Source organism: Streptomyces sp. NPDC048506 (assembly GCF_040651315.1).
GTDB lineage: Bacteria > Actinomycetota > Actinomycetes > Streptomycetales > Streptomycetaceae > Streptomyces.
In genome coordinates this window covers 1-115,343 of record NZ_JBEZIX010000001.1, presented here as the reverse complement: position 1 = coordinate 115,343, position 115,343 = coordinate 1, and the positions used below count along the sequence as shown (strand labels likewise).

At 71.7% G+C, this 115,343-nt stretch carries 81 protein-coding genes, 3 tRNA genes and 6 pseudogenes; 46 read left to right on the top strand and 44 right to left on the bottom strand.

The features are described 5' to 3' along the window. Positions 1-109 precede the first annotated feature (109 nt). From AB0C96_RS00450 to AB0C96_RS00440, 3 genes are all read left to right on the top strand, one after another. Positions 110-610: a MarR family transcriptional regulator gene (locus tag AB0C96_RS00450; protein ID WP_362912106.1), complete on the top strand. Its 501-nt coding sequence runs from the start codon at positions 110-112 to the stop codon at positions 608-610. 11 nt (positions 611-621) lie between these two features. Then, the gene (locus tag AB0C96_RS00445) at positions 622-3,258 is read left to right on the top strand and encodes an MFS transporter (RefSeq protein WP_362912104.1); all 2,637 of its coding nucleotides are present in this window, start codon (positions 622-624) and stop codon (positions 3,256-3,258) included. A gap of 299 nt (positions 3,259-3,557) precedes the next feature. Further along, positions 3,558-4,400, top strand: coding sequence for a YceI family protein (locus AB0C96_RS00440; RefSeq protein ID WP_362912102.1), 843 nt, complete (start codon positions 3,558-3,560; stop codon positions 4,398-4,400). 41 nt (positions 4,401-4,441) lie between these two features. On the opposite strand, the gene AB0C96_RS00435 is transcribed toward AB0C96_RS00440, so the two are convergent. The 6 genes from AB0C96_RS00435 to AB0C96_RS00410 form a co-directional block, all read right to left on the bottom strand. Then, the gene (locus AB0C96_RS00435) at positions 4,442-5,209 is read right to left on the bottom strand and encodes a TetR/AcrR family transcriptional regulator (RefSeq protein WP_362912100.1); all 768 of its coding nucleotides are present in this window, start codon (positions 5,207-5,209) and stop codon (positions 4,442-4,444) included. A 164-nt stretch (positions 5,210-5,373) separates the two neighbouring features. Then, positions 5,374-6,930 carry an MFS transporter gene (locus AB0C96_RS00430; RefSeq protein WP_362912098.1) on the bottom strand — a complete coding sequence of 519 codons (1,557 nt, stop codon included), beginning with the start codon at positions 6,928-6,930 and terminating at the stop codon, positions 5,374-5,376. A gap of 144 nt (positions 6,931-7,074) precedes the next feature. After that, the gene (locus AB0C96_RS00425) at positions 7,075-9,510 is read right to left on the bottom strand and encodes a glycosyltransferase family 39 protein (protein ID WP_362912096.1); all 2,436 of its coding nucleotides are present in this window, start codon (positions 9,508-9,510) and stop codon (positions 7,075-7,077) included. Next, on the bottom strand, positions 9,507-10,817 hold the full coding sequence (locus AB0C96_RS00420) for a bifunctional glycosyltransferase family 2/GtrA family protein (RefSeq protein WP_362912095.1): 1,311 nt from the start codon (positions 10,815-10,817) through the stop codon (positions 9,507-9,509). Before AB0C96_RS00420 ends, AB0C96_RS00425 begins: the two co-directional genes overlap by 4 nt. Positions 10,818-10,843: 26 nt before the next feature. After that, positions 10,844-12,487, bottom strand: coding sequence for a HAMP domain-containing sensor histidine kinase (locus AB0C96_RS00415; RefSeq protein WP_362912093.1), 1,644 nt, complete (start codon positions 12,485-12,487; stop codon positions 10,844-10,846). Positions 12,488-12,490: 3 nt separating this feature from the next. Next, entirely contained in the window at positions 12,491-13,192 is a 702-nt protein-coding gene (locus AB0C96_RS00410) for a response regulator transcription factor (protein WP_362912431.1), read from the bottom strand. Between the two features lie 491 nt (positions 13,193-13,683). Here AB0C96_RS00410 and AB0C96_RS00405 point away from each other — a divergent pair, with 491 nt between their 5' ends. Next, positions 13,684-14,298, top strand: a complete 615-nt coding sequence (locus AB0C96_RS00405) for an NAD(P)H-dependent oxidoreductase (RefSeq protein WP_362912091.1) — start codon at positions 13,684-13,686, stop codon at positions 14,296-14,298. Between the two features lie 42 nt (positions 14,299-14,340). On the opposite strand, the gene AB0C96_RS00400 is transcribed toward AB0C96_RS00405, so the two are convergent. From AB0C96_RS00400 to AB0C96_RS00390, 3 genes are all read right to left on the bottom strand, one after another. Further along, positions 14,341-15,225 (bottom strand): amidohydrolase family protein, encoded by an 885-nt coding sequence (locus AB0C96_RS00400; RefSeq protein WP_362912089.1) that lies wholly within the window; start codon positions 15,223-15,225, stop codon positions 14,341-14,343. A gap of 94 nt (positions 15,226-15,319) precedes the next feature. Further along, on the bottom strand, positions 15,320-16,405 hold the full coding sequence (locus tag AB0C96_RS00395) for a DUF2797 domain-containing protein (protein ID WP_362912087.1): 1,086 nt from the start codon (positions 16,403-16,405) through the stop codon (positions 15,320-15,322). 130 nt (positions 16,406-16,535) lie between these two features. Next, the gene (locus AB0C96_RS00390) at positions 16,536-17,582 is read right to left on the bottom strand and encodes a helix-turn-helix domain-containing protein (RefSeq protein WP_362912085.1); all 1,047 of its coding nucleotides are present in this window, start codon (positions 17,580-17,582) and stop codon (positions 16,536-16,538) included. A gap of 108 nt (positions 17,583-17,690) precedes the next feature. Between AB0C96_RS00390 and AB0C96_RS00385 the strand changes: the two genes are divergently transcribed. Next, a complete protein-coding gene (locus AB0C96_RS00385; RefSeq protein WP_362912083.1) occupies positions 17,691-18,482 on the top strand; it encodes an NAD(P)H-dependent oxidoreductase in 792 nt (263 codons plus the stop codon). Between the two features lie 78 nt (positions 18,483-18,560). Here the strand turns inward: AB0C96_RS00385 and AB0C96_RS00380 are convergent. From AB0C96_RS00380 to AB0C96_RS00365, 4 genes are all read right to left on the bottom strand, one after another. After that, positions 18,561-18,634: transfer RNA gene (locus AB0C96_RS00380), tRNA-Met, on the bottom strand. 224 nt (positions 18,635-18,858) lie between these two features. Further along, positions 18,859-20,085: a cytochrome P450 gene (locus AB0C96_RS00375; RefSeq protein WP_362912081.1), complete on the bottom strand. Its 1,227-nt coding sequence runs from the start codon at positions 20,083-20,085 to the stop codon at positions 18,859-18,861. 170 nt (positions 20,086-20,255) lie between these two features. Next, entirely contained in the window at positions 20,256-21,101 is an 846-nt protein-coding gene (locus tag AB0C96_RS00370) for a DUF4097 family beta strand repeat-containing protein (protein ID WP_362912079.1), read from the bottom strand. Between the two features lie 83 nt (positions 21,102-21,184). After that, positions 21,185-21,715, bottom strand: coding sequence for a hypothetical protein (locus AB0C96_RS00365; protein ID WP_362912077.1), 531 nt, complete (start codon positions 21,713-21,715; stop codon positions 21,185-21,187). A gap of 791 nt (positions 21,716-22,506) precedes the next feature. Between AB0C96_RS00365 and AB0C96_RS00360 the strand changes: the two genes are divergently transcribed. Beyond that, the gene (locus AB0C96_RS00360; RefSeq protein ID WP_362912076.1) at positions 22,507-22,923 is read left to right on the top strand and encodes a hypothetical protein; all 417 of its coding nucleotides are present in this window, start codon (positions 22,507-22,509) and stop codon (positions 22,921-22,923) included. A gap of 169 nt (positions 22,924-23,092) precedes the next feature. Here the strand turns inward: AB0C96_RS00360 and AB0C96_RS00355 are convergent, their stop codons facing one another. Next, entirely contained in the window at positions 23,093-23,290 is a 198-nt protein-coding gene (locus AB0C96_RS00355; RefSeq protein WP_362912074.1) for a hypothetical protein, read from the bottom strand. Positions 23,291-23,713: 423 nt separating this feature from the next. Then, positions 23,714-24,265 carry a hypothetical protein gene (locus AB0C96_RS00350; RefSeq protein WP_362912072.1) on the bottom strand — a complete coding sequence of 184 codons (552 nt, stop codon included), beginning with the start codon at positions 24,263-24,265 and terminating at the stop codon, positions 23,714-23,716. A 48-nt stretch (positions 24,266-24,313) separates the two neighbouring features. Here AB0C96_RS00350 and AB0C96_RS00345 point away from each other — a divergent pair. Further along, positions 24,314-24,480, top strand: a pseudogene (locus AB0C96_RS00345) (site-specific integrase); the annotation flags it as partial. Positions 24,481-24,558: 78 nt separating this feature from the next. Here AB0C96_RS00345 and AB0C96_RS00340 read toward each other — a convergent pair. Together AB0C96_RS00340 and AB0C96_RS00335 are read right to left on the bottom strand one after the other, a co-directional pair. Further along, positions 24,559-24,631: transfer RNA gene (locus AB0C96_RS00340), tRNA-Arg, on the bottom strand. Positions 24,632-25,396: 765 nt separating this feature from the next. Beyond that, positions 25,397-25,487: transfer RNA gene (locus tag AB0C96_RS00335), tRNA-Ser, on the bottom strand. Positions 25,488-26,219: 732 nt separating this feature from the next. On the opposite strand from AB0C96_RS00335, the pseudogene AB0C96_RS00330 reads away from it, so the two are divergent. Both AB0C96_RS00330 and AB0C96_RS00325 read left to right on the top strand, forming a co-directional pair. Next, a pseudogene (locus AB0C96_RS00330) lies at positions 26,220-26,549 on the top strand (SSI family serine proteinase inhibitor); the annotation flags it as partial. Between the two features lie 191 nt (positions 26,550-26,740). Continuing rightward, positions 26,741-30,895, top strand: coding sequence for a PAS domain-containing protein (locus tag AB0C96_RS00325; RefSeq protein WP_362912070.1), 4,155 nt, complete (start codon positions 26,741-26,743; stop codon positions 30,893-30,895). A 61-nt stretch (positions 30,896-30,956) separates the two neighbouring features. Here the strand turns inward: AB0C96_RS00325 and AB0C96_RS00320 are convergent, their stop codons facing one another. Both AB0C96_RS00320 and AB0C96_RS00315 read right to left on the bottom strand, forming a co-directional pair. Next, complete coding sequence (locus AB0C96_RS00320; protein ID WP_362912068.1) at positions 30,957-32,609, bottom strand: long-chain fatty acid--CoA ligase; 1,653 nt, start codon at positions 32,607-32,609, stop codon at positions 30,957-30,959. A gap of 390 nt (positions 32,610-32,999) precedes the next feature. After that, on the bottom strand, positions 33,000-34,790 hold the full coding sequence (locus AB0C96_RS00315) for a SpoIIE family protein phosphatase (RefSeq protein ID WP_362912429.1): 1,791 nt from the start codon (positions 34,788-34,790) through the stop codon (positions 33,000-33,002). Positions 34,791-34,948: 158 nt separating this feature from the next. On the opposite strand from AB0C96_RS00315, the gene AB0C96_RS00310 reads away from it, so the two are divergent. The 3 genes and pseudogenes from AB0C96_RS00310 to AB0C96_RS00300 all read left to right on the top strand — a co-directional run bounded on the left by AB0C96_RS00310 (position 34,949) and on the right by AB0C96_RS00300 (position 42,184). Continuing rightward, the gene (locus AB0C96_RS00310; RefSeq protein WP_362912066.1) at positions 34,949-39,349 is read left to right on the top strand and encodes a HAMP domain-containing protein; all 4,401 of its coding nucleotides are present in this window, start codon (positions 34,949-34,951) and stop codon (positions 39,347-39,349) included. Further along, a pseudogene (locus AB0C96_RS00305) lies at positions 39,346-39,795 on the top strand (response regulator); the annotation flags it as partial. The gene AB0C96_RS00310 and the pseudogene AB0C96_RS00305, both read left to right, overlap by 4 nt. A 1,351-nt stretch (positions 39,796-41,146) precedes the next feature. Continuing rightward, on the top strand, positions 41,147-42,184 hold the full coding sequence (locus AB0C96_RS00300; RefSeq protein WP_362912452.1) for a hypothetical protein: 1,038 nt from the start codon (positions 41,147-41,149) through the stop codon (positions 42,182-42,184). 71 nt (positions 42,185-42,255) lie between these two features. On the opposite strand, the pseudogene AB0C96_RS00295 reads toward AB0C96_RS00300, so the two are convergent. The 3 genes and pseudogenes from AB0C96_RS00295 to AB0C96_RS00285 all read right to left on the bottom strand — a co-directional run. After that, positions 42,256-42,761, bottom strand: a pseudogene (locus AB0C96_RS00295) (transposase); the annotation flags it as partial. Positions 42,762-42,964: 203 nt separating this feature from the next. Beyond that, positions 42,965-43,771: a hypothetical protein gene (locus AB0C96_RS00290; protein ID WP_362912065.1), complete on the bottom strand. Its 807-nt coding sequence runs from the start codon at positions 43,769-43,771 to the stop codon at positions 42,965-42,967. A 7-nt stretch (positions 43,772-43,778) separates the two neighbouring features. After that, positions 43,779-44,156: a hypothetical protein gene (locus AB0C96_RS00285; protein ID WP_362912063.1), complete on the bottom strand. Its 378-nt coding sequence runs from the start codon at positions 44,154-44,156 to the stop codon at positions 43,779-43,781. A 240-nt stretch (positions 44,157-44,396) separates the two neighbouring features. On the opposite strand from AB0C96_RS00285, the gene AB0C96_RS00280 reads away from it, so the two are divergent. Further along, the gene (locus AB0C96_RS00280; protein ID WP_362912061.1) at positions 44,397-48,869 is read left to right on the top strand and encodes a CHAT domain-containing protein; all 4,473 of its coding nucleotides are present in this window, start codon (positions 44,397-44,399) and stop codon (positions 48,867-48,869) included. 297 nt (positions 48,870-49,166) lie between these two features. Here AB0C96_RS00280 and AB0C96_RS00275 read toward each other — a convergent pair. The 3 genes and pseudogenes from AB0C96_RS00275 to AB0C96_RS00265 all read right to left on the bottom strand — a co-directional run. Continuing rightward, positions 49,167-49,307: pseudogene (locus AB0C96_RS00275) on the bottom strand (IS701 family transposase); the annotation flags it as partial. A 29-nt stretch (positions 49,308-49,336) separates the two neighbouring features. After that, positions 49,337-50,113: a recombinase family protein gene (locus AB0C96_RS00270; protein WP_362912059.1), complete on the bottom strand. Its 777-nt coding sequence runs from the start codon at positions 50,111-50,113 to the stop codon at positions 49,337-49,339. 84 nt (positions 50,114-50,197) lie between these two features. Continuing rightward, the gene (locus AB0C96_RS00265; RefSeq protein ID WP_362912057.1) at positions 50,198-50,620 is read right to left on the bottom strand and encodes a YjbQ family protein; all 423 of its coding nucleotides are present in this window, start codon (positions 50,618-50,620) and stop codon (positions 50,198-50,200) included. Between the two features lie 896 nt (positions 50,621-51,516). Here AB0C96_RS00265 and AB0C96_RS00260 point away from each other — a divergent pair. The 6 genes and pseudogenes from AB0C96_RS00260 to AB0C96_RS00235 all read left to right on the top strand — a co-directional run bounded on the left by AB0C96_RS00260 (position 51,517) and on the right by AB0C96_RS00235 (position 57,169). Next, complete coding sequence (locus AB0C96_RS00260) at positions 51,517-51,603, top strand: putative leader peptide (protein ID WP_362912427.1); 87 nt, start codon at positions 51,517-51,519, stop codon at positions 51,601-51,603. Positions 51,604-51,716: 113 nt separating this feature from the next. Beyond that, positions 51,717-52,586 carry an ABC transporter permease gene (locus AB0C96_RS00255; protein WP_362912055.1) on the top strand — a complete coding sequence of 290 codons (870 nt, stop codon included), beginning with the start codon at positions 51,717-51,719 and terminating at the stop codon, positions 52,584-52,586. After that, positions 52,559-53,389, top strand: a complete 831-nt coding sequence (locus AB0C96_RS00250; RefSeq protein WP_362912053.1) for an ABC transporter ATP-binding protein — start codon at positions 52,559-52,561, stop codon at positions 53,387-53,389. Before AB0C96_RS00255 ends, AB0C96_RS00250 begins: the two co-directional genes overlap by 28 nt. Positions 53,390-53,541: 152 nt before the next feature. After that, positions 53,542-54,603, top strand: a complete 1,062-nt coding sequence (locus AB0C96_RS00245; RefSeq protein WP_362912051.1) for an ABC transporter substrate-binding protein — start codon at positions 53,542-53,544, stop codon at positions 54,601-54,603. A 1-nt stretch (position 54,604) separates the two neighbouring features. After that, positions 54,605-55,804: pseudogene (locus AB0C96_RS00240) on the top strand (LLM class flavin-dependent oxidoreductase); the annotation flags it as partial. A 258-nt stretch (positions 55,805-56,062) separates the two neighbouring features. Next, a complete protein-coding gene (locus AB0C96_RS00235; protein ID WP_362912425.1) occupies positions 56,063-57,169 on the top strand; it encodes an NAD(P)-binding domain-containing protein in 1,107 nt (368 codons plus the stop codon). Between the two features lie 86 nt (positions 57,170-57,255). Here the strand turns inward: AB0C96_RS00235 and AB0C96_RS00230 are convergent, their stop codons facing one another. The 6 genes from AB0C96_RS00230 to AB0C96_RS00205 form a co-directional block, all read right to left on the bottom strand. Then, entirely contained in the window at positions 57,256-57,852 is a 597-nt protein-coding gene (locus AB0C96_RS00230; RefSeq protein ID WP_362912049.1) for an ATP/GTP-binding protein, read from the bottom strand. Further along, a complete protein-coding gene (locus tag AB0C96_RS00225; protein ID WP_362912047.1) occupies positions 57,833-58,231 on the bottom strand; it encodes a DUF742 domain-containing protein in 399 nt (132 codons plus the stop codon). Before AB0C96_RS00225 ends, AB0C96_RS00230 begins: the two co-directional genes overlap by 20 nt. Before the next feature lie 14 nt (positions 58,232-58,245). Then, positions 58,246-58,659, bottom strand: coding sequence for a roadblock/LC7 domain-containing protein (locus AB0C96_RS00220; RefSeq protein WP_362912045.1), 414 nt, complete (start codon positions 58,657-58,659; stop codon positions 58,246-58,248). Continuing rightward, a complete protein-coding gene (locus AB0C96_RS00215; RefSeq protein WP_362912043.1) occupies positions 58,656-61,136 on the bottom strand; it encodes a nitrate- and nitrite sensing domain-containing protein in 2,481 nt (826 codons plus the stop codon). Before AB0C96_RS00215 ends, AB0C96_RS00220 begins: the two co-directional genes overlap by 4 nt. Positions 61,137-61,325: 189 nt before the next feature. Next, positions 61,326-62,108 carry an MHYT domain-containing protein gene (locus AB0C96_RS00210; RefSeq protein WP_362912041.1) on the bottom strand — a complete coding sequence of 261 codons (783 nt, stop codon included), beginning with the start codon at positions 62,106-62,108 and terminating at the stop codon, positions 61,326-61,328. A 695-nt stretch (positions 62,109-62,803) separates the two neighbouring features. Next, entirely contained in the window at positions 62,804-64,147 is a 1,344-nt protein-coding gene (locus tag AB0C96_RS00205) for an MFS transporter (protein ID WP_362912039.1), read from the bottom strand. A gap of 123 nt (positions 64,148-64,270) precedes the next feature. On the opposite strand from AB0C96_RS00205, the gene AB0C96_RS00200 reads away from it, so the two are divergent. From AB0C96_RS00200 to AB0C96_RS00180, 5 genes are all read left to right on the top strand, one after another. Beyond that, on the top strand, positions 64,271-65,023 hold the full coding sequence (locus AB0C96_RS00200) for a (Fe-S)-binding protein (RefSeq protein WP_362912037.1): 753 nt from the start codon (positions 64,271-64,273) through the stop codon (positions 65,021-65,023). Next, positions 65,020-66,528 (top strand): lactate utilization protein B, encoded by a 1,509-nt coding sequence (locus tag AB0C96_RS00195; RefSeq protein WP_362912035.1) that lies wholly within the window; start codon positions 65,020-65,022, stop codon positions 66,526-66,528. The genes AB0C96_RS00200 and AB0C96_RS00195 overlap by 4 nt, the downstream gene beginning before the upstream one ends. Continuing rightward, positions 66,525-67,235, top strand: a complete 711-nt coding sequence (locus AB0C96_RS00190; RefSeq protein ID WP_362912033.1) for an LUD domain-containing protein — start codon at positions 66,525-66,527, stop codon at positions 67,233-67,235. Before AB0C96_RS00195 ends, AB0C96_RS00190 begins: the two co-directional genes overlap by 4 nt. Positions 67,236-67,316: 81 nt before the next feature. Continuing rightward, complete coding sequence (locus AB0C96_RS00185; RefSeq protein WP_362912031.1) at positions 67,317-68,768, top strand: hypothetical protein; 1,452 nt, start codon at positions 67,317-67,319, stop codon at positions 68,766-68,768. Between the two features lie 63 nt (positions 68,769-68,831). Then, the gene (locus tag AB0C96_RS00180) at positions 68,832-69,569 is read left to right on the top strand and encodes a hypothetical protein (RefSeq protein ID WP_362912029.1); all 738 of its coding nucleotides are present in this window, start codon (positions 68,832-68,834) and stop codon (positions 69,567-69,569) included. Here the strand turns inward: AB0C96_RS00180 and AB0C96_RS00175 are convergent. Then, entirely contained in the window at positions 69,463-70,047 is a 585-nt protein-coding gene (locus AB0C96_RS00175) for an NUDIX hydrolase (RefSeq protein ID WP_362912027.1), read from the bottom strand. The genes AB0C96_RS00180 and AB0C96_RS00175 overlap by 107 nt on opposite strands. A gap of 313 nt (positions 70,048-70,360) precedes the next feature. On the opposite strand from AB0C96_RS00175, the gene AB0C96_RS00170 reads away from it, so the two are divergent. Further along, complete coding sequence (locus AB0C96_RS00170) at positions 70,361-71,539, top strand: SGNH/GDSL hydrolase family protein (RefSeq protein WP_362912025.1); 1,179 nt, start codon at positions 70,361-70,363, stop codon at positions 71,537-71,539. A gap of 114 nt (positions 71,540-71,653) precedes the next feature. On the opposite strand, the gene AB0C96_RS00165 is transcribed toward AB0C96_RS00170, so the two are convergent. Further along, complete coding sequence (locus AB0C96_RS00165; protein ID WP_362912023.1) at positions 71,654-73,471, bottom strand: ABC transporter ATP-binding protein; 1,818 nt, start codon at positions 73,469-73,471, stop codon at positions 71,654-71,656. A gap of 95 nt (positions 73,472-73,566) precedes the next feature. Here AB0C96_RS00165 and AB0C96_RS00160 point away from each other — a divergent pair, with 95 nt between their 5' ends. Both AB0C96_RS00160 and AB0C96_RS00155 read left to right on the top strand, forming a co-directional pair. After that, positions 73,567-74,025 carry a MarR family transcriptional regulator gene (locus AB0C96_RS00160; RefSeq protein ID WP_362912021.1) on the top strand — a complete coding sequence of 153 codons (459 nt, stop codon included), beginning with the start codon at positions 73,567-73,569 and terminating at the stop codon, positions 74,023-74,025. Positions 74,026-74,058: 33 nt separating this feature from the next. Then, a complete protein-coding gene (locus tag AB0C96_RS00155; protein WP_362912019.1) occupies positions 74,059-77,022 on the top strand; it encodes an FAD-binding and (Fe-S)-binding domain-containing protein in 2,964 nt (987 codons plus the stop codon). Between the two features lie 13 nt (positions 77,023-77,035). On the opposite strand, the gene AB0C96_RS00150 is transcribed toward AB0C96_RS00155, so the two are convergent. Next, positions 77,036-78,406, bottom strand: coding sequence for an alpha-amylase family protein (locus AB0C96_RS00150; protein WP_362912017.1), 1,371 nt, complete (start codon positions 78,404-78,406; stop codon positions 77,036-77,038). Between the two features lie 345 nt (positions 78,407-78,751). Between AB0C96_RS00150 and AB0C96_RS00145 the strand changes: the two genes are divergently transcribed. After that, positions 78,752-80,185: a Gfo/Idh/MocA family oxidoreductase gene (locus AB0C96_RS00145; RefSeq protein WP_362912015.1), complete on the top strand. Its 1,434-nt coding sequence runs from the start codon at positions 78,752-78,754 to the stop codon at positions 80,183-80,185. 75 nt (positions 80,186-80,260) lie between these two features. On the opposite strand, the gene AB0C96_RS00140 is transcribed toward AB0C96_RS00145, so the two are convergent. Then, a complete protein-coding gene (locus AB0C96_RS00140; RefSeq protein WP_362912013.1) occupies positions 80,261-81,631 on the bottom strand; it encodes a cation:dicarboxylase symporter family transporter in 1,371 nt (456 codons plus the stop codon). 215 nt (positions 81,632-81,846) lie between these two features. Then, complete coding sequence (locus tag AB0C96_RS00135; RefSeq protein ID WP_362912011.1) at positions 81,847-82,602, bottom strand: hypothetical protein; 756 nt, start codon at positions 82,600-82,602, stop codon at positions 81,847-81,849. 233 nt (positions 82,603-82,835) lie between these two features. Between AB0C96_RS00135 and AB0C96_RS00130 the strand changes: the two genes are divergently transcribed. Both AB0C96_RS00130 and AB0C96_RS00125 read left to right on the top strand, forming a co-directional pair. Further along, positions 82,836-84,632, top strand: coding sequence for an ABC transporter ATP-binding protein (locus tag AB0C96_RS00130; RefSeq protein WP_362912009.1), 1,797 nt, complete (start codon positions 82,836-82,838; stop codon positions 84,630-84,632). Continuing rightward, entirely contained in the window at positions 84,629-86,410 is a 1,782-nt protein-coding gene (locus AB0C96_RS00125) for an ABC transporter ATP-binding protein (RefSeq protein WP_362912007.1), read from the top strand. The genes AB0C96_RS00130 and AB0C96_RS00125 overlap by 4 nt, the downstream gene beginning before the upstream one ends. Positions 86,411-86,596: 186 nt before the next feature. Here the strand turns inward: AB0C96_RS00125 and AB0C96_RS00120 are convergent, their stop codons facing one another. Then, on the bottom strand, positions 86,597-87,388 hold the full coding sequence (locus AB0C96_RS00120) for a metal-dependent hydrolase (protein ID WP_362912005.1): 792 nt from the start codon (positions 87,386-87,388) through the stop codon (positions 86,597-86,599). 721 nt (positions 87,389-88,109) lie between these two features. Here AB0C96_RS00120 and AB0C96_RS00115 point away from each other — a divergent pair. The 3 genes from AB0C96_RS00115 to AB0C96_RS00105 all read left to right on the top strand — a co-directional run bounded on the left by AB0C96_RS00115 (position 88,110) and on the right by AB0C96_RS00105 (position 92,683). Beyond that, entirely contained in the window at positions 88,110-90,623 is a 2,514-nt protein-coding gene (locus tag AB0C96_RS00115) for a DUF3516 domain-containing protein (RefSeq protein WP_362912003.1), read from the top strand. 52 nt (positions 90,624-90,675) lie between these two features. Next, positions 90,676-91,593 carry an acyl-CoA thioesterase II gene (locus AB0C96_RS00110; RefSeq protein ID WP_362912001.1) on the top strand — a complete coding sequence of 306 codons (918 nt, stop codon included), beginning with the start codon at positions 90,676-90,678 and terminating at the stop codon, positions 91,591-91,593. 574 nt (positions 91,594-92,167) lie between these two features. Then, positions 92,168-92,683: a hypothetical protein gene (locus AB0C96_RS00105; protein ID WP_362911999.1), complete on the top strand. Its 516-nt coding sequence runs from the start codon at positions 92,168-92,170 to the stop codon at positions 92,681-92,683. A 35-nt stretch (positions 92,684-92,718) separates the two neighbouring features. On the opposite strand, the gene AB0C96_RS00100 is transcribed toward AB0C96_RS00105, so the two are convergent. Continuing rightward, complete coding sequence (locus AB0C96_RS00100) at positions 92,719-93,561, bottom strand: DUF6397 family protein (RefSeq protein ID WP_362911997.1); 843 nt, start codon at positions 93,559-93,561, stop codon at positions 92,719-92,721. A gap of 67 nt (positions 93,562-93,628) precedes the next feature. Continuing rightward, positions 93,629-94,048 carry a roadblock/LC7 domain-containing protein gene (locus AB0C96_RS00095; RefSeq protein WP_362911995.1) on the bottom strand — a complete coding sequence of 140 codons (420 nt, stop codon included), beginning with the start codon at positions 94,046-94,048 and terminating at the stop codon, positions 93,629-93,631. Positions 94,049-94,217: 169 nt separating this feature from the next. On the opposite strand from AB0C96_RS00095, the gene AB0C96_RS00090 reads away from it, so the two are divergent. Continuing rightward, positions 94,218-94,646: a PPOX class F420-dependent oxidoreductase gene (locus tag AB0C96_RS00090; protein ID WP_362911993.1), complete on the top strand. Its 429-nt coding sequence runs from the start codon at positions 94,218-94,220 to the stop codon at positions 94,644-94,646. 51 nt (positions 94,647-94,697) lie between these two features. Here AB0C96_RS00090 and AB0C96_RS00085 read toward each other — a convergent pair whose 3' ends face one another. Next, positions 94,698-95,312 carry an ATP/GTP-binding protein gene (locus AB0C96_RS00085; RefSeq protein ID WP_362911991.1) on the bottom strand — a complete coding sequence of 205 codons (615 nt, stop codon included), beginning with the start codon at positions 95,310-95,312 and terminating at the stop codon, positions 94,698-94,700. Between the two features lie 257 nt (positions 95,313-95,569). On the opposite strand from AB0C96_RS00085, the gene AB0C96_RS00080 reads away from it, so the two are divergent. Both AB0C96_RS00080 and AB0C96_RS00075 read left to right on the top strand, forming a co-directional pair. Further along, complete coding sequence (locus AB0C96_RS00080) at positions 95,570-97,051, top strand: cytosine permease (RefSeq protein ID WP_362911989.1); 1,482 nt, start codon at positions 95,570-95,572, stop codon at positions 97,049-97,051. A 4-nt stretch (positions 97,052-97,055) separates the two neighbouring features. After that, positions 97,056-97,667, top strand: a complete 612-nt coding sequence (locus AB0C96_RS00075; RefSeq protein ID WP_362911987.1) for a methyltransferase domain-containing protein — start codon at positions 97,056-97,058, stop codon at positions 97,665-97,667. 101 nt (positions 97,668-97,768) lie between these two features. Here AB0C96_RS00075 and AB0C96_RS00070 read toward each other — a convergent pair whose 3' ends face one another. Continuing rightward, positions 97,769-98,665 carry an oxygenase MpaB family protein gene (locus tag AB0C96_RS00070; protein ID WP_362911985.1) on the bottom strand — a complete coding sequence of 299 codons (897 nt, stop codon included), beginning with the start codon at positions 98,663-98,665 and terminating at the stop codon, positions 97,769-97,771. Between the two features lie 73 nt (positions 98,666-98,738). Beyond that, positions 98,739-99,119, bottom strand: a complete 381-nt coding sequence (locus AB0C96_RS00065; RefSeq protein WP_362911983.1) for a hypothetical protein — start codon at positions 99,117-99,119, stop codon at positions 98,739-98,741. 110 nt (positions 99,120-99,229) lie between these two features. Here AB0C96_RS00065 and AB0C96_RS00060 point away from each other — a divergent pair, with 110 nt between their 5' ends. Beyond that, positions 99,230-100,015 carry a hypothetical protein gene (locus tag AB0C96_RS00060; RefSeq protein WP_362911981.1) on the top strand — a complete coding sequence of 262 codons (786 nt, stop codon included), beginning with the start codon at positions 99,230-99,232 and terminating at the stop codon, positions 100,013-100,015. 51 nt (positions 100,016-100,066) lie between these two features. On the opposite strand, the gene AB0C96_RS00055 is transcribed toward AB0C96_RS00060, so the two are convergent. Further along, positions 100,067-100,249, bottom strand: a complete 183-nt coding sequence (locus AB0C96_RS00055; RefSeq protein ID WP_362911979.1) for a hypothetical protein — start codon at positions 100,247-100,249, stop codon at positions 100,067-100,069. A gap of 148 nt (positions 100,250-100,397) precedes the next feature. Here AB0C96_RS00055 and AB0C96_RS00050 point away from each other — a divergent pair, with 148 nt between their 5' ends. The 9 genes from AB0C96_RS00050 (at position 100,398) to AB0C96_RS00010 (ending at position 114,013) form a co-directional block, all read left to right on the top strand. Continuing rightward, positions 100,398-103,313 (top strand): DEAD/DEAH box helicase, encoded by a 2,916-nt coding sequence (locus AB0C96_RS00050; RefSeq protein WP_362911977.1) that lies wholly within the window; start codon positions 100,398-100,400, stop codon positions 103,311-103,313. Further along, on the top strand, positions 103,310-104,599 hold the full coding sequence (locus AB0C96_RS00045; RefSeq protein ID WP_362911975.1) for an SWF or SNF family helicase: 1,290 nt from the start codon (positions 103,310-103,312) through the stop codon (positions 104,597-104,599). Before AB0C96_RS00050 ends, AB0C96_RS00045 begins: the two co-directional genes overlap by 4 nt. A 259-nt stretch (positions 104,600-104,858) precedes the next feature. Further along, positions 104,859-107,816, top strand: a complete 2,958-nt coding sequence (locus AB0C96_RS00040; protein WP_362911973.1) for a glycoside hydrolase family 2 TIM barrel-domain containing protein — start codon at positions 104,859-104,861, stop codon at positions 107,814-107,816. Between the two features lie 114 nt (positions 107,817-107,930). Beyond that, a complete protein-coding gene (mmuM, locus tag AB0C96_RS00035; RefSeq protein ID WP_362911971.1) occupies positions 107,931-108,851 on the top strand; it encodes a homocysteine S-methyltransferase in 921 nt (306 codons plus the stop codon). A gap of 194 nt (positions 108,852-109,045) precedes the next feature. Continuing rightward, on the top strand, positions 109,046-109,843 hold the full coding sequence (locus tag AB0C96_RS00030) for an ABC transporter substrate-binding protein (protein WP_362911969.1): 798 nt from the start codon (positions 109,046-109,048) through the stop codon (positions 109,841-109,843). A gap of 11 nt (positions 109,844-109,854) precedes the next feature. Then, a complete protein-coding gene (locus AB0C96_RS00025; protein ID WP_362911967.1) occupies positions 109,855-110,640 on the top strand; it encodes an amino acid ABC transporter permease in 786 nt (261 codons plus the stop codon). Positions 110,641-110,645: 5 nt separating this feature from the next. Continuing rightward, positions 110,646-111,482 (top strand): amino acid ABC transporter ATP-binding protein, encoded by an 837-nt coding sequence (locus AB0C96_RS00020; RefSeq protein WP_362911965.1) that lies wholly within the window; start codon positions 110,646-110,648, stop codon positions 111,480-111,482. 64 nt (positions 111,483-111,546) lie between these two features. After that, the gene (locus AB0C96_RS00015) at positions 111,547-112,854 is read left to right on the top strand and encodes an esterase-like activity of phytase family protein (protein WP_362911963.1); all 1,308 of its coding nucleotides are present in this window, start codon (positions 111,547-111,549) and stop codon (positions 112,852-112,854) included. Positions 112,855-113,038: 184 nt separating this feature from the next. After that, entirely contained in the window at positions 113,039-114,013 is a 975-nt protein-coding gene (locus AB0C96_RS00010; RefSeq protein ID WP_362911961.1) for an acetylxylan esterase, read from the top strand. Positions 114,014-114,573: 560 nt separating this feature from the next. Here the strand turns inward: AB0C96_RS00010 and AB0C96_RS00005 are convergent. Further along, the gene (locus tag AB0C96_RS00005) at positions 114,574-115,113 is read right to left on the bottom strand and encodes a GNAT family N-acetyltransferase (RefSeq protein WP_362911959.1); all 540 of its coding nucleotides are present in this window, start codon (positions 115,111-115,113) and stop codon (positions 114,574-114,576) included. Between the last annotated feature and the right edge of the window lie 230 nt (positions 115,114-115,343).

The window sequence follows — 115,343 nt, the reverse complement described above, 5'->3', positions numbered from 1 at the left end:
TGCATGGGCCACCCATTCGTTTGCCTTCAGCAACCAACCTTGCCTATGGTTGCCCCAAGCAACAAAAGAAGACGTGATCGAGACGTGTGAATGACGTATGGAGGAGCCGGTGGCCGCTCGGAGTCAGTACGAAGAGCTCGCCAGGCAACTCAGCGCCATCGGCGCCGTCAAACGCGAGATGGGCCGGGTCCTGCCCCAGGACTGCCCGCCCGCTTCGGCCGGCGTGCTCACGCTTCTCGATCGACACGGTGAGATGCGGATGAGCCAGCTCGCGGAGCTGCTCGCGATCGACATGTCGGTGACCAGCCGGCACGTCGCGCACGTCTGCGAGCGCGGCTGGGTCGAGCGGAAGCCCGACCCGGCGGACAAACGGTCGCGGCTGTTGCGCCTGACCCCCGGCGGACGGGAGCTCCTCGAAGAGCTCTCCGAGCGCTACACCGCAACGCTCGCACGGTACTTGGGCGACTGGTCCGACACCGACGTCGGCCGCCTCAACGAGCTGCTCGCCCGGCTCCGTACGAGCTTCGGCGACTGCCGGTCCCGGGCCCACCACGACCCGGGGGCCTGGCCGTCGCACCACGACTCCACCACCCGTACACCCGCAGGATGAAAAGGAACCACATGGCTACGACCACACCAGCCGGTGTGCGGGGCGGCCACGCCAAGCACGGAGGCGGTCACGGCGCCTCCGACGGGGCGCCCATGACGCACCGTCAGATCATGGAGGCGCTGTCCGGGCTGTTGCTCGGCATGTTCGTCGCCATCCTGTCGTCGACGATCGTGTCGAACGCGCTGCCGGAGATCATTCATGACCTGGACGGCGGACAGAGCGCCTACACCTGGGTGGTGACCGCGTCGCTGCTGGCGATGACGGCGTCCACGCCGCTGTGGGGCAAGCTCTCCGACCTGTTCAGCAAGAAGCTGCTGGTGCAGTTCGCGCTGGTGATCTACGTCGCGGGGTCGGTCGTCGCGGGGCTGTCGCAGAACACCGGGATGCTGATCGCCTGCCGCGTGGTGCAGGGCATAGGCGTGGGCGGTCTGTCCGCCCTGGCCCAGATCGTGATGGCCGCGATGATCTCGCCGCGGGAGCGCGGCCGTTACAGCGGCTACCTCGGCGCCACCTTCGCCGTCGCCACCGTCGGCGGCCCGCTGCTCGGCGGCGTCATCACCGACACCAGCTGGCTCGGCTGGCGCTGGTGCTTCTACGTGGGTGTGCCGTTCGCGGTGATCGCCCTGATCGTGCTGCAAAAGACCCTGAAGCTGCCCGTCGTCAAGCGCGAGGGCGTCAAGGTCGACTGGGCGGGCGCCTTCTTCATCAGCGCGGCGGTCTCGCTGCTGCTGGTGTGGGTGACGCTGGCCGGTGACAAGTACGACTGGATGTCGTGGCAGACCGCCGCGATGGTCGGTGGCGCGGTGGTGCTCGGCGCGGTCTTCGTCCTCGTCGAGACCAAGGCCGAGGAGCCGATCATCCCGTTGCGGCTGTTCCGCAACAAGACGATCACGCTGGCCTCGGTGGCCTCGCTGTTCGTCGGTATCGCGATGTTCACCGGCACCGTCTTCTTCAGCCAGTACTTCCAGCTGGCGCGCGACAAGTCGCCGACGATGTCCGGCATCATGACCATCCCGATGATCGGCGGACTGTTCGTCTCCTCGACCGTCTCGGGCCAGGTCATCACCAAGACCGGTAAGTGGAAGGCCTGGCTGGTCAGTGGTGGCGTGCTGCTGACCGCGGGACTCGGTCTGCTGAGCACCATCCGCTACGACACCGAGTACTGGCACATCGCGATCTTCATGGCGCTGATGGGTCTCGGCATCGGCATGATGATGCAGAACCTCGTCCTCGCCACGCAGAACCAGGTCGCCCCCGAGGACCTCGGTTCCGCCTCGTCCGTCGTGACCTTCTTCCGCTCCCTCGGTGGTGCGGTGGGCGTCTCGGCCCTCGGTGCGGTGCTCGCCAACCGCGTCACCCACTACGTCAAGGACGGTCTGGCCGAGCTCGGCCCGAAGGCCGCCAAGGCAGCCGCGCACGCCGCCGGCAACAGCGGCGGCGGCATCCCGGACCTGGATGCCCTTCCGGCGCCGCTGCGCACCGTCATGGAGAGCGCCTACGGGCACGGTGTGGCGGACGTGTTCCTGTACGCGGCGCCCTGCGCGCTGCTCGCCTTCCTCGTCACCCTGTTCATCAAGGAGGTCGCGTTGAAGACGCGTGGCGGCATGGCCCAGAGCAGCGAGGACACCGCGGCTGCTGCCTCGGCGGCCCCGTCGGAGACCGCCCTCACGGCCCAGGCACCTCTTGCGGCCCAGGCCGCTGTCCCGGCCCAGGCCGAGGAGCGGGAGCCCGCCCTGGTGGGCGCCCCGGTCGGCCCGGGCGCGGACCAGGACCCGTACGGCGACGGTGCGCACGCCCCGTCCTGGGCGCAGCCGGCCGCCGCGACGGCGCCGCAGCCGCTCCAGGCGTACGCCTCGGCCGGCGGCGGCGACGCCGCCCCGTCCGGCCCGTCGGTCCACGGCTTCGTCCGCAACGCGGAGGGCAACCCCGTCCCGCGCTCCGCGGTGACGCTGATCTCGCTCAGCGGGCGTCAGCTGGGGCGCGCCGTAGCCCAGGCCAACGGCTCGTATGCGCTGAACGCCCCCGGCGCCGGCTCGTACGTCCTGATCGCCGCGGCCGACGGCCACCAACCGCAGGCCTCCACGGTCGTCGTCGGCGACCAGCCCTACGGCTACGACATCCTGCTCAGCGGCACCAGCGGCCTGGCCGGCCAGGTCCGCAGCGCGGTCAGCGGCGAGCCGGTGGACGGTGCGATGGTCGTCGTCACCGACGTCCGCGGTGAGGTGCTGGCCACCGGAAAGACCGGCGCCGAGGGCCACTTCGCCTTCGACGAGCTGGCGCCCGGCACCTTCACCGTCGCGGTGAACGCCGCCCACTACCGCCCGGCGGCGCTGCCGGTCGAGGTCGGCGGGCAGGGCACGACCCGGATCGAGGTCGAGCTGCTGTCCGGCGCGCGGGTGCAGGGCACCGTGCGGGCCGGTGCGGACCGCCGGCCGCTGTCCGACGCGCGGGTGACGCTGGTGGACGCGGCGGGCAACGTCGTGGCCACCTCGACGACCGGTGAGGACGGCGCGTACGCCTTCACCGATCTGGACGCGGGCGACTACACGGTCATCGCGAGCGGCTACCCGCCGGTCGCCACCGGGCTCGCGGTCGACGCACGCGGGGTCGACGGCTACGACGTCGAGCTCGCGCACCCCGGGGACTGACCCGGAGTCCGGGATCGACCCGAAGACCGGGATCGACCCGAAGACCGGGATCGACCGGAGCCGTGCCGGCGGCGACGGAAACGGCTCGGGAAGCAAGACCCCGGGTCGGGGCGCGCGTTGAGCGGAGACGCGCCCCGACCCGGCACCGGGGCTCCGGCGGCGGCGTTGCGCACAGGCAGGGGACGGCCTGCACGCCGCCGCCCGGAGCCCGACACTCCCCCAAGCGCTCGGCTTCGTTCGAGGGCTCTCGGCTTCGTCCGGGCGAGGGGCACCCCCACCAGGAACAAACGGGAGCGGCAATGGATTCGACGGGCGCGGCAGCTGCGGGCGTAAGGGCGCAGATCCGCACACGGGACGGCTGGGCGGTTCAGCACGCCGTACTGACCGTCACCGACATGACGGGCGCGCAGGTGCTGCGCGCGGCGGCGGACGAGGAAGGTGCCATCCGCAGCGAACAGCCGCTGCCCGCCGGCCCGTACACAGTGATCGTGACGGCCGTGGGCTATGCGCCGGTCGCCTCCAGCGCGATCGTGACGGCGAGCGGACGGATGGACGTGGGCACCGTCGTGCTGGCCCGGCAGGGCGGGGCCGAGCTGCCGCCGCCCGGGACGTGGACCGTCGACCCGATGCACTCGACGGTGGGCGCGGTCGCCCAGCACCTGGGGATCTCCAGCGTGCACGGCCGGTTCACCGCGTTCAGCGGCCGGATCGAGATCGCCGAGGACCTGGCGAAGTCGCGGGTCGAGGCGGTCATCGACGCCGCGTCGATCGACACCGGCAACGGCATGCGGGACGGGCACCTGCGCAACGAGGACTTCCTCAACGTCGAGGTGTACCCGCAGATCACCTACCGCAGTTCGGGCCTGTCACCGGCCGGCCCGGACCGCTGGACGGTGCACGGCGAGCTGTCCATGCACGGCGTGGTCCGGGCGGTGGACCTCGACCTGAGCTACCTCGGTACCGGCCCCGACCCTTGGGGCGGGGTGCGCGCCGCCTTCCGTGCCACCGCCGAACTGCGCCGCGAGGACTTCAAGATGAACTACAACCAGGTCGTGGCGGCCGGTATCGCGGCGATCGGAACGACGTTGCGGGTGGAGCTGGACATCCAGGCGGTGCAGGGGGACGGCTTGCCGATGGGGTGACGGGGTGAGGGGTGAGGGACGGGAATGCCTTCCCGATCTCCTCACGTTGTCCCGTCGCGCATCGCCTCGATGCCGGCGATCTGCAAGTCGAGTGCGAAGGCGAAGTCCCGGTCGAGCATCTCCAGGGCGCTCCGGCCCTGCCGGGCGAACGCGATGCGGGAGGAGAGCTCCATGGTCTCGGCGAACTCCGGGCGGGCCGAGATCGCGGTCATGACCTGCTCGAAGTAGTCGTCGAGGCTGATGCCCGCGGCCCGGCACCGGGCCTCGTGGGTGGCCCGGATCGTCGCGAAGCCGTAGACGAAGTGGAAGAGGGACGCCAGCGCGCCGGACGTGCGCTCGGCGTCCAGGCCGGTGCGCCGCATCGCCCGCAGGGTGGCGTTGGAGAACGCCGTCGACTGCGGGCCGACGTTGATGAACTCGCCCAGCAGCCGGGCCGCCCAGGGGTGCCGCAGCAGCATGTCGCGGTAGCCGGTGGCGAGCACCCGCAGCTGGTCGCGCCAGTCGGCGGCCGCGTCCGACTCGTCGGGCAGTGCCATCTCGCCGGCCACCGCGTCCACGGCCAGCTCCAGCAGGTCGTCCTTGGTGTCGACGTACCAGTAGACGGACATCGCGGTGACACCGAGCTCGGCGGCGAGCCGGCGCATCGAGAACTTCGCCAGGCCCTCGGCGTCCAGCAGCCGGACCGTCGCCCCGACGATCTTGTCGAGGTCGAGTCCGGCCGGTTGCTCCGCCTTGCGTTTGAGCGGGGGCCGTTCGGTCAGCCAGACGCTGTGCGGCCGCTTTCCGGCGCTGCCGTTCGTCGCTGCCATGGCGCCCCTCCCTGTCCTGAGCGTCGTTGAGCCGAGCGTCGTTGTGCCGAGCTCGTCGCGATGGTGTCACGCGCCGTGCCCGGCGTGCCCGGTCGTGCACGGCCCGTACGGGTGCAGTACGTGCCACCCGTACGTGCCGTTCACGATCACGTACACAGTCGATGCTATTCCGCCGCGGCGGCGGCCGGTTCCGGACCGGTCGGTGCAGCCGTCGCCGGCGCGTCCTGGCCGGTGCGCTCGGCCCGCCGCAGCAGGACGGCGGCGACCAGTCCGCCGAGGAACACCGCCGCCGCGCCGACCAGCTGACTGGTGCCGATACCGGCGGCGAAGGCGTCCTGTACGGCGGTCCGTTCGGCCCCCGTACGGGTCCGGGCGAGTGCGGCCGGCAGCGAACCGGCGCCCGCGGCGACCAGCGGCAGCAGCGCCACGAAACGGGAGTTGAGCACCGCGCCGAGGACGGCGACGCCGAGGCCCTGGCCGAACTCCATCAGCGTGCCGTTCACGCCGGCGCCCACGCCCGCCTTGGCCGGCGGGATCGCGGACATGATCGCGTTGGCCATCGTCGGCATGGCGAGTGCGACGCCGACGCCCATCACGATCAGGCCGAGCAGCATGCCGCCGTAGCTGTGGCCGCCGAGCAGCGATATGGCGGCGAGGCCGGCCGCGAGCAGCGACATCCCCGAGATGATCATTCCGGGGGTGCCGAACTTCGGCATCAGGCGGGCGCCCAGGCCGGTGAAGTTGATCAGGATGACCGTGACGGCGAGCGGCGCCATCCGCAGACCGGCGTCCAACGGGCCGTAGCCGAGCACCAGTTGGAGGTGCTGGGTCAGCAGGAACATCGAGCCGCCCATGCCGAAGGCGACGAGGATGCCGCCGGAGACCGCCCCGATGAACCGGCGGTTGCGGAAGAAGTGCATGTCCAGCATGGGGTACGGGACGTGCAGCTCCCACAGCGCGAAGGCCGCGAGGCCGACGAGTCCGACGGCGGCGGAGACCAGCACCCGGCCGGACAGCCAGCCGGCGTGCGGTCCGGAGATGATCGCGAAGACCACCCCGACCATGCCGATCATGGACAGCAGGGCGCCCAGCAGGTCGGGGCGGTCGCCGCCACGACTCTTGGACTCGGGGACGAGGGTGACGACGGCCGCCAGCGCTATGACGGCGACGGGGAGGTTGACCAGGAACAGCGAGCCCCACCAGAAGTGGTCCAGCAGGGAGCCGCCGATCAGCGGTCCGGCGGCGAAGCCGAGCGAGTTGACGGAGCTCCAGATGCCGATGGCGCGGGGGCGCTCCTCGTCGTCGAAGATCTGCATGACGACGGCGAGGGTGGTGGTGACCAGCAGCGCACCGCCGACGCCCATGCCGGCGCGGGCGGCGATCAGCTGACCGGGTGACTGGGCGAGGGCGGCGCCGAGCGAGGCGACGCCGAAGAGGACCAGGCCGACGGCGAGCATCTTCTTGCGGCCGTAGCGGTCGGCGGAGTTCCCCGCGGTGAGCAGCAGGCCCGACTGGACCAGCGAATAGGCGTTGATCATCCACTGGACGTCGGCGGTGGTCGCGCCCATCTCCTCGGTGAGGGAGGGGATGGCGACGTTGAGGACGGTGTTGTCGAGGACGACCGTCAGCTGCGCGATGCAGATGACGGCCAGGATCAGCCAGCGGGCGGCGTGCCGCCCGGTTGGCTGGAGGCTGGTGGCGGTGGAGGCCACGGCGGTCATACGGGCTCCCTGTACGGTGCGAGCGGATGCCATACACCGTACAGGGAGTGTTATACGCCGTACATTTCTTTATAGGTCGGTCGGCTGGACGGGGCGACCGGCGACCGACCGACCGCCGACCGACCAACCGCCGACCGACCGCCGCTACGCCTTCCGCGTGAGGTCGTAGAACGTGGCGTCGCCCACGGTGACCTTCTTGAAGGTCTTCTCCACCCAGGAGCTGATCTCCGACGAGGTTCCCTTTGCGCCACCCGGACCGCCGCGGCCACCCGGCCACCCGCGGCCACCCTGACCCCCGCCACCAGCGCGACCTCCGTGGCCGGCGGCACCTCCACGGCCGTCGAGGCCGCGCCGTTCGTCGCCGATGAAGTAGTGGATCTTCCCCTCCGCGACGTACTTCTTGAACTGGGCGAGGGTCGGCGACGGGTCGCTCCCGTTGAAGCCGCCGACGGCCATCACCGGCTTCTCGGTGGCGAGTTGGTAGCTCGCGGCGCTCTGGGAGCCGACGGCCGCGGCGGCCCAGGTGTAGTCGCCCGCGTCCTTCTCCAACAGCGCCTTCGCCTTGGCGCTCACCCTACGGCCGTTGAGCAGACCGCCGATGCCGCCCATACCGCGCATCCGGCCGCCGGCCTCGCCGAGGCTCCCGCCGATGCCACCGGGGAAGCCCTGCCTGCCGAACTGGCCGCCCTGGCCTCCCCGACCGCCCTGGCCGATGCCCGCTGCACCGCCTGGCAGGCCACCGGGCGCACCTCCCGGCCCGGCGCCGTTGGCGCCGCGCCACGCGCCGGCCATCCGCCCCATCGGGAACCGCCCGCCGCCGGGCCCACCCATGCCACCGCGCACGGACGGCCCGGCCGTGATGATCGAACCGCCCTTGGGCGTATTGATCGTGTCGAGCGTGTAGGCCACCGGCCCGGCCAGCGCGGTCGCGAGCCCGAGCCCGGCCGCGACCACGGCGACCCGACGGCCGGACCGTTCCCGTGCCGCCGCCGTGGCAGCCCCTGCACGGGACGACGACTCCGCACCCTCCTGCGTGCCCGCCAGGTCCGCCCCCGCCAGGCCCGCCCCTGCCAGGTCCGGCGTTGCCACCGCACCTTCCTGCGCCCCTGCCGGGTCCGGCGTTGCCACCGCACCTTCCCGCGTCCGTGCCCCCGCCCCCAGAGACAGCGACAGCAGCAGTCCCAGCGCCGCCAGCAGCCCGAGCGCCGGCACCGTCCAGCGCAGCCACGGCAGCCAGTCCGGGGAGCGGTCGAGCAGGACATACGACCAGGCGGCGGTCACCGCGACCGTCACGGCCAGCACGATCGCCGCCAGCCGCCCGCCGCGCCGCCACAGCAGCGCGGCCCCCATCCCCACCAGCGCCGCGATGTACGGGGCCAGCGCGATGTTGTAGTACTGGTGGAAGATCCCGGACATGAAGCTGAAGATCGTGAAGGTCATCAGCAGCGCGCCGCCCCACACCAGGAACTCCGCCCGCTGGCCGGCCCGTTCGGCATCGATCGCCCGGCGGGCCCGCCACAGCACGCACACCGCCACGACCAGCAGGATCAGCGCGGCCGGCAGCAGCCAGGAGATCTGTCCGCCCATGTCCGACGAGAAGAGCCGGGTGATACCGGTCTCCCCCCAGCCACCGCCGCCACCACCGGGACGGTGACCGCCCCCGCCCACGCTGCCGGTCTCGTTGCCGTCGATCCGCCCCAGGCCGTTGTAGCCGAACGTCAGCTCCAGGAAGCTGTTGTGCTGCGAGCCGCCGATGTACGGGCGCGAGGACGCCGGCCACAGTTCGACGATCGCCACCCACCAGCCACCGGACAGCACCATCGCCAGCCCGGCCAGCAGCAGCTGCCCGAACCGCTTGCGCAGCGCGACCGGCGCACAGCAGGCGTAGACCACGGCGAGCGCCGGCAGAATCAGCCACGCCTGGAGCGTCTTGGTGAGGAATCCGAACCCGAAGCAGAGCCCGGCCAGCACCAGCCACTTCGTACGGCCGTCCTCAAGGGCGCGCAGTACGGCGGCGATCGCACAGACCATCAGCAGGCACAGCAGTGCATCGGGGTTGTTGAAGCGGAACATCAGGGCCGCGACCGGCGTCACCGCCAGCGCCCCGCCCGCGAGCAGCCCCGCGCCCGCCCCGAACCGCCGCCGTACGGCCGCGTACAGCACCCCGACCGTCGCCACGCCCATCAGCGCCTCGGGCACCAGGACGGCCCAGGAGTTGAGCCCGAAGAGCCGTACGGAGAGCGCCATCGGCCACAGCGCGGCCGGCGGCTTGTCGACGGTGATGGAGTTCGCCGCGTCGGAGGAGCCGAAGAAGAAGGCCTTCCAGCTCTCGCTGCCGGCCTGGACGGCGGCCGAGTAGAACTGGTTGGCGTACCCGGAAGCGGACAGGCTCCAGAGGTAGAGCACGGCCGTGACCAGCAGCAACGCCAGTAGTGCGGGCCGAGCCCAGCGTGGGTGCGGGCCGGACGGCAGACCGGACGACTGGCCGGTCGGCTGATCGGACGGCAGACCGGACGGCAGACCGGACGGCAGACCGGGCGACTGTCCGGACGGCTGGCCGGACGTCGGTGGCGGGTTCATCGAGTGCTCCTGGAGTAGTCGTTCACGTCGTGCAGGTGCGGGGCGTCGTCGGACCGGCGCTCGCGGTCGGGAAACACCCAGGCGCGGAAGAGCAGGAACCGCAGCACCGTCGCCGCGAGATTGGCGGCGATCAGCACCGCGAGTTCGGTGCCGTGCGAAGGGTTGCCGCTGGCGGCATCGAGGGCGGCGAGGGAACCGCTGGTCAGAACCAGTCCGATGGCGAAGACCACCAGCCCCTGCGCCTGATGGCGGACCGCCCGGTCCCGTCCCCGGACGCCGAAGGTCAGCCGTCGGTTCGCGGCGGTGTTCCCCAGCGCCGACAGCAACAGCGCCGCCGCATTGGCCAGTTGGGGGCCGATGCCGAGCCGGAAGAGGGAGTAGAGGGCGAGGTAGAGCAGGGTGCTCAGGGCGCCGACGGCACAGAAGCCGACCAGCTGACGGGCCAGCCCACCCGGCACCCCGGACAGCTCGCGGTCCCGCGGATCGTCCCCGAACGGCCGGGCGAGCCGGTCCAGCGGCAACGCACCGGTCGCCAGCGCCCGTCCCACCCGCCAGACGCCCTTGAGGTCGTCGGCGGCCGTCCGCACGATGTGCACGGTGCTGTTCGGGTCGTCGACCCAGTCCACCGGCACCTCGTGGATCCGCAGCCCGGCCCGCTCCGCGAGCACCAGCATCTCGGTGTCGAAGAACCACCCGCTGTCCTCGACCATCGGGAGCAGCCGCTCGGCGACGTCCCCCCGTATGGCCTTGAAACCGCACTGCGCATCGGAGAAGCGCGCGGCGAGCGAACCCCGCAGGATGAGGTTGTACGTGCGCGAGACGAACTCCCGCTTCGGCCCGCGGACCACCCGCGCACTGCGGCTGAGCCGGGAGCCGATCGCCAGGTCCGAGTGCCCTGAGATCAGCGGCGCGACCAGCGGCAACAAGGCGTTGAGGTCGGTCGACAGATCGACGTCCATATAGGCCAGCACCGGCGCCTCGGAGAGCGACCACACGGTACGCAGGGCCCGCCCGCGCCCCTTCTGCTCCAGCCGCACGGCCGTGACCTCGTCGATCTCGTCGTCGAGCCGGGCGGCGACCTCCGGCGTACCGTCCGTGCTCGCGTTGTCGGCGATGGTGATCCGGAACCCGTAGGGGAAGGTCCGGGAGAGGTGCTCGTGCAGGCGCCGGACGCACGGCTCCAGATCGGCCTCCTCGTTGTACACGGGGACGACCACATCGAGAACGGTCGCGATCTGGCCGAGACGCAGGTGCTCACGCGGTGGCAGGGAGCCCACGGGCGCACGGGGCGGCGGAGTCGTCATCATGCCGACGACACTCGCCAACCCCGCTGTCACGGCTGTGTGCTGAACCTGTGACCGGCCTGTGAGTCGGTGGCGGGGTGCGGGGTGGCGTCGGGGTGCGGGGTGGGGGTCTCCGGGGCCGCCTCCGACGCATCGAGCGTCACCGTGAAGACCGTCCTCCGCCCGGGCACGCTGTCGACCGCTACGGTGCCGCCGTGCGCCGCGACCACCGCCTGCACGATGGCGAGCCCGAGCCCCGTACTGCCGGCGGCCCGCGAGCGCGAGGCGTCGCCCCGTGCGAACCGCTCGAAGACGTGCGGGAGGAGCTCGGCCGGGATACCGGGGCCATCGTCCTGCACCTCCAGCCGTACGGCACCACGGTCACCGGAGCTACCGGGGTGGCCAGGGTTGCCGGGGTGGTCAGGGTTACCCGGGTGGTCAGGGTTACCGCGGCCACCCCGGCGGGCGGGTCCCGTCGTACGCACCCGCGCCGTCACCGTCGTCCCCTCCGGCGTGTGCGTACGGGCATTGGCCAGGAGATTCACCAGGACCTGGTGCAGTCGCTCCGCGTCCCCGTACACCAACGCCGGCTCGTCCGGCAGCTCCAGCCGCCACCGGTGACCGGGCCCGGCCGCCCGCGCATCGCTCACCGCGTCCACCACCAACGGCGAGAGATCAATGCTCTCGTACGAGAGCGGGCGTCCGGAATCGAGCCGGGCGAGCAGCAACAGGTCCTCCACCAGCCCCGTCATCCGCTCCGCCTCCGCCTCGATCCGCCCCAGGGCGTGCCGGGTCTCCGGACCCGGCTGCTCCCGGCCGCGCCGGGTCAGCTCGGCATAGCCCCGGATCGACGCCAGAGGCGTACGCAGCTCATGGCTGGCGTCGGCGACGAACCGCCGCACCCGCGTCTCGCTCTCCTGGCGCGCCGACAGCGCCGACCCGACATGCCCCAGCATCCGGTTCAGCGCCGCCCCGACCTGCCCCACCTCCGTATGCACATCGGCCTCGGCCACCGGCACCCGCAGGTGCAGTGCCACCTCGCCCTGGTGGAGCGGGAGTTCGGAGACCCTGGTGGCCGTGGCGGCAACCTGGCGCAGCGGGCGCAGGGCGATCCCGACCATGCTGGACCCGGCGATTCCGGCCGCGATCAGACCGGCCACGGTCAGACACGCCTCGATGACCACCAGCCTGCCGACCGTGTTCTGGACGTCGTCGAGCCGCAGGCCCATCACCAGCGAACCGTCCTTGGCGGACTGCACGCGGTAGTCGCCGAGCCCGGGCAGCTCCGTACTGTGTGGGCGACCGTCCCGCGGCACCGCGTCCAGCGCCGCGACCTGCGCACCGGTCAACGCCGTCAACCGCTCCAAGGGCAGCCGATTGAGGGAGTTGCTCAGCTTCGCCCCTTCGTCGATCGTGCCGCCCGGCCCGATCCGTGCCCCGACCGTCCCCAGGGGCTGACCGCCCATGGCCACGAACTCCAGCCCCTCACCGCGGAACGGGCCCTCGTGCGGCCGTGGCATCTGCGCCCAGTCGACGGACTGGCCCAGCCGCCGGTCCAACTGCCCCTGCATGTACGAATGCAGCGCAATCGTCGCCACGGCCCCGATGACGGCCCCCACGACGGCGATCAGCGCCACGGCCGACACCACGAGCCGCCTCCGCAGCGTCCAGCGACGGCGGGGTTTGGTGGTCACCGCCTACCCACCCGGCTTGATCAGGTAGCCCGCCCCCCGACGGGTATGGATCATCGGCGCCCGCCCCGCATCGATCTTCCGCCGCAGATACGAGATGTACAGCTCCACGACGTTCGCCTGGCCGCCGAAGTCATAGCTCCAGACCCGGTCGAGGATCTGCGTCTTGCTCAGCACCCGCCGCGGATTACGCATCAGATAGCGCAGCAGCTCGAACTCGGTGGCCGTCAGATGAATCTCCTGGCCGTCCCGCCACACCTCATGGCTGTCCTCGTCGAGCACCAGATCGCCCACCGTCAGCCGCGACTCGCTCCGTGCGGCCGCCGCCCCGGCCCGGCGCAGCAGCCCCCGCAACCTGGCAACCACCTCCTCCAGGCTGAACGGCTTGGTGACGTAGTCGTCGCCCCCCGCCGTCAGCCCGGCGATCCGGTCCTCGACCGCGTCCTTGGCGGTCAGGAACAGCACCGGCACATCCGGCTGCTCACGCCGCAGTCGCCCGAGCACCGTCAGCCCGTCCATGTCCGGGAGCATGACGTCCAGCAGCACCGCATCCGGCCGCCAGCTACGGGCACACCGCAGCGCGCCCGCGCCGTCCCCCTCCGAGCGGATGTCCCAGCCCTCGTATCGCAGCGCGAGCGACAGCAGATCGGCGAGCGAGGACTCGTCGTCCACGACCAGCACCCGCACGGGGCTGCCGTCGGGCCGCAGCAGCTGCTCCGGCTGCCTCACCGGCGCGCCCCTGGAGGACGAGGCCGAATCCGACGCACGAAAGGATGCTGAGGACGACGAAGTCACGGTCATGCGCGGAGCCTGGCTCGCCCCCGTGAAAGCTCTCTTTCGTCTTTCTGTGAATCTCCTGAGAATTCCCCGTGATTCCCGCTGCCTCCCCCTCTGGCTCCCCGAGCCCCCTCAGCTCCTCGGTCCCCCTCTGACTCCCGAGCCCCCTCGGTCCTTGACTCCCCCTCCGGCTCCTGAACCCCCTCTGGCCCCCGAGAATCCCCCCTCGCTCTCCGCCCGCTTCCGCCCACGATCGACCTGGGCCGCCCCCCGCGCGGTCCAGGTCGATCACAACTCCTCAAGCATGGCACCCACCACTGACAATCGCCCTGACCTGCACTTCTGCCCCCAAGAGCCCTCGGCCTCCCCGCAACCTCCCCTCCCCCTCCCCCGTACCGTCACCCCACCCGTACCGTCATCCCATGAGACTCCTCGCCCTCTCCGGCAGTCTGCGGGCCCGGTCCTCCAACGGTGCGGTGCTCCGTTCCGCCCTCTCCCTCTGGGACGGGCCGGCCGGCACCGCGGACATCGGTGCGCTCCCCCACTTCAACCCCGACCTGGACGGTGCGGACGCCACGCCCCCCGCCCCGGTCGCCGCCCTGCGTACGGCCGTTGCGGCGGCCGATGCGCTGCTCCTCGTCAGCCCCGAGTACGCGCACGGCGTTCCCGGCGTCCTCAAGAACGCACTCGACTGGTTGGTCAGCAGCGGCGAATGCGTCGACAAGCCGGTTGCGGTGATCACCGCCTCCCCGTTCCCCACCGGCGGCGACCACGCCAACGCCCAGCTCCGCGAGACCCTGCACATGATGACCGGCGACGTCGTCACGGCCGCCTGCCTCGAAATCCCCGCCATCGGCCCGAAGATCGACCCCACCACGGAACGCGTCAAGGACGAACCGACCCTCGCCGACCTGCGCGCGGCCATGGCTCACTTGGACACAGCCGCAGCCGCAACCGCAGCAGCAGCCGTCACTGCGGCCCCCGCCCCGACCATCTCCGAAGCCCCTGAAGCCCCTGAGGCCTCAGAGACCCGGTAGGTCCGGGCGGTCCAGCGACCGCGTCACACCCTCACCCCGAACTCACCCTGAACTCACCCCGAACAACCGCGCCGCGTTCCCGTAACAGACGCCCCGCAGCCACTCCTCCCCCATCCCCAACCCCGCCAGCACCTCCAGCGCATGGGCGTAGCCATAGGGGATGTTGGGGAAGTCACTGCCGAACAACACCCGGTCGCCGAGGTCCGCGAGCCGGCCGCGCTCCGCCCGCGGGAACGGCGCGGCACGCTCGACGAAGTCCGTGAAGGCCATCGTCGTATCGAGGTGCACACCTGGATAGCGCTGGGCGAGGTCCAGGAAGTCGGCGTACTCCGGCGTGCCCATGTGCGCGACGATCAGCCGCAGTCGGGGGTGTCGGGCCAGCACCCGTGCGATGGGCTCGGGCCCGGTGTGCTTCCCGGGCACGGGCCCCGACCCGCAGTGGGCGACCACCGGCACACCAGCCTCCGCGAGGGCACCCCACACCGGTTCGAGCAGCACATCGGCCGGGTCATAGGCACCCACCTGCATATGCGCCTTGAACACCCGTGCTCCGCCGGCCAGTTCGTCCCGTACGTACGCCGCCGCCCCGTCCTCCGGGTAGAAGGTCGCGGTCCGCAGACAGTCCGGCGTACGGGCCGCGAAGTCGGCCGCCCAGCCGTTCAGCCACTGCGCCATCCCCGGCTTGTGCGGATAGATCATCGACGTGAACGCCCGCACGCCGAAGCCGCGCAGGACCGCCAGCCGCTCGTCCTCCTCGAAGCGGTACGCGATCGGCCACACCCGGCCCACCAGCGGCCCGGCCGCGTCGAAGTACGCCCAGACCTTCGCCATCACCCGCTCGGGCATGAAGTGCGTGTGCACATCGATCAACCCGGGGAGCCCCAACTCCCGCCAGAACGCCTCGACCTGCGCATCACCTTCCGCCACCCCGGGCCCTCCCCCTCACCATGGATCCGATCACCCGCAGGCCACGCCGGCCGGACAGCCACCTGCCCACAGCATCAAACGCCCCCGCATCACCTCAGAACAACCCCTCCTGCCGCCCTTCCTCGCCCCCGCCCTGGAGGAAGCCGGCGGCCGCCGCCCGCACCGGAACCGTCGTCGTCCGCCCCGACGCCGCCCCCAGCACCCACCCCGACAACATCCGCGCATCCAGCACCGCAACCACCCCGCCGGCAGCCCCCGCCACCCCCGTCCCGGCCCTTCGCCCGGCAGCCCCCGCCGCCCCGGCCCCGGCCCTCCATCCGGCCGCCCCCTCTTCTCCCTCGGCCGCGTAGCGCTCTTCCCCACCCGCGTCCGCCGCCCCGGCGAGCCGGAGATACACGTCCGCCCCCACTCCGGTCAGCACCTCCCCCACGATCTCCGCGCCCGCCGTCATCCCGCCCAGTTCGGCCACCTCGCCCGGAATGCGGTCGAGCCCGAACAGCTCCGTATGGTCCGTACAGGCGAACTCCACCGGCTCCAATGTCTCCGGCCAGCCCGCCAACCTCCGTGCCTCGGCGTGCAGTTGGGCGAGCTCGGCGACCCGCTTCGGCACCGGCGGCAGCGCCCCGCGGGCCGCCCGCTTCGCCGCCTTCGCGAACCGATCGGGCACCGCCAGCGCACTCCCCAGCAGCGCCTCCGCCCGCCGCGCCGCCATCAAGGGCCCCCGCCCCAGCCACGCGTACGCCACCGCCCCCTGCTCCACGAGACGCGCCGGCCCACGCGCGACGGCCGTGATCCCCACCTTGAGCAGACCGGGCCCGAAGTACGCGAGGTAGACGCCGTACGGGCGGGGGTCGTCGGCCATCGTGTCGGCAGCCACCGAACGCGACCGATCCAGCTGGGCGCAGCGCGCGCACTGGTCCTTGGCACTCGCCCCGTCGAGCACCGCCGCATACGGACACGCGATCCACCGGCCGGCCCGCCACACGCCCAGGCAACGCCGCTCCCCCTGCGCCGCGAACGCCAGCCGCTTGCCCGGGGGCAGCATGCTGACCCGCTCCTCACGGCGCTCGGCGCAGTACCAGCCGAGTCGCTGCCCGAACCGCTGCTCCGGCCCCGGCACCGACTTCGCCCCTGCTCCGGACCCGCTGCCCGACCAGCGCGGCCCCGTACATCGCCACACATCGCCAGCGTACGACCACCCACTGACAACGCCCCGGCCGAGCGCCCGTCCCAGCCGACAGCGCCTCACCCAACGCCACCACGCTCCCCCCTCAGGCCACCACCTCAGGCCACCACCTCAGGCCGCCGCCTCAGGCCACCACCTCACCCCCGGCGCTCTCCCGCCCGTCCCCAACGCCCCGGAACGTGCTCCGATAGGCCCGCGGCGACACCCCCAGCGTCGTCTGGAGATGCGCCCGCAACGAGGCCGCCGTCCCGAAGCCCGCCTCCGCCGCGACCCGGTCCACCGTCAGCTCCGTCTCCTCCAGCAACTGCCGGGCACGTTCGATCCGTTGCTGGGTCAACCACTGCAACGGCGACACCCCGACCTCCTCCCGGAACCGCCGGGTGAAGGTCCGTACGCTCATCGACTCCCGCGCCGCCAGCTCCCGCAGGGTCAGCGGCCGGTCCAGGTGTTCCAGCGCCCAGGCCCGCGCGGTCCCCGTGGAGGACACCTGGGGCTCCGGCATCGGCCGCCGGATGTACTGCGCCTGCCCGCCCTCCCGGTGCGGCGGCACGACGGTCCTCCGGGCCACGTCATTGGCGACGGCCGCCCCGTAGTCGCACCGGACCATGTGCAGACACAGGTCGATGCCGGACGCGACCCCGGCCGCCGTCAGCACGTCCCCCTCGTCCGTGTACAGCACGTCCGCGTCCAGCTCGACCGTCGGGAACAGCCGTCGGAAGTCGTCCACCGACCGCCAGTGCGTGGTGGCCCGCCGCCCCTCCAGCAGCCCGGCCGCGGCCAGCACGAACGCTCCGGTGCAGATCGACGCGATCCGCGCCCCCGGCCGGATCCGCCCCAGCGCCTCGGCCATCCCCGCGCCCAGCCGCCCGGCGCACCGCTCCTCCCCCAGGGCGTAGTCGCTGCCCGACGCCGGCACGACCACGGTGTCGGCCTCCTCCAGCGCCTCCGGTCCGTGCGCCACATTCACCGTGAAATCGGTATCCGTACGCACCTCACCGGGCTCCAGTGCGCAGGTCACCAGCTCGTACAGCCGCTCCCCGCTCGCCGACCTGGCCTCCCCGAAGATCCGGTGCACGATGCCCACCTCGATCGGCAGCATCCCGTCCCGCACCAGCACCGCCACCCGATGCCGCCGCCCCGGCCCCCCGGAAGCCCACACAGCCCCAGCCACGCCAATCACTCCTCCCTCTCTCCTCCCCCTCCTCATGGCCCGATCCTTGCACATCATGACCATCCGGCCACTCGTCCGCGTCCCCGCCCACCCCGGACAGTGGACTCCATGAAGGTCCTCTGGCTGTTCGCCCACCCCGACCAGCGCTCCTTGAGCGGCGCCCTCATGTCCCATGGACTGCGCACCCTCGAAGCCCACGGCCACCAGCACCGCGTCTCCGACCTCTACGCCATGAAGTGGAACCCGGTGGTCGACGCCGCCGACTACGACCACGACCCGACCGACCGCTTCCTCGTGGGCCCAACCTCCGAACGCGCCTATACGGAAGGCCACTTGAGCCCCGACATCGTCTCCGAACAGGAGAAGGTCACCTGGGCGGACACCCTGATCATCCAGTTCCCCCTGTGGTGGTACGGAATGCCGGCCATCCTCAAAGGCTGGTTCGACCGCGTCTTCGTCCGGGGCTTCGCCTTCGGCCTCACCGACCCCGCCACCGGACGCCTCCGGCGCTACGGCGACGGCAGACTGGTCGGCAAGCGCGCCATGGTCATCACCACCGCCGGCGCCCGCGCCTCGACCCTCGGCCCGCGGGGCGTCAACGGCGACCTCAACGACCTCCTCTTCCCTCTCCAGCACGGCACTCTCTGGTACACCGGGATCTCCGTCGTCCCGCCCCTCCTCATCCCGGCTGCGGACCGCACCACCCCCACCGCCTACGAAACCGCCACCGCCCGCCTGGGCGACCGCCTCCGCACCCTCCCCACCACCGCCCCGCTCGCCTTCCGCCACCAGAACACCGGCGACTACGACGACGACCTGCTCCTCCACCCACACCTCCCCCCGGCCCCCACCGGCCCCGCCGCCCACTACGCCTCGCAGCCACCCCCCGTCCACGACTGACCACCCCGACGAGCCGCCCACACAACGCAAAAAGCCGTAGGCCCAGCGGACATCAGTCCACTGGGCCTACGGCATCAGTAGCGGGGACAGGATTTGAACCTGCGACCTCTGGGTTATGAGCCCAGCGAGCTACCGAGCTGCTCCACCCCGCGTCGGTTTCCCCAACACTACGCGAATCCCACCCCCACGCCTAATCGTTTCTCCCGCCCCCCTCACCTCACCCCCTCTCCTCACCCCCCGCGCACCACCCCCGCGCACCACTCACCACCCCGCCGATCCCACCACCCCCACCATCCCCGCCACCCCACAATCAGGACAAAACCCCCTCCCAAAGATCCCGAAGGGGGCTTCGCCCCAACGCTTCACCCCAACCCTTCTACCGGGCCGTTTCCGTCCAGGTGACCGGCAGTTCGTGGACGCCGTAGATGTTCATGTCGGTCCTGAGCCTCACCTCGCCGGCGGGGACGGCGAGCTCGAGGGTCGGGAAGCGACTCAGCAGTCCGGCGAAACCGGCGCGCATCTCGATGCGGGCCAGTTGCTGGCCGAGGCACTGGTGGATGCCGTGACCGAAGGACAGGTGACCGCGGGCCTTGCGGTGGACGTCCAGGGTGTCGGGGTCGTCGAAGCGCCGGGGGTCGTGGTTGGCGGCCAGCAGCGCGACGACGACGGTCGATCCCTTGCCGATCGTTCGACCGCCGAGTTCGAGGTCCTCGGTGGCGTAGCGGTAGAAGATGTCGCCGACGGACAGGTAGCGCATGAGTTCCTCGACGGCATCGGGCAGCAGGTCCGGGTTGGCGCGCAGTTCGGCCAGCTGCTCGGGGTGCACAAGGAGCGCGAAGGTGCCCAGTGCCAGCATGTTGGCGGTGGTCTCATGGCCCGCGAGCAGCAGCAGGAAGGCGATGCCGGTCAGCTCCTCGATGGTGAGGTCGTCATCGCAGGCCAGGTCGGACAGGATGTCCTCGCCGGGCGCGGCGCGTTTGCGTGTGACCAGTTCGGCGAGGTACGCGGTCATGGCGCCGTACGCGGCCATCTTCTCGTCGAGCGACACGTCCTTGAGCATGAACTTGGCGGAGTTGGTCTGGAAGTTCTCCCGCTCCTCGTAGGGGACGCCGAGCAGCTCGCAGATCACCAGCGAGGGCACCGGCAGCGCGAACTCCTTGACCAGGTCGACCGGCGGGGCGAGGCGCGCCATCTCGTCCAGTTGTCGCTCGACGATGTCGGTGATGTGCTCTTCGAGCATCTTCATGCGCTTGACGGTGAAGGCGCCGGTGAGCTTGCGCCGCAGCCGGGTGTGGTCCGGCGGGTCCATGGCGACGAACAAGCCCGGCACCTGCGGGGACGGTTCGGTCATGGCGGGCATGCCGGGGGTCTCGTACGGCAGGTGGAGAACGCCGATGTCCTGGCGGGAGCTGAACCGGGTGTCGGCCAGGAGCCGGCGGACCTCGTCGTAGCCGGTGACGAGCCAGCCCTCGTGACCGTCGGGGAAGACCAGGGGGCTGACCGGGCGGGCCTCGCGCAGCCGGGTCATCCGGCTGGGCGGGTCGAAGGGGCTCGTATCGCGCTCCATCGGGAGGCCGTGCGGGACGGGAACCGTTTCACTCATCGGGTTTCCTTTCGTAACGGTTCTTGCGGCCGGACGGCGGCGGGTGACTACGGACCGCGCCGCCTGGACGTGGGCATGACAGAGAAGGCCATGGGGCCATCCCGTTCGAAGGGGGAAATGAAATAGCAGGAGAATGAGGAGAGTTGAAGATAGTGCGGGCGCGGGGGGGCTCAGGGCTTGGCGCGGAGCACGTCGATGTTGCCGAACCGGGTGTGGGCGCGGACCTCGACGGTGTCCTCGGCCTGCTCCGGGGAATCGGACGCGGTGAGCATGTTGCGCACCTGCCCGGAGCGCGAGCTGACGTCGAGCCAGGCGGCCGTGCCCTCGCGGATACCGACCTCGATGGGCCCGTAGTTGGTCTCCAACTGGACGGTGCCGCGGGCCACTTCGGCCACGCGTATGGTGCCGTGCGCGGTGGTCGCGGTGACCGAGCCCTCGGCGCGCACGATGTCGATGTCGCCGTTGGCGTTCCTCACCTGCAACTCCCCGGTCGCGGCGGCGACGGTCGTGGTGCCGTGCGAGTTCTTCAGGGTCGCGGGTCCGTCGATGCGGCCGACGCGCAGGCTGCCGGTGCTGGTGGTGATCTCGGCCGTGCCCTCGACCCGGTCCACGGTGATCGAGCCGTGTGACGCGGTCAGATGCAGCGGTCCGGTCGCGTCCAGGCGCACATCGCCCGCGGAGGTCTTCACGCGGACCTCGCCGAGCCGGCCCTCGCCGAGCACCTGGGCCCAGGCACCGGTCATGTCGACGCGCGAGCCCGTGGGCAGTTCGACCGTCACATCGACGGTGCCGGGGCGGCGAAGCGTATTGCGCATGCGGGGGGTCCGGACGGTCAGGGTGCCGCTTGCGTACGTGACCTCGGTCTGCTCGGCCGACCGCACGTCCCGCTCCGACTTCGGGTCGCGGGGCCGCACCTCGACGACCGTGTCGAGACGGTCGCCCGCGGTGAACTGGATGGATCCGGCCTCCACGTGCACGGTGGTGGAGATCGGCTCGGGAGTGTCGAAAGAAGGCATGGCTGTCCCGTCCTCTTGGGTCTCATGGTCGTCCCCGCCGACGGGGACGTGGTGTGGGTGAAGTGGGGCAGGCTCGGGCGCGGCTAGCGCACCCAGCCCGTGAAGTTCTGTCCGACGGTGTGGGCCTTCCCCGTCGTACGCGGCCGCGGGCCGCCGCCGACCGCGGCCGACACGGCGCGCACCAGCCACGCGTTGACCGACAGGCCCTCGCGGTTCGCGGCCTCCTCGGCGCGCGCCTTGAGGTGGGCCGGCAGTCGCAGATTGACGCGGGCGGTGCCACCGTCGTCGCCGTCCGCGGGAAGCGGCACCGCGAGCGGCACTGCGAGCGGTTCAGCGGGTCCGGCAGTCGCTTCCCGGTGGCCGCGGTCACCGGACGGCAGCGTCACCACGAAGTCGGGGTCCATCCCGCGCAGCCGTACGTCGACCGAGCCGGGGGCGAGCTCGCGGGTGATCTCGCCCATCGCGGCGGAGAGCACATCGAGCATGGTCAGGCGGGTCGCCGACTCCAAAGGAGCAGTGAGCCGCTCCACCAGCTCTCGGGCGTCTTCCCCGCCGGCCTCGGCGGCCACCGCGAGTTCGCGACGCAGGGTGTCGACGTACGGAGTGAGGTCCATGACGTCATCATGGCACCACCATGGCACCACAGGCAAGCCCAGGTGGCGCCTCACGCCGGGCGCACTTAAGGGCGACCGCCCTGAGCTGGCAAAAGACGAAGGGGCCAACCCGCTTCACCACAGCGCCATCCACGCCCATTTACCCTCGGGGACGCGCAATGGCACCGGGCAGCACCGGGCGGCGCCAGACGACACCAGATGGCACCAAGCCGCACCACCGGACACCATCCGATGCCACCCGACGGCATGTGACGCCATCCGACACCATGTGACGCCGTTCAGCGCCATGCGATGTCGCAAGAGGGCGGCCCGCCGGGACCTCACAGCCTTCCGCCGCCTCGCAGCCTTCCGCCCTTCAAGATCGAAGAACGCGACCGACTCGACTCCAGAGAACGCCAGAAGCCCGTTCGATCTCGAACGGGCTTCTGGTCAGCGTTGCCGTCAAGTGATCAGCGCCTTCGCTACCATCCCCGTCACCATGCTCCCGGCCCCGGATTGCCCACCGGACCGCCTCCGCACACTTGAGGGGCCTCGACCTGCTGTCGCCCAATTGCCTTACGGCATAGCGGTGTTGCCCTACTACTACTGGCCGCAAGATTTCGTCGCCGTGCTGGTCGTCGCCGTTCTGGTCTTCGCGCCGCCAGTAGTCCTCGATCACGGCCACCGGACGGACCACCGCCCCCGGCCACGTAACGGAAACCGGCGTCCGCGTTGACAGCTCTCACATCCGATGAGGGTCCGGCAACAGAGGCCAAGATGCGATGCGATTCGGTTGGCATAGCCTCTTGACCATGCGCCTAGACCAGATCGGAACGTGGCTCCAGGAACACGGTGCGGCCCCGCAGCCCGTGCTCCTGTCTGCCCAGTTCGATGCGTACCTCAGCGCGCTCCCGTGGACAGGCAGCGGGATCGACTGGCGAACCCTGCCGCACCGCTCACTCGCCCTGAACGGCGTCTCGGATGACGAGGTCGTGACATGGGCTCGGCAGACGCCCCTGGCCTCGCACACCCATGTCCTCGTCATGGACTCGGCTACAGAGCCGGGAGTGCTGTGCCGCTTCGAGGACGCCATGCGGGACTTCGAGCTGCTGTCCAACCGGCCCGAGCTGTACATGTGCGGCGCCGATCTGGTGAATGGCGCCGTGCAGCCGGCCTTCCACCGCTTCATCGAGCGGCGCTCGTTCATGACGCTCAACGCCCGGGTCTGAGATCGGCTGCGCCTGGCCGCAGATCGACCACCGCCTTACAAGTTCGATCAGAATTCCCGAACGACGGTTCCGCAAGGAGCCCTCGATGCCGCCCTGGACCACCGAGGGCTACCGCGGTTCGCCAGTGTTGATGTCAGCCGTGGATGTCACTTCCCAGCCGAACGCATACTCAGGGACGGCAGTATGCAGAGCGGTCAACGCCGGGTGCGGGCTCGCTGGTCAACGCCATATAGCGAGGGTCGGTGGGGTCGCCGACTTCCATGAGGGTGAACAGATCCACGTCGTGCCGGGCGAAACGGTGAAGGTACTGCAGGAACAACTCCAGTTCCTCACTGGACAGCGGCTCATCGTGTCTCTCATTGCGCACGGCCTCACGATACGTCTGGCGCCCCTCAGCCGACCCCCTCGTTGCGAACTACCGGCGGGACGGTTGCTGAGGTCTGTTCGGCTGGTCGTCAGCGGCCCCGTGGACGTCGGCGATCGACTGCGGTCACCGCGGTTGCTGCACTTCGCTGCTGTACAGCTCGATCCTCCCGCCACCAGAGGAGATCGGGTCGTGCCCGCTACAGTCCACGCAGCGCTTCATATAGATCGTCATAGGCACTCCAGCAGTCAATCGATCCGTCATCGTTCAGGCTGCCCATGTACCAGTCGTTGTCATGGACGGGCTTCACGAGACACAAGCTGTGAAACCGCAGCACGATCTCGGGACGCACAACCTCGGTGGTTGTCAGCGTTGGTCGTCATCGTGCACCCCCGCACAGCCCAGTGACGGCCGGGCGCCCCTCGGTCACACCTGGGCAGGCGGCGGTGTCGAGACTCCTTCCATCAAGGCTCGCACCGCAGATGCGAAGGCTCGCTGGGCCTGTTGGCGCGCGTCTGAGTGGTCGGAGATGGCCGAGAGTGGCCCGCCCGGATGTCGCTCCGCAGCCCTCATCTCGCGCTGAAGGGCGTGTGGCACCCGGTCCGCCAACGCCGCGATGTCCTCCGGGCCGAGGATGTTGACCAACGCAAGCATCGGCCACAGTTCCGCAAGATGCGCCCTGGCTTCCGCTCGAACCCGCTCGAATACAGCGGGATCGCCGGCGTCTGCTCGACACATCGCCAAGCTGGAGTCGGCCGTTCGCACCGCCTGGGTTATGAACTCGGAGTACGCAGCCTTCCGCTCTTCTCTGCGGCTCTCCTTCAGCTGCTCAGCACGCTCCTCAGCCGCTAAGGCAGCCTGTTGGCCAAGCTGTCGTCGTTGCGCGCGAAGAGTGATCCAGCCAGTGAGCGCCGATGCCACCAACGTGGACGCCGCCGTAACCGCCGCGACCATAGTCGGGCTGTTGAGTAAGGACACGGCGCCAGTCTGGCGAAGGCTCTGCCGAAGGCGAAGGCCGACGGAGCGGCCCGGCTCCTGGTCACCCTGAAGGTCCACCCCAAGGTGGCTCACCGCATCCTGCGGCACTCGCAGATCGCGATGACGATGGAGCTCTACGCCGAGGCGAGGCGAGCGAGGAAGAGGTGCGCTCGGCCCTGGGCCAGCTCTCCGAGGCGATGAGCGGCACCGGCTGACCCGGATGCTGTGCTTCGCTGCTGTACGGCACGACGAAGCCCCCTCCGGGAGATCCCGGAGGGGGCTTCGACCTGCGGTGCGCTCGGCAGGATTCGAACCTGCAACCTTCTGATCCGTAGTCAGATGCTCTATCCGTTAAGCTACGAGCGCTTGGCTTTCCGGCGGTTTTTCTTGCCGGTCGGCGTTGCGGGAACAACATTACATGACCTGCGCCGTGAGGCGAAATCCATTCCCCATAGCGGCTCTGACCTGCGGAAATGCGGTTGAGGTGAGGGCGGGGGGTCGTTCGGGCCAGGGGGCGGCCTCGACGATCTGGACGAAGTTCGGGCGGGTGTAGTCGTCTTCGAGGCGGGCCGGGGCGTCGGCCGTCGCGTTGCACGTTGCCGGGTGTGGTCTGGGGGCGTCGGCCGGGAACGGTGCGGGGGCTCCGGACGGTGCGGACCTGTCGGTGGGGCGCCCTGTGGATCTTCCTGGGGGTGCTTGCGCCGGGAGGCCTCCTCGAAGATTCCCTGGAGGCACTTGCCGGGCCTTCCTTCCCAAGCCCGAGCCCAAGCCCGAGCCCGAGCCCGAGCCCGAGCCCTGTGGGCGCTGGCGCTACCGGGCGTCGGGCGGGACTCGAAGATCGGGAATCGCCGGATCGTTGAATTGCCGGATCACTGAATCACTGAATCGCTGAATGGCAGGGTCCCGGGAGGAGCCAGAGATCCCGGGAGGTGCCAGGAGGCGCCAGGGGTCTCAGGAGGAGCCAAGGGGGGCCCGGGAGGAGTCGCCTCGATCGAGAGCTTGTGCGGCGGGGAGTCCGGGGGCCGGGGAGCCGGGGAGATCGTCTGCGGCGAGGGGCCGGAGGGCGTCCGGGGAGTGTCCGGGAAGCGTTCAGGCCCCGGCCGGGAGGACCGGGGCCTGAACGAAAGGGAGCGGAGGCGGAGGGATTTGAACCCTCGATGGGGGGTAAGCCCCAAACCGCATTAGCAGTGCGGCGCCATAGACCGGACTAGGCGACGCCTCCACGCACCCCACGCGCGCATGCACGCTGTGGTGTGTCCAGATGATGGCACAGCTACAAGGGCTGGTACCAATCGCCCCCTACGGTACTAGGCGTGCGGCCCACCCGGCAAAGACGTTCCTGCGGCGCAACGTCGGGGGCGGCGGCGCGTTAGGAGTGTGGGGCCGTGGCGACCTTCGTGTCGTGCGCCCCCGGCGCGTACGTACCGCGTACCGCCCCGCACTCGCCTCTCTGGAGTCTGTGATGCCGCACCTCCCGACGCCCCGCCGGACCTCGCACCTCGTCGTCGCCACCGCCGCTGCCGCCGCCGCGCTGGCCGCCCTGGCGGCGCCCGTCGCATCGGCCGCCCCGATTCCGCTGCCGCACCGCGCGTCCGAGGGCGGGGTGACCGGCGCGGGCCACCACGGACGCGTCGGCCAGCCGATGCCCGCCCGCCATGGCGTGGGCGGCGGCGGCGACCACGGCACGCGTGCCACGCCCGACGCCCCGGGCAGGAAGGGGAAGGGCGAGAGGAAGGGGAAGGGTGAGGGGATGAGTGAGGGGAAGGGGATGGGCGAGGGCAGTGTCGGGAGTGTGGGGGGTCAGGGGAGCGTGGGGGATGGGGATGGTTTGATCGGTGATGTCCTTGCGGGGATCCATCACGACGTGCTCTACCCGCTCGTGCCCGTCCACCACGACGTGCTCTACCCGCAGGCCCCCACGCACCACGACATGCTCTACCGGCGCGCCCCCGTCGACCACCTCACCGTCACCGTCCGGCAGTCCGGCGCGGAGCGCACCGACGGCACCTTCGAGCTGTACTGCCACCCCGGCAGCGGCAGCACCCACCACGACGCGCGGCGCGCCTGCGACAAGCTGGACCACATGACGAAGTGGGGCAAAGACCCGTTCGCCCCCGTACCGCAGCGCGCGCAGTGCACGATGATGTACGGCGGCCCGGCCACGGCACATGTGACCGGGACGTGGGCGGGGCGGCCCGTCAGTGCCGACTTCAAGCGGACCAACGGGTGTGAGATCAGCCGCTGGAACGAGTTCGAACCCCTGCTCCCACGGACCAGTTCGTGACCCGTTTCGTGCGGCAGTAGCGCGCCAGGTCAGGACGAGGGGCACATGTCGGGCGTGCGGTGAGTCGCACCCGGCCACGGCATTACCCCGTCGTCATCCGCCTCCGCGTCGCGGGCGAGTGCCCGTAGACTCCATCCCAGCGGTCCGTCCCGGCGGGCCGGCACGGTGCGGTAACAGGGAGGAAGCGTCTCGTGAGCAGCAGGCCATCCCGAGGCGCTGCTCGCCTCGCAGCCATACTCGACGCCCTCCCCGACGCGCTGTTGCTCGTCAACTGCAACGGCACGGTCGTCAACGCCAACGCCATCGCCCTGGAGACCTTCGAGGCGCCGGGCACGGCCCTGGTGGGGCGCGGTCTGCTCGATCTGCTGCCGTCCTTCGACTCCAAGCGGATCCCGGGGTCCATGCGGCGCCGGGACGACGAGATCGAGGCGGGCCGGACGAAGCCGACGCGGATGGTCGCGCGGCGCACCGACGGGACAGAGCTGCTGGTCGAGGTGACCAGCGCCAATCTGGACGGGCGCACCCCCTACGAGTCCGCCTTCGAGGCCGCGTACGCCGATCACCGCAACGGCTACACGGGCGACGAGCTGCTGATGCTCGTCGTGCGGGACCTGACCGGGACCCTGGACACCGAGACCGAGCTGGCCCGCCAGCAGCGGCAGACCGAGATGATCCTGCGGGCCGCGGCCGAGGGTGTGGTCGGGGTCGACTCCGAGGGCAAGGTCGTGCTCGTCAACCCGTCCGCGGCGCAGATCCTCGGCTACCGGGCGAGCGAGCTGGGCGGCGAGGAGCTGCACCCGCTCATCCACCACTCGCGGGCGGACGGTGTGGCGCTGCCGTGGGAGGACACGCCGCTGGCCGACACCCTCAAGTCCGGGCGCAAGCACCGGGTGCGCGGGCAGGTGCTGTGGGCGAAGGACGGGCGGGCGGTGGCCGTCGACCTGACGACGGCGCCGGTGCGGGACGGGGACCAGCTCGTCGGTGCGGTGATGACGTTCACCGACCGGCGCTCCTACGACGCGCTGGCGGCGCGGCACGCGCAGCTGTTGGCCGTGCTGGAGCAGGCGCTGCGCGGACCGCTGGAGGAGCTGAAGGGCGAGCTGGGCACGCTCGCGTCGGACCCGGCCGGCCAGCTGTGGCCGGAGGCGAACCAGATCCTGCACCACCTCGCGGCCGGCCACGCCCGGATGACCACGTTGGTGGACAACGTCCTGAGCTACCAGCGGTTGGACTCCGGCAAGGAGAAGCTCAACCGCACGAAGGTCTCGCTGGACGGGGTCGTCGCGGCGGGCGTCGAGGGCGCGATCGAGCTGATCGGGCCGGGACGGGCGCAGTTCGCCGTGCACGCCCCGCCGATAGAGGCGGTGGTCGACGCGGAGCGGATCGCGCAGGCGCTGTCGCATCTGATCGCGGACGTCGCGGGCGTGGACTCCACGGGCCGGATGCCGGTCGGTGCGGCCGGTCCCGGCGCGGGCGGGCGTGCGGGGGCGATTCCCGGGGATTCGACGATCGTGGTGGCGGCGGCCAAGCGCGGCGACGTCGTACGGATCGAGGTGCGCGGCCCGTTCGGCGGCGGCGACCCGGTCCATGAGCCGATCGTCCGCGGGATCGTGCGGCAGCACGGCGGGCTGATGCAGACGCACGAGATGCCGGGGGCGCCGGGCGGCGGAGCGGGCGCCGGCGGCAGCGCGTATGTGCTGGAGCTGCCGGTGGCGGCGGACGGCACGGCGTCGCCGGACGCCGCGGGGGCGGGCCCGGATGGAGGTGCCCCCGGTGCCGAAGGCTCCGGCGGAGACTCGGCCACGCAGGCCGGCCAGAAGACTTCGGGGACGCCGGTGCCGGGCGCCGGGGCGCAGGGCGCCCAGGGCGGTGCGGCGGACGGCGGCCAGGGGCCCGCGGGCGAGGGCCGTGCGGACGGTGCGACCGGCGCGGGCGCCGAGGGTGCCACCGGCGGGGCCGGTGTGCCGCTCGCCGACGGTACGAAGGACGGCGCGGCCCAGCCGACCGGCCGGCGACGGGCCCGGCGGCCGGGCACGGAGCAGGGCGCCGAGGCCGCGCCGGATGCCGAGGGCTCCGGCGGGCCGGACGCGGCCGGCCCGGGGGCTGCCGACGGCGGCCGGGGCGGCGGTACGGGCGCGGACGGTAGGGGGCGGCCGCCGGGCGGGGCGGGCGCCGAGGCCGCACCGCCGACCGGGCGCCGGCGGGCTCCGCAGGGCACGACGCAGGGCACGACCCAGGGCACGACGCAGGGCGCGACGGAGGGCGGCGGACTGCCGGCGCTGCCGGCGGGAACCGGACGGCCGGCCGAGCCGCAGGGGGCCGGCTCCGGTGGCCAGGGCGCGGCGCCGGAGACCGGGGCCGCCCCGGCGGCCGGGACCGCCGTTCCGGCGCGTCCCCAGATCCCGGGCCAGGCACAGTTCCCCGGCCAGGCGCAGCTGCCGGCGGGGCCGCAGGGCCTTGGGCCCGTACAGCCGGCCGGGCGTCGGGCGCGCCGGGCGCTGGCCGAGGCGCCCGGGCGGGGTGCCCAGGCGACGGCCACGGCGCAGCCGCCGGCCGGTGCGCGTACCGCCTTCGCGCTGCCGCCCGCGGCGGCGGACCAGAACCCGCGGCCGGCGCCCGACCCGCAGCCGGCGCTGCCCGCGCTGCCCGCGGCGCCCGCGCAAGGGCCCGCGACGGCCGAGCAGGTGCCCGCACAGGCCGCCGGACCGCAGGACGGGGCCGGCACGGGGCGCCGTCGGGCCCGCCGGCCGGTGGCCGCCGGGCCGGAGGGCGCCGCGTCCGGGTCCGCCCCGGAGGCCGTGGCCAACGCCGACTCCGCCGATCAGCAAGGGAATTGGGACGCCGAGCCGACCGGTCGGCGGCGGGCCCGGCGAGCCGCGGCCGAGGAGCGGGCGGCGGCCGCGATGGCCGACTCCGAATCGTCCGGCACCTTCGTGGCCGGCCCGGAGGGGCTGGTGGCACAGCCGACCGAACACGCAGATCCCGCGGAGGCGACGGAGACGGCCAGCGGGACGGCACCGGGCATCGCCCCCGCTCCGGCCCCGGGCACGCCCGAGGCGGCCGACGGCCCCGCGCCGGCCCCCGCCCCCACCGGCCGCCGGCGCGGTCGCCCCAGCCCCGCCGAAGAGGCCCCGGGCCAGGCCCCGTTGCCCCCGCAGGGCCGGCCGACCGCGGCGCACCGGCAGCCGCTGCCGCCCGCCGCGGAGGACGACGGACACTCCCACGGGCGGGCGTTCAGCGTGCGCACGCTCGGGCAGGGGGTGCCGTTCGCGCAGCAGCTCTCCGATCAGCAGCACCCGCCGGCGCCGCCCGGCAGCACGCCCCCCGGGGGGACGTCCGCCGGTTCGGGCCGCCGCCGCAAGCTCGCCGCGCCGCCGCAGGAGGGCGAGCGCAGGGCCGAGACCACGCCCGCCGAGACGCGCCCGCGCCCGGTCGCGCCGCCGCCCCCGCAGCCGGAGCGGAAGCCGTCCCCGGCCCAGCCGCATCTGATGGACACCGGCGAGGGCCGCGCCTTCGCGATCTCCGCGCCCGACGAGGGCAGCGAGGGCCCCGAGCCGCTGGACGGCCCGAACGGCGCCATAGAGGTGATGGACCGTCAGCCGATGCCGATGGACGACGAGTTGCCGCCGGAGCCACTGGACAACCCGCGCCGGCTGCTGGTCTGGCCGGCGCCCGACGTCGCCACCCAGCAGGCGCTGAGCGACCGCGGCTACCGCCCGGTGATCGTCAACTCCCGTGAGGAGGTGGACGCGCAGATCGCGGCGTACCCGGCGGCGCTCTTCGTCGACCCGCTGACCGGGCCGATCACCCGTACCGCGCTCCAGTCGCTGCGCCAGGCGGCGGGCGCGGCCGAGGTCCCGGTGCTGGTGACCGCCGGCCTGGGCCATGCCACCCGGGAGGCCGCGTACGGCGCGGACCCGGCCGTCCTGCTCAAGGCGCTGGCCCCGCGCGACAGCGACGCGCACCCGCCACGGGTGCTGCTGATCGAGCAGAACGACGCCATCGCGGGCGCCCTGACCACGTCGCTGGAGCGGCGCGGGATGCAGGTCGCACGGGCCGGTGCGGACACCGAAGCGGTCACCCTCGCCACCCAGATGCGGCCGAACCTCGTCGTCATGGACCTGATGCAGGTGCGCCGTCGGCGGGCCGGCATCGTGGACTGGCTGCGCGCCAACAAGCTGCTGGACCACACTCCGCTGGTCGTCTACACCTCCGCCGACATAGACCCGACGCAGCTGCCGGGGCTGGCGTCCGGCGAGACGGTGCTCTTCCTCGCGGAGCGCTCGACGAGCGCCGAGGTACAGGCCCGGATCGTCGACCTGCTCGCCAAGATCGGCACGAACTGACAGCGGTGGGGCCCGGACCGGGCCCCACCCCGAGGACCGCCCGGGCCCCCGCCCACGGGCATCACGCCAGCAGCGTCACGTCGAGCTCGCCGTCCGCGTACTGCTTGCGCAGCACCTTCTTGTCGAACTTCCCGACGCTCGTCTTGGGCACCGCCGGGATCACCGCCCAGCGCTCCGGCAGCTGCCAGCGCGCGACCCGCTCGCCGAGGAACGCCTTCAGCTCCTCGTAGCCAATCGTGGCGCCCTGGTTCAGCACCACGGTCGCCAGCGGACGCTCGCCCCACTTGTCGTCCGGTACGGCGACCACCGCGGCCTCCGCGACGTGCGGGTGCGCCATCAGGTGGTTCTCCAGCTCGACCGAGGAGATCCACTCACCGCCGGACTTGATGACGTCCTTGGCGCGGTCGGTCAGGGTCAGGTAGCCGTTGGGGGTGATGGTGCCGACGTCGCCGGTGCGCAGCCAGCCGTCCGGGCTGAACTTGTCCTCCGGGCGGAGCGGTTCGCCCTGCGCGCCGCCGTAGTACGCGCCGGCGATCCACGGCCCGCGGACCTCCAGCTCACCGGCGGACGTGCCGTCCTTGGGGAGCTGTTCACCGCCGGGGCCGATCAGCCGCGCCTCGACGGAGGCCGGGAAGCGGCCCTGGGTGGCGCGGTAGTCCCACGCCTCGTCCTCGCTGACGCCGGCCGGCGGGTGCGAGACGGTGCCCAGCGGGGAGGTCTCGGTCATGCCCCAGGCGTGCACGACGCGGATGCCGTGCCGCTCCTCGAAGCCGCGCATCAGGACCGGCGGACAGGCCGAGCCGCCGATGACGACCGTCCGCAGACAGGCCACGTCCCGCCGCTTGGCGTCGAGCTCGGCCAGCAGCCCCTGCCAGATGGTGGGGACGGCGGCACCGACGGTGGGCCGTACGGTCTCGATCATCTCGGCGAGCGGGGCGGGCTGGAGGAAGCGGTCCGGCATCAGCATCGAGGCGCCGACCATGAACGCGGCGTGCGGCAGGCCCCAGGCGTTGACGTGGAACATCGGGACGACCGGGAGCGTGATGTCGCGTGCGGTGAGCGCGAACGCCTCGACGGTGTTGACCTGCAACGAGTGCAGGTAGAGCGAGCGGTGGCTGTAGAGCACGCCCTTGGGGTCGCCGGTGGTGCCGGAGGTGTAGCAGAGCGCCGCGGCCTCCCGCTCGTCGAGCTCCGGCCAGTCGTAGCGCTCCGCCCGCCCGGCGATCAGCTCCTCGTAGTCGTGCACCCGCGCCCGCGCACCGTCCAGGACGGTGGTGTCCCCCGCACCGACGACCACGATGTGCTCGACCTTCGGCAGCTGCGGCAGCAGCGGGGCCAGCAGCGGGAGCAGGCTGCCGTTGACGAGGACGACCCGGTCCTCGGCGTGGTTGATGATCCACACCAGCTGTTCGGCGGGCAGCCGCAGATTGAGCGTGTGCAGCACCGCGCCCATGGAGGGGATGGCGAGGTAGGCCTCCATGTGCTCGGCGTTGTTCCACATGAGGGTGCCGACCCGTTCCTCGTCGGCCACGGACAGCTCGTCGCGCAGCGCGTGGGCCAGCTGGGCGGCCCGGGCACCGACCTCGGCGAAGCTACGGCGATGCGGCTCGCCGTCGCCCGTCCAGGTGATCACCTGGGACTGGCCGTGAACCGTCGATCCGTGGGTCAGGATCCGTGAGATCAGCAGCGGTACGTCCTGCATCGTGCTGTACACCAGGGGCCTCCGGCCGTTACGCGAGGGTAATGTCCTGGTGATTCTGCTCGGGTACCGGCGGTACGTCATCAGGGCCTTCCCACGTTTTTGGCTTTCCCGCCGTGGTGGTTTCTCGCCGTTGCGCCTGCGGCGGGCGTGGGTTTGTTGGGTGCGGTGACGGGCCTGCGGGGCAGGGTTTCCGGACTGCTTCGCTTTACGTCCGGAAACCCTGCCCCTCCGGCCCGTCCCCTCCCGTGAGTGGGAAGGGAGAAGGCCGGTGGGGGCGGACACGAGTGGTCCCCAACCGGCAGTGAACAGACGGCACCGCACCCGACACACAACGCCCGCCGCAGGCGCCACGGCGAGAAACCACCACGGCGCCGCAGACAAACACGTGGGAGGCCCCGCCGGCTACGCCGGCAGCGCCTGGAGGACCAGTACCGACAGGTCGTCCTCCACCGGGCCGGTGCCGAAGTCGTGGGCGGCGCGCCGTACGTGCTCGGCCAGGGCCTTGGCGCCCAGGCCCTGGCCCTCCTTGAGGACCTCGACCAGGCCGTCGTTGTCGTCCAACTGCCAGTTGCCGCAGCGGCGTTCGGTGACGCCGTCGGTGACGCACAGCAGGGTCTCGCCGGGCGCGAGCTGGAAGGAGCTGGCGTGGTACTCGGTGCCCTCGTCGATGCCGAGGAGCATCTGTGGCTCGGCGGCCGGCTCGACGGCGCCGTCGACGAACAGGTGCAGCGGGGGCGGGTGGCCGGCGCTGGCGACGATGCAGCGGGCGCCCAGTACGCCCGGGTCGACCTCCAACTCGCCGTAGAGCAGGCTCAGGAAGCGGGATTCGGCCCGTTCGCCGCTGAGCTCCAGTGCCTCCGCCGTCTCCTCCGCCATGGCGACGTTCAGCCGGCTGAGGACCGATTCGACGCCGTGGCCCTCGCGGGCCAGGAGGCGGACGAGGTGCCGGGCGAGACCGGTGACGGACATCGCCTCCGGGTCCTTGCCCTGGACGTCGCCGAGCAGGAAGCACCAGCGGCGGTCGCCCATCGGGAAGACGTCGTAGAAGTCGCCGCCGACGGTCTGCCCCTCGCCGTGCGGCTCGTAGACGATCGCGGTGTCCACGCCGACGATGCTGGCCAGCGACGCGGGCAGCTGCCGGCGCTGGAGGGCCAGGCTGATCGTGGTCTGCCGGGTGTACTGGCGCGCGGTGTAGACGGCCTGCGCGACCCGGCGCGCCACATCCTCGACCATCCGTACGACGGTGTCGGTCATCTGGAGCTGCCCGGCCCGGCCGAGCAGCAGGACGCCCTGGTCGGTGTCCCGGGCCACCAGCGGGAAGGCCAGCGCGGACCCGCCGGTGGGGACCGTCCCGGCGGACTCCGGCCAGGGCCAGGGGGTGCCGGCCGTGCGGACCATGTCGGTGGGCGGGTCGCGCTCCAGGTCGGCGCGGAGCGGAACGATCCGCCGCTCGTCGACGTGCCAGACGCGGGACAGCTGCATCCCGCTGCCCTCGGTGCTCAGCCAGATCGCGCACCAGTCGGCGAGCCGGGGCACCAGCAGCTGGGCGGCGAGCGCGGTGACCATGTCCTGGTCGAGCTGTCCCGCCAGCAGCTCACTGGTCTCGGCGAGGAAGGACGGGCCGCCGCGGTCGGCCCATTCGGCGGCGTACCCGTGCGGGCGGGCGCGCGGGCTCACCGGATGGGCCAGCCGGACGGGCGGCTCGCGCGGCGGCTCGGGGCCGGTGGACGCCGGCTCGCCCTCCGTGGCCTCCAGCCGGAACCAGACCGTCTTCACCGACTTGCGGTACGTCACGCCCCAGGCCTCCGCCAGCGCGCTCACCAGCTGGAGCCCGTAGCCGGGCTCGCCGGTCCGGGCGTCCACACCGCCTCGTACGCCCCGGGCCGGGTGGCGGTCGGAGACCTCGATCACCACGCCCACCGTCGCCCGGCCGCCGCCCTCCTCGGAGTCGGCGGGCGGGCCGTGCTCGATGCGGCAGTTCACGTCGATATCGGTGCCGGCGTACATCACGGCGTTGGTGACCAGCTCGCTGGTGAGCAGGACGGCGGTCTGGATGAGGTCGGTGCTGATCGCGGCCGCTCCCGGGCCGGCCGTGGCGGGCGGCGCGGCGGCCCGTTCGGTGAGCAGTGCGCGCACGAACTTGCGCGCCCCGGAGGCCGCGAGCTGGTTGGCCGGCAGGCCTTTCCGGGACACGGATTCCGTCGCGTACGCGGAGGACAGCGTTGCCACTGCGGCCCCTGGATATCCCGGGAAAAAGTCATTACAAGCGCTTTATACTATGTCATATCCACCGAAAAGGATCACTCGGCCCCAATGGATCTCTCCACAACGATCACTGGGGGGAGGACGCGATGGCTCTCGACCCGCCCCCCTCGCCGTCGCCCTGTGGTGACGGTGATGCCCAGTGGGTACGCACCAGCGAGCTGCGGCCGCTCCTGGAGGCGATGAACGCACTACGCGACGGGGACTTCACCTCACGTGTGGAAGTCTCCGGTGACCGCGCCGCGGCCAACGGCGTCCTGGCCGACCTGGCCGGCGTCGTCAACCAGGTCGTGGCCCGCAACGCCCATCTCGCCTCCGAGCTCCAACGCGTACGGAGCGAGATCATCCGCCAGGGACGGCTGGACGAACGGATCTCCGCGAGCCCCGGCCAGGGCACCTGGACGACGAACATCGAGGCGGCCAACACCGTGCTCGAAGCCCTGTCCGTCCCGCTCGCCAAGGCCACCCGGGTCCTGGACGCGGTGGCCGACGGCGATCTGACCCAGCACGTCGACCTGCACGACGGCAACCGCCAGCTGCACGGCGACCTGCGCCGACTGGGCAGCGGTGTGAACCGCATGGTCGACCAGCTGTCGCTGTTCACCGGCGAGGTCACCCGGGTCGCCCGCGAGGTCGGCACCGAGGGCCGGCTGGGCGGCCGGGCCAAGGTCCAGGGCCTCTCCGGCGACTGGCTGCATGTGACCGAGGCGGTCAACACCATGGCGTCGCGGCTGACCGCACAGGTGCGGGACATCGCCGTGGTCACCACGGCGGTGGCCCGCGGCGACCTGACCCAGCAGGTGACGATCGAGGCCACCGGCGAGCTGCTGGAGCTGAAGCTGACCGTCAACAAGATGGTGGACCAGCTGCGGGCGTTCGCCGACGAGGTGACCCGGGTGGCCCGCGAGGTGGGAACGGAAGGCCAGCTCGGCGGCCGGGCCCAGGTCAGGGGCGTCTCCGGGGTCTGGAAGGACCTCACCGACAACGTCAACTTCATGGCGTCCAACCTGACCTGGCAGGTCCGCAACATCGCCCAGGTGACCACGGCGGTGGCCAACGGCGACCTCAGCCAGAAGATCACCGTCGACGCCCGGGGCGAGATCCTCGAACTGAAGTCGACGATCAACACCATGGTCGACCAGCTCTCCGCCTTCGCCGACGAGGTCACCCGCGTCGCCCGCGAGGTCGGCACCGAGGGCCAGCTCGGCGGCCGGGCCCAGGTCAGGGGCGTCTCCGGGGTCTGGAAGGACCTCACCGAGAGCGTCAACTTCATGGCCGACAACCTGACGTCCCAGGTCCGCAACATCGCCCAGGTCGCCACCGCGGTCGCGGAGGGCGACCTCGGCAAGAAGATCACCGTCGAGGCGAAGGGCGAGATCCTCGAACTCAAGTCGACGATCAACACCATGGTCGACCAGCTCTCCGCCTTCGCCGACGAGGTCACCCGCGTCGCCCGCGAGGTCGGCACCGAGGGCAACCTGGGCGGTCAGGCCCAGGTCAGGGGCGTCTCCGGGGTCTGGAAGGACCTCACCGACAACGTCAACTCGATGGCCCTCAACCTGACCTCGCAGGTCCGCAACATCGCCCAGGTCACCACGTCGGTGGCCAACGGCGACCTGTCGAAGAAGATCGACGTCGACGCCCGCGGCGAGATCCTGGAGCTGAAGGACACCGTCAACACCATGGTCCAGCAGCTGCGGGCGTTCGCGGACGAGGTGACCCGGGTGGCCCGCGAGGTCGGCACCGAGGGCCGGCTGGGCGGCCGGGCCCAGGTCCACGGCGTCTCCGGCGTCTGGAAGAACCTCACCGACAACGTCAACTCGATGGCCGACAACCTGACCTCGCAGGTCCGCAACATCGCCCAGGTCGCCACCGCGGTCGCCAAGGGCGACCTGTCGAAGAAGATCGACGTCGACGCCCGCGGCGAGATCCTGGAACTCAAGACGACCATCAACACCATGGTCGACACCCTCTCCTCCTTCTCCTCCGAGGTCACCCGCGTCGCCCGCGAGGTCGGCAGCGAGGGCCAACTGGGCGGCCAGGCCCGGGTCGAGGGCGTCTACGGCACCTGGAAGCGGTTGACCACCAGCGTCAACGACCTGGCGCTGAACCTGACGACGCAGGTCCGCGCCATCGCCGAGGTGGCCAGCGCGGTCACCCAGGGCGACATGTCCGGCTCGATCACCGTGGACGCCCAGGGCGAGGTCGCCGCGCTGAAGAACAACATCAACCTGATGGTCGCCAACCTCCGCGAGACCACCCGCGCCAAGGACTGGCTGGAGTCCAACCTGGCCCGTATCGCCAGTCTGATGCAGGGCCACCGCGACCTGGTCGAGGTCGCCGACCTGATCCTGCGCGAGCTGACCCCGCTGGTGAACGCCCAGTTCGGCGCGTTCTTCCTGGCCGAGGCGGGCGCCCAGCCGGGCGAGGGCCTGGAGCTCATCGCCGGCTACGGCACCGGCCAGCCCGAAGGCCCCCGCACGCTGCCGCGGCTCCGCCTGGGCACACCCGGCTGGGGCCTGATCACCCAGGCCGCCATGGAGAAGAAGCGGATCCTCGTCGAGGCCGTACCACCCGACTACATCACCATCAGCTCCGGCCTCGGCGCCGCCGCCCCCGCCAGCATCGTCATCCTCCCGGTCCTCTTCGAGGACCAGGTGCTCGGCGTCATCGAGCTGGCGTCCTTCAGCCGCTTCAGCGAAGTCCACCTGGCCTTCATCGACCAGTTCGTGAACACCATCGGCGTCTCCATCAACACCATCATCGCCAACTCCCGTACCGAGTCCCTGCTTTCGGAGTCCCAGCGGCTGACCGCCGAGCTCCGCCAGCGCTCCGACGAGCTGCAACTGACCAACGCCGAGCTGGAGGAGAAGGCCGCACTGCTCGCCACCTCCTCCCAGTACAAGTCCGAGTTCCTGGCGAACATGTCGCACGAGCTGCGCACCCCGCTGAACTCCCTGCTGGTGCTCTCCCGACTGCTCGCCGACAATCCCGAAAGCCACCTCTCCCCGCAGGAGGTCGAGTTCGCCGTCACCATCCACCGCGCCGGCTCCGACCTGCTGCAACTGATCAACGACATCCTCGACCTGTCGAAGATCGAGGCCGGCCGGATGGACGTGCACCCCAAGACGCTCCCCCTCAACAAGCTCCTCGACTACGTGCGCGCCACCTTCAAGCCGCTCACCGTCGACCGCAGCCTCAGCTTCGACATCAAGGTCGACGACGACGTCCCCGAGGAGCTCTTCTCGGACGAGCAGCGTCTCCAGCAGATCCTGCGCAACCTGCTCTCCAACGCGGTGAAGTTCACCTCCACCGGCGGTGTCGAGCTGACCGTCAGGCGCCTGTCGGGAAAGGAGTTCACCGAGGACTCCCTGCACAACGCCGACGACGTGATCGCACTCGCCGTCAAGGACACCGGCATCGGCATACCGCCCGAGAAGCTCGACGGGATCTTCGAGGCGTTCCAGCAGTCCGACGGCACCACCAACCGCAAGTACGGCGGCACCGGCCTCGGCCTCTCCATCAGCCGCGACATGGCGGCCCTGCTCGGCGGCCGGATCATCGCCGAGAGCGAGGAGGGCGTCGGCTCGACCTTCACCCTGTACGTCCCCGCGCGCTACACCGCACCGCTGCCCGCCCCCAGCGCCACCCCCGCCGTCCGCCCCCTGGAGGGCGCCGCGTCGGCCCGCACCATGCTCACCGTCGATCCCGCCCGCACCGCGGACCTCACGACCGGGGCGGCCGTGACCCGGCCCGCCGCCGCACCGGCCGAACCACACGGCGACGTCTTCTCGTCCCTGGAGGAACCGGAGCTGGTGCCGCCGACGGGAACCCACTCCGCCGACGGCGGCGACGTCACCTGGCCCGAGACCACCCGTCTGAAGGACTGGCTCAGCGGACGCCCCGGCGAGGTGCTGGGCAACCGCCGCATCCTCATCGTCGACGACGACATCCGTAACGTCTTCGCCCTCACCCACGTCCTGGGCCGGGTCGGCATCCGCGTGAAGTACGCCGAGAACGGCCGCGAGGGACTGGAGGCCCTCGACCAGGCACCGGACGTCTCACTGGTGCTGATGGACATCATGATGCCCGAGATGGACGGCTACGAGATGATCAAGGCGATCCGCCAGGCGCCACGCTTCGCGGACCTGCCGGTGATCGCGCTCACCGCCAAGGCCATGCCGGGCGACCGGGAGAAGGCCATCGAGAGCGGCGCCAACGACTACATCCCCAAGCCGGTGGACGTCGACCGCCTGCTCTCCGTGATCTGCCGCCTCCTGGACCCGGAGCACGCCACCCCGCACCCGCACCCCGACACCGCCCCCGACCAGGAGGCCGAGTCCGTGCGGGAGGCCGAGTCCGTGCGGGAGGCCGAGTCCGCGCAGGAGGCCGAGTCCGCGCAGGAGGCCGAGCTCGCGCAGGAGGCCGAGTCCGCCGCCGGGGCGGGTGCCGGCCATGACGACCAGGGAACGGCGGGGCAGCAGACATGACGACCACACCGGACACCTCGGCAAGCATCCTCATCGTCGACGACATGGAGGAGAACCTGGTCGCGCTGGAGGCCGTGCTGGGTTCCCTCACCCAGAAGGTCGTCCGCGCCCGCTCCGGCGAGGAGGCCCTGAAGGCGATGCTCCGCGAGGAGTTCGCCGTCGTCCTGATCGACGTCCTCATGCCCGGCATGAACGGCTTCGAGACCGCCGCCAACATCAAGGGCCTCGACCAGACCAAGGACGTCCCGATCATCCTGCTGACCGGCGCCTCGGTGGACCCCAACTACGCCTACCGCGGCTACACGGTCGGCGCCGCCGACTTCCTCATCAAGCCGTTCGACCCCTGGCTGCTGCGCACCAAGGTGAACGTCTTCCTCGACCTGCACCGCAAGAACCGCCAACTGGCCGCCCAGGCAGAGCAGTTGAAGCGCCTCCTGACCACCGAGAGCCCACCCGCCGCCGAAGCCGCGCCCCGCACCGCGGCCGGCCCGGAATCCGAGCCGTGCCCGCCCTCCCAGCAGCCCGCCGCTCACTCCGGGCACTCCGCGGGACCGCGCGAGGGTCTGTCGGCGAGCTCGGGTCCCCCCGAAGCCGCACCGCCCCCGTCCCCCGGCGGACCCGGTGAGCCCGGCGGACCTGGCGGACCTGGCGGACCTGGCGGACCTGGCGGCTCCGGAGAGTTCGGAGAGGCCGGCGAGCTCGGAGTGGCCGGAGAGCCCGGAGAAGCAGCCCGCCTGGCCGACATCACCGCCCAGCTCGCCGAGATGGAACTCCTCCTGCGCGATTCCACGGCCGGCGACCGCACCGAACTCGCCGACCGCATCGCCGCACTGGAGTACGCGGTCGGGCGGCTCCTGGCCAGTCGGGGGGCGTGACCGGCGGCGCCGGACTCCCCGTCCTTCGCCTCCCCGTCCTTCGCCTCGGCGTCCCGTCTACAGTCGCGGCAGCGGCGGCCCGGTTCCGAGGACCGGAAGGCGCGTTCACAGCCGTCGCACGTCTGTAGGGGGTGCCGGGGCGTGGTTGCCGCCGCACCGGGCGGAGCCGTGGCTTCTGGCGGGAGCGGCGGTGGCAGGTGTTCTCGTAGTCGGTGCGCGATCAAGGCCGCCGGGTGGCGGATGGAGTCCGGTAGCCCCGTCGTCAGGGCCCTGCGTACGTCATCCCGGGATGCGCCCCGTTCCAACCAGTTCTCGACGTCCGGGGCCAGGCGCTGGACGTCCCGTACGGAGAGCAGGAGGCGGGGGTCGTCGCGGCGGAGGTTGGACAGGAGGGCGACGGCGGGGGTGGAGGTGGTGGCGGCCCGAGTGGCAGCCCGAGTGGGAGCCCGGGTGGGAGCCGGGGTTGCAGCCTGCGGAGCTGGGGGCTCGGTTGCGATACGGCGTTTGGCCTCCTCGGCTTCCTCCCGGGCACGCCGGGCACGGGTGGCCTCCGGGTTGTTGTAGGAGACCGTGATCGTGACCATCCGCCCGTCCTCGGTCCGCTGCCGGATCCGTTCGAGATACCCGTGCGCCTCTAACTCCAATACCGGTGATTTAGGGCTTCTTCCGGTGGGTCGGGGTGGTTCTGGTCGGCTTGGTGATCGTGATGCTCGGTGTCTGGGGGCAGGGTGGGTTGCGGTGTTCGGCTCGCTTGAGCTTCCAGTTGGCCATCTTGCGTTTGATCACGCGGGGGTTGGACCGCGGCCGTCGGGTCGGCAGGAGCCGCTCGCGGACCTCACACAGGGCTTGGGTCTGTGCCCGGGCGAGTCGACAGGGGGGAAAGCGCCGCCTGGCCGGTGAACTCACCAAGGTCGGCGAGCTCGTGCTGGAACTCCTGCCGGGTCCGGAGGGACTGGACGCGACGACCGCAAGCGCCGTCGTGCGGACCGCCGCGCAGGTGGGCGGTGACGCCGGGATGGCGGTGATCGCGCGGTTCCGAGAGGACACGCGTCTGTCCGTGCAAGCGGAGTTCTGCCACTGCTGGTCCTCGTTCGACGCCCGGTGTTACGCGGAGACCGTGCTGTCCTCCACGACGCCGGACGTCTACGTACGCGTGTCCACGGCCGAGCAGCTGGCGGAGCTACCACGTTTGCGACATCTCAGTCGGATCGTTCTCGTCGGCCCCCATGGCCTCCCCACGGAGATCCTGGAACACCGGAACCTGGAGTGGCTCTTCCGCAGCAACGACCCATCACTGCGCGACTTGTCACCGCTCGATGCGCTGCCCCACCTCACCACGTTGGTCCTCGCTGACTGTCCCTCGGTGACCGGTCTCGTCCCCCTACGCGGCCTCGGGATCACGCATCTCTACGTGCACGACCTGGCCGAGGGCATGTCTCTCGCCGGACTCGACGGACTGGCGGAACTTCGCCATCTGACGCTCGGCTTCGCCGCCGGGGTGACCGATGTCGCCGACATCCCGGTTGAGAGTGCGCTCACTGGCCTCGTCTTTACGCGCGGCGCCGAGCGCATCAACCTGCACGGACTCGAACGCTGGCCCGAGTTGGAGACCCTGATGATCGAAGGAGACGTGCAGGGCGCTCAGTTGGCGAGCCAGCGCGACGAGACCCGGCTGGTCGATCTGCAGATCAACAGCCAGACCGCACTCAATCCGGTGACACTGGTACGGCATCGGCGCCTGAAAAGCCTCACGCTCAGTCGCTGCCTGCTGACCACGGGACTCGCACCGCTCAAGGACCTCCCAGAGCTGACCAGCCTGACCATCGCCAACGCGCCCGAGCCCATGGACCTCACACCGCTCGCGGACCTGGAGAACCTCATCGTGTACACGCGTCGCGGCGTGCCTCCGGCGGGCACCGAACACTTCCCAGCCGAGCGGCTCAACCCCAGAACAGACTGACCACGGACGTCACCAGACCCGTACCGATCCTCCCTTGCGAGGACCGGGCTTGTCGCGTTCGTGGGTGATTGGTTGCCGCCGTAGGCCTCGTCGGCGGTGGCCCAGGTGGCTTGGACACCCACATCCAGGTCGCGGTCGATCATCTGATAAGCGAGCTGCGGATTCGTGGCGAAACCGACTTGGTCGAAAACGGCGGCGCGGTCGCGGCGCGCGGGATCGCCCGCCCAACAGCGGGGCAGGTAGACAGCGCGGACGATACCCGCATGGCCGTGTCGGGAGGCGTAGGCGAGATACTCGGCGACCTAGGCGTTTTCGCGCCGGTCTCGTCGACCGCGAGTACGGCCTGGGGATCGGCTAGGTGCTCCAGCACGAAGGCGCGCAGGTCGTCGCGTACAGCGTCGGCGTCCCACCTCGCCCGGCCGACCAGGTGCTGCAAGCCGTGCGGGCTCGTGTCCCCGGTGTGCTCGGCGATAGTCCAGCAGTTCTTGCGGGGCAGGTCAGACAGCAGGCCGAGGACCAACTTCCGGGCTCGGCATTGGGGTTCGACGCGCGCGAATCTTCCGGCGATTCGGCTGATGGGGCGGATAGCGGGCCGGTTCGCGCGGGTTGAGCCCCGGCGCCGGGTTAGGGACTTGGTGCTGGGGCTGCTGTCGGACCTACCACGCAAGAACTGCTGGCGCTGTGCCGCATGGCCAAGCCGTGGCTGTCCATGCTGTCCCCTGAGACGTTGCGGGCCAGTGACGGGGCTCCGGCTGGCGCCGGCACTCCCTGCGCCAGCCGTCAGCCGCCCTTGCGGAGGATGTCATCGACCCTTCGTCCCTCCGCCTCGGTCATGGCTCCGCCACCCAGGGAGACGCCCAATGCGTCTGCCAGAGCGCGGTGATGGACATCGACAACCCCCTCGACGAGGGTCACGAACTCCTCCAGGCCGGAGCGGGCGCGGCGCCATGACGTGAGCAGGACACAGGCCGCAGTCACGAGGGCGGGCCACCACAAGACCCCGGCGATCCCGTACAGGCAGCCCCAGCCGGCGAGGGTGGCGGCCTCGGCGAAGCCGATCCGCGCCTCCACGACAGGGCGCCGGACCTCGTCGCCCAGGAGCAGCCACAGGCGTGGCCAAGCGCTCGCCACGTCGAACCAGTACTGTGCCCGGATCCGCGCCTCGGTGAGCCGTACCCGGTCGCTCATCCAGGTCGGCCGCTGCGGAAGGTAGGCCTCCACCGGCGAGATGCCGTTGCGCTCGGCGGCCCGCAGAGCGCGTGTTCGGCGCCTTCCGCCATGGCCCGGCTCGGTGCGCAGCCACCACCGCTCGACCGCCCTGCCCAGTTCGCCCGCCACGCTACCGGCGAGGCCAGCGGCGAGCAGCGCCACCCCGGCGGCCACCGCCGCCCGCGCCGGGCGGCGGTACGCCTCGCGCGCCAGGCGATCCACCCAGTCGGCCAGTTCGCCGGCGTCGAGGGCGTGGGCGTGGCCGAGATGGCAGCCCGCCGCCGTCACGGCGACCAGCAGCAGCCCAGGCAGGAGCACCGCGGTGACCCAGCGACTGCTGACGTGCTTGCCCACCTCGGAGAGGATGCCGGTCACCATCGCGTGTTCACGCCGTCGGCGTCATCGTCGCACCGAAGGCATGGCACACGGGCGTGTGCCCTTGCGCGTCGCGCCCAGCCGTGCGGTCGCACTTGCCGAGAGGACACCCATAGCGGCCCGCGCTCACCGTGGGCGCGCGCGGGGTGCCGGGAAGGCCGGCCAGGTTCAGGACGCTGCGTCCCGACCAGCTCCGTGCCGCCTCGGCGTCCGCGTCCTGCAGCCACTTGCGCACCGCTCGCTGGGCGGAAATGCCGTCGCGGACCCTGGCCGCGTCACGCTCGAGGCGGTCGACCACGCTGGTCGCCCGTGCCTGCTCCCGCAGCCCCGGCAGGCGCGCGCACCACAGTGCCAGGGCCTCGGCGTCCGTCAGTTCCTCGGCTGCCACCCAACCTCCCGCTCACATCTGACCGTTGGCCGCTCAGCGGGGAGACTACCCGGTCGGGCAGCACCGGGCACGCCGTCTGGCCCGCCCCGCGCGGCCGTGGCTATCGTGACGGTGAGGGCCAGGGGGCGATGCGGCATGCGGTGGGGGCGGGAGAGCAGTCCGGAGGAGAGGATCGAGCACGCTGTCCGGGAACATGTGCGCACGGGCCGCGCCACAGAGGTCGAGACTCCGCAACTAACCGTGGACGCAGAGCAGTTACTGCATGAGGTCGCTGCCGCACCGGCCCGCTCCGAGGGCAGGCGGCGTGCATTGCAGCTCGCCGGGTGGCTCTGTCTGGCCCGGAAGGGCAACCTCGCCCGGCCGGGCCTCCCGGATCTGCCCACCACCGTCATGCTGCTCGGCCTGCTGCACGACATAAACCCGGACCTGGTCACCGGCCAACTTTGGGAGCTGACTGTGGAGTTCGGTGCCGACCCTGATAGCCGGGTGCAGGCCGCCGTGACAGGGCTGCTGAGCGCGGCGGAGGCCGGCACTGACCCGGTCCTCGCACTCGTCGCCCTGCAGGGCGCCCTGGACGACCTGCCGGCGGACCATCCAAAGCTGGTCGACTACCACGTGGTGGCCGCCACCGGGTGGCTGGAGCGGCACGGGCTGACCGGGATCACCACCGACCTGGACAACGCCGCGGCCCTGGGCCGCCGCGCACTGGCCCTGACCGGACCCGAGGACCCCAGGCGTGCCGACGCCCTGCGGACCGTGTGCGCAAGCCTTACCAGGCTTCTCAAGCAGCAGGAGACCGCCGAGACCGCCAGAGCCGCCGTGGAGATGTGCCGCAAGCTCCTGTCCGTCGCCCCGGTCGGCGGAAAGGACCATACCGGTGCCGAACTCTCGCTCAGCAGCGTCCTGTTGCGCCGGTTCGAGTACACGCAGGCGGTGGCCGACCTCGACGAGGCCGTGGAGCTCCTTCGCCGGGGCGCGGAGCGGGAACGACGAGCCGGCGGCACACGCCCCGAGCTGCTGCGCGGCCTCGCCCTCGCCCTGCACGAGCGCTACCGGCTCACGCACGCGGTTGAGGACCTCGACGAGGCGATCAGGCTCTTCGGCGCGGCCGCGCGGCTGGCCGCCCGGGACGACACCGCGCAGGCGTCTTCCCTACGCGCGGACCAGCAGGTACTGGAGCGGCAGCGCGCCGAGGCACCACGGCAGGCCGCACCGCGCCCGGCCCCGCCGACGGCTCAGAGCCGCCTGGTGGAAGGCAGCCATCTGATCGAGCGGTGGAAGGCGGACGACGATCCGCTCTGTCGCGACCGCGCGATCGAGCTGCTGGGTCCGGTGTTGTGGGAGCTTCCCGAGGACCACCCTGATCTGGCGGCGTGCAGCGGGTATCTGGGCTACGCCCTGTTGAGGCGCTATAAGTACGGGGGCCGTGACCCGGCGGACTTGGCCGCCGCCGAGGAGGCGATCGACCGGGCGGTGCGGACATGCCCACTGGACAGCCCGAACATGGTGGGCTGCCTCACCCTGCAAGCCGAGGCGGCATACAGCAGGTTCCAGCGCTCCTCCGTCGGGGAGGACCTGGACGCTGCCATCGCCGCGCAGCGCCAGCTGCTGCCGCTCGCTCCGCCGGACGAGCGGGAGTACTGGCAGACGCTGCACAACCTCGGCTCACATCTGGCCACCCGGTACGAACGCAACGGTGCGCTGTCCGACGCGGACGAGGCGGTCGAACTGCTGCGGCAGTCCCTCGGCATGGCGGCCCCCTCCATGGAGGACCCCGGCTACACCGCCCTGATCCTGGGCGAGTCCCTCGTCCGGCGCGCCCGCGACACCGAGGCGCCGCACGACCTCGACGAGGCCCGCGACAGCCTCTCGACGGCTCTGCGCCTGCTGCCACCCGGGGATCAGCGACGCGACCGGGCGCAGCAGCTGCTGAACACCGCGGTCCAACGGCGGGCGCAGGAGCGCAGGGTGGTCAAGGAAACCGTCCTGCCCGTGCTGCGCGGTGCCACGTTCGTCTCGAACCCCGACGACCGGCCCGCGGTGCCGCCCGAGGCGGCGGCGCAGGACTCCCGGGCCGTGCAGCAGTACCAAAACGTCCTCACAGAGGCGCGGCAGAGGTTCGAACGGACCGGTGACACATCGGCGCTCGAGGCCGGCATAGCCACCGGCCGCCGCCTCCTCGGCGGGCTGCCCGCCCAGCACCCGGAACGCGCTCCGGTCGCCGCGAGGTTCGGCGCGCTGCTGCTGCGCCGCTTCGAACAAAACGGCGACCGGAAGGACCTCGACGAGGCGATCGTGCACCTCCGGCACGGCGCCTACGGGCCGCTGCCCAACGTGCAGGTTCTGCGAAGCGTGCTCAACCAGCCGGACGCGGACATGGAGGAGCTGCGGCAGGCCCTGGGCACTCAGCTGGATGCGTTCGTGAAGTTGAGCCCCCCTCGCGGCAGCGAGCTGTCTACCTTGGCAGGGGCCTACCTGCGCCGGTTCGAACACGACGGTGGCGACGCCGACCTGGACGCAGCGGTCGCCGCCGCCCGCCGCGCGATCGAGGTGACGCCTCCCGAGTACAACGACGAACGGTGCACCCACATCCAGACCCTGGGAATGACGCTGCTCCGGCGCTACCAGCACACCGGCAACCGGGCCGACCTCGACCGGGCGATCGACCTGGGGCGACGGGGGCTGGCCCTCGCCCGCCGGATGACCTCGTCGACGGACGCGCAGCTGACCGCGCTGGGAGCGCTGTGCAACCGGTTACGGACCCGCTATCTCCTCGTCCGCGACGCCTCCGACCTCGACGAAGCCATTACCTCCGGCACCGAGGCGCTCGCTCTGACACCGGACGGCCGGATTGAGTCGAACAGCAGGCTCAACCTCGCCCTCGCCCTGTGGACACGATCGGAACTGCGTGACGACCTGACCGATCTAGACGCCGCGATCGACCATGCTGAAGCCGTGGTCCGCGCTCTGCACGCCTCCTCGCCGCGGCGCACCAGCAGGTTGCTGACGCTGGCGCACATGCTCGCCGCCCGTAACGAGCGGGGCGGTCCGCGGTCCCGGGTGAATGACGCGGACCGGAGCCTCGTCCTGTTCCGCGAGGCGGCGCAGGCACCCACCTCCCCCGCGGACGACCGGCTGACCGCTGCGGTCGCGTGGGGCAGCTTCGCCGCCGGGCGTGCCGCTGTGGGAGAGGGCTACTGGCAGGAGGCGGCGGACGGCTACGCCGTAGCCGTGGAACTGCTCCCGCTGACCGCGTGGCGGGGCCTGGCGCGCAGCGAGCGGGAACGTCTGCTGGCCCGGCGCTCGCACGTGGCCAGCGAGGCCGCGGCCTGTGCGATCTCCTGCGGCCGGCTGGAGCAGGCGGTCGAACTCCTCGACCACGGACGATCCGTGCTGTGGGGGCAGGTGCTGGACACACGGACCGATCTGACAGCGCTGCGGGAAGCTCACCCCGCGCTTGCGGACCGGCTGGCAGACCTGCGGGCAGCACTGGAAGAGGGGACGTGGACCGCCCCCGAGCAGGACGCCGGTGAACAGCGGCGGCGGATCGCCCAGGAGTGGGAGGACCTGCTCGACAAAGTCCGCCGGCTGCCCGGGTTCGAGCACTTCCTGGTACCCCTGCCCTTCTCCGCTCTGTCCGGGGCGACGGACGCCGGACCGCTCGTCATCGTCAACGTCAGCCGGTACCGATGCGACGCGCTCGTCGTGACACCGGGCAGGGTCGCGCTGATCCCGCTGCCCGGCCTGACCGCGGACGAGACACAGCGCCGCACCGAGCGGTATCTGGCCGCGCTGGACAGGATGAACCGCCCAGGAGCCTCCCCGGGCCCGAGCCAGCAGACCGTGATGGCCACGCTGGAATGGCTGTGGGACACGGTCGCCGCCCCCGTGCTCGACTCCCCGGAGCTGGCCGTCCCGCCGGACCGGCGCGTCTGGTGGTGCCCGACCGGACCGCTGACCCTGCTCCCGGTGCACGCCGCCGGCTACCACGACCCCGACGACGGCCGGGAGCACGATGCCGTCATGGCGCGCGTGGTGTCGTCGTACATGCCCACGCTGCGCGGCCTGATCCGGGCCAAGCGCCCCTCGGCTGCCACGGACGCGGAGCGACGGCTGCTGGTACTGGCCCTGCGCGACCAGCCGTCGTACGCTCCCGCGTTGCGCCCACTGCCCGGCGCGTGGAAAGAGGCGGAGGCGCTCGGCCGCCGGTTCCCCGGCCGGCACACGGTCAACCTCGACGCGGACGCCACCTGCGAGAAGGCGTTGTCCCTCCTGGCCTCGCACTCCTGTGTCCACTTCGCCTGCCACGCCGGGCAGGACCTCGCCGATCCTGGTGCGGGTGCGTTGTACCTGCACGACCGCCCCCTGACGGTTTCCGACCTAGCCCGCCTCGACCTGCCGTCTGCGGAGCTGGCCGTGCTGTCTGCCTGCCAGACCGCCCTGGGCGGTACGGAACTGCCCAACGAGGCCATCCATCTCGCGGGCGCGCTGCTTCTGGGCAACTTCCGGCACGTCGTCTCCACTCTATGGACGGTGGGAGACAACACTGCCCAACAGATCACCGATACGGTCTACGGGACCGTGGCCGACCCGGAGCTCGGCATCGATGCGTCCCGGACGGCATACGCGCTGCACGAGGCGGTCGACCGCGCCCGCCGTCGGCAGCCGTACCGCCCAGTCGGCTGGGCGTCGTACGTGCACTTCGGGCCCTAGTACTCCAGCGGGACCAGGCCAACGGCCTGGCGGTGGGGAGTGTAGCGGGGGTGTGGCATGCGCGAGACGGTCTTGAGCCGGCCGTCCACCCAACGTGTGCGCGCGCCGCATGTAGTGACAGCGTCGGGCACGTGCTTGGTGGCGGCGCCGCCATCGGGACCAGTTCACCGCATGGTCACGGCGTGCAGGACGGCGGTGGGGTTCAGCTGCCGGCAGACGAAGGATTTCAGCTGGGGTGAGGGCCACGAGGTCGGGTGTGTCGGCCTCGTGGCTCCTTTTTTCGCGCTCCTGCACAGCCATCACCACGAGGAACGCGTGGGCGAGCATTGCGAGCGTGATGTGCTGATACCAGCCCACGTAGCGGCGGACCTCGTACTGGTCCAGGCCGCACTCGTTCTTCGCGCTGTGGAAGCACTCCTCGATCCTCCAGCGGCATCCTTCCCACCCGCCCTACAGGGCAAGCCAGTTCAGATGTCACCCGATCGTGCAGCAGACCCGAACTCCAGGCTCGTCGGATGCCACGGTCGACCGCGTGCTGGCTTCCCATACATCACGGCCAAGTGATCGACGGGAGCCAGTTCACCAGCGCGGTTCAATCGAGCCGCCTCGCTGCTGGGCGTGTTGTGCTCAGGGTCGGCCAGGATGCGACGGGCGACGCCCCTGATCACGGTTGAGGCGTACGAGTGCAGTTCGACGTGGTCGATTTTGCCGCCCACGACGACCCGAACGAATTGGAATCCAAACGACGGCTTACCTTTTGGCCGACCAGCTGCCCGCATCTTGATGGTTGCGTTGCGGTTCCGGCGCTGGATGGCTCGCAGCTCCATCTGCGCGCCCCACGCCTCCATGGTGAAGCGGTTTTCGTCCACCTGGTCGTCGAGGCCCCACGGGCCGTCGTGACCATACGTGACGAGCAGCTTTCCCTCGTCACGCATTTTGTAGCCGGTGTTCAGGCAGTCAACGACGTTGCGGCCGAGCCGGTCCACCGCTGCGGCAACGAGGCCGTCATACGGGCCCCTCTCGTCACGCAGCCACGGTCCGAGCTTGGGCCGTGTCATCGGGTCCGTGGCTCCTGACACCTCCCAGTCATCGGCCCAGCCGGTGATGTGCCCTCCGACGGACGCGGCAGCCGTGAGGACGTCCTCTCGCTGCCGCTCCGGTGACGACGTGGCCGCCTTCACACGCGACAGCCGTCGCACGCCCAGCAGGCATTTTCCACATCCGTCGTAGGGTCGTTCGATCATGTCCACGTCCGTACCGCGCAAGGCTTCTCCGTTTCAGGCAGGCAGGGTACGGAGATTTCACGGCCACCCCCAGGACGATCTTGGTCAGCCCAGGAAGCTCAGTCGAACCTGACGGTTGACATTAGAGATGTTGGTGTCCACCAAGCAGACCGACTGCCACGTACCAAGGGCCAGTTCTCCCCCGATGACGGGCAGTGTGGCGTGCGGAGGCACGAGGGCGGGGAGCACGTGGTCGCGACCGTGACCGGGGCTCCCGTGCCTGTGCCGCCAGCGGTCATCCGCCGGAAGGAGATCGCGAAGAGCGGCCAACAGGTCGTCGTCGCTGCCGGCGCCCGTCTCCACCAGCGCAACGCCCGTGGTCGCGTGAGGTGTGAAGACGTTCAGCAGCCCGTCGCGCCCCTGGGCCACGTCCCGCAGGAAGGATGCGCAATCCCGGGTCAGGTCATGCACCGTCTCGCGTGAGCCGGTCCGTACGTCGATCACTCGTGTCGCGAAATTCTCAGCCATGCATGGATCCTCTCAAAGGCCAAGTGATCACCTCAAAGACGACTCGGCAGTCCCCGTACGCAAGCGGGGCGCGGGAGCGCCCCCGACCAGCGTTCGGGTCGGGGCGGTCTGGTGGGCCGGGTCGGGCGGTCGGCGGGCGGGCGGTCGGGCGGTCGCCGGTCGGGCGGTCGGCGGTCGGGCGGTTGGGGGCGGGACGGTGTTCGGCCATGTGGGGACCGGCTCAGACGGCAGGTCGGTCAAGCCTCCGCAGCGGATTTCAAACTCAAGTGGCTTGAAATGAACGGGATTTGACCCGTATCGCGGTACGCTGAAACAGCCAACCCTCCAGTTGGAAGGGCAGTTACGGGGGAGAAAGAGCGGCCGGGGATTGTCCCGGGTAATCCCAGGCCGCCAGGTCGGGGCCCCGCACCCATAAGGCGGGGTCCCGACCGCCCCCTCCACAGGCGGGGCCTGACCGGTCCCGGACGGTAAAGGGTCTGATCAGCCCGGCGCCGTCAAGCCCTGAACACTGGAGGTACGGCATGGCTACAAAGGAAAAGCGGTCGCTATTGGCCGAGCTGGCTTCTCGCCTCGCAATCGCCATTGCGGTGAAGGCCCTCATGGCGGTCCTCTTCGACCGCCACTGACCCGGAGTAGCTAGATCCTGGAGGCAGGATTCACACCCTGCCTCCAGGTTCACCCACTGGTCGGCACGCTGCACGCGTGCACGACATACGGTGGCAGACGCCATGCGGCCGCATCGCCCGTCCCCCCCTCGCCGCAAACGCCATATCGGAATCGATGCGGGGCCACCCTCGGGGCCTGCATGCAATGTTGCTTCAATGTTCCGGCAACGAAGGTCCATTGGTCGAGACGACAATTGACCCGTCTCGAAGCACGCCGCTACGTTCGGCGACATGTCTACCTCAGCCCTGCTCACCACGCGCGGTCATATCGACCTGGTGCGGGTGGCCTCTGCCGCGTGTCGCCGCGGTGCCTGCTGAGTCTCGGCCTCCCGCTCTCCTCGCTTCTTCCCGGCTGACTTCCGGCTTCTCGCTGCTGCCTCCCCCTTCCTTTTTCTTCGGGCTTTGCCTCGTTTCGTTTGTGTGGAACGTTTATGAGTCTCGATCAGGTCGTGCGCGGTCATGCGCCGCCCGACGAATCCGTGACACCGGCGGCTGGGATTGAGCTCGCGCGGGTCGTTCCGGTCTCCGGGCGACGGCGGGCGGTGCCTCGGTGGGCGCGGCGAGCCGTGGGGCCCGTGGCGTTGGTGGTGCTGTGGCAGGTGCTCAGTACGACCGGGGTGTTGGAAGGGGACATCCTGGCGTCGCCGGGCACCATTGCCGGCACCACCGGTGACTTGATAGCCGACGGCACACTGCCCTCGGCCATGCTCGTCTCACTGCAACGCGTGCTCGTCGGGCTGCTGTTGGGCGGCCTCAGCGGCGTCGCACTGGCGCTGGTGTCGGGGCTTTCGCGACTCGGCGAGGACCTGGTCGATGCGACGGTGCAGATGCTGCGGTCGGTTCCCTGGGTCGGTGTGATTCCGTTGTTCATCATCTGGCTGGGTATCGGCGAGGCGCCGAAGATTGCGCTGATTTCGCTCGGTGTGGCGTTTCACCTTTATCTGAACGTCTATGCCGGGATTCGTGGAGTGGACGCGCAGCTGGTCGGAGCCGGGACGTCCCTGGGTTTGAACCGATGGGGGCTGATCCGGCACGTGGTGCTTCCGGGTGCGTTGCCGGGAGCCATGACCGGACTGCGGTACTCGCTGGCCACCGCCTGGTTGGCGCTGGTCTTCGGTGAGCAGATCAATGCCGACGCCGGCCTCGGTTTTCTGATGAATCAGGCCAGGGAGTTCTTCCGCACCGATGTGATCGTGGTGTGCCTGGCGGTCTATGCGTTCCTCGGTCTCATCGCCGATTTCCTCGTACGTACCCTCGAAAGGCTGTTGCTGCAATGGCGACCGACATTCACCGGACAGTGATCGACAAGGAGGGGGCCGCGCCTTCTACTGCCTCCGTCGGTGTTGCGGTGCGGGTGGACGGGCTGGTGCGGCGGTTCGGCGACCGGGCCGTCATTGACGGGCTGCAACTGACCGTTCGACCAGGTGAGTTCGTGGCACTGCTGGGACGGAGCGGCTGCGGCAAGTCGACGCTCCTGAAGGTGCTGGCCGGACTCGACCGGGAGATCGAGGGTGAGGTACTGGCCCCGCGTCGTAAGGCGGTGGCGTTCCAGGCGCCGCGGCCGATGCCCTGGAAGCGGGTCTGGCGGAATGTACTGCTGGGGCTGCCCGGCCGTGCTGAGCGGGAGTCCGCCGTACGGGCGCTGGACGAGGTCGGGCTCGGGCATCGTGCGGACGCCTGGCCGAAGACGCTGTCGGGTGGTGAGGCGCAGCGCGCGTCGCTCGCCCGGGCGCTGGTGCGGGAGCCCGATCTGCTCCTGCTCGACGAGCCGTTCGGCGCGCTGGATGCGCTGACCCGGATCAGGGCCCAACAGTTGGTGGCCGAGCTGTGGCAGGAGCGCGGCTGCGCGGTGCTGCTGGTCACTCATGACGTAGAGGAGGCTCTGCTGCTCGCGGACCGGGCGCTGGTGATGGAGGACGGCCGCATCGGCTACGAGACAGCGGTGGACCTGCCGCGCCCCCGAGACGTCTCCGATCCCCGCTTCGGAGCCCTGCGCGCCCGGTTGCTCGATCGACTGGGTGTGAAGGGCAACGACACCGACGCAAGCACGGGCACCGACGCAAACGCGAGCGCGGACCCAGGTGCCCCCGCTGCTGCTGCCTGAACCCACCCCACCGGCCCGGCCACCGCCCCCGCATCCCTGCCCTCCGCCCCCATTCACCCTCACCACCGCTGCTCCACCCACACCACGCCACACCACCTCCCCCACCCCCTGCTCCACCTCGAACGCCCCCATCCCGGAACGGACCTCAGCCCATGAGACCTCGCCGTACAGCCCCAGCCGTCCTCCTCGTTCCGCTCGCCGTTCTGCTGGCCGGCTGCGGTGGCGGTGCGTCGCGCGTCGCCGGAGGCGGGGGCGGGGGCGGGGGCGGCGCGGACAGTGGGACGGACGGCAAAGGCGCGCTGACGCTCAACGTCGGTGACCAGAAGGGTGGTTCGGAGGCGTTGTTGCGGGCCGCCGGAGAGCTGGACGATCTGCCGTACACGATCAAGTGGTCCACGTTCACGTCGGGGCCGCCGCTGCTGGAGGCCGTGAACGCGGGAGCCGTGGACGTCGGTGCCGTGGGCAACACCCCGCCGGTGTTCGCCGCCGCGGTGAAGTCGAAGATCAAGGTGATCGCGGGGACGCACAGTCGGTCCGACGGCGAGGCGATCCTGGTGGAGAAGGACTCGCCACTGAAGCGGCCGGAGCAGTTGAAGGGGAAGTCGATCGCGGTGGCGCAGGGCAGTTCCGCGAACTACCAGCTGATCGCCTCGCTGCGGAAGGCGGGGTTGTCACCGAAGGACGTCAGGCTCACCTACCTCCAGCCGGCCGATGCGCTCGCCGCGTTCACCCGGGGGAAGGTGGACGCCTGGGCGGTGTGGGACCCGTACACCTCGCAGGCCCTGGACCAGGCCGATGCCCGGGTGCTGACCACCGGGCAGGGGGTCGTCAACGGTCTAAGCTTCCAGGTCGCCGCGCCCGCCGCACTGGACGACAAGAAGAAGGCGGCGGCGCTGAAGGACTACACGGACCGGCTGCGACGGGCGCAGAACTGGGTGTTCAAACACCCCGACGTCTGGGCGAAGGCCTGGGCGAAGGAGACCGGGCTGCCGGAGAAGGTGGCGCTGGACGCGGTCGAGCGGACGCGGGGCACCGCGGTCCCGGTCGCGGTGGACCAGGCCGCCATCGCCTCGGAACAGCGGATCGTCGATGCGTTCGCGGCGCTGAAGCTGATCCCCCGCACCTTCGACTTCGGGGAGTACGTCGATCCCCGCTTCAACGGTGACCTGCCGCCTTCGAGCACGGCACCGCGTACCTACGGAAAGGCCCGGTGAGATGTCCGTACACCTGCATTGGTTCCTGCCGACCGGCGGCGACGGGCGGACGCTCGTCGACCGGCACGCGTACACCGACGGCGGGATCCGGCGCGGCCGCATCACCCCGGTCCGCGGGGTCCGGGCTCCGGACATCGAGTATCTGGGGCAAATCGCCAAGGCGGCCGAGCAGTTGGGGTTCGAGGCGGTGCTCACCCCGACCGGGACGTGGTGCGAGGACGCCTGGCTGACGACGGTGGCGCTCACCCAGGTCACGGAGCGGCTGAAGTTCCTGGTGGCGTTCCGACCGGGGGTGATCTCGCCGGTGCTGGCGGCCCAGATGGCGGCGACGTATCAGCGGATCTCCCGTGGACGGCTGCTGCTGAATGTGGTGACGGGTGGTGACTCGACGGAGCAGAGGCGGTTCGGTGACCCGCTCGACCATGACCGGCGGTATGCCCGTACGGATGAGTTCCTTCAGGTCGTACGGGGTGTGTGGGGCGGTGAGCCGTTCGACTTCCGGGGCGAGCACTATCAGGTGGAAGGGGGGCTGACGGCGCTGCCGCCGGATCCGCTGCCGCAGATCTTCTTCGGTGGGTCCTCCGCCGCCGCGGGGCCGGTCGCCGCCCGGAACGTGGATGTGTATCTCACCTGGGGTGAGCCGCCGGAGCAGGTCCGGCAGAAGATCGACTGGATTCGCGGACTGGCGGAGCAGGAGGGGCGTACGGTCCGGTTCGGGATCCGGCTGCACACGATCTCCCGCGATGCGTCGAAGGAGGCGTGGGCGACCGCCGAGCGGCTGCTGGACGATCTCGACGCGGAGACCGTCGCAGCCGCTCAACAGGCCCTGGGCAAAAGCGAGTCGGTGGGTCAGCAGCGGATGCTCGCCCTGCACGGCGGCTCGCGCGACCGGCTGGAGATCTCGCCCAATCTGTGGGCGGGGGTGGGGCTGGTGCGGGGTGGTGCGGGGACCGCGCTGGTCGGCAGCCATGCCGAGGTGGCGGACCGGATCGAGGAGTACTACTCCCTGGGCATCGAGCACTTCGTGCTGTCGGGCTATCCGCACCTGGAGGAGGCGTACTGGTTCGGCGAGGGCGTACGGCCGGAACTCGTCGCCCGCGGGCTGCTGGAGGCCGGACCGTCGCCGCTGGCCGGCGTCCCGGCGGCAAACGGTCGGCCGGCGTCCGCACCGGGCGGTGCGCCGTTGCTGATTGCCGGGGGGGCGCTGAGCCGGCGCGTGGGCGGTGCCGCCGGCCGTGGGCGGTTCCGCCTGCCGGGGGTGGTGCCGCCTGCCGGGGTCGGCACGTCGCCACGGCAGGCGGCACGGCGGTACGGCGCGTGGCACGTCGCCACGGCAGGCGGCACGGCGGGTGCACGGCGATACGGCAGGCGGCTCGGCGGTACGGCGGTACGGCGGATGTCATGCCGGTGTGACTGGCGGCCAGGGAAGAGATCGCCCCCTCCGCCAGTTGGTAGAGGCATGAACGACACCGGGGTGCGTGAGGTCGAGGTCGTGGTGATCGGGGCCGGGCAGGCGGGGCTGGCCGCCGCGTTCCATCTGCGGCGGGTGGGCTATCGGATGGACCATGACGTCGTGGTGCTGGATCACTCTCCGCGGCCCGGCGGTGCCTGGCAGTTCCGATGGCCGACACTGACGTACGCGAAGGTGCACGGGATGCACGCGCTGCCGGGCATGGAGCTGACCGGGGCCGATCCGCAGCGCCCCTCGTCCGAGGTGATCGGGGCCTACTTCGACCGTTACGAGCAGGCCTTCGGACTGCGGGTGCATCGACCGGTGAGCGTGCTGGCGGTGCGGGAGAGCGCGGAGCGCGACGGGCGACTGTGGATCGAGACGTCGGAGGGGAACTATGCGGCGCGGGCGGTGATCAATGCGACGGGGACCTGGGACCGGCCGTTCTGGCCGCGGTTCCCGGGGCAGGAGACGTTCGGCGGACGGCAGCTGCACAGCTCGCAGTACCGCGGGCCGGAGGAGTTCCGTGCGGCGCGGGTCGTGGTGGTGGGTGGCGGGACCTCGGCGGTTCAGCAGCTGCTGGAGATCGCGCCGGTGGCGGCGAGCACGACATGGGTGACGCGCCGGCCGCCCGTCTTCCGCGAGGGCCCGTTCGGCGAGGAGGAGGGGCGGGCCGCCGTCGCCCTCGTCGAGGAACGGGTGCGGCAGGGGCTGCCGCCGCGGAGCGTGGTGAGCGTCACAGGGCTGCCGATGACCGAGGCGATCCGGCAGGCCCGCGCGGACGGTGTGCTGGAGCGGCTGCCGCTCTTCGAGCGGATCACGCCGACCGGCGCGATCTGGGCGGACGGGCGCACGGTCGAGGCCGATGCGTTCCTCTACGCCACCGGCTTCCGGGCCGCCATCGACCACCTCGCACCGCTGAAGCTGCGCGAACCGGGCGGCGGAATCCAGATGGTCGGCACCCGTGCCGTGCGCGACCCGCGCGTCCACCTCGTGGGGTACGGGCCGTCGGCGAGCACCATCGGCGCCCATCGGGCCGGGCGGGCCGCGGTGCGGGAGATCCGCCAGTTGCTGGCGCGGGAGCCGGTGGGCGCGGCGGCGGCCGCCGCCGGGTGATCACGGGCCGGTCGCCGCCCGCCCCGGCGGGCGCCCGCGGGCGAGCAGCGCCTCCGTGACGGCCGGCCGGTGGGCGTGCGCGCCCCTCAACCGTGCACCAGTCGCGCCTCGTACGACGCCGCCGCATGCTCGACCAGGCCGATCAGCACGTGCTTGGAGGACCCGCGGTCGCGGGCGTCACACAGCAACACGGGGGTGGTCGGGTCGAGGTCCAGGGCGTCCTTCACCTCGTCGGCGCAGTGCGTGCGGGCGCCGTCGAAGCAGTTGACGGCCACCACGAACGGGATGGCACGGTGTTCGAAGTAGTCGATGGCCGGGAAGCTGTCGGCCAGTCGACGGGTGTCGGCGAGCACCACCGCGCCGAGCGCGCCCTGTGCCAGCTCGTCCCAGAGGAACCAGAACCGGTCCTGCCCCGGCGTGCCGAACAGGTACAGCGCCAGGTCGTCGTGGATGGTGATCCGGCCGAAGTCCATCGCGACGGTCGTGGTGGTCTTGTGCTGGACCCCGTCGAGCCGGTCGACCGGGCGTCCGGCCTCGGTGAGCCGCTCCTCCGTGCTGAGCGGGCGGATCTCGCTCACCGACCCCACGAGGGTGGTCTTGCCGACGCCGAACCCTCCGGCCACCAGGATCTTGAGAGCCATGAAGGCCTCGGGGCGCGGGGATTCAGAGCGCACGGAGTCCATCGATCACTTCCTTCAGAAGGTGCGCCGCGGGCAACTGGGCGGGCGGCACCGGGCGGTTGACGCGGATCAGCCCCACTGCGAGCAGGTCGCTCAGCAGGACCCGGACCACGCCGAGCGGCAGTCCGGAGTCGGAGGCGATCTCGGCCACCGGGCGAGGGCCCTCGCCGCACAGGGCGAGGATGGCCTGCTGTTCGGGCGAGAGCGCGGGCGGGTCGTCGCCGTCGGGACGGGTCTCCCCGCCGGGTCGGGGCTCGGCCCGCACCACGGCCATCAGCTCGAAGGCCGTACTGCTCGGCCGGGCCCGCCCCGCGGTCATCGCGTAGAGCCGGACCATCGGCCCCGCCTCGTCGTCGTACCAGTGGGGGGTGGAGTCGGTCATGAGCGGCCCCTCCCTCACTCCGCTCCGGCCCGCTCGGGCGTGCCGAGGTGCTCGCCGACCCGCTTGACCAGCCGGGCCATCTCGTAGGCGACCAGGCCGACATCGGCCTCCGCGTCGCCGAACACGCCCAGGCACGAGCCGTCCCCCGCCGCCACGACGAACAGGAAGCCGCCTTCCAGCTCGACCATGGTCTGGATGACCTGACCCGCCGCGAAGTGCCGGCCGGCACCCTTGGCCAGGCTGTGGAAGCCGGAGGCGATGGCGGCGAACCGTTCGCCGTCGTCGCGGGTGAGCCCGGTGGACGCGCCGACGGCCAGGCCGTCGCCGGAGAGGATCACGGCACAGCGGATCTCCGGAACCCGGGAGACCAAGTCGTCGAGGAGCCAGTTGAGTTCACCGGAGAGGTGGGAGTGCTGGTCGGCGGTCACGATGTCTCTTCTCCTTGCGTCTCTGCTCCTTGCGTCTCTGCTCCGCGGGACGGCGGCCGGGTGGTGGCCTCGCGACCACGGGTCCAGCCGGCGCGCAGGGACGCCATGGTGTCCCGGGCCCGTTCCGGGGAGCGGCTCGGTGCGGGGGTGTCTTCGGTGCGGGGAACCCACTCGGGCCGCTGCTGCGGGGTCTGCCGCAGCGCGGGCGCGAGGTGGGCCTGGCGTACCCGGCGGGGCAGGGCGTCGTCGAGGTCCGCGGGGGCGGATGCCTGCTCCGGCCGAACGGGACCGTCCGGGGCGGGAGCGGGCGAGGCCGGAGCGGGCCGGGCGGGAGCGGGCGAGGCCGGAGCGGGCCGGGCCGGAGCGGGCGGGGCCGGGGCCGCGGGGCCCGGTGCCGGCGGGAGCGCGCCGGGCTGACCGGCCGCGGTCCCGAGTGCCCGCAGCACGGCGGCTCGTCGCGGGTGGTACGCCACGATCGTCTGCTCCGTCACCGCGCCCTCGGCGGACAGCTGTTCGTCGGTTCCGTCCATCCCGTCCGTCCTGTCCGTCCCATCCGGCCTGTCCGTCCCATCCGTCCCGTCGGTCCCGTCGGTCAGCAGGGCGTCGGGCAGCAGCACCACGGCGGTGACGCCTCCGTACACCGACGGCTGCAACGTCACCTTGACGTGCTGGCGGTGGGCGAGGCGGTTCACCACGAAGAGGCCGAGCTGCTCGGTGTCCAGGAGGTCGATCTCGTCGGCGTCCGCGATCCGGCGGTTGGCCTCGGCCAGCGCCTCCGGGCCCATGCCGAGCCCGCGGTCCTGGATCTCCAGGACGATGCCCGCGCCCACCCGTTCGGCGCGCACCTGCACCTTGGTGTGCGGCGGCGAGAACACCACCGCGTTCTCGACGAGTTCGGCCAGCAGGTGGGTGACGTCGGCGACCGCGGCGCCGATCAGCCGGGCGTCCGGCACGGCGCGCACCTCGACCCGGGCGAAGTCCTCGACCTCGGCGACCGCGGCGCGCACCACGTCCAGCAGCGGTACGGGGTGCCGCCAGCCACGGCCGGGGGCGGCGCCGGACAGGATGATCAGGCTCTCGGCGTGCCGCCGCATCCGGGTGGTGAGGTGGTCGAGCCGGAAGAGGTCCTCCAGCTCCACCGGGTCCTCGGTGCGGCGTTCCATGGTGTCCAGCAGGGCGAGCTGACGGTGCAACAGCAGTTGGCTGCGCCGGGCGAGGCTCACGTACACGCCGGAGATGCCGCTGAGCGCGGCGGCGCGGTCGGCCGCGGCCTTCAGCGCGGCGCGGTGCACCGCCACCAGAGCTTCGCCGACCTGGCCCACCTCGTCCCGGCCGGTGCCGCGTTCGGCGTCGAGGGGCGCGACGGCGTCGATGTCGACGGGCTTGCCCGCGTACAGCCTGCGCATCGACTCGGGCAGGTCGCGGCCGGCGACCCGGAGTGCCGCGTTGCGCAGTTCCTCCAGCTCGACGACCAGCCCGCGGCCGATCTTGACGGAGATCAGCAGGGAGAGCAGCACACCGGCGAGGCCGAGGACGACGGCGACACCGGATCCGCCGAGGGTGTCGAGGGAGAGCGGGTCGGCGCTGCGGGCCGCCGAGGTGGCCGCCGAGCGCTGCGCCGAGCGCAGGTCCCGCAGCACGGTGTCGGTCGTCGCGCTCCAGCCGGTGGCGGGAACGGCGGTGGCGCCGCGGGCGCCCGCTCCGGCGGCCCGTACGGCGTCCTCGGCGGACCGGAGTGCGCGGTACGCCGGGCCGTTGAGGATCCGGTGGTAGGCCGCGGCGTCCGCGGGCCGGAGGTCGTCGACCGCGGCGGCGAACAGTGCGCGCTGGGTGTGCACGGCGCCGGTGAAGGAGTCCAACCGGTCGCGCGACATCCGGCCGGCCGTCTGGGCGGCTCCGAGCACCGCGTCCTCGTGCGAGATGGCCTCCCGGGCCCGGGCGAGTTCCAGGACCACGCGGAGCTCGGAGGCGCCGGTGGGGTTGGGCAGGCCGGTGAGGGCGCCGACGGTGGCGAAGCCGTCGTCGACGATGCCGGTGTAGGTGCCGATGGTGCGGTCGGTGGCGGCCTCGGTGGCGGCGGGCTTGCGGAGCGCGGGCAGGCCGTCGGCGTCGCGCATCAGGCGGTCGATCCGGTCGGGCAGATCGGGGTCGACGCCCTCCGCGTCGGCGCTGCCGGCGTTGACGCCGTCCCGGAGGGCGGCCGCGGCGGTGTCGGTGGCCCGCTGCCGGTCGCGCAGCGCCTGCTGTCGTCCGGGGCTCGGGTCGGCGAAGGCGCGCGCCGCGGCGCTGCGTTCGTCCTGGACGGCGGCGACGAAGTCGCCCACCGGCATCAGCAGCGTGGTGTCGACCTCCTTGAGCCGGTCGAGGTCGGAGACGCTCCGCGCGGAGGTGACCGTGGCGAAGGCCCAGAGGGCGATCAGGGACACCACGGGGACCATCAGCAGCGCGACGATCTTGGACCGTACCGAACGGGGCATCAGACGGATGCTGAGGACGGTGCGGTAATTCCCCTTCGGTGCAGCGGACTTGGGGCCGGAAGCGGGCGCCGCCGGGAGGACGTGTCCGGGTCCGTGGTCGGGTGGCGGGGCACCCTTTAGGTCACCGGAACGGCCCGGGTTCGGTCGTGCTTGCATGAATTCCTCAGGGGTCAGAGAGAAGTCAAGAGGTCAGGAAAGAGTGGGGAGTTCGGCCTCTCGGAACGATTCCGCGGAGGCCGATGCGGCACGTTCCCGGGCGGTTGGCGACAAGGCGACGAAGGCGACGGTGAGGAAGAGGAAGGAGCCGAGCACAACGGTCAGCGGAAAGATGAATTCCATGGGGGTGGCACCGGGCAGGGGTGCCCGGGTGGGCCTCAGGTCGATGCGCACCGCGGCCATTCCGGTGTAGTGCATGCTGCTGACGGCGAGCCCCATCACGAGGGAGGCGATGGCCGCGCCGGCCGCACCGCGCACGCTGAGCGCGGCCCACAGGGCGGCGGTCGCCGCGGCGACGGCGATCACGACGGAGAGCGCGACCAGGAGCGGGTCGTAGCCGACGTGGCCGTGCAGGCGCATGGCGGCCATGCCGAGGTAGTGCATGGCGGCGACCCCGACGCCGGTGCCCAGGCCGCCGAGGAGGAGGGAGCGCAGCCGGGCGGCGCCGTGTCCGACGCTGAAGATGCCGGCGCCGACGACCACCATGGCGACCAGCAGGCTGAGCACGGTGAGCGGGACGTCGTAGCGGATCGGGGTGCCGGTGACCCCGAATCCGAGCATCGCGATGAAATGCATGGTCCAGATGCCGGAACCGATGGCGACCGAGGCGGTCAGCAGCCAATTGCGCCGGGAGCGGCCGTCGGCGGCCAGCGCACGGACGGTGCAGCGCAGCCCGAGAGCGGATCCTGCGCACGCCATCGCATAGGCGAGGACAGGAGATACCCAGCCCGCGCTGAAGTGGTGCATATGGCCCACGGAGTTTCCTTTCGCGTTTTCGGCTCGCGGCGACGGACGCTAACACGTGATCGTCTTGTGAAAGGCGTGGACAACTGGAGATCGAATCGGGCGGGAATATCGAAATTTTCACGCAGCGTGGCGCTACTGACGAGTTCCGCATCGGCGGACTGGGCAAATGTCCACCATTACCCGACACCGGCGCCGGTGAATGCGCGTCAATTCCGAGCGCGTGGCGGCCGGCCGGGAATTCGGCAATAAGATCGACCAATGAGAAAGGTCACGAGAATCGTGACCGCCATGCCGGCATATGCCCAACCACTCACCCTGGAATGACCAGAGGAACGGCAAACCGGGCACTTCACCCACAACTCCGATGCGAACAAACGAACGCGGGAGCGAGCGTTCGCCAGAAGGTGTGATCGACGCCGGAAGGGGTTCCCGGGGCACCGCGCGTCGGGTGATGCTTACGGGGCGCAAGCGGCGGGCTGCAGACCGTCACAGCGCCTCCGGTCGACTCCCTTGCTGGGCCGGAGAGTTGGTTCCACAAACACGTACTTGCACAAGGAGAAGAAGCCAGATGGACATCCTCACCAACCTGCTTGCCGGCATCGTTCACCTCGTGGGTTGGCTCGTCTGACGGACCTCGCACAGAAAGCGCCGCCCCTCCCTGTCCCGGGAGGGGCGGCGCTTCGCACGTCCGGCGGGGCGGCCGGCTACCTGTCCAACTCCTTGCGGGAGGTCTCCGGCAGCGTCAGGTAGACGACGAACGAGACCAGACAGAGCACGGCCACGTACCAGGGGAAGAGGTCGGCGTGTCCGGCCTGCTCGAACCAGGTGCCGACGTACGGCGCGGTGCCGCCGAACAGAGCGACGGTCAGCGAGTACGGGAAGCCGATGCCGGCGGCGCGGACCCGGGCGGGGAACACCTCGGCGTTCACCGCCGCGGCGACCGCGGTGTAGCCGGTGAGCAGCACCATGCCCGCGCACTGCACCAGCAGCAGCGAGACGAAGGCGTCGGTGACCAGGTGCAGCAGCGGTACCGCGAGGACCGCGAAGCCCAGCGAGAAGCCGAGCAGCAGCGGTTTGCGGCCGATGCGGTCCGAGAGCATCCCGCCCAGCGGCTGCAACAGGGCGAAGAAGGCCAGCGAGAGGGTGCCGACGGTGAGCGAATCCCCCTTGTCGAAGCCCGCGTTGACCTGGGCGTAGGTGGGCAGGTAGGTCGTCCAGGTGTAGTACGCGATGGTGCCGCCGGCGGTGATGCCGCAGATCAGCAGCGACTGACGGGGGTGGCGGCGCAGCGCCTCGAACAGGCCGGGGCGCGCCGCGGCCGGCTGCTCGGCGGCGGGGGTCTCCCCTCCTCGGACGGAGTCGTGGGCCCGGGAAAGGGTCTCCTGGGCGCCGCGCCGGATCCACAGGCCCAGCAGGCTCAGCAGCGCACCGATGAGGAACGCCACCCGCCAGCCCCACTGGCCCATCTGCTCCTCGCTGAGCAGGGCGGCGAGCAGCGCCGCGGTCCCCGAGGCCAGCAGCTGACCGACGGTCGTGGACACGTACTGGAAGCTGGAGAACAACCCGCGCCGGCCCGGCCCGGCCGATTCGACGAGGAAGGTCGTGGAGGCCGCGAACTCGCCGCCCACCGACAGCCCCTGCACCAGGCGGGCGACGACCAGCACCACGGGAGCCAGCACGCCGGTGGCCGCATAGGTGGGAGTGAGCGCGACGAGCAGGCTGCCGCCGCCCATCAGCAGGATGGTGACGGTCAGTGCGACCCGCCGGCCACGCCGGTCGGCGACCGCGCCCATCAGCAGTCCGCCGACCGGCCGCATGAAGAAGCCGACCGCGAAGACGGCGAAGGTCGACAGCAGCGGCACCAGGGAGCTGCCGGTCCCGTGCGGGAAGACCTGCTCGGCGAAGTAGACCGCGAGGAAGGAGTACGCGTACCAGTCGTACCACTCGACGGCGTTTCCTATGGAGGCGGCGGCCAGTTGCCGCAGCCGGGACGGCGGACGGGCACCGTCGGGCGCCCGGTCCTCGGTGATGAATTCGGCACTCGACATGGTCCTTAGCTCCCGGTTCTTCTCCTGGGCCTGCGGCTGGGGCAGGATGAGCCGACAGGTGATCATGTACCGCGGAGGCGGATGGCCGCCAGGGGCCGGGGGCGGCCGAAAGGAGAGCGCAACGTGCGTGTAGCACTGTTCGTCACCTGCATCAACGACCTGCTCCATCCGCGGACGGGGCAGGCGGTGGTCACCCTCTTGGAACGGCTGGGAGTGGCGGTCGACTTCCCCGCCGAGCAGAGCTGCTGCGGCCAGCCGCAGTTCAACACCGGCTACCGGCATGCGACCGAGCCGCTGGTGCGCCGCTTCGACCGGGCGTTCCGGGACTACGAGTACGTGGTCACCCCGTCCGGTTCCTGTGCGGCGATGGTGCGCGACAACTACCCGCGGATCGGGGCGAAGGCGGCCGCCGAGGGGCGCGGCCGGGAGCTCGCCGACGCCGCGGCGCTGGCGGGGCCCAAGACGTACGAGCTGACCGAGTTCCTGGTGGACGTGCTGAAGGTGGAGGACGTCGGGGCCTGCTACCCGCACACCGTCACCTACCACCCCACCTGTCACGGTCTGCGGATGCTGGGCCTGGGCGACCGGCCGCGGCGGCTGCTCTCCCACGTCAAGGGGCTTGAGCTGCGGGAGTTGCCGGGCGCCGAGGAGTGCTGCGGCTTCGGCGGCACGTTCGCGGTGAAGAACCCCGCGGTCTCGGCGGCGATGGGAGCCGACAAGGTCCGCAACGTCCTCGCCACCGGAGCAGAAGCCGTCTGCACCGTCGACAACTCCTGTCTGCTGCACATCGGCGGCACCCTCACCCGGCAGGGCGCGTCGGTGCGACCGGTCCACATCGCCGAGATCCTGGCCAGTACGGAAGGGAGTCAGTGGTGAGCGGCACCTATCTGGGCATGCCCGCCTTCCCGCGCGCGGCGGCGGCCTCCACCCGCAACACCCGGCTGCGCGCCAACCTCACCCACGCCACCCACACCATCCGCGACAAGCGGGCCCGTGCGGTGGCGGAGCTGGACGACTGGGCACAGCTACGGGCCGCGGGCGCCGCGGTCAAGGACCGGACGCTGCGCCGCCTCGACCACTATCTGGAGCAGTTGGAGGCCGCGGTGACCGCGGCGGGCGGGCAGGTCCACTGGGCGGCGGACGCCGCCCAGGCCAATGCGCTGGTCACCCGGCTGGTGCGGGAGACCGGTGAGCGCGAGGTCGTCAAGGTCAAGTCGATGGCGACGCAGGAGATCGGGCTCAACGAGGCGTTGGCCGAGGCCGGCATCCGTGCGTACGAGACGGATCTGGCCGAGCTGATCGTGCAGCTCGGTGACGACCTGCCGTCGCACATCCTGGTGCCGGCGATCCACCGCAACCGCTCCGAGATCCGGGACATCTTCCGTCGGGAGATGGGGCGTTGGGGTCGTCCGGCGCCGGAGGGGCTCTCCGACTCCCCCGCCGAGCTGGCCGAGGCGGCCCGGCTGCACCTGCGGGAGAAGTTCCTGTCCGCGAAGGTGGCGATCTCCGGTGCGAACTTCATGGTCGCCGAGACCGGCACGCTGGTCGTCGTGGAGTCCGAGGGCAACGGGCGGATGTGCCTGACCCTGCCGGAGACGCTGATCTCCGTGGTCGGCATCGAGAAGGTGGTGCCGACCTGGCAGGACCTGGAGATCTTCCTCCAGCTGCTGCCGCGCTCCTCGACGGCCGAGCGGATGAACCCGTACACCTCCACCTGGACGGGCACCACGGACGGCGACGGGCCGCGGACCTTCCACCTCGTCCTGCTCGACAACGGGCGGACCGACACCCTCGCCGACACCGTCGGGCGGCAGGCGTTGCGCTGCATCCGCTGCTCGGCCTGTCTGAACGTCTGCCCGGTGTACGAGCGGGCCGGCGGGCATGCGTACGGCTCGCCCTACCCCGGCCCGATCGGCGCCATCCTGACACCCCAACTCAACGGAATCCAGGGAGAGTTGGAGGCATCACTGCCATACGCCTCCTCGCTCTGCGGCGCCTGCTACGAGGTGTGTCCGGTCGCCATCGACATCCCGGAGGTGCTGGTGCACCTGCGGGAGCGGGTGGTGGAGGGCGGACCGGTCACCCGGCGCGGCACCCGGACCGTGGTCAAACCGGCCAAGGGGCACGCCGCGGAGCGGGCCGCGATGCGCGCGGCGGCCTGGGCGTTCGACCACCCGGGCGCGCTGCGCCGCGGAATGCGCCTCGCGGCCCGGACCCGGCGGCTCCATCCGCGGCGGCTGCCCGGCCCGGGGCGCGCGTGGTCACAGAGCCGCGATCTGCCGGAGGTACCGGCGGAGTCCTTCCGCGACTGGTGGCAACGCACCCGCGCGATCCCGTCCGGACCATCCGGGCCGTCCGGTCGGCGAGGTGGTGCCGCGTGAGCAGCCGGGACGTGGTGTTGGCGCGGGTGCGCCGGGCGCTGGCGGACGTGCCGCGCGGCACGGAACGGGACGATCCGGAGGTGGTGCGCGGCTACCGGCAGGTGCACGGTTCCCGTACGACGGCACAGACCGTCGAACTGCTCGCCGAGAACCTCGCGGACTACCGGGCGATCGTGCACCGCAGCGACACCGCGGGGCTGCCGGCGCTGATCCACCGGCTGCTGGTGGCGCACGGCACGCGGTCGGTGGTGGTGCCGCCGGCACTGGACCCGAGCTGGATGGCGGTGGCGCTGTCGGCCGGTTCCGGCATCGCCCGCGTCGAGGACCGGGCCTCGGTGACGCCCGCCGAACTCGACGCGGTGGACAGCGTGGTGACGGGCTGCGCGCTGGCCGTCGCGGAGACCGGCACCCTCGTCCTGGACGCCGGCCCGGATCAGGGCAGGCGCCGGATCACGCTGGTGCCGGACCACCACGTCTGTGTCGTCCGCGTCCCCGAGCAGGTCGTCGACTCGGTGCCGCAGGCGATGTCGCGACTGGCGCCGGAGCGCCCGCTGACCTGGATCTCCGGCCCGTCCGCGACCAGCGACATCGAACTCGACCGGGTGGAGGGGGTGCACGGTCCGCGGACGCTGGAGGTGATTCTGCTGACGGCGCCTCAGGGCCTTTCCGACCCTGCGCCGTCGGACGCGCCCCAGGCATCGGAATGAGCCGTCGGCAAACCCGTGACCGGCAGGCGCTGCAACAGGTGTGCGACCCCGTTGTCAGTGGGGATTCCTACACTGATCGGGATGTCCTTCGCACAGGCGGTGCGGGGGCGCGTGCCCGGGGGGAGGGAGCAGACGATGCTGCGGCAGGACGTACCACCACAGCGTTCCGGCCCGGCCGACCGCCGCTCGACCGCGGCGGCCCCCGGACCGCCGTCGTCCGCCGCCGCGCCGGCCTCCGCTCCGTCCCGGCTGGTGACCTGGCTGGGGCGACTGGGCGTGCCGGCCGCCGGGTTCGCGGTGTTCCAGACGCTGGTGGGCATCCTGCCGCAGAACCTCGCGGGCGAGGCGGCGCGCTACTGCGTGGCGGCGACGGCCGGGGTCGGGGTGGGTGCGGTGGTGTGGCTGTCGGCGGCGCTGCTGCGCGCCCGCGCGGCGGCCGCCGCGGTGGTACCGCCGGAGCCCGCGCCCTCCCCGGCCGGTTCGCTGCCCGAGCTGATGGACGGGACGTACGAGGCGCTGCGGCGCGGCCTGGCGGTGATCGAGGTGCCGGGGCGGGGGCCGCTGACCGGCTGGCCGCACTCCCTGGCGGAGAGCGATCCCCCGGTGCACCCGACGGCGTTCGGCACGGCGTACGGACTGCACCTCCTGCTCGACATCGCGCCGTACGACGGTCGCATACGGGCCGGTGAGGTGGCCGAGACGCTGTGGCGATTACGGCTGCCCGGCGGAGGGTGGGCGGCCCGCTCGCAGGGCAGCGGGGCGCGCCCCGAGGTGACCGCGATCGTGCTGGGGGCGCTGGCGCGGGCCGGTGCCGATCCCCGGCTGCTGGAGGCCGAGATCCACTCCTGCGAGACGCTGTTGGACCCGGACCACGATGTGTCGGGGCTGGCCAATACGTATGTCGTGACGAACGTGCTGCGCGGGCTGCTGCGGGCGGCGCCCGGCTCCCGTTCGCTGGGCGGGCTGCGCGAGGTGCTGGTCAACGGCGCCACCGCCGACCCGGCGCGCGGCCACCACCGCTGTTGGGGCGCGGCGCTGGCCACCGGGCGGGGCAATCCGGCGCCCTCGGCGGCGCACACCGCGCGGGCGGTGGTGGCGCTGGACCGGGCCGCGCGGGTGCTGGGTGAGGACGCCCGGCAGCGCGCGGTGCGCGAGGAGGGACTGCGCTGGCTGCTGGCGGGCGCGACCGCGCCGGGCGGCTTCGGGGCGTCGGATCTGGACAACTGCCAGGAGGAGGTACGCCGACCGGTCCGGGAGGATCCGCTGCATCAGGAGCTGCTGTCGGTGCGGCACTTCTCCGCCGCATGGGTGGTCCGTGCGCTGATGACGGACGGGGCACGGCAGTTGGCCGCGGAGAGCGTGGGACTGCCGGCCTGGGAGGGGCAGTTGGCCGCCGCCGTGGCGCGGGTGTGGGGGATGCAGCAGGGCGGGGTGTGGCGGTGGGACGACGGGCCCATGGGCCATCCGGTGTGGATGGCGTATCAGGGCCTGTCGGTGCTGCGGCGGTACGCGCTGCTGGTCCACCGGCCCTGACGTCGGCCGGGTCGGGTGCGCGGGGCCGCTGGCGGTCGGCGGCGCCGGGAACGGGAGGCGGAGATGCAGGTCGAGGAAGCCCGGTGGCTGCTGGCGGAGCGGCTGGGCGGTGGGCCGGGGCCTCCGTCGCCCGAGGCGGCGCGGGAGGCCGTCGCCCGGCTCGCGCAGCCGGCGGCGCTCGGTCCGCTGGTGCGCCGATTATCCGTCGGCGACCGGGAACTCGCGGAGTGCACCCGGCTCTCGTACCGCCATGTGCTGGGCTTCGACAAGCTGGTGCTGCTGCCCGATGCACCCCGGTTCGTACTGCGGGTCCACTTCTGGCGCGGCGGGGCCGGCCCGGCGCCCGAGGACATCCACAACCACCGCTGTGCCATCGCCTCGGCAGTGGTCCGCGGCCGGGTCCGCATGGAGTGCTACGCACCGGCCGCGGACGGGGTGCCGGCGACCGCCTACCGGGAGACCATCGACGGCCCCGGCGGGGCCTGGCAGCTGCGGCGGGTCGGTGACGCGCGGCTGCGGCTGCTGGGCACCGAACGGTTCGGCCCCGGGCGGAGCTACGGTCTGGACGCCCGTACGCTGCACCGGGTCGTGAGCGAGGAGCCGACGGTCACGCTGTTCCTGGAGACCGCGCCGCAGCGTTCGGTGACCGATGTGTACGTCCGGTACGGCGGCGCCGGCACGGACGGCCCGGCCGTCAGGAACGGCGGCGCCGGGCGCGCACGTCCGCCGGCCAAGGTTCCCCTGCGGCCGGCGGTCTATCGTGCCGAACTCGACGCTCTGGCCCGGTCCTTGGGCTATTGAACCGAACGGGTCCGGGGTACCCGAAGCGGGCCGTCATCGCGCGCAGGCCGGCCGCGTCCAGCCGGCCGCCGAACGCCTGGCGGATCACATCGAGGTTGTACGCGTCCACCCCCGCCGCGGCCAGCTCGCCCGGCCGGGCCCAGCGGTGGGCCTGGTCCGGACTGGGCAGCACGACATCGAAGGTCAGCGGGCGGACAAGGAAGTTCTCCTGGTGGTTGTGGACGCGGCGGCCCTGATAGTCACTCAGGAAGCCGGCGGATCCGGTGTGCGCGACGACTGCGCCGAGCAGTCCGGTCTCCTCCTTCAGCTCCCGCAGGGCTCCGCTCTCGGCGGACTCCCCGCGGTCCAGCTTGCCGCACGGCACGCCCCACGCGCCGGGCAGGAAGCGCTCGCGGTAGCTACGGCGAACGATCAGCACACGACCGTTGTGCACCACTACCGCCGCGGCCAGATATGTGTGGGCTGCGGTCTGGTTCATCGGACATCTCGCAATCCGAAGGGACGGGCGGCAGGCCCGTGGCGGAGGTCCACCGTACCGACGAAGCCGTGGCGGCGGACCCGGCGCGGGCGCACGGCGTGCGGTGAAGTGGCGTGCGGGGCGCTCGTCCTGGGCACCCGGATCGGTCCCCCGCGCCGGCCGTGGGAGCACGTCGCCGGGTGGGCGTGAGGGTGACCCTGGCGTTGGTGGGCACCCGATGCGTACCACGCCCAGAGGCCTGGGTAGCCCTGGCGGCCACCGGCAGACTCGCTGTCATCGCCACCCGGCGAACCGACAGAGAGGCGGCACCACCATGAGCGACACCGGCAACTCCCTTGCGTGGCAGGCAGGTTGGACGGCATCCGTACAGCGCCCGAGCGAGGGCTTCCACAAGAACTGGGCGCTGGAGGGGTTCGCGGACCAGACCGTGCGGCAGGTGGTCCGGGTGACCGGCTCCGGTACCGCCGCCCGGATCAAGCTCTCGAACCGGTACGGGACCGCGCCCCTGGAGGTCTCCGGGGCCACCCTCGCCCGTGCGGACCGGGGTGCGGCGGTGCAGGAGGACACGGTCCGCCGGCTCACCTTCGACGGCGCCCGGTCCGTCCGCGTCCCGCCCGGCGGCGAGGTCTACAGCGACGCCGCCGAGGTGACGGCGGCGCCCTTCGACGCGCTCACGGTGTCGCTGTACTTCGCGCCGCCGACGGGGCCGGCGACCTTCCACGCCCAGGCGTACGCCACCGCCTACCGTGCCGCGGGGGACCAGCTCGGGGCGGTGGACCCGGCGGTGTTCGACGAGACCACGGTGTCCTGGTACTACCTCGCCGCCGTCGAGCTGGCGGACGGCGGACCGGCGCGGCGCGACACGGTGGTGGTGTTCGGCGACTCCCTCACCGACGGGTTCGGGTCGACCGTCGACGGCAACCGCCGCTACTCCGACGCGCTCGCCGAGCGGCTGGCCGCCCGGGGCACCCCGCGCCCGGTGCTCAACCAGGGCATCGGCGGCAATCTGCTGCTGAGCGACTCGGCGTGGTTCGGCGAGCGGGCCGTCGGCCGCTTCCGGCGCGATGTGCTCGACCAGCCGGGCGTCCGCTCCGTGGTCGTACTGGTGGGCCTCAACGACATCGGGTTCAGCGAGGTCGACCTCCCGACGTACAAGCCGAACCCGGACCACTCGGTGTCCGAGCTCATCGCCGGGTACCGCGCCTTGCTGGCGATGGCGGACGCCGCGGGGGTGCGTGTCACCGGGGCGACGATCCTGCCGTTCAAGGGGTCGGAGTACCACACGCCGGCCGCCGAGGCGAAGCGCCGGGCGGTCAACGACTGGATGCGCACCTCGGGCGAGTTCGCCGCGGTGGTCGACTTCGCGACCGCCCTGGCGGACCCGGACGACCCGGACGCGCTCGCGCCCGCCTTCGACAGCGGCGACCACAAGCACCCCGACGACGAGGGGTACCGCGCGATGGCGGACGCGATCGACCTCGCCGCCCTGTGACGTCCCGCCGCCGTACGGCGCCGGCGGGCACGGCCGACCTGCCGGGGATGGGATGCGGCGGCCACCCCGACCTGAGAACTGGCCGCCGCACCACCGACCTTACCCGCCGGTCACTTACGGGGCCATCACGTGATCGTCGGCGGGGGTGAGGTGTGCGTCACGCCGCACCAGCGCCGCGTAGCGTCCGTCGGCGGCGAGCAGCTCGTCATGGGTGCCGCGTTCGGCGATCCGACCGGCGTCCAGGACGACGATCTGGTCGGCGTCGCGGATCGTCGAGAGGCGATGCGCGATGGTGAGGGTGGTGCGCCCCTCGGACAGCGCGTCGATGGCCTGCTGCACGGCGTGTTCGGTGCGGGTGTCCAGGGCGCTGGTCGCCTCGTCCAGGACGAGGATCGGCGGATCGCGCAGGATGGTGCGGGCTATCGCCAGGCGCTGCTTCTCGCCGCCGGAGAAACGGTAGCCGCGCTCGCCGACGAGGGTGTCGTAGCCGTCGGGGAGGGCGGCGATGTGGTCGTGGATCTGGGCGGCCCGGGCGGCGCGTTCGATCTCGTCGTCCGTCGCGTCGGGCTTGGCGAAGCGGAGGTTTTCGGCGACCGAGGCGTGGAAGAGGTAGGTCTCCTGGGAGACCACGCCGACCGCGCGCGCCAGGGTGTCGAAGTCGAGGTCGCGCACGTCCGTGCCGTCGAGGGTGACCCGGCCCTCGGTCACGTCGTAGAGCCGCGGGACGAGGTAGCTGAGGGTGCTCTTTCCGCTGCCGGTCGGGCCGACGACGGCGAGACTGCCGCCGGCGGGGACGTTGAGGTCGATGCCGTCGAGGGTGGCGGCGGCGTCGGGGTCGTAGCGGAACCGGACGTTCTCGAAGCGGATCTCGCCGCGCGGGGCCGGGATGCGGACCGGTTCGGCGGGTTCGGTGATGGCGACCGGCAGATCGAGGTACTCGAAGATCCGCTGGAAGAGCGCGAGCGAGGTCTGCATCTGGACGCCGGTGGACAGCAGCGACACGGTGGGGCGGAGCAGGCCCTGCTGGAGCGAGACGAACGCGACCAGGGTGCCGAGGGAGAAGACCGGGCCGCCCAGTTGGAGGACGAGTCCGGCCGCCCAGTAGATCAGGGCGGGCATGGCGGCCATGACGATGCCGATGGTGGCCATCCGCCAGCGGCCGGCCATGTTGGCGCGGACCTCCAGGTCGACCAGGCGCTCGGACTCGTCGGCGAAGGTCTTGGTGAGCGAGTCGGCGCGGCCCATCGTGCGGCCGAGCAGGATGCCGCTGACCGAGAGGGACTCGGTGACCATCGCGGACATCGCGGCCATCTGCTTCTGCCGCCGGGAGGTGATCCTCTTGCGCTCGTTGCCGACCCGGCGGCTGATCCAGACGAAGAGCGGGAGCAGCAGGAGCGAGACGACGGTGAGCCGCCAGTCGAGGGCGAGCATGGCGCAGACGGTGGCGACGACCGAGGTCAGGTTGGAGACCAGGGAGGTGGCGGTGGAGGTGACCGTCGCCTGCATCCCGCCGATGTCGTTGGCGATCCGGGACTGGACCTCACCGGTGCGGGTGCGGGTGAAGAACGCCAGCGGCATCCGCTGGAGCTTGGCGTAGACGGCGGTGCGCAGATCGTGCATCACCCGCTGGCCGACGGTGGTGGACACCAGGGTCTGTAGGACGCCGAAGACACTGGTGGTGATCGCGGTGGCGATCATGCCCAGGGCGAGCAGGGTGAGCAGGCCGGTGCGCCGGTCGGGGATCGCCACGTCGAGGATCTGGCGGAGCAGGAACGGCGAGGCCACCGAGACCAGGGACGAGGCGCCGACGAGCAGGCCGACGAGGGCGAGCCGGGCGCGGTAGGGGCGGAAGAGGGCGAGGATCCGCCGTAGCTGGACCGGTGTGTCCGGGTCCTTGGGCGGTGGGGTCCACTCGGGTTCGTGGCGGTGCATGGGCTCCTTCGAGGGTTTGGGGCAACGCGACCTCACGGAGCCTAGCTCATTGTTACCTAAGCTCACAATGAATAATGTCCTGGTACCCTTCGGGCATGCCCTCCCCCGAGCCGACGGTCAGCACCTCCAACGTCGCCGAGCAGCTGGTACGGCTGACCCGGCGGATGCACCGCGCCCACAAGCAGCAACTGGAGCGTCTGGACCTCGCCTGCACCCCCGCGCAGTCCCGGCTGCTGCGGATCGTCGGCCACTACCGCGGCACCCCGCCCCGGATGGCCGACCTCGCCGAACGGCTGGAGGTGGTACCGCGGGCGGTGACGACGCTGGTGGACGCGCTGGAGGCGCAGGGCGCGGTCCGTCGGGTGCCCGACCCGACCAACCGCAGGGTGGTGCGGATCGAGCTGACCGACAGCGGCCGGTCCACGCTGCGCGCGTTGCGCAGCGCCCGCCGGGCCGCGGCGGAGGAGATCCTGGCTCCACTCACCGCCGAACAGCGCGAGGTGCTGGGCGGTCTGCTGTCCACCCTGGTCGACGGGCCGGGTGCGCCGCACTGACCTGACGACCGGTCGACCCGAGGAGTCCGCGCCATGCCCCTGCTGGAGCCGAAGCCCGAAACCCTGCGCCCCGCCCCCGGCACCCGCCCCTCGCCCGACCGGGTGGCCGATCACCGCGCGTCCGGCACCCCCGAACCGCTGCGCGGCGACCTGATCGCGCTGCTGGGCCCGGACAAGGTGCTGCACAAGGTCTCCGACCTGGTCCGCTACGCCTCGGACGCCAGCCCGTACCGCTTCGTACCGCAGGTCGTGGTGGTCGCCGAGGACGTGGACGACGTCTCCGCGGTCTTCTCCTACGCCCACGGCAGGGGCCGCAACGTGGTGTTCCGGGCCGCCGGTACCTCCCTCAACGGCCAGGCGCAGGGCGAGGACATCCTCGTCGACGTGCGCCGGCACTGGACCGGGATCGAGGTGCTGGACGACGGCGCCCGGGCACGTATCCGGCCGGGCACGACCGTGCTGCGCGCCAACGCCGCACTGGCCCGCCACGGCCGGCTGCTCGGGCCCGATCCGGCCAGCGCCGTCGCCTGCACGCTGGGCGGGGTGGTCGCCAACAACGCCTCGGGCATGACGGCCGGTACCACCCGGAACTCCTACCGGACGCTGGCCTCGGTCACCCTCGTCCTTCCTTCCGGCACGATCGTCGACACCGCCGACCCGGGCGCCGACGAGGTGCTGGCCCACGCCGAACCGGCGCTGTGCGCGGGCCTGCTCGCGCTGAAGGCGGAGATCGAGGCGGACCCGGCGCTGGTGGCCCGGATCCGCGCCAAGTACACGATCAAGAACACCAACGGCTACCGCCTGGACGCGTTCCTCGACGGGGCCACACCGGCCGAGATCCTGCGCGGGTTGGCGGTCGGCTCCGAGGGCACCCTCGGCTTCATCGCCGAGACCGTCTTCGACACCCTGCCGCTGGACCGGCACACCTCCTCCGGGCTGCTGTTCTTCCCGGCCCTGAGCGCCGCCGCGGCGGCCGTACCGCGGTTCAACGAGGCGGGCGCACGGGCCGTGGAGCTGATGGACGGCAACACCCTGCGGGCGTCGGTGCGGGTGCCCGGGGTGCCGGCCGACTGGGCGGCGCTGCCCAAGGAGACCGCCGCGCTCCTGGTGGAGTTCCGGGCGCCCGACGAGGCCGTCCAGGAGACGTACGAACGGGCCGCGGCGCGGGTGCTGGCGGAGCTGGAGCCGGTCGCGCCGGTGGCGTCCGTCACCAATGCCTTCACCCGCGACCCGGCGGCGATCGGCGGCTACTGGAAGGCCCGCAAGGCGTTCGTCGCCGCGGTCGGCGGTTCCCGCCCGTCCGGGACCACGTTGATCACGGAGGACTTCGCGGTGCCGCCGGACCGGCTCGCCGAGGCCTGCACGGCGCTGCTGGAGCTACAGGCCCGGCACGGTTTCGACGCGGCGGTCGCCGGGCACGCCGCGCACGGCAACCTGCACTTCCTGCTCGCGTTCGACGCGGCGAAGCCGGACGACGTGGCGCGCTACGCGGCCTTCATGGACGCGTTCTGCCACCTGACCGTCGAGCGCTTCGACGGGTCCCTGAAGGCCGAGCACGCCACCGGCCGCAACATCGCGCCGTTCCTGGAGCTCGAATGGGGGCCGCGGGCAACGGAGTTGATGTGGCGCATCAAGGAGACCCTCGACCCGCACGGCATCCTGGCCCCGCGCGTCCTGCTGGACCGCGACCCGCGCGGGCATCTGCGGGGACTGAAGACCATCCCCGAGGTCGAGGCCGTCGCCGACCCGTGCATCGAGTGCGGCTTCTGCGAACCGACCTGCCCCAGCCAGGACCTGACCACCACGCCCCGCCAACGGATCGTGCTGCGCCGCGAAATGCTCCGCCAGCCGCCCGGCTCCCCGGTCGCCGCCGCGCTGCTGGACGCGTACGGCCATGACGCGGTGGACACCTGCGCGGCGGACTCCACCTGCAAACTGGCCTGCCCGGTGGGGATCGACACCGGCGCGCTGATGAAGGACTTCCGGCACCGGCGCCACTCGCCCCGCGAGGAGTGGCTGGCGGAGCGGTCCGCCCGGCAGTTCGCGGTGGTCGAGCGGTCGGCCCGACTGGCGGTGGCCGCCGCGGACCGGATCCGCGCCCGGGCCGGTGACCGGCTGCTGACGTCACTGACCGGCCGCGCCCGCCGGGCGGTACGCCCGGATCTGGTGCCGGAGTGGCTGCCGCAGATCCCCGGCCCGGCGGCCCGCGGGCTGCCCACGACGCAGCGGGCGGACGCCTGCGCGGTCTACTACCCGGCCTGTGTGAACCGGATCTTCGGCGAGCCGGCCGGGCACCGGGGCCCCTCGCTCCCGGCGGCGGTGGTGGCGGTCTCGGAGCGCGCGGGCCGCGCGGTGTGGATCCCGCCGGACGTGACCGGTACCTGCTGCGCCACCATCTGGCACTCCAAGGGCTACCGGCGCGGCACGGTGGTGATGGCCAACCGCATCGTCGAGGCGGCCTGGGGCTGGACCGCCGGCGGCGCCCTGCCGCTGGTCGTGGACGCCTCCTCCTGCACCCTGGGCCTCGCCCACGAGGTCGTGCCGTACCTGACCCCGGACAATCGCGCGCTGCACGCGGAGCTGACCGTCGTCGACTCCGTCGTCTGGGCCGCCGAAGAGCTCCTGCCGCGTCTGTCGGTGCGGCGGACGCTCGACTCCGCGGTACTCCACCCCACCTGCTCGATGCAGCACTTGGGCGACGAGGCGCAGCTGCGCCGGGTCGCCGAGGCCTGTGCGCGCGAGGTGGTCGTCCCGGACGACGCCGGCTGCTGCGCGTTCGCCGGCGACCGCGGGATGCTGCACAGGGAACTCACCGAGTCGGCGACCGCCAAGGAGGCGGCGGAGGTCACCGCGCGGCACTTCGACGCCCATCTGTCGGCGAACCGGATGTGCGAGATCGGCATGGACCACGCGACGGAGGGCCGAGGTTACCGCTCGGCCCTCCTGGCGCTGGAGTGGGCCACGCGCCCCAACTCACCTGCCGATTACGGAAGTTGAGGGCAGAAGCGGGTCAGTGCGCGATGTGCAGCGCCACCGCGCTCCTGGCCGGGACGGTCAGCTGCGCCGTGCCGTCGTTCCCGACAGTGACCGTGTGGCCGTCGCAGGACGACGGCGCGGCGTGCACCACGTCGCAGTACGTCCCGGCCGGCAGCGACGTCGCGAAGGTCTGCTTCAGTTCGCCGTCACCGTTGTTGAGGGCCACGAACCCCTTGCCGGCCCGCGCGAAGGCGATCGCGCTCCCCCCGTCGTCCCACCAGTCGGTCAGCTCGGCCGAGCCCACCGCGTTCCGGAAGCCCACCATCCCGGTGATCTCCCGCCTCGCATGCTCATCGGTCCAGCCACCGCTGCCGCTGGGCGGCCCCGCGTCCTTGTCGGACCACTCGTAGCCGGAGTAGACGTTCGGCGAGCCGTAAGGCGAGGCCAGCATGAAGACGTTGGCGAGGGTGTACGCCGCCCCGTCCTTGTAGGTGAGCGTCGAGCCGTTGCGCTCGGTGTCCCAGTTGTCGACGAAGGTGCGGGCCTTGTCGCCGGCGAGCTTGCCGTCCGCGACGGACTTGAGCTGGGCGATGTTGCCGCTCTGGAAGGCGCTCTTGAGGTGGCTGCCGTAGCGGAACTCGTCGACGTCGCCGATGCCGGTGTACTCGTCGGGCCGAACCGCCTCGCCGGCGCCGTAGATGACCTCCTGCACCCAGTGGCCGGGGTCGCGCATCTTGCCCTTGATGGCGGCGACGTCGGTGGCGGAGATGTGCTTGGCGGCGTCGATCCGGAAGCCGTCCACGCCCAACGACCGCAGGTCGTCGAGGTACTTGGCGATGGTGGTGCGGACGTAGTCGCTGCCGGTGTCGAGGTCGGCGAGCCCGACCAGTTCGCAGTTCTGGACGTCGTCACGGTTGGTGTAGTCGGAGATGCTCCTGCGGCAGCCGTGGAAATCCCAGTCCTGGTAGTAGCCGGGGTAGTTGTACTTGGTGTACTGGGTGCCGCCGGTTCCGGTGCCGGACCCGGCCGCCATGTGGTTGATGACGGCGTCGGCGATGACCTTGACGCCGGCGCCGTGGCAGGCCTTGACCATCGAGGCGAACGCGTCCCGGTCGCCCAGCCGTCCGGCGATCTTGTAGCTGACTGGCTGGTAGGAGGTCCACCACTGGTCGCCCTGGATGTGCTCGGAGGCGGGCGAGACCTCGACGTAGCCGTAGCCGGCCGGACCCAGCTGATCGGTGCAGGCCTTGGCGACGTCCACGTACTTCCGCTCGAACAACGTGACGGTGACGGTCTTCTCACCCGGTGGGGTGGCCTCGGAGGACCACGGCGCGAACGTGGCCAGGCCGACCGCGGCCAGCACTCCGGCCAGCGCCCCGCCCAGCACACGGGAACGTTGCTGCATCTTGCGGCTCCTTCGTCATGGGGCGCGACGTGCCGCACCGCGCCCACGAGAGCAGCCACGCGCCAGGCCGCCATGGGGGGATTTCCTACCGGAGCCTGCCGTTAACAATGTGAACACGTCAACCCTGTCTGCAAGACTTTTCAGTGACTTGCGCAAGGCGCTGACCGGCTCACGTCCGCTCCCGCCGCACCGCACCCGCGGAACCGGCCCGACGGTGCGGCGAAGAGTCCAAGCCCGCCGTCACAAGAGTCCAATCGGCCCTCTTGTGCCTCCGCCGCCCGGCCGACAGGGTCCTGACCGAGGTTCACATCTGCCCCGGCGCACCACCGTTCCCCTGGAGGACCGATGAACGAGGCACGACCGCAGAACCACGACCACGACGAGACGGGCCCCAGCCGTCGTTCGGTCCTGTGGACCGCCGGTGCGGCGGGCGCCGGGCTGGGACTCGGCGGGCTGACGGCCGGTCAGGCCGCCGCGGCCACACCGCGCACCACCGGCCGGGCGGAGGCCGCCGCCACGGCTCCCGCGGCCAAGGGGAAGACCATGATCGGGGTCCCCTTCGAACGGCGCTCCACGGTACGCGTCGGGATCATCGGCCTGGGCAACCGCGGCGGCAGCATGATCGACCTCTTCCTGGCGGTGCCGGGCGTGCGCGTCGTCGCCCTCTGCGACCCGGTGAAGGAGAAGACCGCCAAGGCCGCCAAGAAGGTCACCGACGCCGGACAGCCCGCACCCGCGGTCTACGCCAACGGCGACCACGACTTCGAGAACCTCTGCAAGCGCGGCGACATCGACTTCGTGTACGCGGCCACGCCCTGGGACTGGCACTTCGAGATGGCCAGGACGGCGATGCTCAACGGCAAGCACGTCGGCGTGGAGTGCCCGATCGCGCTGCGGCTGGAGCAGCTGTGGGAGCTGGTCGACCTGTCCGAACGGACCCGCAGACACTGTATGCAGCTGGAGAACTGCTGCTACGGCAGGAACGAGATGCGGGTGCTGCGGATGGCGCACGCGGGCCTGTTCGGCGAGCTGCTGCACGGCGCCGGCGCGTACATCCACGACCTACGGGGCCTGATGTTCGACCCCACGTATTACGAGGGGCCCTGGCGCCGGCTGTGGCACACCCGGCTGCGCGGCGACCTCTACCCCAACCACGGCTTCGGCCCGGTCGCCAACTACATGGACATCAACCGCGGCGACCGCGCCGTCCGAATCTCCAGCGTCGGCACCCCCGCGCTCGGCCTCGCCGCGTACCGCAAGGAGCACATGCCGGCGAACGACCCCAGCTGGAAGGAGTCGTACATCGAGAGCGACCGTACGATCAGCCTCGTCCAGACCGCCAAGGGGCGGGTGATCCGGCTGGAGCACGACGTCTCCACCCCGCACCCCTACAGCCGCATCAACAGCCTCGGCGGCACCAAGGGCCTCTTCGAGGACTACCCCGAGCGGATCTACATCGAGCCGGACCAGAGCAACGACGCGTGGGGCGACTTCGGCAAGTACGCCGAGTGGGACCACTGGCTCTGGAAGGAGCACGCCAACCCGCCCGGCGGCCACGGCGGCATGGACTACATGCTGGTCTTCCGGCTGATGCAGTGCATGCGGCTGGGCCTGGTACCGGACTTCGACGTCTATGACGCGGCGACCTGGACGGCGCCGGTGCCGCTGAGCGACCGCTCGATCAAGGCGAACGGCGCCCCGCAGGAGATTCCGGACTTCACCCGCGGGCTGTGGAAGAAGGCCCGGCCGGGGATGGATTCGCAGAAGCCGGAGGAGTAACCGGAGGAGTAACCGGACGGCGCGGTACCGGCGGGTGGTGCGCCCGCCGGGACCGCGCCCGGTGCACCCGGTGGGTCAGGCGTCGGAGGGCGTCACGGGCGCGGGGCCCGGCTCCACCGGCTGCTCCCCCGCCACCTCCGCCGGCGCCGGCCCCACCGGCTCGCCGTTCAAGACCTTCTTCGCGGTCACCCGGTCCAGCGCACCCTCCCAGCGGGAGACCGCGAAGACCGCGACGCAGTTGCCGAGCAGGTTGGTCGCCACCCGCATCGAGTCCATGATCCGGTCGACGCCGAGGAGCAGGGCGACCGCGGCGGCCGGGATGACGCCCAGCGCGGAGGCGGTGGCGGACAGTGCGAGGAACGCCGAACCCGGCACCCCGGCCATCCCCTTGCTGGTCAGCATCAGCACCAGGACGACGGTGAGTTGTTGCCCGAGCGAGAGGTCGACGCCGACGGCCTGCGCGATGAAGAGCGTGCCGATGGAGAGGTAGATCGAGGCGCCGTCGAGGTTGAACGAGTAGCCGGTCGGCAGCACCAGTCCCACCGCGTCGTCCCGGCAGCCGGCGGCCCGCAGCTTCTGCATCATCCGCGGCATCACGGTCTCGCTGGAGCCGGTGCCGAGCGCCAGCAGGAGCTCCTCGCGGGTGTAGCGGACGAACTTCCACAGGCTCAGGCCGGTGACGGCCTTGAGGGCCAGGCCGAGCAGCACGAGGAAGGCCAGGGCCACGCCGTAACAGACCGCGATGAGCTTGCCGTACGTCGACATCGCGCCCAGACCGTACTCGCCGACGAGGTGGGCGGTGGCGCCGAGGACCGCGAGCGGGGCGAGCTTCATGACGAAGCCGACGATGGTGAACACCACGTCCTGGGCCTGCTCGATCAGCGGGAGCAGCTGCGGCACCCTCTGCTGACCGAGGTGCAGCAGCGCCGCGCCCACCAGGCAGGCCAGCACCAGGACCTGGAGCAGCGAGTTCTCGGCGAACGCACCCACCGCGCTGTTCGGCAGCGACTCCAGGACGAACTGGGCGGCGGAGGGCAGGTGTCCGCCGCCCGTCTTGGCGTCCACCGCGCCCTTGTCCAGGGACGCCGGATCGATGTGCATCCCGGCGCCCGGAGCGAAGACATTGGCCGCCACCAGGCCGACCACGAGGGCGAGGCTGGTCGCCACCTCGAACCAGATCAGGGCCTTGACCCCGATGCGGCCGAAGGCCTTGAGATCGCCCGCCTTGGTGATCCCGGCGACCACGACGCAGAAGACCAGTGGGGCGATCACCGCCTTGATCAGGCGGACGAAGCCGTCACCGAGCGGCTGGAGCGACGCTGCCGCCTGCGGCCACAGGCGCCCGACGAGGACGCCGAGGACGAGGGCGATCAGTACCTGGGTGAACAGACTGGTGCGCAGGAGGCGGCCTGCGCGGCGGACGACGGTTCCGGTGGCGTGCGGCACGGGCACTCCTCCATGGACGAATTTTGTTATGCGGAAGTGGACTTCCGCGGTCCGTCACTATGGCCGCTCGTCGTTCACCACGAAAGAGCTCGATGTAACTTCCGGGAAAATCTTGGAGCTTGGTCCAAGACGGAGCGCGCCACGTGCGCCGCTTTGCTCCGAGGTGACCGCGATGAGTCGGTTCTCCCCGGGCGCACCACCCGCCCCGCACACCCTCAGACGGCGAGATGCGCCCTGTCCCCCATGACCATCACCGGGTTCCGGGCCGGGTCGAGCGCACGCAGCAAGGTCTGCATCGCGGGCTTCGCGACGCTGACACAGGCGGAGGTCCCGCTGCCGTGGTCCAGGTGCAGCCAGACCCCGCCCCCCTTGGCCTGCCCCTCCGGGCGGGTCGGGTCGAGCGGCGAGGTCCCCTTCACCCGGTTGTAGTTGATCGCGACGACGTAGTCGAAGTCGTGCCGGGTGTTGGCGGACCAGTACGGGGGCGGGGTGAACGCCGAGGAGTGCGTATAGGGCAGCCCGGCCCCGGGGTCGGCGAGCACACCACCCGCATCGGTCAGCGCGAACACCCCCACGGGGCTGCGCTTGTCGCCCTCGTGATGGTCCATGGTCCAGCCACGCCGCCCGTTGTGCGCGGGCCAACTTCCCTTCTGGTCCCACCCCTTGGCGTTCTTCTCGTAGAGGACGACGGTGGACTCGGCGGAGTCCGGGCCCTTGCCGTAGACCGCCACGACCTGCCGGGAGTCGGCCGGGATCCGCGTCCGCAAGGTGGTGCCGATCCCGGGGATCTGCTTGAGGTGGGTGGTCGCCGACGCGCCGCGGGCCGGGCCGCCGGGGCGCTCGCCCTTCGCCGCTCCGTCGTCCTTGCCGTCCCCGTCCCGGCTGCCCGCACCGCCGCCACAGCCCGCCAGAAGGACCAGTCCCGCGACGGCCACCGCCGCCCTCCGCACCGCACCGCCCGCTGTTCGCATGCCCCCATCGTCGCACCGTCCGACTGACAGGACTTCAGCGCCCGCCCGTCACGCGCACATCACCACACGATTGTCCGAATCACGGGGTTGCGACGGAAAAACCCTTTGAAATCAGCCCACCCCGCGGGCCAGTCTTCCAGCACCTCCGCCGACGACGAGACGGGCGAGAGGGGCATTCCGCCTGCCGGGACGGCGCTCTGCCGGCCACCCACCACGACTCCGCCTGGGGCATCATGCATCTTCGCGACCTTCCGCACCCCGACCCGGGCGTCCCGGACGTCCGTACCGGCGGCACCTTCCTCCTGTGGCTCTACAAACAGCAGCTCGGCGGCCAGTTCACGGCCCTCTTCTGGGGGCTGGTGAACTTCGGCGCCATCGCCTCCTTCCCGCTGCCGGTCGGCCTCGCCGTACAGGCCGTGGTGGACCGGGACGGCGGCCGGCTCGCGCTGTCCGGTGGCCTGATGGTGGTGCTGGGCACGCTGATCGCACTCGGCGGCACGATGCTGCACCGCGCGGCGGTCACCAACTGGATCACCACCGTCGCCCGGATGCAGCAACTGCTCGCCCGCAAGACCACGGAGCTGGGCTCGGCCATGACCCGGCGGGTGGCGGCCGGCGAGATCGTCGCGGTCAGCACCGGCGACCTGGAGAAGATCGGCTGGTTCGTGGAGGCGATCTCCCGGTTCGGCGCGGCGGCGGTCACCGCGGTCGGCGTCTCCGTCGCCCTGGTCGTCCGCCAGCCGCAGCTCGGCATCCTGGTGGCGCTCGGCGTGCCCGTTCTCGCGCTGGCCGTGCTCCCCCTGCTGCCGCCCGCCACCCGGCGCGCCGACGCCCAGCGTGAGAAGGCCGGCCGGGCCACCGAGCTGGCCTCCGACACCGTCGCCGGACTGCGCGTACTGCGCGGCATCGGAGGCGAGGAGCTCTTCCTCAACCGCTACCGCGACGCGTCCCAGGAGGTCCGGAAGGCCGCCGTCCGCAGCGCCCGGATGTGGTCCCTGATCTCGGCCGTCCAGGTGGTGCTACCGGGCCTGCTGCTCATCGCGGTGGTCTGGTACGGCACCCGGCTCGCCCTCGACGGCACGGTCGCGGTGGGCGAACTCGTCGCCATCTACAGCGCGGTCACCTTCCTGCTCTTCCCGCTCCGTCACTTCGAGGAGATCGCCCAGGCCTTCTCCTTCGCCCGGCCGTCGGCGAAGCGCGCGGCCCGGGTACTGGCCCAGAGCCGACCGGTCGACGGGCGGACCACCGACGGCGCGGCGACACCCACCGGCGCGCTGCACGACCCGATCAGCGGACTGACCGCCCCGGCCGGCCGGCTGACCGCGGTGGTCTGCGGCGACCCCGACGCCGCCGGCCGGCTCGCCGAACGCCTCGGCGGCCACCCACCGCACGGCGACGAGAGCGACGCCGTCGGCCTGCTCTCCGTCACCCTCGGCGGCACACCGCTCGACGACCTGCCGCGCGACACCGCACGCCGGGCCGTGCTCGTCCAGGACAAGGACCCGGTGCTGCTCTCCGGCACCCTGGGCGAGCTGCTCGACGTGCCGTGCTCCGGACGCGTCCCGGCAGCCGCGGCCCTGGCCGCCGCCCGGTGCGGCGATGTGCTGACGGCCCTGGCCCAGGCGTCCGTCGACGACTCCGGCGACCCGATGCGCACCCACATCACCGAGCGCGGCCGGTCGCTCTCCGGCGGCCAGCGGCAGCGGCTCGCGCTGGCCCGCTCGCTGGTCACCGACCCTGAGGTGCTGGTCCTCGACGAGCCGACCAGCGCCGTCGACGCGCACACCGAAGCCGGTATCGCCGACGGCCTGCGGGAGATCAGAGCCGGCCGCACCACGGTCGTCCTCACCTCCAGCCCGCTCCTCCTGGACCGCGCCGAACGGGTCGCGTTCCTCCACGAGGGCAAGGTCGTCGCCGAGGCCACCCACCGCGAACTGCTGCACGACCACCCCGCCTACCGCGCCGTCGTCACCCGCGAAACGGATGCCGAGCCGGCGCTGTCGACCGGCCAGATCGAGGAGACCGCATGATCGGCCTGGCGCCGCCGGAACACGACCCGGACGCCCCGCAGACCCTCAGCACGCTCCCCGTCGGCTCACCGGCGACGGTACGGAGCTACGTCGGCGGCCTGATCCGCCGTCACCGTCGTGAATTCATTGTGCTGGTCACCGTGAACGCGGCCGCGGTCATCGCCTCGATGGCCGGCCCCTACCTCCTCGGCGGGGTCGTCGAGAAGCTGGCAGCGGGCTCCCGGGACCTGCAACTCCCCCGCACCATCGCCCTGTTCGCGCTCGCCCTGACCGTCCAGACGGTCTTCGTCCGGATGGTCCGGCTCCGCGGCGCGATGCTCGGCGAGCGGATGCTGGCGGACCTCCGCGAGGACTTCCTCGTACGGTCCGTGGCGCTGCCGCCGGGCGTCCTGGAACGGGCCGGCACCGGCGATCTGCTGTCGCGGATCACCACGGACATCGACCGGCTCTCCAGCGCCATGCGCGAGGCGGTCCCCCAACTGTCCATCGGTGTGGTGTGGATCGCGCTGCTGCTCGGCGGACTCGCGGTCACCGCACCGCCGCTCGCGCTCTCCGTACCGATCGCGCTCCCGCTGCTGGTCATCGGCTGCCGCTGGTACTTCAAACGGGCGCCGGCCGCCTACCGTTCGGAGGCCGCCGGGTACGCGGCGGTGTCCGCCGTGCTCACCGAGTCCGTCGACGCCGGGCGCACCATCGAGGCCCACCGCCTCGGCCGGGGCCGGATCGCACTGTCGGAGCAGCGCATCCGCGACTGGACCCAGTGGGAGCGCTACACGCTCTTCCTGCGCACGGTCCTCTTCCCGGTCGTCGACCTGACGCATGTGGTGCTCATGGCCGCGGTGCTGCTGCTCGGCGGTGCCTTCGTCATCGAGGGCTGGATCACCGCGGGACAGTTGACGACGGGTGCGCTGCTGGCCCACATGATGATCGAGCCCGTCGGCATGGTCCTGCGCTGGTACGACGAGCTACAGGTGGCCCAGGTGTCCATCGCCCGCCTCGTCGGCGTCCGGGAGATCGCACCGGATGCCGGCGACCCGGACCGGTCCCCCGACGGCCGCCATGTGCACGCCGACGACGTGACCTTCGGCTACCGCCCCGGCGTCGACGTGCTGCGCGATGTATCGCTGCGGATCCGACCGGGCAGCCGCCTCGCACTGGTCGGCCCCTCCGGCGCCGGCAAGTCCACCCTCGGCCGACTGCTGGCAGGTATCTACGGTCCCCGCGCGGGCTCCGTGACCCTGGGCGGCGCCGAACTCTCCGCGATGCCGGCCGAGCGGGTCCGCGAACAGGTGGCGCTGGTCAATCAGGAGCACCACGTGTTCGTGGGCTCGCTCCGCGACAACCTCCTGCTGGCCCGTACGGACGCCACGGACCCCGAACTCCGGGCGGCGCTCACCGCGGTGGACGCCGACGGCTGGGCCCGGGCCCTGGACGACGGTCTGGACACCGAGGTCGGCTCGGGCGGTCACACCCTGACGCCGGCCCAGGCCCAGCAGATCGCCCTGGCCCGCCTGGTCCTCGCCGATCCGCACACCCTGGTGCTCGACGAGGCGACGTCCCTGCTCGATCCGCGAGCGGCCCGCCACCTGGAACGCTCCCTCGGCAAGGTCCTCGACGGCCGCACGGTGGTGGCCATCGCCCACCGCCTGCACACCGCACATGACGCCGATGTGATCGCCGTGGTCGAGAACGGCCGGATCAGCGAACTGGGCAGCCATGACGAACTGGTCGCGGCCGACGGTGCCTACGCAGCGCTGTGGCGGTCGTGGCACGGGTGACACCAGTCGTGCCACGGGTGACACGAAGCGTGGCACGCGTGACACAAACGACCGGTGGGGCCCACCGTGCGGCAGGCCCCACCGGTCAGCGGCGGCGGCAGATATGCGCGTGCTCACAGGCATGCGTCCGCTCGCAGATCTGCGTCCGCTCGCAGACGTGAGTCTGCTTCCAGATATGCGCAGGTCTCAGAGGTAGTTGAGGGCGCCCAGCCCGCCCAGGCCGCCCAACAGCATGAACACCGGCATCAGCACCTTGATTTCCACCCAGCTGCCGGCCTTGAACCGCATGGCCTTGGGCGGACCGATCGGGTACCACCGCTTCCGTCCTATCGGGATCGGCCAGAGGATGGGGCACCCCGAGACGGTCAGCGCATCACCGATGTCGTGGACCAGCGCACCGAGCACGATCGGCAGCCCCAGCCAGAGGTACTGCTGGCCCGGTCCGTCGAACAGCCAGCTCGCCCCGTTGCCCGGCTGGTCGAGGATGCCGGCCAGGATCCAGGCCGAGGCCGCGCCCAGCAGCCACACCAGCACGTCACTGGAGACCCGCGCCGCCCGCCACAGCAGCCCCTCGATGGCGAGCACCATGTGGACGAAGAGGATGCCAAGCACCGCCCACCGGCCGCCCTGCATCGCCAACAGGGACATCCCGCCGCCGACCAGCACCGCCCACACCCAGGTGTGGGTGAGCGTGCGGTGGCCACCGGAACGGTTCGAGTCGCCGCGCATCCTGGTCGCCTTGTAGACCGCGTGCGAGATGTTGTCGACCACTTCGCACACCGCCCGCGAGAGCGGCCCGAAGGACCGCGAAATGGTCGCCGACTTGTGGTCGAGGTCCGGCGCGAGCGCCGCTCCGGCACAGATCAGAGCACCGCAGACGAGCACCGGCCAGGGCATCGGATGGCCGGCGGCAGCCGCCGCCGCGCCCACCCCAAGCCAGGCCGCGGCCCCGGACAGCGAGTGCGCCGGTCCCATCATGGTCGTTCCCACCCCTTGTTCTCTTGGCTTCGCGCCCGTCGGCCGAACGACCGCTTGGCGCGCGTCGGCCAGCATCTGACGGCCGGTCGGCGACTCAGCGTAGCGTCAGATGATCTCCGCCCGAGGAGCGGGTGACGCAACCGGCGCACCGGCACACCGCCCGGGTGACCGCCCGGGTGACCGGGCAGCGGACAGCGGGCCGTACGACCCGGCCGACGCCCCGGCGGGGACGGTCCGGACCGGTGGTTCGGCTTCACTCGATCCGGGCCGGATGGCCTCGGCGACGGCGACGGCGCCGGGCCCCGGCCGGGGCCGTCGGGTGATCTCCGCCACGTCGTGGGTGCGCCACCCCTCCGCGATGACCATCAGGGACGACGCTGAGTCCGTCGGCGTGTACGGAATGTAAAGACCTTGCGTGGAAGCCTCCGCGGGGAAGTGCGCGGTGGGGCCGGTGAGGAACGCGATCAAGCCCGCACCACACCGATCAGGCCGGGGCCGCGCGGCCGATCAGGGTGCCGGGCGGCCGCTCACCACTCGCCTGGAAGTCCGCGTTTCCGCAGGTCAGTGAGGTTGAAGTGGCTCATCGGTGGGCCGTTGCGGGTGATCGTGCGGGGCGCCGCGACCCACGATGCAGGCCGGCGGAGGGGGGACTGATCTTCATTGGGCGGGGTTCCGGGTCGCCGGTTCCCAGATCCGGGGGGAAGCCAGGCAGTATGGGGGCGTGACCCTCATCGATCATCTGCCGAACGACGCCGACCCTGATGCCCTCTTCGAAGCCTTTTCGGGCTGGGCCGAGCAGCAGGGCATCTCGCTCTACCCTGCCCAGGAGGAGGCGCTGATCGAGGTGGTCTCGGGGGCGAACGTCATCCTGTCCACCCCCACCGGCTCCGGCAAGAGCATGGTGGCGGCCGGTGCGCACTTCACCGCTCTCGCCCACGACCAGGTCACCTTCTACACCGCGCCCATCAAGGCGCTGGTGTCGGAGAAGTTCTTCGATCTGTGCAAGCTGTTCGGCACCGAGAACGTCGGCATGCTCACCGGTGATGCGTCGGTCAACGCCGATGCCCCGGTGATCTGCTGTACGGCGGAGGTGCTCGCCTCGATAGCGCTGCGGGACGGCAAGAACGCCGACATCGGCCAGGTCGTCATGGACGAGTTCCATTTCTACGCCGAGCCGGACCGTGGCTGGGCCTGGCAGATTCCGCTGCTGGAGCTGCCGCAGGCGCAGTTCGTCCTGATGTCGGCCACGCTCGGCGACATGTCGCGCTTCGAGGAGGATCTGACCCGGCGCACCGGGAGGCCCACCTCCGTGGTGCGCTCCGCGACGCGGCCGGTGCCGCTCTCGTACGAGTACCGGACCACGGCGCTGACCGAGACGCTCACCGAGCTGCTGGAGACCCGCCAGTCGCCCGTCTACATCGTGCACTTCACCCAGGCGGCCGCCGTGGAGCGGGCGCAGGCGCTGATGAGCATCAACATGTGCACGCGGGCGGAAAAGGACGAGATCGCCCAGCTGATCGGGAACTTCCGGTTCACCACCAAGTTCGGGCGCAACCTCTCGCGGTACGTCCGCCACGGCATCGGCGTGCACCACGCGGGGATGCTGCCGAAGTACCGCAGGCTGGTGGAGAAGCTGGCACAGGCCGGTCTGTTGAAGGTCATCTGCGGGACGGACACGCTCGGCGTCGGGGTCAACGTCCCCATCCGTACGGTGTTGTTCACCGCGTTGACCAAGTACGACGGGTCGCGGGTGCGGACGCTGCGGGCGCGGGAGTTCCATCAGATCGCGGGCCGCGCGGGGCGGGCCGGCTTCGACACCGCGGGCTTCGTGGTCGCACAGGCGCCGGAGCACGTCGTGGAGAACGAGAAGGCGCTGGCGAAGGCGGGCGACGATCCGAAGAAGCGGCGCAAGGTGGTCCGGAAGAAGGCGCCGGAAGGGTTCGTCAACTGGGGTGAGAACACCTTCGAGAAGCTGATCGCCTCCGATCCGGAGGCGCTGACCTCGCGGTTCCGGGTGACGCACGCGATGCTGCTCTCGGTGATCGCCCGGCCCGGCAATGCCTTCGAGGCGATGCGCAAGCTGCTGGAGGACAACCACGAGCCGCGCAAGAACCAGCTCCGGCACATCCGGCGGGCCATCGCGATCTACCGGTCCCTCGTGGACGGCGGGATCGTGGAGCCGCTGGCGGAGCCCGATGCGGAGGGCCGGATCGTCCGGCTGACCGTGGACCTCCAGCAGGACTTCGCGCTGAACCAGCCGCTGTCGACCTTTGCGCTGGCCGCCTTCGACCTGCTGGACCCCGAGTCGCCGTCGTACGCACTGGACATGGTCTCGGTCGTGGAGTCCACGCTGGACGATCCGCGGCAGATCCTGGCCGCGCAGCAGAACAAGGCCAGGGGCGAGGCCGTGGCCCAGATGAAGGCCGACGGCGTCGAGTACGAAGAGCGCATGGAACGGCTCATGGACGTCGAGTACCCCAAGCCGCTGGAGGAGCTGCTCTTCCACGCCTACGGGCTGTACCGCAAGAGCCACCCGTGGGTGGGCGACCATCCGCTGTCGCCGAAGTCGGTCATCCGCGACATGTACGAACGCGCCATGACCTTCACCGAGTTCACGTCCTTCTACGAGCTGGCGCGCACCGAGGGCATCGTGCTGCGCTACCTGGCGAGTGCGTACAAGGCGCTGGACCACACCGTGCCGGACGACCTGAAGTCCGAGGACTTCGAGGACATCATCGCCTGGCTGGGCGAGATGGTGCGGCAGGTCGACTCCAGTCTGCTGGACGAGTGGGAGCAACTGGCCAATCCCGAGGAGGAGTCGGCGGACCAGGCGCAGGAGCGGGCCGACCAGGTGCGCCCGGTCACCGCCAATGCCCGGGCGTTCCGGGTGCTGGTGCGCAACGCGCTGTTCCGGCGGGTGGAGTTGGCGGCCTTGGACAGGGTCGAGGAGCTCGGCGAGATGGATGCCGAGTCCGGCTGGGACGCCGAGGCCTGGGGCGAGGCGCTGGACGCCTACTGGGACGAGTACGACGAGCTGGGCACCGGCCCTGACGCGCGCGGTCCGAAGCTGCTCCAGATTCAGGAGGATGCCGCACACGGCCTCTGGAAGGTGCGCCAGACTTTCGCCGACCCGAACGGTGATCACGACTGGGGTATCTCCGCGGAGGTGGACCTTGCCGCCTCCGACGAGGAGGGACGCGCGGTCGTGCGGGTGACGGCCGTGGGTCAGCTGTAAGGCGACGGCTTCGCCCGAGGCCGCCGAGGGAGAGGACGGAGGGCCACCGGTCATGACCAATCCTGCGGAGAGGCTGGTCGATCTGCTGGATCTTGAGCAGATCGAGGTGAACATCTTCCGGGGGCGCAGCCCCCAGGAGTCGCTACAGCGGGTCTTCGGCGGACAGGTCGCCGGCCAGGCGCTGGTGGCTGCCGGGCGGACCACCGATGGTGACCGCCCGGTGCATTCGCTCCATGCGTACTTCCTTCGGCCGGGCCGGCCGGGGGTGCCCATCGTGTACCAGGTCGAACGGGTCCGTGACGGGCGGTCCTTCACCACCCGTCGGGTCGTCGCCGTCCAGCAGGGACGCACGATCTTCAATCTGACCGCCTCCTTCCACAAGCCGGAACCCGGCTTCGATCATCAGTTGCCGATGCGTCGGGCGGTGCCCGACCCGGAGGACCTCCCGACGGTCGCCGAGGAGGTCCGTGCGCACCTCGGCGGTCTGCCCGAGGCACTGGAGCGGATGGCTCGGCGTCAGCCCTTCGACATCCGGTACGTCGACCGGCTGCGCTGGACGCCGGAAGAGATCAAGGACACCGAACCTCGGAGCGCGGTGTGGATGCGCGCCGTCGGACCACTGGGCGACGACCCACTCGTGCACACCTGCGCGCTGACGTACGCCAGCGATATGACGTTGCTGGACGCCGTGCGCATTCCGATCGAGCCGCTGTGGGGGCCGCGCGGTTTCGACATGGCGTCGCTGGACCATGCGATGTGGTTCCACCGGCCGTTCCGTGCGGACGAGTGGTTCCTCTACGACCAGGAGTCGCCGATCGCCACCGCTGGCCGGGGCCTGGCCCGCGGCCGGATCTACGACCGGGACGGCAGACTGCTGGTGTCCGTCGTCCAGGAGGGGCTGCTACGCCCCTACGGGCCGCGTCATATGGACGGGTCCACAGGAGAGAGCGCTCCAGAAGTGACCTCCTGAGGCTCCCGGACGCGGTGCCACGCTCCCCGGCCCCCTCGCTCCCTGCGACGGACTTCCCGCTGCCGTCACCACGACGGAGTAACCGAGCGTGATCAACCTGTCGCTGCTTCGTTTAGCGCGGTGATCCCGGCAGAAGACCGGGGACCAGACAGGAAGGAAGTACCCTCGTGGGTAAGGCATTGCGTGTGGTCGCGGGCACCCTTGGGGCCGGAGCGCTGCTTGTGTCGGTGTCGGGCACGGCCAGCGCCAAGGGCGGAGGTGGCGGGGTCTTCCATCAGGACATTCGATGCCTGCCGACAATCAGCTTCCTGCTCCCTCCCACGTCCAGGTGCCGCACGAACATCGTCATCGACAACCACAAGAGGCTGGACATCGTCCGGCAGGATGCCGGGGGCGACATCACTGACACCCTCGTGACCGGCCGTGGAGGCGGCCGCTGAGGCTGACGCCGCACCCGCGGAGCGCGACGCTCCGCGGGTGCGGCCCCGTCGGGGGTGCGTCGTGGGCGCGAGCCCAGCAGGCGCTGAGGGGGAAGCGGTGGCCGCCGTGGGTCCCTCTGGGACAGACTCCCCGGGTGTCTGACAACTCGTTACTCGTGGCCGGACTCACCGGCCTCACGGCAATCGCGGCCAGTTCGTTGGCGAGCTGGCTGACCAGCAGGGGCAACGCCCACGCTGCTCGGATCCAGGTCGATGCCACCACCGCGGCGCAGCGCCGCGAAGGGATCCGGCAGACCCGCCGGGCCGCCTACCTGGATCTCATCGAGCGGGCCCAGGCCGTTGCTGACGGACTCCGAGGAGTCGACGGCCTCTCGACCGCCGAGTGCCAAGGTGCCTTGGCCGCTCACCGCGACCGGCATCAGCAACTGCGACATGCAGTGACGCTGATCGGACTGGAAGGCCCGTCCTCAGTCGAAGTGGCAGCATCGAACCTGTTGATCATGTCGGGCACGCTCAGCACCGCTCTGGCAGCCACAGCCGAGAACGTCAGCCGGGAGAACCGTCGCGAATTCCAAGAGACATTGCGTGCCTACATACGGTTGATCAGGCCCGTCGTCGAGGAGGCCTCCGCAGCACTGGACGAGCGGTAGGCGCACGGCGAGCACGGGGGCGGCCCTCCACTTCATCACGTTCGTTCAGGCGATGTGCCGCACGGGGTCGGCGTAGCGACCGGAGATCGGAGTCGGGCCGGGTCTTCGGTGCGAGCCTGTCGGAGGGCTCGGGCGAGGTTGACGCGGTACCAGAGCACCTCGTCGAACTCGTCGGCGGTCAGGGCCCGTTCGACGGCTTCGCACGCCGCCGGGGTGGCGGTGAGGACCATGGTGAGAGTGGGTCGCAGTCGGCGGAGGAGGGCGCGCTCCAGGGGGTTGTCGGCCACCGATGCCAGCTCTTCCGGAGGGAGTACGGCGGCGATCGCGGCGGCCGCTTCCCAGGGGTCTTCGGTCTGCCCCATGAGCTGGGCGACCCGTCGGCTGCGCCACTGGCGGGCCCGCCTGTCCTGTCCGGCTTCGAGCATCACGCGCATCGCGGTGGGGGTGGCGCCCCGCAGCAGTCCGGGTTCGCGCTCGGCGAAGTCCACGACCTCGGAGGCGAGGTAGAGCCAGACCACCGCGCCATAGCGGTTGACGTAGAAGCGGACGGGGCCGAAGCAGCCGGCCCGGGTCAGGCGCAGGGCCCGGCCGGGCCCGACGCCCATCAGCGCGGCCGCTTCGTTGGTGCTGACCGTGCGGATGCGTTCGCGCAGTGCCTCCGGGAAGCCTGGTTCGGCCCGCAGTCCGGCGATCTCGTCGGCCGGGACCCGGCGTCGGGGCGGTGCCGCGGTGCTGCCCGGCCGGTCGCCGGTACCGGCCGGGACGGTTCGTACTTCTCCGAGCTGGACGGCGAGTTCGAACTCGCCGCTCCGCAGCTCCAGTTCACGGGCCGCTCGGCCCATCGCGAGCGTCTGCCGCCCGTCGCACATCACTGTCATGTCCGTTCCCCCGCAACTCGGTCGATCACTGACAGTGACGACCATAGCCCCGGTCAATGACAGTGCGTCAACCGCGACCTCCGACCTGTGGATAACTCTCCGGCTGACGGGCCGCGACGCCCAGGTGTTCCCCGACGCGGTTGACCAAGAGCGTCATCTCGTAGGCGATCTGCCCCATGTCGGCGTCGGCGCCGGCCAGCACGCACAGACAGCTGCCGTCGCCCGCCGCCGTCACGAACAGCACCCCGTCGTCGAATTCGATCATGGTCTGGCGCACCCGTCCCACCCTGAAGTGGAGCGCCGATCCCTTCGCGAGGCTGTGCAGTCCCGAGGCGACCGCCGCCAGGTGTTCGGAGTCCTCCCGTTCCAGTCCCTCGCTCGCGCCGGTCACCAACCCGTCGTTGGACAGCACCAGCGCGTGCCGTACCTTCTCCACCCGTTTGGTCAGGTCGTCCAGCAGCCAGTCGAGTCCGCTGCTCAGTGCCATTGCTGCTTCCTCCCCCTATCCCCGTCCGCTCTCCCGGCCGGGCGGCAGTCCGCGGTCCGTCCGCAGCCCTGCCGTGCCAGCCTGTCCCACGTCCGCCGTCTCGGCAAGCGGCCCGGCAGTCCGGCGTGCCACACGGCACATGCCCGTGCGGCGCGGAGAGGATGTCGGCATGGCACACAAGATGACCAAGGACGAGTGGCAGCGGTTCCTCTCGGAGGGGATCCGGACCGGAAAGCTGGCGACCGTGCGGGCCGACGGCGGTCCGCACATCGCCCCGGTGTGGTTCCTCCTGGACGGCGATGACGTGGTGTTCAACACCGGGGCGGAGACGGTCAAGGGCCGCAATCTGGCCCGGGACGGCAGGGTGGCGCTGTGCGTCGACGAGGAGCGGCCGCCGTTCTCCTTCGTGGTCGTCCAGGGGGCGGCGGAGATCAGCGACGACCTGCCGGACGTCCGCCACTGGGCGACCCGGATCGCGGCCCGCTACATGGGCGAGGACCGGGCGGAGGAGTACGGGGCCCGCAACGGCGTTCCGGGCGAGGTGGTGGTCCGCATCAAGGTCGACAAGGTCATCGCCCTGGCGGCGGTCGCGGACTGACCGCGCGGCCGGCGCGGGCAGACCGGTGCCCGCGCCACGTCCGGCGGGCGCTCAGCCCACCGGGACCGGCTCCCGCGCTCCGCGCCGGCGGCCGGCGTGCTCGACGAGCCGCACCAGTACTTCCTTGCCCGAGTCGCGGTCCCTGGCGTCGCAGAGCACCACGGGGATGCCGCGGTCCAGGTCCAGGGCGCGGGCCACCTCGTCCGCCCCGTAGGACCGCGACTCCGCGAAGCAGTTGACGGCCACCAGGAAGGGGATGGCGCGCCGCTCGAAGTAGTCGACCGCCGGGAAGCAGTCCTGAAGCCGGCGGGTGTCGGCGAGCACCACGGCGCCGAGCGCGCCCTCCGCCAGGTCGTCCCACAGGAACCAGAAGCGGTCCTGCCCCGGAGTGCCGAAGAGGTAGAGGGAGAGCCCCTGCCGGATGGTGATCCGGCCGAAGTCCATGGCCACCGTGGTGGTGTCCTTCTGGGCCACTCCTCTGGTGTCGTCCACCGACTCGCCCGCCTCGGTGAGCCCTTCCTCGGTGCGCAGCGGACGGATCTCGCTCACCGACCCCACCAGGGTCGTCTTGCCCGCCCCGAAGCCGCCCGCGACTAAGATCTTCAGGGCCAACTCGGCGTCGGGGTCCGGGGCGGTGCCTTCCGGGGCCCCTTGTGCGGCGTTCATGGGCCGATTCCTCCAGGATGCGGGTCCGCGCGTCACGGGGTATGCGGATGTCTGGCTCGACGTGGGGAGCCTTTCGGCGGCAGAGCGCCGTCCGAAATCCATGGCGAGGACCGTACCTCCCGGCGTCCGGGATTTCCCCCGATTCGCCAAAGCCGTCACGACTTCCGATCAAGACCCCCACGGACCCTGATATTCGTGATAGTTGGGCACCGTACGGGCGTTCCCCACAAGCGGGACCGGTGCGGGATCATGTGGCAATGACGCAGCAGCAGGCGCAGCAACGGCACGGCCCGACCATCGGGGCGAACTCCTCGGTGGGTGCCGTCGAACGCAACGGCATCAATCAGGTGCCGGAGTCCGAGCGGCACGGCACCCCCCGGTCCCTGTTCTGGCCCTGGGCGGCGTCCGGGCTGTCGCTGCTGGGCATCGCCTACGGGATCTACATGATGGGCCTCGGGCTCGATCCGTGGCAGGCGATCGCCACCGGGGCCGTCGGCTTTGTGCTCTCGTTCGTGCTGGTGGGTCTGGTCTCGGTGGCCGGCGCGCGCACGGGCGCTCCCACGATGGCCATCGGGCGGGCGCCCTTCGGACGACAGGGCAACAAGCTGCCCACTTTGTTCAGTTATGTCTCCAACGTCGGTTGGGAGACCGTCCTGGTCGCGCTCTCCTCGCTGGGTGGCTCGGCGATCCTGGCGCGCCTCGCGCCCGGGGTCTTCGCCCGGCCGGACGGGACGACCCCGACCACGGCGGCCCAGGCGCTGTGCTTCGCGGTGACCGCCGTCGCAGTCGTGGTCGTCGGCATCTTCGGACACGCGCTGATCATGAAGGTACAGAAGTACCTGACCGTGGCGATCACCGCGTCGACCGTGGTGTACATGGTGTTGATGGCCGACCGCATCGACCCGTCCGCACTCGGGCGCGGCTCGTCCGGCGGCATCGGTGCGTGCGTCGGCGGGGTCGTGTTCGCCATGACGCTGTTGGGGCTGGGCTGGGTCAACTGCGCCGCCGACTACAGCCGTTACCTGCCCCGGACCAGCAGTGGCCGGGCGATCACCGGATGGACCACGCTGGGCGGGGTGCTGCCCCCGCTGGTGCTGCTGGTCTTCGGGGTGCTGCTGAACGCCGGTGACCCGAAGCTCGCCGGGGCCGCGGCCGCCGACCCCGTGGGCGCCCTCGCGGCCGCGCTGCCGACCTGGTTCCTGGTGCCGTACCTGCTGACCGCCATCGGGGGGTTCGTCTCCGGAGCGATCATGGACATCTACAGCTCGGGCATGTCGATGCTGGCGCTGGGCATCCCCGTCCGGCGGCATCTCGCGGTGTTGGTGGACGGTGTGCTGATGGCCGTCGGCGGCTGGTACGTCCTGTTCGTCTCGCCCAGCTTCTTCGCCACCTTCCAGGCGTTCCTGTCCGTCATCGGGGTGGCGATGGCCGCCTGGACCGCGGTGTTCCTGGTGGAGCAGTGGCGCCGCCGGCGCACCGGCTTCGACCTGGCGTCCGGACGGACCGTGGGCTGGCCGGCCGTGGTCTCGCTGACCGTCGCCACCGCCGTCGGGCTGGGGCTGATCACCTCCGCCGACCCCAACATCGCCAAGGCGGTGGGCTTCCTGCTCACCGACGGCGCGGCGCACGGCACGCTGGGGGCCATGAACCTCGGCGTGGTGGTGGCCCTGGCCGTCGCGGCCGTGCTGTACGCCTGCACCGCGCCTCTTGCCGACCGTCCCGCGCCTGAAGGAGCCTAGCCCGATGACCGACCACCATGCCGACCGCCCGCACGAGGTCCGGGCGTTCTTCGCACCGCGGGCCGCCGGCTGGGACGCCAAGTTCCCCGGCGACGGCCCCGCCTACGCCGCCGGCGTCGCCCAACTCGGCCTCCAGGAGGGCGACCGGGTCCTGGACGCCGGCTGCGGTACGGGGCGTGCCCTGCCCGCGCTGCGGGCCGCGGTGGGGGCGCGCGGCGTGGTGCTGGGCGCCGATCTCACGCCCGAGATGCTGGAGGCCGCGGGACGGGCCGGGCGGGACGCCCATGGCGCGCTGCTGCTCGCCGACGTGACCCGGCTGCCGTTGCCGGGGGCCGCGCTGGACGCGGTGTTCGCGGCCGGGCTCGTCTCCCACCTGGCGGACTCGGCGGGCGGGCTCACCGAACTGGCCAGGGTGGTACGGCCCGGTGGCCGGCTGGCCCTCTTCCACCCCATCGGGCGGGCGGCCCTCGCCGCGCGCAAGGGCCGCCCGATCACGCCCGACGACCTCCGGGCGGAGCCGAATCTGCGGCCCCTCCTGGCCGGGAGCGGCTGGGACCTGATCCGGTACGAGGACAAGGACGAGCGCTATCTGGCGCTGGCCGTCCGCCGGGGCTGACCCGCGGCACCCGCGACCCGGGCCGCCGCCCGCCGTCCGCCGTCCGCCGTCCGCCGTCCGCCGTCCGCCAGGCTCCGGGCCGCCGCCCGCCGGGCCCCGGCTCAGGACGCCGCCGGGCCCTCCCCGTGCGGGACCGGGCAGCCGCCGGTGCGGCGGGAGGCGGGGAAGGTGCCGAGTTCGGCCACCCGGTAGCCGTTGGGGTAGCCCTTGATCTCCGGGTTCTGGCGTGCGTAGTGCGGGTGGCGGCGGGGCGGCAGCAGCCGTACGGCCTTGGCGCGCAGTTTGAGGGCGGTGCGGACGACGGTGCGGACCGCCGGTGTCGGCCGGTCGTAGCGGAAGGCGGTCAGCAGGCTGTCGTCCAGGAGGGCCATGCTCGCGCCGCGGACCACCGGAGCGAGCGGGCCGTACCAGCCGGCCATCAAGTCCAGCGTGGCGTCCGACACCCGTCGGGCCTGCTCGTCCCAGCCGAAGTGCGCCGCCTCGTAGGAGTCCAGGCACTGCTCGAAGTCCTCGTAGGTCTGCGGGAGTTCGGTGATGCCCATGTGCCTGCCGAGGGTGCGGTAGTAGGCGGCGACGGCTCGTCGTTCGTGTGCGGTCAGCCGCCGCCAGCCGTACGCGTCGAGCCAGCGCTTGGGCATCACCACGAAGGTGCACAGGACGTAGCGCATGTCGTCGTTGCTGATGTCGTAGCTGCGGTGCATCTGGTTGATGCGCCGGATCGCGGTCCGGCCGTCCTCGCTGTCGAAGCCGTGCTCCACGACGGTGTCCAGGAGGAGGGCGGTGTCGTCGTAGCGCTTCTGTGTACGGTCCGTCAGCTCGGCGGTCTCGGCGAGCAGTCGGCCGATGCTGGGCACGGCGTAGGTGCGGTAGAGGGCGAGTTCCAGGGCTCTGGTGAAGTCCCAGGGGAATTCATGGGCCGCGACGATGCGGTAGATCCGCAGGAAGTCGCGCTCCGGGTCGAGCCGCCGGATCTCCTTGAGCCAGTCGTAGCGCCGCACCTGACACCTGTCCCTTCGTTAGGCGAAGTGTCAATTTTAGGAGTGGGCCGGCAGTTGGGGACGGCGCGGGGCGTCAGAGCGGGCGGCGGACGGCCGGATCCGGTCGCCGACGGGACGCGGCGCCGTAGCGGTCCGTGACGGCGGGGTCGGCGACCCCCAGCGCCTGTGCGATCGGCAGGCCGGTGCGTTCCGCGAGCGCCAGCCGCTCGCGGACCTCGCGCGGGGTGCGCGGGCGGTAGCCGGGGCCGGTGCCGCAGCAGCCGCCGTGGAAGGTCAGCCCCGCGCGCAGTACGGCCTCCAGGGCGCGCCAGCCGGCGGTGTCCCGCCGCTTGGGAACCGCCAGGTCGGCGCCCGCATCGATCAGCTCCCCACGGCACCGGGGGCAGTGGCCCGGCCCCGTCGCGGGCGGCGTCTTCTTCCACGCGGCCCGGCAGGTCAGGCACACGACGTGCATCCGGCGACTGTAGAAACACATAAGTGCAGCGTACGGCTGGTGACAAGCCGGCGGCACGGCAATTAAGGTGCGCCGACGTACTCCGCGACGGATTGGATGGGGAGGCCCGCGTGCCCACGACCGAGAGCGCCGACAACGACCAGTTGTTCGTGCTGACGGCGGTGCTGCTGACACCCGCGCAGTTCCCGAGCGTGCTCGGCGACGACTACCCCGAGGTGTGCGCGGGGCTGGCCCTCGAACCGTATGCCGAGGGCTATGGCCTGGTCCTCGGGCAGGACGGCACCGGCGCGCGCTGGACGGTGGTGACCGAGGACGTGTCGCTGGTGGCCTGTGCGATCGCGGCCTGGGACTGCGGTATGGAGTACGACCTGTCGCCCGGGGAGGGCAGTATCGTCGCCGCGCTTCCGGGCTGGCCGCTGGCCCTCGCGGTGGCGGCGCCCGATGTGCCGGCGCCACACGATCCGGAGCCCCAGGAGGGCGACCCGGCACCGCTCGCCCCGCCGGACGCATCGGAGTGGGGACCGGCCCAACGCCGGCTCGGTGCGGACGAGATCGCGATGCAATGGGCGGCGTGGCGCGAGCAGGTGGAGGACGACGACGTCACCTTCGCAGAGCCGGGGGACGAGGCGCACAAGGGGGTGCGGTGGGTGCTGGCGCAGGCCCGTGGCTACCTGGCCGATCCCCCGCCGCCGGGCCGGGTGCGGTCGTCGTTCGCCGCGGGCGAGGCGCGCACGCTGCGGGTCGACGGGCCCGGCTGGAGTCTGGTCGCCCGTACCGACGACATCGCGTTCGTGCTGCTGGACGAGGAGCCCGGCGAGGTGCATCCGGTGGGGCGGGGGCCCGAACTGCCCGGTCTGCTGGCGTCGCTCGACGAGCTGGCCGCGCGGCCGGTCTGACATCGGGCGGGCCGTGCCCGGGCCCCCGGAGCACGGCGGGGGCCCGTGGGCTCAGCGGCCGATCTGCTTGCGGCTGACCCGGCGCAGTCGGCGCCGCTGGGAGGAGTCGAGCGTCAGATACGCGACGGCCGGGACCCCGACCATGACCAATACGGCCGCCCAGAACGGCAGCAGCCACAGCAGGATCACTCCCACCGCGATGCCGCCGATCGCGACCTTCGCCTGTGTGGACATCCTTCACGCCCCTTCCGCGGCGCCTGCCGCGCTCTGTGTACTCCATTGAACGCCGATTTCCCGTCGCAGGTTCCCTTCCACCGCCCGACGTCCTGTACCCTCGGGCGCTCCAGACGCCAGTAGTCAAACTTGAGGAGTCCTGGAACCCGTGACGTCCCTCCCTGCGGTCACCCCCGCTCGGCACTCCGCGCTGTCCTCTTGCGCGGCGGTCTTCCTGCCGTCCGATCCACCTCGTACCGGACGGGTCGCCTTCTGGCGCCCGGACGGCGCGCCCGTGGGGGACGGCTCCGCGGGCGACCCGGCGGTGGAGCGGCTGAACGTGGTCGTGCCGGAGGAGGACGGCGGGGTCTCGGTGTGCGACGTGCCGGCCGTGGCGCTGCCCGTCGCCGACGCGGTTCCCGTACTCACCCGCGCGCGGACCGCTCGGGGCACGCATCCGGCGGCGGCCTTCTGGGGGGCCGCGTCCGTGCTGGCGCTCCAGCTGGCGGCGCGCGGCCGGCTGCTGCCCGGGGTGAGTCCCGCCGGGTTCGACGCCTGGCGGGTGGGGCCGTTCGACCCCGCGGACGTCGAGCGGCTGCGGCACCTCGCCGCGGCGATGCCCCCGTCCGCGCACGCCACCCCGCTCCCCGGCACCGACCCGTTGGAGTTGCCCGACCCCGAACGGCAGGTGCGGGCGTTCCTCGACGCGGTCGCGGACGGGCTGCCGCGCTCCCCCGCCGCGGCGCTGGCCACCGGCGCACCGGCCTTCGCGGCGCCCGCGCCGCAGCACGTCCCCGAGCAGCGCGCCTGGGCCGCGGACGTCGCCGCGGGCCATGACGCCGGGGTGCGGATCTCCCTGCGGGTGGAGGTGCAGGGGCTGGTGGACGGCGACGGCCTCGACGAGCGGCCGGACCTCGGCGCCGATTCCCCGGTCGCCTTCACCGCGGTCCTCCAGTTGCACGGCGCCACCGACCCCACGCTGGTCGCGGATGCCGCGGAGGTGTGGGCGGGGACGTCGCCGGCGGGGCAGGCGTTCGGGCCGCGGGCGCGGATGGACACCCTGCTCGCGCTGCGCCGGGCGGCCGCCGTCTGGGCGCCGCTCACCCCGCTGTTGTCCGCGGCGGTGCCCGATGCGCTGGAGCTCGCCGACGAGGAGGTCGCCGAACTGCTCGGGCCGGCCTCCCGTGCGCTGGCCACCGCCGGGGTGTCGGTCCACTGGCCGAAGGCGCTGGCGCGCAGACTGACCAGCCGGGCCGTGGTGGGCCCACCCGGCGGGGACGCCGACGGACCGGAGTCCGGGCTGCCCTCCTTGTTGTCCGCCGACGCCCTGCTGTCGTTCAGCTGGCGGTTCGCGGTGGGCGGGCAGGAGGTCGACAAGGCGGAGCTGGACCGGATCGCCGAGGCGGGGCGGCCGTTGGTGCGGTTGCACGACCAGTGGGTGCTGATCGACCCCGAGGCGGTGCGGGCCGCCCGGGACCGCCGGGACCGCAAGGTGACGCCGCTCGACGCGCTGGGCGCCGCGCTGACCGGCAGTGCCGAGGACGGGGACGGCAACCGGGTGGAGGTGCAGGCCTCCGGCTGGCTGGCCCGGCTGCGCGACCGGCTCGCCGATCCGGAGGGCGCCGGCACCGCGCCCGTCCGGCAGCCGGCGGCGCTCACCGCGACGCTGCGCGACTACCAGCTGCGCGGCCTCGACTGGCTGCACCGGATGACCTCGTTGGGGCTGGGCGCCTGCCTCGCCGACGACATGGGCCTGGGCAAGACCATCACGCTGATCGCGCTGCACCTGCACCGCCAGGACGAACCCGGTTCGGCCGGCCCCACACTCGTCGTCTGTCCCACGTCCCTGATGGGCAACTGGCAGCGGGAGATCGAGAAGTTCGCGCCGGGTACGCCGGTATGCCGCTTCCATGCCGGGCGGCGCAGCCTGGCCGGTCTGGAGGACGGCGGGTTCGTGCTCACCACGTACGGAACGATGCGGCTGGACGCCGGCAAGCTGGCGGAGGTGGGCTGGGGGCTGGTCGTCGCGGACGAGGCGCAGCACGTCAAGAACCCGTTCTCGGCGACCGCCCGGGCGCTGCGGACGCTGCCCTCGAAGGCGCGGGTGGCGCTGACCGGCACGCCCGTGGAGAACAACCTGTCGGAGCTGTGGGCGATCCTGGACTGGACGACGCCCGGGTTGCTGGGGCCGCTGGGCCGGTTCCGCACCCGTTACGCACAGGCCGTCGAGGGCGGTCCCGCGGTGTCGCCGGAGGCGGGCGCGGCGGCCGAGCGACTGGCCCGGCTGGTACGGCCGTTCCTGTTGCGCCGCCGCAAGTCCGATCCGGGGATCGCCCCGGAGCTGCCGCCCAAGACGGAGACCGACCATGCGGTGGCGCTGACGAAGGAGCAGGTGGGGCTGTACGAGGCGGTGGTGCGTGAGGGGCTCGACGAGGTCTCCGGGTCGGACGGGTTCGCCCGCCGTGGCCTGGTGGTCAAGCTGCTCACCTCGCTCAAGCAGATCTGCAACCACCCCGCGCAGTACCTGAAGGAGGAGGACCCGCGGGTCCCCGGACGCTCGGGCAAGGTCGAACTGCTCGACGAGCTGCTGGACACCCTCCTCGCCGAGGGCTCGAGCGTGCTGGTCTTCACGCAGTACGTGCAGATGGCGCGGCTGTTGGAGGCCCATCTGGCGGCGCGCGGTGTGCCCACCCAACTGCTGCACGGCGGAACGCCGGTGGCTCGCCGCGAGGAGATGGTGCGGCGTTTCCAGGAGGGTGCGGTGCCCGTCTTCCTGCTGTCGTTGAAGGCGGCGGGCACCGGGCTGAACCTGACCCGGGCGGCACACGTCGTGCACGTCGACCGCTGGTGGAACCCGGCCGTCGAGGCGCAGGCCACCGATCGTGCGTACCGCATCGGGCAGACCCAGCCGGTGCAGGTCCACCGGATCATCGCGGAGGGCACCATCGAGGACCGGATCGCCGAACTGCTGGTCCGTAAGCAGCGGTTGGCCGACGCCGTACTGGGATCCGGCGAGGCCGCGCTGACCGAACTCACCGACGCCGAGCTGGCGGACCTGGTCGCACTGCGAGGGAGCGAGCGATGACCGGACATGTCGACGACGAGTACGCCTCCCCGGCCGAGCGGACGTTCTCCGCACTGCCACCGGCCGGGGGCCGCAGTTTCGCGCGGACCTGGTGGGGTCGGGCGTGGTTGACGGCGCTGGAGGACTCCGCGCTGGACGGGGCGCAGGTGAAGCTGGGTCGGCGGCACGCACGGGCCGGCGCGGTCGGCGCGGTGTCGGTGCGCCCCGGCCAGATCACCGCCGTCGTCCAGGGCACGGACCGCACCCGGTACCGTGCCGATGTGCTGCTCCAGCAATTGGACAGCTGTGCGTGGGACCGCTTCCTGGACCTGGTCGCGGACCGGGCCGGGCACATCGCGGCGCTGCTGGACCGCGACATGCCGCCGGCCCTGGCCGAGGACGCGGCCGCCGCCGGCATCGAACTGCTGCCGGGTATCGGCGAGTTGGACGCGGAGTGCAGCTGCGGCGCATGGGACCACTGCGCCCACTCGGCCGCGCTGTGCCACCAGGTGGCGCGGCTGCTCGACGAGGACCCGCTGTTGCTGCTGCTGTTGCGCGGCCGGGGAGAGCAGGAGCTGCTCGACGAGCTCCAGGCCCGCAGTGGCGCGCGGGCGGAGACGGCGACGGACGCGGGGGCCGAACGGGTCGGTGCGGGGGTGGCTGCCGCCGAGGCGTACGCGGCGCGCGACATCCTTCCGCCGCTGCCCGCTCCACCGCCGCCGGTCGCCGCACCGGGTGCCGCACCGGCGCTCGGCGGCGGCACCCCGCCCGCGCCCGGAGTGGACGCGTCCGCCCTGGAGTTCCTGATCGGTGATGCGGCGGCGCGCGCCCAGCGGCTGCTGGCCGAGGCGCTCTCCCCATGGCACCCGGACAGTCCGCCGCCGCCCGTGCTGACGCCCGATCAGGACGCGGTGCGGCTGGCGGTGTCCGGTCCCGGGGAGGTCATATCGGCGCGTCTGGCGGCCGGTTCGGGGCGCGATGCGCGGGGCCTGGCACAGGCTGTGCGGGCCTGGGAGCTGGGGGGTGCGGCCGGGCTGGCGGTCCTGGAGGAGGAGTGGAACCCCGGGCCGGAGGAGCTGGCCCGGGCCACCGGCCGGCTGGCGGCCGCCTGGGAGGACGGCGCGGACCGGCCGCGGCTGCGGGCGAACGGCAACCGCTGGACGGTGGTGGGCGGCGCCGCCCAGCTGCGCTACGGGCGGGACGGCCGCTGGTGGCCGTACCGCGCGGAAGGCGGCGAGTGGGTGCCGGCGGGCCCGGCCACCGACGATCCGGCCGCGGCGCTCGCGGGGCTGACGGCGGAGGACTGAGCCGCCGGCGGAGGGCGGCCGGGCGCGGGGGCAGTCGGGGCGTAGGGCCGTCGGGGTGCGGGAGGGGCAGTCGGAGCGGAGGGCGGTCGGGGCGGAGGGCCCTCGGGGCCGCCGCCCGTTGGTGCGCTGCCGCCCGTCGCAGGACGGGGGGCGGGCCCGGTCGGCTCAATCCGCCGCATCCGGCTGCGCCGTGCTCCGGCTCGTGATTCGCTGAACCGATCCCCCACCGCCCGGCACGTCGCCCGTAGCAGGAGGACCAGTGACCGGTACGTCTCCGCACGCGCCGCAGCAGACTCCGTACGACCAGCCGCCGTACTACGAAGACCGCTCGCCGGGCAGCGGGACGCTGCCGCCGCGGGCCTGGTACGCCAGATCGGACGCCGCCCGGATCTCGCTGCACGGCACCTGGCGGTTCCGGCTCTCGGCGAGCGCCGGGGCCGAGGACGAGGCGTTCGCCCGGCCGGACTTCGACGATGCCCAGTGGCACGACCTGCGGGTGCCGGGCACCTGGGTGCTCAAGGGCTTCGGCGCACCTGCGTACACCAACACCGCCTACCCCTTTCCGGTCGATCCGCCGCGGGTGCCGGACGAGAATCCGACCGGCGACCACCGGCACGTCTTCGACCTGCCCGAGGGGTGGGGCGAGGGGCCGGCGGTGCTGCACTTCGGCGGGGTGGAGTCCTGCGCCCGGGTGTGGCTCAACGGACAGGAGCTGGGGCACTTCAAGGGCAGTCGGCTGCCGCACGAGTTCGAGGTCGGCCATCTGCTGCGGCCGCACCGCAATGTGCTGGCGGTACGGGTCCACCAGTGGTCGTCGGGCAGCTATCTGGAGGACCAGGACCAGTGGTGGCTGCCGGGCGTCTTCCGCAACGTCTCGGTCCAGCGGCGGCCCGAGGGCTCGGTCGTCGACCACTTCGTGCACGCCGGCTTCGACCATGTGACGGGGCGGGGCACGCTGCGCGTGGAGTGCACACCGCGCGGGCGGGTGACCGTACCGGAGCTGGGCCTCGACCTGGCGACCGGCGAGAGCGCCACGGTGCCGGTGCGTCCCTGGACGGCCGAGCGGCCGCACCTCTACGACGGGGAGCTGGTCACGGCCGGTGAAACGATCCCGCTGCGGATCGGGTTCCGTACGGTGCGGGTCGAGGACGGTCTGCTGAAGGTCAACGGCCGCCGGATCCTGCTGCGCGGCGTCAACCGCCATGAGTTCCACCCGCGTTACGGGCGCACCCTCGGCCCCGAGACCATGCGCCGCGATCTGCTGCTGATGAAGCGGCACAACATCAACGCGGTGCGCACCAGCCACTATCCGCCGCACCCGGCCTTCCTCGACCTCTGTGACGAGCTGGGGCTCTGGGTCGTCGACGAGTGCGACCTGGAGACGCACGGCTTCGCACAGCAGGGCTGGCGGGACAACCCGGTCGACGACGAGCGCTGGCAGCCGGCCCTGCTGGACCGGGCGCGCCGGATGGTCGAGCGGGACAAGAACCACCCCAGCGTCGTGCTCTGGTCGCTGGGGAACGAGTGCGGCACGGGCCGCGGACTGTCCGCCATGGCCGCCTGGATGCGCGAGCGCGATCCGTCCCGTCCACTGCACTACGAGGGCGACCGCGGCTGCGCCGACACCGACGTCTACTCGCGGATGTACGCGGACCACGCCGAGGTGGAGCGCATCGGGCGGCGCGCCGAGGAGCCGCTGGCCGACCCGGAGCTGGACGCCAGGCGGCGGGCCCTTCCGTTCCTGCTCTGTGAGTACGCGCACGCGATGGGCAACGGGCCGGGCGGGCTGAGCGAGTACCAGCGGCTGTTCGAGACGTACGAGCGCTGCCAGGGCGGGTTCGTGTGGGAGTGGATCGACCACGGGCTGCGGCAGCAGACGCCGGGCGGCGAGGTGTTCCACGCCTACGGCGGCGACTTCGGCGAGGAGCTGCACGACGGCAACTTCGTCTGCGACGGACTGGTCCTCCCCGACCGGGTGCCCTCGCCGGGCCTGACCGAGTTCAAGAAGGTGATCGAGCCGGTGCGGATCGAGCGCGAGGCCGGAGGCGACGACGACGCCGGTACGAGCGCGGTCCGGATCACCAATCTGTACGACTTCGTCGGCCTCGACCACCTCGACTTCCGCTGGCACTACGAGGTGGAGGGCGAAGGACGCGGTTCCGGCCGGCTGGAGGTGCCGGCCCTGGCCCCGGGTGAGTCGGCCGTGGTGAAGCTGCCGTCGAGGCCGGACGAGGCGCAGGGCGAGGGTGAAGCGATCTGGTCGGTCCGGGCGGTCCTGGTCGAGGACAGCGCCTGGGCGCCGGCCGGGCACGAGGTCGCCTGGGGGCAGCTGCCGGCCGCGCCGCGCCCCGCCGCCGCTCCCCCGGCAGCGACCGCCGCCCCGCGCCGCGGGGAGGGCAATGTGATCGTCCTCGGCCCGGGCACGTTCGATGCGACCACGGGGGCGCTCGGCTATCTGGACGGCGTACGGCTCGGCGGACCGCGGCTGGACGTCTGGCGGGCACCGACCGACAACGACGAGGCCGCCCCCTGGCAGCCGGGGCCGCGCCCGGCGACCGAGTGGCGGCGGCTGGGCCTGCACCGGATGCGGCACCGGGTCGATGCCGTGGAGCGCGGCCGGCGGGCGCTGGTGGTCCGCACCCGGGTGGCCCCGGCCGGCTCGCCGCTGGCGCTGCGCACGGTCTACCGCTGGACGGCCGAACGGGGGCTGTTGCGGCTGGAGTTGACCGTGGATCCGGAGGGCGACTGGCCGGCGCCGCTGCCGCGGCTGGGGGTGCGGATGTCGGTGAGCGGCTGCCTGGGGTTCGCCGAGTGGTTCGGCGGCGGGCCGGGCGAGGGATATCCGGATACCCGGGCCGCCGCGCGGGTCGGCCGCTGGTCGATGCCGGTGGACGCGCTCCAGACGCCGTACGTCCGGCCGCAGGAGAACGGCGCGCGGCCCGGCGTGCGCTGGGCGGAGCTGACCCGCGCGGACGGCTCGGGCCTGCGGATCGAGGGCGATCCGGACTTCTTCTTCACCGCCCGGAGGTGGTCGGACGAGGAGCTGACCGCTGCCCGACACACCACGGACCTGCGGCCCGGGGACACGGTGTGGCTGCACCTCGACCATGCCCAGCACGGCATCGGCAGCCAGTCATGCGGGCCGGGGGTGCTGCCGCAGCACCGGCTTCAGGTGGCGCCGGCGCGGTTCTCGTTCGTCTTCTCGTCGCTGCGCTGAGGGCGCCGGGGCACCGTCTGAGGGGCGCCGGCCGGGGCCCGGTCACCGGCCGGCGTTACGATCCGGAGGGAGATCACCTTCCGCCCCGCGGCACCCACCGAGAGGGTTCGCACCATGGTCAGCACGTCCCCGCCGTTCGCCGACGCCCTCGCCGCGGGCCCGGTCGTCCTCGACGGCGGGCTGTCCAACCAGTTGGAGGCGGCCGGGCACGACCTCGGCGACGCGCTGTGGTCGGCCCGGCTGCTGGCCGAGGAGCCCGAGGCGGTGGTGCGGGCGCATCTGGCGTACTACGAGGCGGGGGCGCAGGTCGCGATCACCTCCAGCTATCAGGCGACGTTCGAGGGGTTCGCCCGGCGCGGCATCGCCGAGGAGCAGGCCGCGGCGCTGCTCGGCCGGAGCGTGGAGCTGGCCCGTGAGGCGGCCGAGCGGGCGCGGGCGGGCGGGGTCGCCGGCCCGCTGTACGTGGCCGCGTCGGCCGGTCCGTACGGGGCGATGCTGGCGGACGGCTCCGAGTACCGCGGGCGCTACGGCCTGTCGGTGGCGGAGCTGGAGCGGTTCCACCGGCCGCGGCTGGAGGTGCTGGCCGCGGCGCGGCCCGATGTGCTGGCGCTGGAGACGGTGCCGGACGCGGAGGAGGCCCGGGCGCTGCTGCGGGCGGTGCGCGGGCTCGGGGTGCCGGCGTATCTGTCGTACAGCATCGCGGGGGACGCCACCCGGGCCGGGCAGCCGCTGGCGGAGGCGTTCGCGCTGGCGGCGGAGGTGGCCGAGGTGATCGCGGTGGGGGTGAACTGCTGCACGCCACAGGACGCGGACCGGGCGGTGCGGGTGGCGGCGGAGGCCACCGGCAAGCCGGTGGTGGTCTACCCGAACAGCGGGGAACGCTGGGACGCCGGGGCCCGGGAATGGCGGGGCGGCCCGGCGTTCCGTGCGGACCGGGTGGCCGGCTGGGCCGCGGACGGCGCCCGGTTGATCGGCGGCTGCTGCCGGGTGGGCCCGGAGGCCATCGCGGAGCTCGCGGCCGTCCTCGGCCGCTGACGGGGCGGCCGGAGAACGGGACGGGCGGTCGGTTCGGGCCGTTACACAGGCCGAAGGCGTTACACAGACGCAACCAACGGGTCGGGGTCAGCACCGCTGGTGGGTGGCAGGATGCAGCCAACTTCGCAGCACGCACGGCTTGGTTGATCGTGATGTTCGGCTTTGGTTGATCGTCATCCTGCCCTGGAGGACCCGTGTCCGCTCGCTCCGCGTTGCCCGTCATAGCCGTCGCCGCGGCCCTCACCGCCCTCGCCGGGTGCACCAGCACCGCGTCCGACGGGAAGAAGGGGTCCGGCGGCCCGGAACTGCTCTCGGCAGGGACGCTCAAAACCTGCACCCACCTTCCGTACGCGCCGTTCCAGGTGAAGAAGGACGGCAAGGTCGTCGGGTTCGACGTCGATCTGGTGGACCTGGTCGCCAAGGACCTGGGCGCCAAGCAGGAGATCGTCAACACGCCGTTCGAGGGCATCGAGACCGGCCAGGACTTCACCATCCGCAAATGCGATCTGGCCGCCGCGGGCATGACGATCACGCCCGCGCGGGACAAGGTGATGGACTTCTCCGACCCGTATTTCAACGCCACCCAGGCGCTGTTGACGAAGCAGGGCAAGCCCTACAAGAAGGTCGAGGACCTCAAGGGCAAGAAGCTCGGCTACCAGAAGGCCACCACCGGCGGCATCTACGCCAAGGACCACGGCAAGGGCGTCGAGCTGGTGGAGTTCGAGGACCTGGGGCTGCTGTTGACCGCCGTGAAGTCCGGCCAGGTCGATGCCGGCATCAATGACAACGGCGTCCTCTTCGACTATGTGAAGCAGAACCCGGACACCCAGGTCACCGCGGAGTTCAACACCGGTGAGCACTACGGGATCGGCGTCCGCACCGGGAACGACGCACTGCGCAAGAAGATCAACGAGGTCATCAAGAAGGCGAAGTCCGACGGGAGTTACGACCGGATCTACAAGAAGTGGTTCGGCACCACTCCGCAGAGCTGAGGCGAGGCCCGATGCCGCTCTCCAAACGACAGCGCGCGAGGGTGTTCCGCGGCGTGCAGTACGGCGTCCTGGTCGTCGCCGTGGCGGCCCTGGCGCTGCTCGCCGACTGGCACCAGCTGCGGACCGCCTTCTTCGACGTCGACATCGCCAAGGCGCTCTTCCCCGACATCGTCAGCACGGCCCTGGTCAACACCGTCCGCTACACCCTGCTGGGCTTCGGGTTCGGGCTCGCGCTGGGTCTGGTGCTGGCGCTGATGCGGCTGTCGTCGGTGCCGCCGTACCGCTGGATCGCCATCACCTACATCGAGTTCTTCCGCGGAATCCCCGCCCTGCTGGTGTTCATCGCGCTGGGCTTCGGGGTGCCGCTGGCCTTCCAGGTCGCGCTCGACATGAACGTCACGGTGATGCTGTCGCTCGGTCTGGTGGGCGCGGCGTACATGGCGGAGACCATTCGCGCCGGGATCCAGGCCGTGCCCAAGGGGCAGATGGAGGCGGCGCGTTCGCTGGGGATGTCGCACGGCCGCGCCATGGTGTCGATCGTCATTCCGCAGGCGTTCCGCATCGTGCTGCCGCCGCTGACCAATGAACTGATCCTGCTGACCAAGGACTCCTCACTGGTGTATCTGCTGGGTCTGGCGCTCGACCAGTTCGAGCTGGCCAACTTCGGCCGGGACGCGCTCAACGAGCACAAGAGCCTGACCCCGATCCTGATCGCCGGACTGCTCTACCTCGTGATCACCCTCCCGCTCGGCCAGCTGGTCCGGCGGCTGGAAGCCCGCACCGCGAAGGCCAGGTGACCGGTATGGCGACGGAGCAGGCCACAACGTCCTTCGAGGACGTCAAGGCCATCGACGTACAGGGCCTGCGCAAGGCCTTCGGCGAGCTGGAGGTGCTGCGCGGGATCGACTTCTCGGTGGCGCGCGGTGAGGTGGTGTGTGTCATCGGTCCCTCGGGTTCCGGCAAGTCGACGCTGCTGCGCTGCGTCAATCTGCTGGAGGAGCCGAGTGCGGGACGGGTCGCGGTGGCCGGCACCGAGGTCACCGACCCCGATGTGGACATCGACCTGGTCCGGCGCCGGATCGGGATGGTCTTCCAGGCCTTCAACCTCTTCCCGCACCTGACCGCGCTGGAGAACCTGACGATCGCTCAGCGGCGGGTACTGGGCCGGAACCGCGCCGAGGCGGAGCGGATCGCCCACGCCAACCTGGCACGGGTCGGGCTGAGCGACAAGGCGGCGGCGTATCCGGCACAGCTGTCCGGCGGGCAGCAGCAGCGGGTGGCGATCGCCCGGGCGCTGTCCATGGACCCGGAGTTGATGCTGTTCGACGAGCCGACCTCGGCCCTCGACCCCGAACTGGTCGGCGACGTCCTGGCGGTGATGCGCGGGCTGGCACGGGACGGCATGACGATGCTGGTCGTCACCCACGAGATGAGCTTCGCGCGGGAGGTGGCCGACCGGGTGGTGTTCATGGACGGCGGGGTGATCGTCGAGGAGGGCACTCCGGAGCAGGTGGTGGGCGCCCCGCGGCACGAGCGGACCCGGACCTTCCTCAGGCGGGTGCTGGATCCGGCGGCGGCCGAGATGAGCGGGACCGAGGATCCGGACCCGGCGCGTCGATCACTGCTCGACGGCAGTTAACCGGCCGTTGGGGTGCCGATGGGACGCTGGGCAGGTTCCGTTCATCCACACCCCAGGAGGTCCCATGTCCGCACGTCCGCTCGCGACGGTGCCCGTGGCGATGGTCGTCGCCGCTGCCCTGGCGGTGGGCCCGGCCACGGCCCAGGCCGGTCCGCCGCCGGCCACCGTCACCGGGCAGGCCCGGCTGCCGCAGATCCCGCTGGGCGCGTTCAGCAATGCGCTGCTGCCGGGCAGCGTCGACGACGACCACGGGGTGAAGCTGGGCGGGATCGGCAGCGACATCTTCCCGGCCGGCCGGGCGGGCGAGTTCTGGACGGTCACCGACCGCGGGCCCAACGGCCAGATCACGGTGGACGGCGCCAAGCGGCGGACGTTCCCGGTGCCCGGCTTCGACCCCGCGATCGTGAAGATCAAGGTGCGCGGGGACCGGGTGACCGTGCTGGACTCCCGGGCGCTCACCACCCGTTCCGGCAAGGCCGTCACCGGACTGCCCAACCAGAAGGGCCGGGACGAGGCCCCGTACACCTACGACGCCGCGCACCCGCTGTCCTTCGACCCGAACGGCCTGGACACCGAGGGGATCGTCCGGGCCGCCGACGGCACCTTCTGGCTGGCGGACGAGTACGGGCCGTCGCTGGTGCACGTGGCGGCGTCCGGCCGGGTGCTGGCGCGTCACGTCCCCAAGGGGCTGCGGCTGACCGGCACCGACTACCCGGTCGTCGAGTCCCTCCCCGGCATCCTGCTGAAGCGCAAGACCAACCGCGGATTCGAGGGGCTGGCGCTGCTGCCGGACGGCGACCTGGTCGCGGCTGTGCAGAGCCCGCTGTCGAACCCGGACACCGCGGCCGGCGAGGCCTCCCGCACCGCCCGGCTGGTGCGCTTCTCGCCCGCCGAGGGCGCGGTGACCGCGGAGTACGCCTACCGCTTCGACCCGGTCGGCGAGGTCGACCCGGGCGAGAAGGACACCTCGGAGCTGAAGATCTCGTCGGTGGTGGCGGTGGGCCGCGACCGGCTGCTGGTGGAGGAGCGCACGGACAAGGCCGCCCGGCTGCAACGGGTCGAGCTGGACGCCCGCCACAACGTCCTCGGCTCGCGCTGGGACGACCCGGGGACCCGCCCGTCGCTGGAGCAGTCCGGCCGCCGGGCGCCCGTTCTGCCCAAGCGGCTCGTCGTCGACCTGCACAAGGTCCCCGGCATACCGGACAAGATCGAGGGCATCGCGGTCACCGGGCGGCGCACCCTCACGCTGATCAACGACAACGACTTCGGCATGACGGACGGCCCCGGCGCGTTCGACGACCAGGGCCGCCTCGTGGACAGCGGAGTGCCGACGACGGTGCTGACCGTCCGGCTCAGGTCCGCGGCCTGGTGAGCCTCTCGGCGCCGCTCCGGCCCGGCGCCCCCACCGGCGGGGGCCGCGCAGCGTCAACGCCCGCTACTTCACCGGGTCTTGAGGGACACGGTGACCAAGCTGAAACGTTTCACGTCTGTCAGGTCCGTCCTGTGGGCACCGTTGGCGACAGGCAGCAAGCCACCCTACGGCCCGGAGGTTTCTCGTGTTCACCGACCTGCCCCTGGACGAGCTGCGCACCTACCGCCCGCCGCTCCCCGAGCCGCCCGGATTCGACGCGTTCTGGCACCGCACCCTGGCCGAGACCCGGTCCCACGACCTCGACCCGCGCTTCACCGAGATCGACGCCGGACTGACCCTGCTCCGCTGCTACGACACCGAGTTCTCCGGCTTCGCCGGCCACCGCATCCGCGGCTGGTTCCTGCTGCCCCGGGACGCCGACGCCCCACTGCCGTGCGTCGTGCAGTACCTCGGCTACGGCGGCGGCCGGCTGCTGCCGCACGACTGGCTGCTGTGGCCGGCCGCCGGGTACGCGACGCTGGTGATGGACACCCGCGGCCAGAGCGGCCCGAACCGCCCCGGTGACACCCCCGACCCGGCCGGCTACGGCAACCCCGGAGTACCCGGCAAGCTCACCCAGGGCCTGCTCGATCCCGACGACCACTACTACCGACGACTGTTCGCCGACGCCGTACGCGCCGTGGAGGCGGCGCGCGGCCACGCGCAGGTGCACGCCGACCGGATCGTGGTCGCCGGACACAGCCAGGGCGGCGCCCTCGCCCTGGCGATGACCGGCCTCGTCCCCGGGCTGGCCGGGGCGCTGATCGACGTACCGTTCCTGACCCACATCCGGCGCGCCGTCGAGGTCACCGACGAGGGCCCGTACGGCGAACTCACCCGCTACTTCGCGGGCGCCCGCGGCCATGTCGACACCGCCCTGCACACCCTGGACCACTTCGACGGCCTGAACTTCGCCACCCGCGCCACGGCCCCGGCCCTCTTCGGCACCGCACTCCGCGACGAGGTCGTCCCCCCGTCCACCGGCTTCGCCGCCTACCACCACTACGCGGGCGAGAAGGAGCTGAAGGTGTGGCGGTTCAACGGCCACGAGGGGGGCGGCGGCGAGCAACGGGCGGCGGAGTTGGGGTTCGCCCACAAGGTTTTCGCTGCGCTTGGCTGACCCCCCACGTGTTCGGCTTTCCCGCCGTGGTGGTTTCTCGCCGTGGCCTGGCGGCCGGCGTTTCCCCCATGTTGTTGGCTTTCGCGCCGTGGCGCCTGCGGCGGGCGGTGCCGCTGCGCGGGGCTGTTCGGCTGCGGGTGTGGTCCTCCGGGGTAGGGGTGTGGGACTGCTTCGCTTTACGTCCCACACCCCTACCCCTCCGGCCCCCACCCTCCCGTGGGTGGGAAGGGAGGAGGCCGGTGGGGGCGCGCACGAGTGGCCCCCCATCCGCAGTGGACCAGGCCGTTTCGTTTGGATCATCGGGCTGACCAGATGAAGACGCCTACGAGGAGGACCTTCGTCGTCAGTCCTCCACGGGACCGGCCGATGGCATGGTCGTGCGGCTCCCCGGCCAGGGCCTTTTTTGCGAACCCCGGCCCTCGGCATGACATCCGCAACCAGTTGTAGACCCCGCGCCAGTTCCCGTAATTCTCCGGCAGGCATGCGCACGGGCAAATCGCGGTTGCAGACCGCTCGCGCGCGTAGGTGGGCGGGTACTCCCTGGCGGTTCCGTCACGAACTCAACTGGACGGCGTGAGCGGGGACCACATGCCGAGCCACTGCTCGGCGTCCCATGCCTCGAACCGCTCTACCTCGGTGAACCCCAGCTTCGCCGCGAGGCGCATCGAGCCGACGTTGGCGGTCTGGGTGGTGAGCACCACCGGCTCGCCGGGAAGGACGCCGTCGAACCAGCCGAGTACCGCCGCGCACGCCTCGGCGGCGTACCCGAATCCCCACGCCCGCGGTAGGAACAGGTAGCCGAGATCGGCCTTCCCCACGGCAGCCGGGCGGCAGTGCTCGGTTGCTCTCCTGAGCAGGATCTGGCCGATCATCGACCCGTCGAGATCAACGACGAAGCTCCCGGGCCACCGCTCGGGCACCTCGGGCGTCTCGCGCTCAAGCTCGTCACGCGGGCGGGGGCCGCCGAGGTAGGTGTGCACCTCTGGCGAGGCGAGCAGCTCGATGAACGCCGCACGGTCCCGGGTCTCGGGCTCACGGAGCACGAGCCTCTCGGTCCTGATCGGCTCAGGCGGCCAAACCACAGGTCCCAGATCTTCCATCCGCGCACGCTAACAGGTGGTCAAACCAACCGAACGGGTAACGCTTGGGCTTCCCCGCCCGCGGGGGCAGCCTCGCACCCGGCCCAATGTGGAAGGGAAGCCGCGGCGGCAGGCCACCGTGGCCTGACTGGGCCCGCCCCCACCCACCTCTCACCACCCACTCACGGGAGGGGACGGGCCGGAGGGGCAGGGGTGTGGGACGTAAAGCGAAGCAGTCCCACACCCCTGCC

What these genes read in the sequence shown, in the direction of transcription:
- AB0C96_RS00445 (WP_362912104.1), top strand. Translation starts at nt 622, where the DNA reads ATGGCTACGACCACACCAGCCGGTGTGCGGGGCGGCCACGCCAAGCAC.
- AB0C96_RS00440 (WP_362912102.1), top strand. Translation starts at nt 3,558, where the DNA reads ATGGATTCGACGGGCGCGGCAGCTGCGGGCGTAAGGGCGCAGATCCGC.
- AB0C96_RS00435 (WP_362912100.1), bottom strand. Translation starts at nt 5,209, where the DNA reads ATGGCAGCGACGAACGGCAGCGCCGGAAAGCGGCCGCACAGCGTCTGG.
- AB0C96_RS00430 (WP_362912098.1), bottom strand. Translation starts at nt 6,930, where the DNA reads ATGACCGCCGTGGCCTCCACCGCCACCAGCCTCCAGCCAACCGGGCGG.
- AB0C96_RS00425 (WP_362912096.1), bottom strand. Translation starts at nt 9,510, where the DNA reads ATGAACCCGCCACCGACGTCCGGCCAGCCGTCCGGACAGTCGCCCGGT.
- AB0C96_RS00420 (WP_362912095.1), bottom strand. Translation starts at nt 10,817, where the DNA reads ATGATGACGACTCCGCCGCCCCGTGCGCCCGTGGGCTCCCTGCCACCG.
- AB0C96_RS00405 (WP_362912091.1), top strand. Translation starts at nt 13,684, where the DNA reads ATGAGACTCCTCGCCCTCTCCGGCAGTCTGCGGGCCCGGTCCTCCAAC.
- AB0C96_RS00385 (WP_362912083.1), top strand. Translation starts at nt 17,691, where the DNA reads ATGAAGGTCCTCTGGCTGTTCGCCCACCCCGACCAGCGCTCCTTGAGC.
- AB0C96_RS00375 (WP_362912081.1), bottom strand. Translation starts at nt 20,085, where the DNA reads ATGAGTGAAACGGTTCCCGTCCCGCACGGCCTCCCGATGGAGCGCGAT.
- AB0C96_RS00370 (WP_362912079.1), bottom strand. Translation starts at nt 21,101, where the DNA reads ATGCCTTCTTTCGACACTCCCGAGCCGATCTCCACCACCGTGCACGTG.
- AB0C96_RS00365 (WP_362912077.1), bottom strand. Translation starts at nt 21,715, where the DNA reads ATGGACCTCACTCCGTACGTCGACACCCTGCGTCGCGAACTCGCGGTG.
- AB0C96_RS00360 (WP_362912076.1), top strand. Translation starts at nt 22,507, where the DNA reads ATGCGCCTAGACCAGATCGGAACGTGGCTCCAGGAACACGGTGCGGCC.
- AB0C96_RS00310 (WP_362912066.1), top strand. Translation starts at nt 34,949, where the DNA reads ATGGCTCTCGACCCGCCCCCCTCGCCGTCGCCCTGTGGTGACGGTGAT.
- AB0C96_RS00290 (WP_362912065.1), bottom strand. Translation starts at nt 43,771, where the DNA reads ATGGTGACCGGCATCCTCTCCGAGGTGGGCAAGCACGTCAGCAGTCGC.
- AB0C96_RS00270 (WP_362912059.1), bottom strand. Translation starts at nt 50,113, where the DNA reads ATGATCGAACGACCCTACGACGGATGTGGAAAATGCCTGCTGGGCGTG.
- AB0C96_RS00265 (WP_362912057.1), bottom strand. Translation starts at nt 50,620, where the DNA reads ATGGCTGAGAATTTCGCGACACGAGTGATCGACGTACGGACCGGCTCA.
- AB0C96_RS00260 (WP_362912427.1), top strand. Translation starts at nt 51,517, where the DNA reads ATGTCTACCTCAGCCCTGCTCACCACGCGCGGTCATATCGACCTGGTG.
- AB0C96_RS00255 (WP_362912055.1), top strand. Translation starts at nt 51,717, where the DNA reads ATGAGTCTCGATCAGGTCGTGCGCGGTCATGCGCCGCCCGACGAATCC.
- AB0C96_RS00250 (WP_362912053.1), top strand. Translation starts at nt 52,559, where the DNA reads ATGGCGACCGACATTCACCGGACAGTGATCGACAAGGAGGGGGCCGCG.
- AB0C96_RS00245 (WP_362912051.1), top strand. Translation starts at nt 53,542, where the DNA reads ATGAGACCTCGCCGTACAGCCCCAGCCGTCCTCCTCGTTCCGCTCGCC.
- AB0C96_RS00235 (WP_362912425.1), top strand. Translation starts at nt 56,063, where the DNA reads ATGAACGACACCGGGGTGCGTGAGGTCGAGGTCGTGGTGATCGGGGCC.
- AB0C96_RS00230 (WP_362912049.1), bottom strand. Translation starts at nt 57,852, where the DNA reads ATGGACTCCGTGCGCTCTGAATCCCCGCGCCCCGAGGCCTTCATGGCT.
- AB0C96_RS00225 (WP_362912047.1), bottom strand. Translation starts at nt 58,231, where the DNA reads ATGACCGACTCCACCCCCCACTGGTACGACGACGAGGCGGGGCCGATG.
- AB0C96_RS00215 (WP_362912043.1), bottom strand. Translation starts at nt 61,136, where the DNA reads ATGCCCCGTTCGGTACGGTCCAAGATCGTCGCGCTGCTGATGGTCCCC.
- AB0C96_RS00205 (WP_362912039.1), bottom strand. Translation starts at nt 64,147, where the DNA reads ATGTCGAGTGCCGAATTCATCACCGAGGACCGGGCGCCCGACGGTGCC.
- AB0C96_RS00185 (WP_362912031.1), top strand. Translation starts at nt 67,317, where the DNA reads ATGTCCTTCGCACAGGCGGTGCGGGGGCGCGTGCCCGGGGGGAGGGAG.
- AB0C96_RS00180 (WP_362912029.1), top strand. Translation starts at nt 68,832, where the DNA reads ATGCAGGTCGAGGAAGCCCGGTGGCTGCTGGCGGAGCGGCTGGGCGGT.
- AB0C96_RS00175 (WP_362912027.1), bottom strand. Translation starts at nt 70,047, where the DNA reads ATGAACCAGACCGCAGCCCACACATATCTGGCCGCGGCGGTAGTGGTG.
- AB0C96_RS00170 (WP_362912025.1), top strand. Translation starts at nt 70,361, where the DNA reads ATGAGCGACACCGGCAACTCCCTTGCGTGGCAGGCAGGTTGGACGGCA.
- AB0C96_RS00165 (WP_362912023.1), bottom strand. Translation starts at nt 73,471, where the DNA reads ATGCACCGCCACGAACCCGAGTGGACCCCACCGCCCAAGGACCCGGAC.
- AB0C96_RS00160 (WP_362912021.1), top strand. Translation starts at nt 73,567, where the DNA reads ATGCCCTCCCCCGAGCCGACGGTCAGCACCTCCAACGTCGCCGAGCAG.
- AB0C96_RS00155 (WP_362912019.1), top strand. Translation starts at nt 74,059, where the DNA reads ATGCCCCTGCTGGAGCCGAAGCCCGAAACCCTGCGCCCCGCCCCCGGC.
- AB0C96_RS00150 (WP_362912017.1), bottom strand. Translation starts at nt 78,406, where the DNA reads ATGCAGCAACGTTCCCGTGTGCTGGGCGGGGCGCTGGCCGGAGTGCTG.
- AB0C96_RS00145 (WP_362912015.1), top strand. Translation starts at nt 78,752, where the DNA reads ATGAACGAGGCACGACCGCAGAACCACGACCACGACGAGACGGGCCCC.
- AB0C96_RS00135 (WP_362912011.1), bottom strand. Translation starts at nt 82,602, where the DNA reads ATGCGAACAGCGGGCGGTGCGGTGCGGAGGGCGGCGGTGGCCGTCGCG.
- AB0C96_RS00130 (WP_362912009.1), top strand. Translation starts at nt 82,836, where the DNA reads ATGCATCTTCGCGACCTTCCGCACCCCGACCCGGGCGTCCCGGACGTC.
- AB0C96_RS00125 (WP_362912007.1), top strand. Translation starts at nt 84,629, where the DNA reads ATGATCGGCCTGGCGCCGCCGGAACACGACCCGGACGCCCCGCAGACC.
- AB0C96_RS00120 (WP_362912005.1), bottom strand. Translation starts at nt 87,388, where the DNA reads ATGATGGGACCGGCGCACTCGCTGTCCGGGGCCGCGGCCTGGCTTGGG.
- AB0C96_RS00110 (WP_362912001.1), top strand. Translation starts at nt 90,676, where the DNA reads ATGACCAATCCTGCGGAGAGGCTGGTCGATCTGCTGGATCTTGAGCAG.
- AB0C96_RS00100 (WP_362911997.1), bottom strand. Translation starts at nt 93,561, where the DNA reads ATGACAGTGATGTGCGACGGGCGGCAGACGCTCGCGATGGGCCGAGCG.
- AB0C96_RS00095 (WP_362911995.1), bottom strand. Translation starts at nt 94,048, where the DNA reads ATGGCACTGAGCAGCGGACTCGACTGGCTGCTGGACGACCTGACCAAA.
- AB0C96_RS00090 (WP_362911993.1), top strand. Translation starts at nt 94,218, where the DNA reads ATGGCACACAAGATGACCAAGGACGAGTGGCAGCGGTTCCTCTCGGAG.
- AB0C96_RS00085 (WP_362911991.1), bottom strand. Translation starts at nt 95,312, where the DNA reads ATGAACGCCGCACAAGGGGCCCCGGAAGGCACCGCCCCGGACCCCGAC.
- AB0C96_RS00080 (WP_362911989.1), top strand. Translation starts at nt 95,570, where the DNA reads ATGACGCAGCAGCAGGCGCAGCAACGGCACGGCCCGACCATCGGGGCG.
- AB0C96_RS00075 (WP_362911987.1), top strand. Translation starts at nt 97,056, where the DNA reads ATGACCGACCACCATGCCGACCGCCCGCACGAGGTCCGGGCGTTCTTC.
- AB0C96_RS00065 (WP_362911983.1), bottom strand. Translation starts at nt 99,119, where the DNA reads ATGCACGTCGTGTGCCTGACCTGCCGGGCCGCGTGGAAGAAGACGCCG.
- AB0C96_RS00055 (WP_362911979.1), bottom strand. Translation starts at nt 100,249, where the DNA reads ATGTCCACACAGGCGAAGGTCGCGATCGGCGGCATCGCGGTGGGAGTG.
- AB0C96_RS00045 (WP_362911975.1), top strand. Translation starts at nt 103,310, where the DNA reads ATGACCGGACATGTCGACGACGAGTACGCCTCCCCGGCCGAGCGGACG.
- mmuM (WP_362911971.1), top strand. Translation starts at nt 107,931, where the DNA reads ATGGTCAGCACGTCCCCGCCGTTCGCCGACGCCCTCGCCGCGGGCCCG.
- AB0C96_RS00025 (WP_362911967.1), top strand. Translation starts at nt 109,855, where the DNA reads ATGCCGCTCTCCAAACGACAGCGCGCGAGGGTGTTCCGCGGCGTGCAG.
- AB0C96_RS00020 (WP_362911965.1), top strand. Translation starts at nt 110,646, where the DNA reads ATGGCGACGGAGCAGGCCACAACGTCCTTCGAGGACGTCAAGGCCATC.
- AB0C96_RS00015 (WP_362911963.1), top strand. Translation starts at nt 111,547, where the DNA reads ATGTCCGCACGTCCGCTCGCGACGGTGCCCGTGGCGATGGTCGTCGCC.
- AB0C96_RS00005 (WP_362911959.1), bottom strand. Translation starts at nt 115,113, where the DNA reads ATGGAAGATCTGGGACCTGTGGTTTGGCCGCCTGAGCCGATCAGGACC.